At 44.0% G+C, this 115,343-nt stretch carries 111 protein-coding genes, 3 tRNA genes and 2 pseudogenes; 54 read left to right on the forward strand and 62 right to left on the reverse strand.

Translation table 11 applies throughout. The annotated features are described in order from the left end of the window. Positions 1-141 precede the first annotated feature (141 nt). A complete protein-coding gene (locus tag BTW00_RS03360) occupies positions 142-1,257 on the reverse strand; it encodes an aminoglycoside phosphotransferase family protein (protein ID WP_075106234.1) in 1,116 nt (371 codons plus the stop codon). Between the two features lie 379 nt (positions 1,258-1,636). On the opposite strand from BTW00_RS03360, the gene BTW00_RS03365 reads away from it, so the two are divergent. Both BTW00_RS03365 and BTW00_RS03370 read left to right on the forward strand, forming a co-directional pair. Beyond that, on the forward strand, positions 1,637-4,681 hold the full coding sequence (locus BTW00_RS03365) for an LPS-assembly protein LptD (protein ID WP_075106235.1): 3,045 nt from the start codon (positions 1,637-1,639) through the stop codon (positions 4,679-4,681). A gap of 156 nt (positions 4,682-4,837) precedes the next feature. Next, positions 4,838-6,232, forward strand: coding sequence for a peptidylprolyl isomerase (locus BTW00_RS03370; RefSeq protein ID WP_075106236.1), 1,395 nt, complete (start codon positions 4,838-4,840; stop codon positions 6,230-6,232). Between the two features lie 534 nt (positions 6,233-6,766). On the opposite strand, the gene BTW00_RS03375 is transcribed toward BTW00_RS03370, so the two are convergent. After that, complete coding sequence (locus BTW00_RS03375) at positions 6,767-7,897, reverse strand: endonuclease/exonuclease/phosphatase family protein (protein ID WP_075106237.1); 1,131 nt, start codon at positions 7,895-7,897, stop codon at positions 6,767-6,769. Between the two features lie 450 nt (positions 7,898-8,347). Between BTW00_RS03375 and asd the strand changes: the two genes are divergently transcribed. Then, complete coding sequence (gene asd / locus BTW00_RS03380) at positions 8,348-9,481, forward strand: aspartate-semialdehyde dehydrogenase (protein WP_075106238.1); 1,134 nt, start codon at positions 8,348-8,350, stop codon at positions 9,479-9,481. A 109-nt stretch (positions 9,482-9,590) separates the two neighbouring features. On the opposite strand, the pseudogene BTW00_RS13825 reads toward asd, so the two are convergent. Next, positions 9,591-9,902 (reverse strand): annotated as a pseudogene (locus tag BTW00_RS13825) (heme-binding protein). Positions 9,903-10,001: 99 nt separating this feature from the next. On the opposite strand from BTW00_RS13825, the gene tgt reads away from it, so the two are divergent. After that, positions 10,002-11,153 carry a tRNA guanosine(34) transglycosylase Tgt gene (gene tgt, locus BTW00_RS03395; RefSeq protein WP_058023663.1) on the forward strand — a complete coding sequence of 384 codons (1,152 nt, stop codon included), beginning with the start codon at positions 10,002-10,004 and terminating at the stop codon, positions 11,151-11,153. A 124-nt stretch (positions 11,154-11,277) separates the two neighbouring features. Here the strand turns inward: tgt and BTW00_RS03400 are convergent, their stop codons facing one another. The 12 genes from BTW00_RS03400 to rimO all read right to left on the reverse strand — a co-directional run bounded on the left by BTW00_RS03400 (position 11,278) and on the right by rimO (position 26,425). Next, positions 11,278-12,630 (reverse strand): sodium-dependent transporter, encoded by a 1,353-nt coding sequence (locus BTW00_RS03400; protein WP_075106239.1) that lies wholly within the window; start codon positions 12,628-12,630, stop codon positions 11,278-11,280. A 333-nt stretch (positions 12,631-12,963) separates the two neighbouring features. After that, the gene (gene lpxA / locus BTW00_RS03405) at positions 12,964-13,743 is read right to left on the reverse strand and encodes an acyl-ACP--UDP-N-acetylglucosamine O-acyltransferase (RefSeq protein WP_075106384.1); all 780 of its coding nucleotides are present in this window, start codon (positions 13,741-13,743) and stop codon (positions 12,964-12,966) included. A gap of 173 nt (positions 13,744-13,916) precedes the next feature. Next, positions 13,917-14,453, reverse strand: a complete 537-nt coding sequence (gene fabZ / locus BTW00_RS03410; protein WP_058023665.1) for a 3-hydroxyacyl-ACP dehydratase FabZ — start codon at positions 14,451-14,453, stop codon at positions 13,917-13,919. Positions 14,454-14,505: 52 nt separating this feature from the next. Continuing rightward, positions 14,506-15,522, reverse strand: coding sequence for a UDP-3-O-(3-hydroxymyristoyl)glucosamine N-acyltransferase (gene lpxD, locus BTW00_RS03415; protein WP_075106240.1), 1,017 nt, complete (start codon positions 15,520-15,522; stop codon positions 14,506-14,508). 146 nt (positions 15,523-15,668) lie between these two features. Then, positions 15,669-18,089: an outer membrane protein assembly factor BamA gene (gene bamA / locus BTW00_RS03420; RefSeq protein ID WP_075106241.1), complete on the reverse strand. Its 2,421-nt coding sequence runs from the start codon at positions 18,087-18,089 to the stop codon at positions 15,669-15,671. 262 nt (positions 18,090-18,351) lie between these two features. Then, the gene (rseP, locus tag BTW00_RS03425) at positions 18,352-19,728 is read right to left on the reverse strand and encodes an RIP metalloprotease RseP (protein ID WP_058023668.1); all 1,377 of its coding nucleotides are present in this window, start codon (positions 19,726-19,728) and stop codon (positions 18,352-18,354) included. Positions 19,729-19,845: 117 nt separating this feature from the next. After that, positions 19,846-21,054 (reverse strand): 1-deoxy-D-xylulose-5-phosphate reductoisomerase, encoded by a 1,209-nt coding sequence (ispC, locus tag BTW00_RS03430; protein WP_075106242.1) that lies wholly within the window; start codon positions 21,052-21,054, stop codon positions 19,846-19,848. 170 nt (positions 21,055-21,224) lie between these two features. After that, complete coding sequence (locus BTW00_RS03435) at positions 21,225-22,034, reverse strand: phosphatidate cytidylyltransferase (RefSeq protein ID WP_075106243.1); 810 nt, start codon at positions 22,032-22,034, stop codon at positions 21,225-21,227. 175 nt (positions 22,035-22,209) lie between these two features. After that, on the reverse strand, positions 22,210-22,968 hold the full coding sequence (uppS, locus tag BTW00_RS03440; RefSeq protein WP_071003453.1) for a polyprenyl diphosphate synthase: 759 nt from the start codon (positions 22,966-22,968) through the stop codon (positions 22,210-22,212). 280 nt (positions 22,969-23,248) lie between these two features. Continuing rightward, a complete protein-coding gene (gene frr, locus BTW00_RS03445) occupies positions 23,249-23,803 on the reverse strand; it encodes a ribosome recycling factor (RefSeq protein WP_075106244.1) in 555 nt (184 codons plus the stop codon). 128 nt (positions 23,804-23,931) lie between these two features. Continuing rightward, complete coding sequence (pyrH, locus tag BTW00_RS03450; protein WP_075106245.1) at positions 23,932-24,657, reverse strand: UMP kinase; 726 nt, start codon at positions 24,655-24,657, stop codon at positions 23,932-23,934. A 172-nt stretch (positions 24,658-24,829) separates the two neighbouring features. Continuing rightward, positions 24,830-26,425, reverse strand: coding sequence for a 30S ribosomal protein S12 methylthiotransferase RimO (gene rimO / locus BTW00_RS03455; protein ID WP_075106246.1), 1,596 nt, complete (start codon positions 26,423-26,425; stop codon positions 24,830-24,832). Between the two features lie 135 nt (positions 26,426-26,560). On the opposite strand from rimO, the gene BTW00_RS03460 reads away from it, so the two are divergent. The 3 genes from BTW00_RS03460 (at position 26,561) to BTW00_RS03470 (ending at position 30,093) form a co-directional block, all read left to right on the forward strand. Continuing rightward, positions 26,561-27,931, forward strand: coding sequence for a nitrogen regulation protein NR(II) (locus BTW00_RS03460; RefSeq protein ID WP_075106247.1), 1,371 nt, complete (start codon positions 26,561-26,563; stop codon positions 27,929-27,931). An 82-nt stretch (positions 27,932-28,013) separates the two neighbouring features. Further along, on the forward strand, positions 28,014-29,789 hold the full coding sequence (locus tag BTW00_RS03465; protein ID WP_075106248.1) for a sigma 54-interacting transcriptional regulator: 1,776 nt from the start codon (positions 28,014-28,016) through the stop codon (positions 29,787-29,789). A 219-nt stretch (positions 29,790-30,008) separates the two neighbouring features. Next, positions 30,009-30,093: transfer RNA gene (locus BTW00_RS03470), tRNA-Leu, on the forward strand. Positions 30,094-30,500: 407 nt separating this feature from the next. On the opposite strand, the gene BTW00_RS03475 is transcribed toward BTW00_RS03470, so the two are convergent. Both BTW00_RS03475 and BTW00_RS03480 read right to left on the reverse strand, forming a co-directional pair. Next, positions 30,501-31,514, reverse strand: coding sequence for a phage portal protein (locus tag BTW00_RS03475; protein WP_075106249.1), 1,014 nt, complete (start codon positions 31,512-31,514; stop codon positions 30,501-30,503). After that, a complete protein-coding gene (locus BTW00_RS03480) occupies positions 31,514-33,298 on the reverse strand; it encodes a terminase large subunit domain-containing protein (RefSeq protein ID WP_075106250.1) in 1,785 nt (594 codons plus the stop codon). The genes BTW00_RS03475 and BTW00_RS03480 overlap by 1 nt, the downstream gene beginning before the upstream one ends. Before the next feature lie 180 nt (positions 33,299-33,478). On the opposite strand from BTW00_RS03480, the gene BTW00_RS03485 reads away from it, so the two are divergent. The 23 genes from BTW00_RS03485 to BTW00_RS03595 all read left to right on the forward strand — a co-directional run bounded on the left by BTW00_RS03485 (position 33,479) and on the right by BTW00_RS03595 (position 49,593). Next, positions 33,479-34,315, forward strand: a complete 837-nt coding sequence (locus tag BTW00_RS03485) for a GPO family capsid scaffolding protein (RefSeq protein WP_075106251.1) — start codon at positions 33,479-33,481, stop codon at positions 34,313-34,315. Positions 34,316-34,369: 54 nt separating this feature from the next. After that, on the forward strand, positions 34,370-35,389 hold the full coding sequence (locus BTW00_RS03490) for a phage major capsid protein, P2 family (RefSeq protein WP_075106252.1): 1,020 nt from the start codon (positions 34,370-34,372) through the stop codon (positions 35,387-35,389). A gap of 57 nt (positions 35,390-35,446) precedes the next feature. After that, positions 35,447-36,211, forward strand: a complete 765-nt coding sequence (gpM, locus tag BTW00_RS03495; RefSeq protein ID WP_075106253.1) for a phage terminase small subunit — start codon at positions 35,447-35,449, stop codon at positions 36,209-36,211. Between the two features lie 209 nt (positions 36,212-36,420). Then, the gene (locus BTW00_RS03500; protein ID WP_075106254.1) at positions 36,421-36,873 is read left to right on the forward strand and encodes a head completion/stabilization protein; all 453 of its coding nucleotides are present in this window, start codon (positions 36,421-36,423) and stop codon (positions 36,871-36,873) included. Next, on the forward strand, positions 36,873-37,079 hold the full coding sequence (locus BTW00_RS03505; RefSeq protein WP_075106255.1) for a tail protein X: 207 nt from the start codon (positions 36,873-36,875) through the stop codon (positions 37,077-37,079). The genes BTW00_RS03500 and BTW00_RS03505 overlap by 1 nt, the downstream gene beginning before the upstream one ends. Beyond that, positions 37,070-37,477, forward strand: a complete 408-nt coding sequence (locus BTW00_RS03510; RefSeq protein ID WP_075106256.1) for a hypothetical protein — start codon at positions 37,070-37,072, stop codon at positions 37,475-37,477. The genes BTW00_RS03505 and BTW00_RS03510 overlap by 10 nt, the downstream gene beginning before the upstream one ends. Then, positions 37,464-37,775 carry a hypothetical protein gene (locus tag BTW00_RS03515; RefSeq protein WP_075106257.1) on the forward strand — a complete coding sequence of 104 codons (312 nt, stop codon included), beginning with the start codon at positions 37,464-37,466 and terminating at the stop codon, positions 37,773-37,775. Before BTW00_RS03510 ends, BTW00_RS03515 begins: the two co-directional genes overlap by 14 nt. Next, positions 37,772-38,398 carry an N-acetylmuramidase family protein gene (locus BTW00_RS03520; protein WP_218609002.1) on the forward strand — a complete coding sequence of 209 codons (627 nt, stop codon included), beginning with the start codon at positions 37,772-37,774 and terminating at the stop codon, positions 38,396-38,398. The genes BTW00_RS03515 and BTW00_RS03520 overlap by 4 nt, the downstream gene beginning before the upstream one ends. Beyond that, positions 38,395-38,826, forward strand: coding sequence for a phage tail protein (locus BTW00_RS03525; RefSeq protein ID WP_075106258.1), 432 nt, complete (start codon positions 38,395-38,397; stop codon positions 38,824-38,826). The genes BTW00_RS03520 and BTW00_RS03525 overlap by 4 nt, the downstream gene beginning before the upstream one ends. A gap of 2 nt (positions 38,827-38,828) precedes the next feature. Further along, the gene (locus BTW00_RS03530) at positions 38,829-39,272 is read left to right on the forward strand and encodes a phage virion morphogenesis protein (RefSeq protein ID WP_075106259.1); all 444 of its coding nucleotides are present in this window, start codon (positions 38,829-38,831) and stop codon (positions 39,270-39,272) included. Positions 39,273-39,356: 84 nt separating this feature from the next. Continuing rightward, positions 39,357-39,965 (forward strand): phage baseplate assembly protein V, encoded by a 609-nt coding sequence (locus BTW00_RS03535; protein WP_075106260.1) that lies wholly within the window; start codon positions 39,357-39,359, stop codon positions 39,963-39,965. After that, positions 39,958-40,347 carry a GPW/gp25 family protein gene (locus BTW00_RS03540; protein ID WP_075106261.1) on the forward strand — a complete coding sequence of 130 codons (390 nt, stop codon included), beginning with the start codon at positions 39,958-39,960 and terminating at the stop codon, positions 40,345-40,347. The genes BTW00_RS03535 and BTW00_RS03540 overlap by 8 nt, the downstream gene beginning before the upstream one ends. Continuing rightward, a complete protein-coding gene (locus BTW00_RS03545; RefSeq protein WP_075106262.1) occupies positions 40,344-41,234 on the forward strand; it encodes a baseplate J/gp47 family protein in 891 nt (296 codons plus the stop codon). The genes BTW00_RS03540 and BTW00_RS03545 overlap by 4 nt, the downstream gene beginning before the upstream one ends. Then, a complete protein-coding gene (locus BTW00_RS03550; protein ID WP_075106263.1) occupies positions 41,227-41,757 on the forward strand; it encodes a phage tail protein I in 531 nt (176 codons plus the stop codon). Before BTW00_RS03545 ends, BTW00_RS03550 begins: the two co-directional genes overlap by 8 nt. A gap of 21 nt (positions 41,758-41,778) precedes the next feature. Continuing rightward, on the forward strand, positions 41,779-42,768 hold the full coding sequence (locus BTW00_RS03555) for a phage tail protein (protein WP_075106264.1): 990 nt from the start codon (positions 41,779-41,781) through the stop codon (positions 42,766-42,768). A 37-nt stretch (positions 42,769-42,805) separates the two neighbouring features. Then, positions 42,806-43,843: a hypothetical protein gene (locus BTW00_RS03560; protein WP_075106265.1), complete on the forward strand. Its 1,038-nt coding sequence runs from the start codon at positions 42,806-42,808 to the stop codon at positions 43,841-43,843. A gap of 34 nt (positions 43,844-43,877) precedes the next feature. Next, positions 43,878-44,477 (forward strand): phage tail sheath C-terminal domain-containing protein, encoded by a 600-nt coding sequence (locus BTW00_RS03565; protein ID WP_075106266.1) that lies wholly within the window; start codon positions 43,878-43,880, stop codon positions 44,475-44,477. Between the two features lie 38 nt (positions 44,478-44,515). After that, positions 44,516-45,043, forward strand: a complete 528-nt coding sequence (locus tag BTW00_RS03570) for a phage major tail tube protein (protein ID WP_075106267.1) — start codon at positions 44,516-44,518, stop codon at positions 45,041-45,043. A gap of 81 nt (positions 45,044-45,124) precedes the next feature. Continuing rightward, positions 45,125-45,454, forward strand: a complete 330-nt coding sequence (locus BTW00_RS03575) for a phage tail assembly protein (protein WP_075106268.1) — start codon at positions 45,125-45,127, stop codon at positions 45,452-45,454. 8 nt (positions 45,455-45,462) lie between these two features. Next, positions 45,463-45,579, forward strand: coding sequence for a GpE family phage tail protein (locus BTW00_RS03580; protein ID WP_075106269.1), 117 nt, complete (start codon positions 45,463-45,465; stop codon positions 45,577-45,579). A gap of 79 nt (positions 45,580-45,658) precedes the next feature. Beyond that, positions 45,659-48,151 (forward strand): phage tail tape measure protein, encoded by a 2,493-nt coding sequence (locus tag BTW00_RS03585; RefSeq protein WP_075106270.1) that lies wholly within the window; start codon positions 45,659-45,661, stop codon positions 48,149-48,151. Between the two features lie 9 nt (positions 48,152-48,160). Further along, entirely contained in the window at positions 48,161-48,586 is a 426-nt protein-coding gene (locus tag BTW00_RS03590) for a phage tail protein (protein ID WP_075106271.1), read from the forward strand. Next, positions 48,583-49,593 carry a contractile injection system protein, VgrG/Pvc8 family gene (locus BTW00_RS03595; RefSeq protein WP_075106272.1) on the forward strand — a complete coding sequence of 337 codons (1,011 nt, stop codon included), beginning with the start codon at positions 48,583-48,585 and terminating at the stop codon, positions 49,591-49,593. Before BTW00_RS03590 ends, BTW00_RS03595 begins: the two co-directional genes overlap by 4 nt. Here BTW00_RS03595 and BTW00_RS03600 read toward each other — a convergent pair. The 6 genes from BTW00_RS03600 to BTW00_RS13830 form a co-directional block, all read right to left on the reverse strand. Further along, complete coding sequence (locus BTW00_RS03600) at positions 49,546-49,992, reverse strand: hypothetical protein (protein WP_075106273.1); 447 nt, start codon at positions 49,990-49,992, stop codon at positions 49,546-49,548. The two genes, BTW00_RS03595 and BTW00_RS03600, sit on opposite strands and share 48 nt — an antisense overlap. After that, entirely contained in the window at positions 49,993-50,883 is an 891-nt protein-coding gene (locus tag BTW00_RS03605) for a hypothetical protein (protein ID WP_075106274.1), read from the reverse strand. Positions 50,884-51,322: 439 nt separating this feature from the next. Beyond that, on the reverse strand, positions 51,323-51,601 hold the full coding sequence (locus tag BTW00_RS14035) for a hypothetical protein (protein WP_075106275.1): 279 nt from the start codon (positions 51,599-51,601) through the stop codon (positions 51,323-51,325). Between the two features lie 336 nt (positions 51,602-51,937). Beyond that, a complete protein-coding gene (locus BTW00_RS03615) occupies positions 51,938-52,786 on the reverse strand; it encodes a hypothetical protein (RefSeq protein ID WP_075106276.1) in 849 nt (282 codons plus the stop codon). Further along, the gene (locus BTW00_RS03620) at positions 52,752-52,949 is read right to left on the reverse strand and encodes a hypothetical protein (RefSeq protein ID WP_075106277.1); all 198 of its coding nucleotides are present in this window, start codon (positions 52,947-52,949) and stop codon (positions 52,752-52,754) included. The genes BTW00_RS03615 and BTW00_RS03620 overlap by 35 nt, the downstream gene beginning before the upstream one ends. A 276-nt stretch (positions 52,950-53,225) precedes the next feature. Then, positions 53,226-53,504, reverse strand: a complete 279-nt coding sequence (locus BTW00_RS13830; RefSeq protein ID WP_083603559.1) for an Arc family DNA-binding protein — start codon at positions 53,502-53,504, stop codon at positions 53,226-53,228. A gap of 129 nt (positions 53,505-53,633) precedes the next feature. Between BTW00_RS13830 and BTW00_RS13910 the strand changes: the two genes are divergently transcribed. Together BTW00_RS13910 and BTW00_RS03635 are read left to right on the forward strand one after the other, a co-directional pair. After that, on the forward strand, positions 53,634-53,801 hold the full coding sequence (locus BTW00_RS13910; RefSeq protein WP_143506512.1) for a DNA-binding protein: 168 nt from the start codon (positions 53,634-53,636) through the stop codon (positions 53,799-53,801). Positions 53,802-53,989: 188 nt separating this feature from the next. Next, positions 53,990-54,811: a hypothetical protein gene (locus BTW00_RS03635; protein ID WP_075106279.1), complete on the forward strand. Its 822-nt coding sequence runs from the start codon at positions 53,990-53,992 to the stop codon at positions 54,809-54,811. Between the two features lie 59 nt (positions 54,812-54,870). Here BTW00_RS03635 and BTW00_RS03640 read toward each other — a convergent pair whose 3' ends face one another. Continuing rightward, positions 54,871-55,320, reverse strand: a complete 450-nt coding sequence (locus tag BTW00_RS03640; RefSeq protein ID WP_143506515.1) for a helix-turn-helix transcriptional regulator — start codon at positions 55,318-55,320, stop codon at positions 54,871-54,873. Between the two features lie 129 nt (positions 55,321-55,449). Here BTW00_RS03640 and BTW00_RS03645 point away from each other — a divergent pair, with 129 nt between their 5' ends. The 15 genes and pseudogenes from BTW00_RS03645 to BTW00_RS03705 all read left to right on the forward strand — a co-directional run bounded on the left by BTW00_RS03645 (position 55,450) and on the right by BTW00_RS03705 (position 62,987). Continuing rightward, entirely contained in the window at positions 55,450-55,650 is a 201-nt protein-coding gene (locus tag BTW00_RS03645) for a hypothetical protein (protein WP_075106281.1), read from the forward strand. A gap of 22 nt (positions 55,651-55,672) precedes the next feature. Beyond that, complete coding sequence (locus tag BTW00_RS03650) at positions 55,673-56,107, forward strand: hypothetical protein (RefSeq protein ID WP_075106282.1); 435 nt, start codon at positions 55,673-55,675, stop codon at positions 56,105-56,107. 28 nt (positions 56,108-56,135) lie between these two features. Further along, positions 56,136-56,414, forward strand: a complete 279-nt coding sequence (locus tag BTW00_RS03655; protein ID WP_075106283.1) for a hypothetical protein — start codon at positions 56,136-56,138, stop codon at positions 56,412-56,414. Continuing rightward, positions 56,407-56,568 carry a hypothetical protein gene (locus BTW00_RS14040; RefSeq protein ID WP_178379245.1) on the forward strand — a complete coding sequence of 54 codons (162 nt, stop codon included), beginning with the start codon at positions 56,407-56,409 and terminating at the stop codon, positions 56,566-56,568. Before BTW00_RS03655 ends, BTW00_RS14040 begins: the two co-directional genes overlap by 8 nt. 12 nt (positions 56,569-56,580) lie before the next feature. Then, positions 56,581-56,664: pseudogene (locus tag BTW00_RS14285) on the forward strand (hypothetical protein); the annotation flags it as partial. A 14-nt stretch (positions 56,665-56,678) separates the two neighbouring features. Continuing rightward, complete coding sequence (locus BTW00_RS03665; RefSeq protein WP_083603560.1) at positions 56,679-59,549, forward strand: toprim domain-containing protein; 2,871 nt, start codon at positions 56,679-56,681, stop codon at positions 59,547-59,549. A gap of 19 nt (positions 59,550-59,568) precedes the next feature. Next, positions 59,569-59,844, forward strand: coding sequence for a hypothetical protein (locus tag BTW00_RS03670; protein ID WP_075106285.1), 276 nt, complete (start codon positions 59,569-59,571; stop codon positions 59,842-59,844). Between the two features lie 23 nt (positions 59,845-59,867). After that, positions 59,868-60,083, forward strand: a complete 216-nt coding sequence (locus BTW00_RS03675) for a hypothetical protein (protein WP_075106286.1) — start codon at positions 59,868-59,870, stop codon at positions 60,081-60,083. Beyond that, positions 60,080-60,256: a hypothetical protein gene (locus tag BTW00_RS14045; RefSeq protein WP_178379247.1), complete on the forward strand. Its 177-nt coding sequence runs from the start codon at positions 60,080-60,082 to the stop codon at positions 60,254-60,256. The genes BTW00_RS03675 and BTW00_RS14045 overlap by 4 nt, the downstream gene beginning before the upstream one ends. After that, positions 60,257-60,535: a hypothetical protein gene (locus BTW00_RS03680; RefSeq protein ID WP_075106287.1), complete on the forward strand. Its 279-nt coding sequence runs from the start codon at positions 60,257-60,259 to the stop codon at positions 60,533-60,535. Continuing rightward, positions 60,532-60,900: a hypothetical protein gene (locus BTW00_RS03685; RefSeq protein WP_075106288.1), complete on the forward strand. Its 369-nt coding sequence runs from the start codon at positions 60,532-60,534 to the stop codon at positions 60,898-60,900. Before BTW00_RS03680 ends, BTW00_RS03685 begins: the two co-directional genes overlap by 4 nt. Continuing rightward, positions 60,901-61,143 carry a hypothetical protein gene (locus tag BTW00_RS03690; RefSeq protein ID WP_075106289.1) on the forward strand — a complete coding sequence of 81 codons (243 nt, stop codon included), beginning with the start codon at positions 60,901-60,903 and terminating at the stop codon, positions 61,141-61,143. Continuing rightward, positions 61,144-61,341, forward strand: coding sequence for a TraR/DksA C4-type zinc finger protein (locus BTW00_RS03695; RefSeq protein WP_075106290.1), 198 nt, complete (start codon positions 61,144-61,146; stop codon positions 61,339-61,341). 2 nt (positions 61,342-61,343) lie between these two features. Continuing rightward, the gene (locus BTW00_RS03700) at positions 61,344-61,610 is read left to right on the forward strand and encodes a hypothetical protein (RefSeq protein WP_075106291.1); all 267 of its coding nucleotides are present in this window, start codon (positions 61,344-61,346) and stop codon (positions 61,608-61,610) included. 213 nt (positions 61,611-61,823) lie between these two features. Beyond that, positions 61,824-62,987 (forward strand): tyrosine-type recombinase/integrase, encoded by a 1,164-nt coding sequence (locus BTW00_RS03705; RefSeq protein ID WP_256713990.1) that lies wholly within the window; start codon positions 61,824-61,826, stop codon positions 62,985-62,987. 631 nt (positions 62,988-63,618) lie between these two features. Here BTW00_RS03705 and BTW00_RS03710 read toward each other — a convergent pair. Then, a complete protein-coding gene (locus tag BTW00_RS03710; RefSeq protein ID WP_256713991.1) occupies positions 63,619-64,641 on the reverse strand; it encodes a serine/threonine-protein kinase in 1,023 nt (340 codons plus the stop codon). An 81-nt stretch (positions 64,642-64,722) separates the two neighbouring features. On the opposite strand from BTW00_RS03710, the gene BTW00_RS03715 reads away from it, so the two are divergent. Then, on the forward strand, positions 64,723-65,667 hold the full coding sequence (locus BTW00_RS03715; protein WP_075106293.1) for an ATP-binding protein: 945 nt from the start codon (positions 64,723-64,725) through the stop codon (positions 65,665-65,667). Positions 65,668-65,726: 59 nt separating this feature from the next. On the opposite strand, the gene BTW00_RS03720 is transcribed toward BTW00_RS03715, so the two are convergent. The 6 genes from BTW00_RS03720 to gyrA form a co-directional block, all read right to left on the reverse strand. Next, positions 65,727-66,866 carry a ribonuclease Z gene (locus BTW00_RS03720; protein WP_075106294.1) on the reverse strand — a complete coding sequence of 380 codons (1,140 nt, stop codon included), beginning with the start codon at positions 66,864-66,866 and terminating at the stop codon, positions 65,727-65,729. A gap of 32 nt (positions 66,867-66,898) precedes the next feature. After that, positions 66,899-67,171: a hypothetical protein gene (locus BTW00_RS03725; protein ID WP_075106295.1), complete on the reverse strand. Its 273-nt coding sequence runs from the start codon at positions 67,169-67,171 to the stop codon at positions 66,899-66,901. 101 nt (positions 67,172-67,272) lie between these two features. After that, positions 67,273-67,941 carry a glutathione S-transferase gene (locus tag BTW00_RS03730; RefSeq protein WP_075106296.1) on the reverse strand — a complete coding sequence of 223 codons (669 nt, stop codon included), beginning with the start codon at positions 67,939-67,941 and terminating at the stop codon, positions 67,273-67,275. Between the two features lie 29 nt (positions 67,942-67,970). Beyond that, complete coding sequence (rarD, locus tag BTW00_RS03735; RefSeq protein ID WP_256713992.1) at positions 67,971-68,858, reverse strand: EamA family transporter RarD; 888 nt, start codon at positions 68,856-68,858, stop codon at positions 67,971-67,973. Between the two features lie 238 nt (positions 68,859-69,096). Then, on the reverse strand, positions 69,097-70,167 hold the full coding sequence (rarD, locus tag BTW00_RS03740; protein WP_075106297.1) for an EamA family transporter RarD: 1,071 nt from the start codon (positions 70,165-70,167) through the stop codon (positions 69,097-69,099). A 141-nt stretch (positions 70,168-70,308) separates the two neighbouring features. After that, the gene (gyrA, locus tag BTW00_RS03745; RefSeq protein ID WP_075106298.1) at positions 70,309-73,116 is read right to left on the reverse strand and encodes a DNA gyrase subunit A; all 2,808 of its coding nucleotides are present in this window, start codon (positions 73,114-73,116) and stop codon (positions 70,309-70,311) included. Between the two features lie 589 nt (positions 73,117-73,705). Here gyrA and BTW00_RS03750 point away from each other — a divergent pair. Both BTW00_RS03750 and BTW00_RS03755 read left to right on the forward strand, forming a co-directional pair. Continuing rightward, positions 73,706-73,987, forward strand: a complete 282-nt coding sequence (locus BTW00_RS03750; protein ID WP_058025545.1) for a hypothetical protein — start codon at positions 73,706-73,708, stop codon at positions 73,985-73,987. Between the two features lie 56 nt (positions 73,988-74,043). Next, on the forward strand, positions 74,044-74,895 hold the full coding sequence (locus tag BTW00_RS03755; protein ID WP_075106299.1) for a methyltransferase domain-containing protein: 852 nt from the start codon (positions 74,044-74,046) through the stop codon (positions 74,893-74,895). A 33-nt stretch (positions 74,896-74,928) separates the two neighbouring features. On the opposite strand, the gene BTW00_RS03760 is transcribed toward BTW00_RS03755, so the two are convergent. From BTW00_RS03760 to BTW00_RS03790, 7 genes are all read right to left on the reverse strand, one after another. After that, positions 74,929-76,014 carry an ABC transporter ATP-binding protein gene (locus tag BTW00_RS03760; RefSeq protein WP_256714001.1) on the reverse strand — a complete coding sequence of 362 codons (1,086 nt, stop codon included), beginning with the start codon at positions 76,012-76,014 and terminating at the stop codon, positions 74,929-74,931. Positions 76,015-76,368: 354 nt separating this feature from the next. Next, on the reverse strand, positions 76,369-78,045 hold the full coding sequence (locus BTW00_RS03765; RefSeq protein ID WP_075106300.1) for an iron ABC transporter permease: 1,677 nt from the start codon (positions 78,043-78,045) through the stop codon (positions 76,369-76,371). Between the two features lie 161 nt (positions 78,046-78,206). Further along, positions 78,207-79,340: an extracellular solute-binding protein gene (locus BTW00_RS03770; RefSeq protein WP_075106301.1), complete on the reverse strand. Its 1,134-nt coding sequence runs from the start codon at positions 79,338-79,340 to the stop codon at positions 78,207-78,209. 276 nt (positions 79,341-79,616) lie between these two features. Further along, on the reverse strand, positions 79,617-80,339 hold the full coding sequence (locus BTW00_RS03775; RefSeq protein ID WP_075106302.1) for a 16S rRNA (uracil(1498)-N(3))-methyltransferase: 723 nt from the start codon (positions 80,337-80,339) through the stop codon (positions 79,617-79,619). After that, complete coding sequence (locus BTW00_RS03780; protein WP_075106303.1) at positions 80,336-81,919, reverse strand: 3-deoxy-D-manno-octulosonic acid transferase; 1,584 nt, start codon at positions 81,917-81,919, stop codon at positions 80,336-80,338. Before BTW00_RS03780 ends, BTW00_RS03775 begins: the two co-directional genes overlap by 4 nt. Before the next feature lie 119 nt (positions 81,920-82,038). Continuing rightward, positions 82,039-83,535 carry a tetratricopeptide repeat protein gene (locus tag BTW00_RS03785; RefSeq protein ID WP_075106304.1) on the reverse strand — a complete coding sequence of 499 codons (1,497 nt, stop codon included), beginning with the start codon at positions 83,533-83,535 and terminating at the stop codon, positions 82,039-82,041. A 109-nt stretch (positions 83,536-83,644) separates the two neighbouring features. Further along, positions 83,645-85,174 carry a cardiolipin synthase gene (locus BTW00_RS03790; protein ID WP_256713993.1) on the reverse strand — a complete coding sequence of 510 codons (1,530 nt, stop codon included), beginning with the start codon at positions 85,172-85,174 and terminating at the stop codon, positions 83,645-83,647. A 531-nt stretch (positions 85,175-85,705) separates the two neighbouring features. On the opposite strand from BTW00_RS03790, the gene BTW00_RS03795 reads away from it, so the two are divergent. Together BTW00_RS03795 and BTW00_RS03800 are read left to right on the forward strand one after the other, a co-directional pair. Further along, a tRNA-Val gene (locus tag BTW00_RS03795) sits at positions 85,706-85,781 on the forward strand. 37 nt (positions 85,782-85,818) lie between these two features. After that, a tRNA-Asp gene (locus tag BTW00_RS03800) sits at positions 85,819-85,895 on the forward strand. 184 nt (positions 85,896-86,079) lie between these two features. Here BTW00_RS03800 and modB read toward each other — a convergent pair. The 12 genes from modB to surE all read right to left on the reverse strand — a co-directional run bounded on the left by modB (position 86,080) and on the right by surE (position 96,586). Continuing rightward, entirely contained in the window at positions 86,080-86,781 is a 702-nt protein-coding gene (gene modB, locus BTW00_RS03805) for a molybdate ABC transporter permease subunit (protein WP_075106306.1), read from the reverse strand. Positions 86,782-86,827: 46 nt separating this feature from the next. Further along, complete coding sequence (modA, locus tag BTW00_RS03810) at positions 86,828-87,670, reverse strand: molybdate ABC transporter substrate-binding protein (RefSeq protein ID WP_075106307.1); 843 nt, start codon at positions 87,668-87,670, stop codon at positions 86,828-86,830. Continuing rightward, positions 87,663-88,154: a molybdenum cofactor biosynthesis protein MoaE gene (locus tag BTW00_RS03815; protein ID WP_075106308.1), complete on the reverse strand. Its 492-nt coding sequence runs from the start codon at positions 88,152-88,154 to the stop codon at positions 87,663-87,665. The genes modA and BTW00_RS03815 overlap by 8 nt, the downstream gene beginning before the upstream one ends. A gap of 53 nt (positions 88,155-88,207) precedes the next feature. Beyond that, positions 88,208-88,489, reverse strand: coding sequence for a MoaD/ThiS family protein (locus tag BTW00_RS03820; RefSeq protein ID WP_075106309.1), 282 nt, complete (start codon positions 88,487-88,489; stop codon positions 88,208-88,210). 74 nt (positions 88,490-88,563) lie between these two features. Then, positions 88,564-89,070, reverse strand: a complete 507-nt coding sequence (moaC, locus tag BTW00_RS03825; protein ID WP_058025076.1) for a cyclic pyranopterin monophosphate synthase MoaC — start codon at positions 89,068-89,070, stop codon at positions 88,564-88,566. A 42-nt stretch (positions 89,071-89,112) separates the two neighbouring features. After that, the gene (locus BTW00_RS03830) at positions 89,113-89,814 is read right to left on the reverse strand and encodes a molybdenum cofactor guanylyltransferase (RefSeq protein WP_075106389.1); all 702 of its coding nucleotides are present in this window, start codon (positions 89,812-89,814) and stop codon (positions 89,113-89,115) included. 71 nt (positions 89,815-89,885) lie between these two features. Continuing rightward, entirely contained in the window at positions 89,886-90,416 is a 531-nt protein-coding gene (gene moaB / locus BTW00_RS03835; RefSeq protein ID WP_075106310.1) for a molybdenum cofactor biosynthesis protein B, read from the reverse strand. A 111-nt stretch (positions 90,417-90,527) separates the two neighbouring features. Continuing rightward, positions 90,528-91,628, reverse strand: coding sequence for a GTP 3',8-cyclase MoaA (gene moaA, locus BTW00_RS03840; protein ID WP_075106311.1), 1,101 nt, complete (start codon positions 91,626-91,628; stop codon positions 90,528-90,530). A gap of 122 nt (positions 91,629-91,750) precedes the next feature. Further along, complete coding sequence (gene glp, locus BTW00_RS03845) at positions 91,751-93,046, reverse strand: gephyrin-like molybdotransferase Glp (RefSeq protein ID WP_075106312.1); 1,296 nt, start codon at positions 93,044-93,046, stop codon at positions 91,751-91,753. A 355-nt stretch (positions 93,047-93,401) separates the two neighbouring features. Further along, positions 93,402-94,700 carry a lytic murein transglycosylase gene (locus BTW00_RS03850; RefSeq protein WP_075106313.1) on the reverse strand — a complete coding sequence of 433 codons (1,299 nt, stop codon included), beginning with the start codon at positions 94,698-94,700 and terminating at the stop codon, positions 93,402-93,404. Positions 94,701-94,768: 68 nt separating this feature from the next. Then, a complete protein-coding gene (locus BTW00_RS03855; RefSeq protein ID WP_075106314.1) occupies positions 94,769-95,557 on the reverse strand; it encodes a peptidoglycan DD-metalloendopeptidase family protein in 789 nt (262 codons plus the stop codon). A 183-nt stretch (positions 95,558-95,740) separates the two neighbouring features. Further along, positions 95,741-96,586: a 5'/3'-nucleotidase SurE gene (gene surE / locus BTW00_RS03860; RefSeq protein ID WP_075106315.1), complete on the reverse strand. Its 846-nt coding sequence runs from the start codon at positions 96,584-96,586 to the stop codon at positions 95,741-95,743. A 507-nt stretch (positions 96,587-97,093) separates the two neighbouring features. Between surE and BTW00_RS03865 the strand changes: the two genes are divergently transcribed. Both BTW00_RS03865 and BTW00_RS03870 read left to right on the forward strand, forming a co-directional pair. After that, complete coding sequence (locus BTW00_RS03865) at positions 97,094-97,528, forward strand: MCR_0457 family protein (RefSeq protein WP_075106316.1); 435 nt, start codon at positions 97,094-97,096, stop codon at positions 97,526-97,528. A 498-nt stretch (positions 97,529-98,026) separates the two neighbouring features. Next, positions 98,027-99,193, forward strand: coding sequence for a D-alanyl-D-alanine carboxypeptidase family protein (locus tag BTW00_RS03870; protein ID WP_075106317.1), 1,167 nt, complete (start codon positions 98,027-98,029; stop codon positions 99,191-99,193). Between the two features lie 214 nt (positions 99,194-99,407). Here BTW00_RS03870 and BTW00_RS03875 read toward each other — a convergent pair whose 3' ends face one another. From BTW00_RS03875 to BTW00_RS03930, 12 genes are all read right to left on the reverse strand, one after another. Beyond that, entirely contained in the window at positions 99,408-101,369 is a 1,962-nt protein-coding gene (locus tag BTW00_RS03875; RefSeq protein WP_075106318.1) for a HAMP domain-containing sensor histidine kinase, read from the reverse strand. A 183-nt stretch (positions 101,370-101,552) separates the two neighbouring features. Continuing rightward, positions 101,553-102,974, reverse strand: coding sequence for a ribosome biogenesis GTPase Der (der, locus tag BTW00_RS03880; RefSeq protein ID WP_058025087.1), 1,422 nt, complete (start codon positions 102,972-102,974; stop codon positions 101,553-101,555). A gap of 316 nt (positions 102,975-103,290) precedes the next feature. Next, complete coding sequence (gene bamB, locus BTW00_RS03885; protein WP_075106319.1) at positions 103,291-104,511, reverse strand: outer membrane protein assembly factor BamB; 1,221 nt, start codon at positions 104,509-104,511, stop codon at positions 103,291-103,293. A gap of 175 nt (positions 104,512-104,686) precedes the next feature. Next, entirely contained in the window at positions 104,687-105,481 is a 795-nt protein-coding gene (locus BTW00_RS03890; RefSeq protein WP_075106320.1) for a tetratricopeptide repeat protein, read from the reverse strand. 70 nt (positions 105,482-105,551) lie between these two features. After that, on the reverse strand, positions 105,552-106,853 hold the full coding sequence (gene hisS / locus BTW00_RS03895) for a histidine--tRNA ligase (RefSeq protein ID WP_075106321.1): 1,302 nt from the start codon (positions 106,851-106,853) through the stop codon (positions 105,552-105,554). Positions 106,854-106,974: 121 nt separating this feature from the next. Further along, positions 106,975-108,090, reverse strand: a complete 1,116-nt coding sequence (ispG, locus tag BTW00_RS03900; protein WP_058025091.1) for a flavodoxin-dependent (E)-4-hydroxy-3-methylbut-2-enyl-diphosphate synthase — start codon at positions 108,088-108,090, stop codon at positions 106,975-106,977. A 117-nt stretch (positions 108,091-108,207) separates the two neighbouring features. After that, the gene (locus tag BTW00_RS03905) at positions 108,208-109,029 is read right to left on the reverse strand and encodes a helix-turn-helix domain-containing protein (RefSeq protein ID WP_305956133.1); all 822 of its coding nucleotides are present in this window, start codon (positions 109,027-109,029) and stop codon (positions 108,208-108,210) included. Then, entirely contained in the window at positions 109,020-109,955 is a 936-nt protein-coding gene (pilW, locus tag BTW00_RS03910) for a type IV pilus biogenesis/stability protein PilW (protein WP_256713996.1), read from the reverse strand. Before pilW ends, BTW00_RS03905 begins: the two co-directional genes overlap by 10 nt. A 215-nt stretch (positions 109,956-110,170) precedes the next feature. Next, complete coding sequence (gene rlmN / locus BTW00_RS03915; protein ID WP_075106324.1) at positions 110,171-111,400, reverse strand: 23S rRNA (adenine(2503)-C(2))-methyltransferase RlmN; 1,230 nt, start codon at positions 111,398-111,400, stop codon at positions 110,171-110,173. A 385-nt stretch (positions 111,401-111,785) separates the two neighbouring features. Then, positions 111,786-112,217: a nucleoside-diphosphate kinase gene (gene ndk, locus BTW00_RS03920; protein WP_075106325.1), complete on the reverse strand. Its 432-nt coding sequence runs from the start codon at positions 112,215-112,217 to the stop codon at positions 111,786-111,788. 331 nt (positions 112,218-112,548) lie between these two features. Next, positions 112,549-113,838: an adenylosuccinate synthase gene (locus BTW00_RS03925; protein WP_075106326.1), complete on the reverse strand. Its 1,290-nt coding sequence runs from the start codon at positions 113,836-113,838 to the stop codon at positions 112,549-112,551. 147 nt (positions 113,839-113,985) lie between these two features. Then, positions 113,986-115,278: an ATP phosphoribosyltransferase regulatory subunit gene (locus tag BTW00_RS03930; protein WP_075106327.1), complete on the reverse strand. Its 1,293-nt coding sequence runs from the start codon at positions 115,276-115,278 to the stop codon at positions 113,986-113,988. Positions 115,279-115,343 lie beyond the last annotated feature (65 nt).

A 115,343-nucleotide genomic window follows, 5' to 3' on the forward strand; every position in this document is an offset into this window, starting at 1 on the left:
GGGCTGATGCTAAAATTGCCCCATACTGCGTTACAAATCTCGCTAAGGCATCTGCATTATCGTCGCTTTGTGCCTTGTCTGGAACAATTTTAGCGATCAGCAGTGCCTATTTGCGAATGTTCAACACGCCCTAAGCATCATCTAGGCTGAAGCGAACTTACCTTTGTATGCAGGTAGAACAGCATCTTTTAGCCATTGATTAAAAGGTAGGACGGCATGCTTGATCGCATCATTACCTTGTTCAGCCAGCCAGTTTAATTCAATAATTAAATCACGCATGACTTTGGGAATATCACCCAAATAGCGATCTTTGCCATCGCGTTCAGATAATCGAATAAAAATCCCTAGTACTTTTAAATGACGCTGTACGCCCATTACATTAACGTCGTTTTCAAGCTGAACCACATTATCGGCTGTGGTTAGCAATTGTTGCTTTTGTAGCTGCCAAAAGTCGTTAATCCATGCAGATACTTGGTGCTCTGGCCATTCAACATAAGCATCGCGTACCAATGATACTAAATCATAAGCATAAGAGCCGATGACGGCGTCCTGAAAATCAATCACGCCCAAGCGCGATGTGTCCGCTTGGTCTTGCATGAGGTTACGACTATGATAGTCGCGATGCACAATGACTTGTGGCTGCAGCAGGATTTCATTGATGAGTGCCGATTTTAAGTTTTCCCACACCTCCTCATTCAGCTCTACGCCGATATAAGGGATAAACCACTCGCTAAACAGATTCATTTCGCGATCTAATAACGCCGTATCGTAATCTGGCAGCTGATACTGAGATTTTGCAGTCTCGACTGGTACCGTTTGCAGCGCTACTAACGTCTGCATGGCAAGTTGATAATAGTCATTGATTTGCTCTGGTGTTGCATCATTCAGCAAATGAGCAAACTCTACTGCACCAAAGTCTTGTAGCACCAAAAAACCTTTTTCTAAATTTTGTGCGATGAGCGTCGGCACATTGATTGCAGGCGACATGAGCTTGGCAACATTGATGAACTGCCGCATGGCATCTTGCTCATCAGCAGAATCCATGACGATATGACGCGTATCTCCTGATCCGTCAGCCTCTAGCAGTTGAATGCGATGATAGCGGCGCGCACTCGCGTCACCCGGTAAACTGTCTAGATCAAAGGGCTTATCTACAAATACTTGCTGCAACCAATGCTCGAGTTGTTGTTGGCGATTGTCGTTATTGTTATCGGTCATGTCAGGCTCTATAGTGGTTTTATCAGTCATAGTGGGCATCACAGGTTAAATATAAATCATAAATAATTAAAGTAGTGATAAGTCAGGCAAATACTTGCTAAAATGGTCATATCTTAAGCCGCAACAACTGCGTTAGTAGACATATCAAGATATCATTCAGTAATTTAACGATAAGCTGAAATTTTTAGCTCATTTAAAAGTAGCTTGGCTATATTATAAATTTTGGTAAATAGTGTAGCTGATTTGGTTTTTTTTGACTATGATTAGTCGTCATTATATGTAAAACAGCCAAATTCTTGAGATGACGCTATCGATGAGTGATTTTTTAGCCGTTCATTAACAACTCTGTCTTGTTGAATAATACGACTATGCAATTCAGTATCGCAATCCAATAGGCTCTGCAATCATAGGTGTGCCCTTGTTATATTCTCCGCTTTACCAAAGCATTCGTTTGATCTTATTTGGTGCCTTAGGCTTATCTAGCCTAACGGTTAATGCTGCCATCAACGATGCTGACACACAGACAACTGAGCCATCAAGTGCTGGTAGTACGAGCAGCTACCTTCCTGATACCAATAACAGTAATGTCACTCAAAGCAGTGATTACAACGATATCCGTTATAAAGACGCGCGCTCACAGATCGATAATTCTCAAAGAGCGACTCCTGCCTCTGATTTTGATGACACAGGTTTCGCAAGCGATGCTAAGTTAGAAGACAGCGCCTCCGATGATTTTTTGAATATCACAGAGATTAATGAGTCTTCTGATACCGCCTCGATACAACCATCAAATATGCCAGATAGCGATCAGGTAAGCCGCGACACACGCGCTAATGCTATAGCTACACCTGAAAATAGCGTAGCGGATAACCGTCAGCTAGATATCAGTGATGAGAGCATTCAAGACAGCTTAGTGCGTTTGGCAGAATTCTATGAGCTTACACCAGAGACTCCTGTCTCAAATGACGTGGATAATATAGAAGATGCTGAGTCAGATAACATACAGAGTACTTTAGCGCCTACAGCGCAGACCATTCCAAAAGTCGGTAAAAACTTACGATTATTGCCAAACGCTATAGATAGTGCACAACGCTGTGAAGGTCAATGGGTCTATCCAAAGAGCAACCCTAATTATCAGCGTGCTGTGAATGAGGCTGGCGGTGCAAATGGACAACCCGTACCTGATGTCGACAGTATTCCCAACAATCAAGCACCTTTATTCACAGAGTCAGACTACGGTTATTACAATAATATCAACTATGCTGAGCTATCAGGTAATGTGAAAGTCGATCAGGGCACCCAGCATATCGAAGCAGAGAAAGTTGTGATTGATCTAAGCAATGGGGTGGCTGCTGCACAAGGTAGAGTCATGTTTACCGATCAGGCGACAGGACAATCACTGCAACGTAGCAATGCACCAAGCAACGCTCAAGCCAGCTTTAATGAAAGAGCAAAAAAAGGTGGTTTGATTGGGGTTGCAGACAGCTTAAATTATAATACTGAAACTGGACAATCAACAGCCAACGATGTGGCTTTTGCTAGTGTTGAGCTACAAGCACACGGCTACGCTAAACGCTTGAATAAGCCCAATGATAGTGAGTACGAGTTGGACGAGGTGATGTTTAGCACCTGTCCACCCACCAACCGTAAATGGCAATTTGATGCCAAAAGTATCGATTTGAATACTGATACAGGGCGCGGTGAAGCCTATAATACGACTTTTCGCATTGCTGACGTACCGGTCTTTTATCTCCCCTACTTTAACTTTCCAATAGACAGTCGTCGTAGTAGCGGATTTTTGTTACCAAGTGCTAGCGTGAGTAGTGAGAGCGGTGTTGAGATTGATGTTCCTTATTACTTCAACCTAGCGCCCAACTACGATGCCACGCTCAATACGCATGTATATACTGATCGTAATCCTATGGTCTCAGGTGAGTTCCGTTATTTGACCGAAAACTATGGAGAAGGCATTTTTAACGGTTCATACTTGCCTAATGACAAAGAATATAATGACGAAGATCGTAAAAGCTTTTTTTATGATCATTATTGGTCATCGAAAAGTATTCCACGGTTAAGTGGTGATGCCAAATATAGCTATGTATCAGATGCAGATTATCTTGATGATTTTGATACCTTAGGTTTATCAGATAACACCATCAACCTACCAAGGCGTGCTCGAGTTAATTATTATAATGATTACGTCGATGGTGAGTTAAAAGTAGAAACCTTTCAAACGTTAGATGCGTTTACTGATAACGGTGAGGCTCTAGAGGATAAAGACAAACCCTATTCACGCCTACCACAACTAAAGCTCAACTATCGACTGCCGTGGGCGAAGAACTTTGACATCACTGGTGTACATGATTCTGCCTATTTTAAGAAGTCTATTGATGATGGCTCTGAGAATGAAAAGAGCGGTGCACGCATTTATAACAAAATAAGTGCCGTCTATCCGATGGAGAAGTCTTGGGGCTATATTAGACCGAAGCTAAGCCTACAGCACCTTTATACTTCCTATGATGAAGACAGCTTGGCAGACAATAACATCAGTGAAGAAGATGGTAGCCAATCCGTATTTGTGCCACAAGCCAGTATTGATGCAGGTCTGAATTTCTACCAAGCAGGCTCACCCTTTGGCGCTTTTGATGACACTATGGGTGGCTATCGTCTGCTTAGCCCGCGGGTGAAATACACGTATTCACCGTACAAAAACCAAAACGACATCCCTAACTTTAATACTCGTATTGCCTCTATCAACTATGAGCAGCTATTTTCAGACAGTTGGTTTTTAGGCCATGACCGCTTGCAAGATCTGCACTCTATCACGCCTGGTGTCAATTATCGTTACATCGATGCAACGGGTGTGACACGTTTTGATGGTAGCATTGCAGAACAGTTCTATATAGATGACGGCCGTGTCACGCTTGATGATGAGCAACGAGTTTTCAACTCTTCTTCCTCAGGCATGGTATGGGATACCAGTACCCAACCTTACAATAATTTTTGGGTTGATGTGAGCGGTGCGCTGACTAACGACTATGATTTGAACTATATCACGACTGAGCTACGTTATCAGCCATCAGACAATAGCTTGTTCAATGTGGGCTATGTCAAGCGCCAGCGTGATGAAAATACGGATCAGTTGCCATTGTCCGCATTTACCGCCTCTGCTGTTTTCCCTATCAACAATAGCTGGCGGATATTGGCTCAAGGTCAATATGACTATAATAGTAATAAGATGCTCGACTCACTTATCGGCGTTGATTATGAAGATTGCTGTTTTGGTTTTGCAGTTTATGGTCGTCGTTACTATAATGACTTAAATGTCAAAGACGAGCCAACACAAGCTATTATGGCGGAAATTAGATTAAATGGGCTTGGTAGTGGCAGTAGCCGCTTAACACGATTGCTCTCTGATAAGATATTAGGCTTTGAACCTGTCCAAACTGCATGGAAAGACTAACGAGATTTTTTGAAATAAAATATTATTTATATAAAAATGTATAAAGCACTATCTACAATCCAATTATGGACAACACTGTCGGGTATTTAATGATTAAAAGTATTGGATCGTGTTGACCAACTACCATCCGATGCGATGACATTGATGAGGAGCATCATGAGATTTTTTTCTTTACGTCAAACCAGCCGCGCTGTACTGCTATCTATGAGTGCCAGTCTTGCACTGACATTAAGTGCTCAGGCAGCGCCTGTGAAACCTGCCACAGCACAAGCCTCGACTACTGCTAATCAGAATACAGTAAGTCGCTTGACACCTGCCAATAGTACTGATGGTATTGTCGCTTTAGTCAATGAAAACGCTATCTTGAAGAGCGAATTGGTTGATGCCATTACACAAACCCAAGCCCGTGCACAAGCGGCAGGCGAGCCAATTGCAAACTCAGCACAACTACAGTCTGAGGTACTAAACGCGCTTATCTTGCGTGAATTGCAACTATCAATGGTAAAACGTGTCGGCCTATCTCCTGATGAGACCGAGATCAATCAACGCCTTGCTCAAATTGCTCAATCTCAAGGGCTTAATAGCATCTCAGCATTACAGCAACGCTTAGATGCCGCGCGTCCTGGTAGTTATGCCGCATTACGTGCTCAACTGATCGAAGATGCTGCTATTCAAGAGCTGCAGCAGCGTCAAATCAGTCGCCGAGTACGCATTAGCGAGCAAGATATTGATGCATTTTTGGCGTCGCCTGAAGCAAAACGTTTGAACCAAAGTGAATACCAAACTGTGCATGTACGCGTTCCTTATATAGATGACTACAGCCGTCTGTCAGCAGCTCAACGTGAGGAAGCGCTAAAAGTTGCACAGGATTTGCGTACTCGTTTACTTGAACCAAATGTCAGTGTCTCTGAAGCTGTTGCTGCAAGCCAAGGTAGCTATCCTATCCCTATTCAAGGTGGCGATATGGGCTTTCACAAAGCGGCCTCCCTACCGACAGAGCTATCAAGCAAAATTACCAACCTCGATATTGGTGCAGTTAGTGAGCCGTTACTAACGCCTGAAGGTATCGATATCGTTAAGCTGGCTGATAAAAAAGCCAGTGATACCATGCTGATTCCACAGTGGCACACTCGTCATATCTTAGTAAAAGTCGATGAGTTACAGACAGATGCACTGGCTGAACAGAAAATTAATGATTTGTATGAGCAACTGCGTAATGGCGCTGATTTTGCTGCCTTAGCATCAACCTATTCAGACGATCCAGGATCGGCTGGACGCGGTGGTGATCTTGATTGGGTCAGTGAAGAAGATATGGTGGCTCCATTTGAAGCCACAATGAAAAACACAGCCGTTGGTGACTACTCTGCTCCATTCAAAACTCAGTTTGGCTGGCATATTTTAAAGGTTGACGGTAAGCGTCAGCAGGATGTGAGCGAGCAATATCGTCGCAATATGGCACGCCAAGCTTTGTATCAACGCCTAGCGCCTCAAGCACAAGAAGACTGGTTGCAAGAATTGCGTGCAGGTGCTTACATCCAAGTACTCGGTTAAAGACTTACGTTTAATTGCTTGGTCATAAGTTAATACACTGAACGCTAATAATACTAATTAGCTTGCACAGAAAAAGGGTATATGCCAATGCATATACCCTTTTTTTATTTAGAAATTGACTGCCAGTTAATTAGAATAATGGATAGCAAACCGCCTAAGTACAATTAACTTAACAGACGGTTAAACCAATCTATTTAGCTGTTTATAGCAAGAATATTACAAATCGATAGAGGATGCACAAAGAAAAGCCCCGAACCTAGGGCGATTGGTTCGAGGCTTCAGTGCTTCATGTTATTGTTATTATCTCTCTTCCATGTTGACTCATCCTAAGTCATAAACAGTAACGTATAAGACAGCGGGCTGACCTGTTCTTTTATTGATACCGTCTCAACACTGCATCCTTGCGTATCCTTGTGTTGATGAATGTATTATAGGACAATCAATTTGGTACGAATAGAAGCTAAAGACCTTATTTGACGTAAGCATATGCTTACGTTATAAGAGTAAACTTTAACCTATACGTCGCACTTCTTATCAACTAAAACTGCCTTGCGCTTCTTTGCGTTCATCTGACATTTTCTTGCCTTCTTTTTTACCTTCTTCAATCTTGCTATCTGCTTCTGCTACATCTTCTGCTTCTGCAGTAGGCGCATTGCCTTCTTGCTTGCTCGTTTCTTCTGGCTCATATTGTAAAGTCGTCATGACAGGAAAATGATCAGATCCTATAGACGGCATACGTTTGATATCAACTACTGTAAAGCAAGCGCTATGGAAAATATGATCCAATGCCCAACGCAGAAAAGGATATTTGACATGAAAGGTGTTGATAAAATGTCGACCAATACGAGGATCTAGCAGCCCAGAAATACGCTGAAAGCGGCGCGTGGTTTTTGACCATGCCACATCGTTGAGATCACCAGCCAATATCGCGGTTTGCTCATTTTCTTTGATGTGTTTGCCAACCATCAGCAATTCGGCATCACGCGTGGTAGATTTATCAGCCTCAGTTGGACTTGGAGGCATAGGATGCAAGCAGTATAGCCAAATCACTCGACCACCTTGCAAGCGTAACTGCGTATGAATAGAAGGTATGTCATCAATTATTAGGTACTTCACTTCAGGATCTATGAGCTCAAGCTTAGAGTACAGGTGCATACCGTATAGATTATCCAGCGGAACCTTCACCGTATATGGATAATCAGACTCAATTTGCTGTAAGGCTTTCTCCCATTTTTTATCAGTTTCAAGCGTAATTAAAATATCGGGCTGTCTATGCTTGACCAAATCAACCAATTTTTGTGTTTCATCATTGGGTGTTAACACATTTGAGACCATGATTTTTAATTGATGTACTTGCCCTTCTGGTTTGTCCTTTGCTTTTTGAACTTCTTTTTTCCATAGCTTGGTATACGGCAATACCATTCTTAACTGGAACGCTAACGTGATACTAAGCACTATAAATAACAACCATTGTCCCAGTTGCCACTCTGAGAAAAACATGATCATGCCAATCCAAGCAATAATGCCCAGTACCATTATCTGAATGCGTGGGAATTCGACGCCACGTACCCACCAATTATCCAGTGGCACCCAACCCCAGATCGTTACAAATGCGATGAATCCTGCGAGCCATTGTAAGCTGTAATATAATAGTGAGAGATCCATAGTATGTGATAACCGTTTATTGAGATGATAATGGGGCCAATAATGACATGTGCCATTCATTCCATGACAACGCACATCATTATCTTAACTGAACTGAGTTCTAACTGAACTGACGTCAAGTATTAATGCTAGAAGCTTACTTTAGCATTTCATAAGATTTTCGCCTATATATGAGTCGTGATTCTGCAACAACTGCCATAAAAATTTACAATACCTGCCCAATCAAAATAATAAGTATTTTATCGAAAGCCTTATTCTTTATAGGCAACCAAATATATTTTGCCAATACCTAAGCGCGACTCTAATAATAACGTAAAGTTATAGTACACATAGTTAATAGTGTATGGAAAACGAGTAAATAATAGCCAAAACGCCTTGCTTTTTTGTACCATTCACGGCATTGTTATCGGTTGGTGATGCAACAAATAATTGTAAATAGGACTGAATTTCATGAGTAATTTAACAGTAGGCTTGGTAGGCTGGCGCGGCATGGTAGGATCAGTATTGATTCAACGTATGCAAGAAGAAAATGACTTTAACGGTATTACGCCTGTCTTCTTTTCAACCAGTAATGCTGGTGGTGATGCGCCAAAATTCGACGGTATTAAAACTGGCCAACTAAAAGACGCTCATGATATTGAAGCACTCGCTGCCTGTGATGTGATTATTACTTGCCAAGGTGGTGATTATACGTCAAACGTTCACCAACCACTACGTGATAGCGGCTGGACTGGCTATTGGGTTGATGCGGCAAGTACGCTACGCATGAAAGATGATAGCATCATCATTCTTGATCCAGTCAATCGCAGCGTCATTGATGACGCCCTAGCCAGTGGCAAAAAAGACTTTATCGGTGGTAACTGTACCGTATCTTTGATGCTGATGGCTATTGGTGAGCTGTTTAATAAAGGTTGGGTCGAATGGGTCAGCGCGATGACCTATCAGGCGGCTAGTGGCTCTGGTGCCAATAACATGCGTGAGCTTATCTCAGGTATGGGTGTTTTGCATGACGCTGTACAAGATGAGCTGGCCAACCCTGCTAGCGCCATTCTTGATATTGATAAGAAAATCGCTCAGACACAGCGTTCAGCAGACTTCCCTACACAGTACTTTGGTGTGCCGCTTGCCGGTAGCTTGATTCCTTATATCGATGTACAGTTAGAAAATAAGCAGTCAAAAGAGGAATGGAAAGGCGGCGTTGAGACTAATAAGATTCTTGGTAATGACGAAGCTAGCATGATTCCTATCGATGGTATGTGTGTACGTGTCGGGGCAATGCGTTGCCATGCGCAAGGTCTAACCATCAAGCTCAAAAAAGATATCCCTCTAGAAGAGATTGAAGCCGCCCTAAAAAATAGCGGCAACGAGTGGTTAGACTTGGTCGAAGACGACAAAGAAGCCACTATGAATCGCTTAACGCCAGTCGCAGTGACTGGTACATTAACAGTTGCATTAGGCCGCTTACGTAAGCTCAAAATGGGCCCTGAGTATTTAGGTGCCTTTACCGTTGGTGATCAGCTACTGTGGGGCGCAGCAGAACCATTGCGCCGTATGCTGAATATCATTCGTGAGCAAAACAACTAAATCGAATAACCAAAATATCAGATAAAAAAGACAGCAAGTGCTGTCTTTTTTGTGCGGTTAATAACCTAAACGGCTAAGAACAATGACTATATGCCCTAGTATCCTTGTATTACTTTTGCTCATACGCAATCATTACCTCGTTACGACGTAAAAATGGCAATGCCCATGGCTCATCGTAACGTGCCAATTCTGGCTCACCTGTAGGCGTTAAATGTTTGCTTTGCATCCAATTTCGCAGTTCTTATGTCCTTTTATCTACTTTATCACTTCCAGTAAATCCTGAGAATTTGATAATGTCATAATTTTGAGCTCGTACTTCGACGATTTCGACTTCTGGGTTATTTGGTTTTGGTGACGTCTCCATCGTATATTTACTGGGCATCGCGAATTGTACGCGCCACTTTCCGTCATCTTGCTGCATACTGACTGACTATATTGACAGAATGAATATCAATATCCAAAAAATCCCTAACAATGCTATAATTAGCGCCATTTTCATAGCTCATATATCGGTTAACATATGCAATTTGTCTTACATAAAACAGCCAGCGGTGCAACGCGTGCACGCCGCGGCACCGTTCATCTCAATCATGGCGACGTGCAGACGCCTGCCTTTATGCCTGTTGGGACTTATGGTACGGTCAAAGGTATGCTGCCACGTGATATCGAAGCCATTGGTGCTGATATCATTTTAGGCAACACTTTTCACCTCTGGTTACGCCCAGGCACGGAAGTGATTGATAAATTTGGCGGCTTGCATAAGTTCATGCATTGGGACAAGCCTATTTTGACGGATTCAGGCGGCTTCCAAGTATTCAGTCTGGGGGCCATGCGTAAAATTACCGAAGAAGGGGTTAACTTCAAATCGCCTATCGATGGCGCCAAAGTATTTCTTTCTCCTGAAAAATCCATGCAAATCCAGTACAGCTTGAACTCAGACATTGTCATGCAGTTCGATGAATGTACGCCTTATCCAGCGACTCATGATGAAGCAAAGAAATCTCTAGAGCTATCACTACGCTGGGGACAACGCTGCGTTGATGAGCACAATAGACTGGGTAGCACCAACGCATTATTCGGTATCGTACAAGGCAGTATGTATCCCGATTTGCGCCAGCAATCACTCGAAGGTTTGCTAGATATCGGCTTTGATGGTTATGCTATCGGCGGTCTTTCAGTTGGTGAGCCAAAAGAAGAGATGATAGACGTCCTAGACTACCTGCCTGATGATATGCCAGCAGATAAGCCGCGCTATCTAATGGGCGTTGGTAAGCCTGAGGATTTAGTTGAAGGCGTACGCCGCGGTGTGGACATGTTCGATTGTGTGATGCCAACTCGTAACGCGCGTAATGGCCATTACTTTGTGACGGGCGATGCAGACAATGCTGGTGTGGTACGTATCCGTAATAGCCAGTATCGTAACGACGAAGGCCCATTAGATCCTGAATGTGACTGCTACACTTGCCAAAACTTTAGCCGTGCTTATTTGTATCATCTTAATAAATGTAAAGAGATGCTGGGTGCTCAGCTAGCCACCATTCACAACTTACGCTATTACCAACGTTTGATGCAAGGGATCAGAGACGCCATTGAGCAAGATCAGTTTGATGAATTCGTTAGCGAATTTTATAATAAGCGTGGACAAACCATTCCTGAGTTAAACTTGCGTTAATCCATTTTAGTATTTATTGATATTATTAGACATAAAAAGGGCTTAAGATAATTCTTAAGCCCTTTTTATGTGTGCTGCTTTTATCACTCAATGATTTACATGTCTAAATCATTGTAAATAACTATTAGCCCATCAGTGAGGTAACAAATACCACGATCACAGCGATTGGCGCGATGAATTTTGCAACAATTTGCCAAAGCTGCCATGTCGCATTAGATAAACCAAGCTCTTGCTGAATACTACGCTGATCCATTTTCCAACCAACAAATACGATGGCCGCAAGACCTGTTAGAGGTAACAGGAACTTACTGGTAATCTTGTCTAGTGCATCAAAGATACCGTTACCCATGATAGTAAATTCAGACCATAGGTTAAACGATAGCAATGCGGCAATGCCTAATAGCCAAATCACAGTACTGGCAACGATAGTCGATACGGTACGGCTCATCGACGTACGCTCTTCTAGCAGCTCAACCGTTGGCTCTAGTAATGAGATGGACGAGGTGACAGCTGCAAAGGTAATAAGCAAAAAGAACAATGCACCAATGATAGTACCCGCACTCATGCTACCAAAAGCAATCGGTAAGCTGACGAAGATCAGACCAGGACCTGACGCAGGATCTAGACCGTTACTAAAGATAATTGGGAAAATGGCTAAACCAGCCGCCAAAGCGATAACCGTATCCAAAATAACAACGGTACGTGCAGTTTTTAGCAAGTTCACTTCGCGGCCCAAATACGAACCATAAGCAACCATGATGCCCATACCAATCGATAGCGTGAAGAAGGCATGACCTAATGCTGCAAGCATAACGTCAGCCGTCAGCTTGCTCATGTCTGGCGTGAACAAATAAGCAACTGCCTCACCAAAACCGCCATTCATTATGTTATAACCAACGATAACGAAAAGGATCACACCCAATAGTGGCATCAAAATCTTGGCTGCTTTTTCGATACCACTCGTTACACCAATACCAACGATAACGGCCGTTAAAATCATGAATACGGTGTGCCAAATCGTCAATGTACCGGCTGATGCTAGCATCGCATCAAAGGTCGCAGCCACAGAATCACTATCTTGACCTGTAAAGCTGCCTGACGCCACTTTGGTGATATAGTTAAGTGCCCAACCACCGATCACACTATAGAAGGATAGAATTAAAAAGCCACCCAAAATACCAGTAGCACCAACGATGGTCCAGCTACGAGATTTACCTTCGCTAGCAGCCACATCCGCAAACGTGTTGACTGGGTTTTTTTGTCCACGGCGACCAATGAGCCATTCAGCAACTAATATTGGAAAACCGACTAGCGCGATACAGAATAAATAAGCGATAACGAAAGCTGAACCACCGCTCTCACCCACCATATATGGAAACTTCCATATATTTCCCAAACCTACTGCTGAACCTACTGCTGCTAACACGAAGCCAAAACTTGAGCTCCATTGTGCATGTTCTTGTTTATTGATAGCCATTTTTTGCGTCCTCGTACTTCAAATAACGCTACTGACAATCCTCCTTGATCATCATAAATAGTGACTACTACTATCAAACTATTTAGTGAACACTTCGATGTGAAGTGCCTTCGATGTGAAGTGCCCCGTAACATTAAGAAAGAATTGTTTACAATATCATAAACGCTCAGTTTCTGCTAAGCGACAAAAAAAGTCAAGCACTCATAAATATAAAAAGCCATAACAATTGGTTATGGCTTTTAGCAATATTATCTTTTATTAATAAAATTTAGGCAGATTAAAACTGTAAAAAACGACTATCTAGCCTAGCTTCTATCGTAGCTCAATATGCGTTTAACGCACCACCCCGCGACGACTTTTTTGTAGTGAATCAATCAACAATTGAACTTTTGGCTCTTGAGATAGTAGCTCACCTTGCAGAACCTCTAAAGCTTGCGCTGTCGTCAAACCGGATCTAAAAATAGTACGATACGCTTGGCGTAGGACATCAATGGTTTCTTTCGACCAATCTTTTCGGCGCATGCCTTCGATATTTAGACCATGAGCTTTTGCTGGATTACCAGACACCATCGTAAACGCTGCGACGTCTTTTAAAATCAAACTAGCACCGCCTATTAAGCTGTAATCATCTACTGAACAAAACTGATGAATACCTGAATTGCCACCGATGATTGTATGGCTGCCGATAGTCACATGACCTGCAACACCCACATTATTTGCCAGCACATTATGATCGCCAATCACACAATCATGCGCCACATGAGTATTGACCATCAACAAGTTATGACTACCTATCTTAGTTAGCTCACTATCTTGTGCAGTACCGCGATGTAGGCTACAAGCTTCGCGAATCGTATTGTGATCGCCAATCTCAAGCCAAGTACGCTCACCTGCATACTTTAGATCCTGAGGATCCTCTCCAACACTCGCAAACTGATAAAACTGGTTATACGCACCAATACGAGTCAACCTAGTTACAACGACATGCCGATGCAACACAGTATGTGGTCCAATTGACACCTCATCACCAACGATACAGTAGGGACCAATGATGGCAGTCTCATCAATCTGTGCAGATGGTGAAATGAGTGCTGTAGGGTGAATCTGACTCATGATGTGGGCCCTTGTATCATTTAATGCAAATAAATAGTCAGCCAAATACAGCCAGTTTGGCTTCATGAATGAGGCCAATATCCGCTGCTTTGTTAAATATCAATATAATAGCTCATTATAATTGTGAAGATCGATTCGATATAGCGCTTTATGAATGCTAACTTATTACAAACTTAGGCACTTTTACTGTCTTTGATTTTTTGCTGCTCTTGACGCGCAATCATGATTTGAGCACTCGCAGCAAGTTCGTCTTCGACATGCACCGTACAATCAAACTTATAAATACCATGGCGCTGCATCACTGTCTTGGCACGAATGGTGAGTTGATCACCAGGAATGACTCGGCGCTTAAAACGCACTTTATCCACACCAGCAAACAAATACAGATAGCCATCTTCTGAAGTCAGACCTGCGGTAATGAACCCAAGTATGCCTGAAACCTGTGCCATTGCCTCTACCATCAATACCCCTGGCATGATTGGCTCGTCAGGAAAATGCCCATTAAAAAACTCTTCATTAATGGTCACATTTTTGATACCCGTAATGCACTCTCCTGGTGTACAAGCGACCACTCTATCGACCAACATAAAAGGATAACGATGTGGTAAATAATGCTTAATCGTATGATACGTTAGTGGCAGGGTAAGACCTTGCTCAGCCAAGCTTTTGATGTCTTCATCAGTTGGGATATCTATATGGTCATTGCTCATAATGAGGCTTCCTTGCTATGTTTTGGATGTTTATTGTTTGTATGTGTTCGCATTAATCACGACCAAGCTGACGAAAGCGTACCGCTGCACGGCGCCAATTAGCAGTTGGCATAGCAGCAGTTCCAGAAGAGTAAGAACCAGCAGTTTTTATAGATTTGGTAACCATGGTCATACCTGATAAAACCACATCATCTGTAATTTCGATATGCCCTGTGATACCGACAGCACCGCCAATAATGCAGCGTTTACCTATCGTCGTACTACCGGCAATACCCGTTTGGGAGGCAATGGCAGTACCGTCACCAATACGTACGTTATGAGCAACTTGAACCAAATTATCAATGATAACATGATTGCCAATAACCGTATCATCAATGGCGCCGCGATCGACACAGGTGTGACTACCAATGCGTACATGATCACCAATAATCACACGGCCTAGCTGAGCGATCCGCTCCCAGCCTGAAACACTAGGGTTTTTGGTAGGAGCAAAGCCAAACCCTTCGGCACCAATACTCGCACCCACATGCAATCTTGCGTAGTTACCAATGACACAATCATGGCCAATAACCACTTGCGACTTGATAACACTGTCAGTACCGATCTCAGAATGCGCCTCGATCACTACATGGGCATCAAGTGAGCTACGCGCTCCTATCTGCACATAGTCGCCAATAACACAAAAAGGACCAATATTAACCTCATCACCAATCACAGCGCTATCAGAGATCACAGCACTAGGATGGATTCCAGCAGATAGTGACTGACGGGCAAATAGTTGGCTAGCGCTGGCATAAGCTAGGTATGGGTCAGAGACAACCAACGCTAAGGCCGACTCAGGTACTTGGTCACGATACGCTTGGGTGACCAATACTGCACCTGCTTGGCTACCGGACAAACTAGAGATATAGTGAGGGTCTGCCAAAAAGCTTAGCTGCTTTTGGTCAGCAGTAGTCAAACTTCCAACACTGTTAAATGGGTGACGTAACTGCTCAGCACTAATATCAGCCTTATTGATAATGGGCTGACGCTGCTCAATCCGAGTGATAAGTTGCTCAATCGTTATCATAATGACTATTAATAGACTATTGTTATATATAAAACGGTCGTCAAAATAACAATGTGTTTTGACGACCTACTGGAAACTAATGACATTCTAACTTACTTAGACAAATATTTGAGAACGATTAGATATATTTAGATAATATTAGCGATCTAGAATGTATTACCGATCTGGAATTGGACTTTTTCAGTTTCGTCCCCTTCTTTATCACCAAAAGGTACGGCATAGCTGAGTGAAATTGGACCAATTGGTGTATACCAAGTCACACCTGCACCTGCACTAAAACGGAATTCGTTGTCTTGGGTCAATAGTGGTACACCTGTATCCTCACCGGTGCCAGGATTAACGAAGGTACGGTCTTCTTTGTCACTTGTATCGAATACCTGACCACCTTCAGCAAATAGTACTGGACGCACTTGGTCTGCCCAATCGCCTTTAAACGGCATTGGTAGAATTAGCTCGGTACCAAAACTAACTAACGCATTACCACCAACCTCTTCTGTACTATACGTCTGATCAGCGGGATCGTTAATAGCATCATAATAAGCTTGTGACTTAGGTCCTAACGTTGAAGACTCATAACCACGTACTGAACCATAACCACCCGCGTAGAAGTTTTCATAGAATGGCAAATCATTACCATAGCCAAGTTTGGTATAACCGCGCGCGATCCAATCTTTATAAAGCGGATAATACACGTTGCCGCGATAAACGAGTTTCTGATAGCTAGAATCGCCAAGGCCAATGGTAGCATCAACAGTGTGGCTCATACCTTTGGTCGGAAACACTGGGCGATCTAGTGTGCTGTAGTCCCAGCCCAATAGTAAGTTGTAAGTCTGATAATCATTTTTAAAGCCAGTACGACCTTCGAAATCTCCAGTGAAGTCTTCAACAGTACCGCCGTCATCGATGATTTCTTGTGCGTTTGATATGCCGAGGAAACGACCACCACGTACTGTCGTGTTGTCGACATTTAGACCAGCACTGACACGCTTGGTCTCATCCACAGGATAGCTATAATTTAGCGTAGCACCGTAGGCATCAGTGACATAATTACTGACGTTTCTATCATCGTATTTGGTTTCGCGATAGTAAGCACTGATGCCCTGCGAGACGCCATTTTCTGTAAAGTATGGATCGGTATATCCTAAGCTATACGAATCACGTGTCTCTGAACGTGATAGTGCGGCTTTAACGCGGTTACCAGTGCCCATAAAGTTATTTTGGGTCAAATCCAACTGAAAAGTAACACCGCCGCTCTGCGAGTAACCTGCTGCAATCGTTGAACTACCAGAAGGTTGCTCTTCTACGGTATAGTTGACATCTACTTGATCTGGCTGATTGGGTACTGGTTTTACATCAACGTTAACAGCTTTAAAGAAACCGGTACGCATAAGACGTGTACGTGAAAGCTGGATTTTTTCGCTAGAGGCAAGAGAGCCTTCCAACTGACGCATCTCACGGCGCAATACTTCATCTTGAGTTTTTAGATTGCCTGTGAAGTTGATACGGCGAACATAAATAGGACGTGCAGGATCGATATAATAATCCACGTCAACCATTTTGGTGTCGTCATTAATGCGTGGTACGGGTCTAACTTGAGCTAAATAATACCCTTCGTTACCATAGCGTCTTTTGAGCGCAGCTGTGGTGTCATCCAGTTTGGCCTGTGAATATTTTTCATTAGGCGCAAAAGTAACCAACTCTTTTAGTTCGTCGTTATCAAAAGTAGGCTTACCTAAGAAATTGACGTCACCAAACTGATACTGCTCACCTTCACTCAAACTGACTTCGATGAACACACTACGTTTATCTTCACTAATATTGAGTACCGCGTTATCTACTGCGAAACGCACATAACCATCGTTTTGATACAATGCTTTTAAATTGTCTAAACTGGCGGCCAGTTTTTCTTGTGCATATCGATCAGATTTTGATAGCAAGCGTGTCCATGATGATTCTTTTACAGCAAAGACATCTTTGATCTCTTCATCACTAAAGTGTTTGTTACCAATCACATTGATATCAACCACTTTGGCAGGCTTACCTTCGATAAAGCGCACATCAAGCTTGACGCGGTTACCATCAAGTACCGTCTGATCTACTTCAATATTACTGTTGTAGTAACCTTGGCTGATATACTGCTGTTGCAGCTCATTAGCAACGCCTTGCAGGGTCGATTGCTTCAGTACATTACCGACAGACAGTCCAGCATTCCCAAGGCCTTGCTCAAGCCCTTCTTTAGGAATGAGCTTGTTACCTTCAAAATTCACTTCGGCAATGGTTGGACGTTCAATAACATCAAACCTTAGATTGCCACCTTCGACACGGCTTTGAATATCAGCAAAGTTTTCAGTCGCATACAGTGCCTTGATACTGGCCGCTAAGCTACTGTCATTGACCGTATCTCCTACCGTAATAGGTAGAACCGGATAGAGGCTATCAGGGGTTAGGCGTTGTAAGCCATTGAAACCGATGTCAGTCACTACAAATTCTGCAGCCTGTACCGGCATACTCATCATCGCTACAACTAACGGCAACCCAGCCGCGCTCATAAATAAAGGCGTACGCATAAACACTATCCGTCAATAAAAAACTTGCTAAAGTTAAGTTAAAAAGCATATGTTGTCCAGCCCATTTGCACAAAGTCGCAACTCCATGCATGGCTGACTCAGAACACTTTATATAAAAAGAATCACAAAATAAACTAAAAATTACGATTAGTACAGAGGCTATGACACAAAGTATCTTGCGTATAATAGCAACAATCAAAGCGTAAGAGCTATTAAACCATTAGTATATCGTGCTTTATTGATTATATTACTCATTAACCGATCAAAACAGCCTACTGATGTCATTACCAATTGCTAACACCATGAAACCTGCCAGTAAGAGTAAACCGATATTTAACCCCACCATTTGCACCCCTTCAGAGAGCGGTTTACCGCGAATCAGTTCGATGAAATGATAAACGATATGACCACCATCCAATACTGGAATCGGTAAAAGATTCAATACAGCAAGACTCAGGCTAATCAATGCAGCCGTCGATAATACCATCTGCCAACTGATATCAAAGCTTTGCTTGGCGACTTTGGCAATGGTAATCGGACCTGACAAGTTATCCAGACCAATCATACCTGAGAGCATTTTCCCCATCGAGCTTACCGTCATCACGGCTAGTTGCTCAGTCTTCTCAAATGATTTAACCAATGACTCGCCAGGGCCATAAACCACGGTGGTTTTGTAGGCATCAGGAATAACAATCTCAGTCTGATCAACCATGGCGCCAATTTGACCGTAATCATTACCCAAATTGTCTTTTTTACCTTGCGGCATAATTTGCAATTGCACCGTTTTGTCATCACGCAATACGGTAAAATCAAGCAGGACCTCGGGATTATCACGAATAATACGCGTGGCGCTAATCCAATCGTCAATGTTTTGATTATTGATGGCAGTAATACGATCGCCCACCTGTAGACCTTGACGGCTAGCCGCACCATCAGGCGCCAATTCACCGACAATCGGGGCAATCTGTGGCTGCCACGGTAACATACCAAAGCTGGTCAATGCATCTTTACCTTGTGCATCACCCTGCATAAATTGTGTGACTGGTGCTTGATAGGTTTTGATCGACTGATTGGTTTGAGCATCTGACTGTAGTGTAATACTCACATTGTCTGTCTCACCCATCCGTCCTGCAAGGCGATAATTGATACCTTCCCACGTCTGTACATCGTGCCCATCAATCGCAACAATCTTATCACCGACAGGTAACTGCGCCATCGCAGCTGGAGTATCTGGCAGTACTTGCCCAATTTTGGTAGCCAATTGCTCAGACGGCGTCATAAACAACACCCAAAAGAGCGCAATAGCAATGATGAAATTCATGATAGGCCCAGCGGCTACAATCGCAATCTTCTTGAGCGGATGCTGATAATTAAACGCAAGATGCTGTTCATCTTTTGCGACATTGCCTTCACGCTCATCAAGCATTTTGACATAGCCGCCCAGTGGCAATGCTGAGATACGATAATCGATGCCACTTTTTTTGCTGGTCCAACCAAATAGTTTAGGGCCAAAACCGATAGAGTACGTTAATACTTTGACGCCGCACATCCGTGCCACGATATAGTGCCCCCACTCATGTAAGGCAATGAGTGGACCTAAGACAAATATTGCCGCAAGAAGCGTTAATAAAAACGTCATGATCTTTTCTCAGTATTGTTGCTTAGCATCTTTTATCAACATCAACATCTTCACTGATATCGTTTATTAGTACCATTTTTTAACCAAGAGGCTATTTATGGCTAATGATTGCTACGATTATGCCAATTTTGCCACAAGCTTATCAGTAAGGTGACGTGCTATCTTGTCAATGGCTAATATATCTTCTATGTCAGCCGTTTCGTTTAATGGTGGCAGCTGTATATCGTTTAAGGCACGCTCATTGATATCAGCAATGTTAGTTAAACGAATTTGTCCATCCAAAAACGCCGCCACTGCAATTTCATTGGCTGCATTTAGTACAATAGTCGCCTGCGTACCTGCTTGCATTGCTTGACGAGCAAGGCGTAGACAGGCAAATTTTTGCAGATCAGGCTCGACGAACTCCAAACCACTAAGTGCATATAAATCTAATGGCTGCGAGCCACTATCAATACGGCTCGGGTAACTGAGCGCATGGGCAATTGGGGTTTTCATATCTGGACTGCCAAGCTGTGCTAAAAAGCTGCCATCGCTATATTCTACCATTGAGTGAATGATACTTTGTGGATGAATGACCACATTTATCTTATTTTCAGGCAAATCAAATAAATGACAAGCCTCGATCAGCTCAAGTCCTTTATTCATCATTGTGGCTGAGTCGACAGATATCTTCTGGCCCATTGACCAGTTAGGGTGCTTGACTGCCTCTGCAACAGTTGCTTGCTGCATCTGTTCAAAAGACTGCTGCAAAAATGGGCCACCTGAAGCCGTCAACCACAGTTTGCGTACACCATGATTTGGCTGATGAATTTGGGTGTTGTCTTGCTGAATAGCGAGTGGTAAGCACTGGAAAATAGCATTGTGCTCAGAGTCTAGGGGTAACAACGTAGCATTATGTTTTTTGACCGCATTGATCATGACCTGCCCTGCCATCACCAGCGCTTCTTTATTGGCGAGCAAAATACGCTTACCTGCGCGTGCTGCGGCTAAGGTAGAAGGCAGTCCTGCTGCGCCTACGATAGCAGCAACGACAGTATCAGTTTGTGAATCAGTGGCTATATCTACTAGACCTTCCTCGCCCCCTACTACATCACTATCAATCCCTGCTGCTTTAAGCTTTTTGGCAAAATCATCCACAGCGGCTGTTGGCACGCTGACGCGCTTAGGCAAAAACTGCTGACAAAGCGCAAATAGCTTATCTAAACGGTGGTAGCCTGACAATGCGTAAACTTCATAATGTTGCGGTTGCGCCGCTAATATTGCTAACGTGCTATCGCCAATCGAGCCTGTCGCGCCTAGTACGGCGATGCGTTGCGTCATAACCATTAATGCCTATGATATTTAATATTTAGAGAAGGAGAAAAGAATAAATGAGGGTTGAACAGTATAAAAGGCAATAAAGCTATATAGCAATAAATAAGACCATTGTAAAAGACTAACCAAAACGGTCACTTCACTTACCTATCACACCATAAAGTCAGCTAAGTGACTTTGTCTTATACCACAATCAAACCTAGCTGCTGTATCGCCCAAAAGCCAAGTGCAAATATCGGAGTTGCAGATAGCAATGAATCAATACGATCAAGTACACCGCCATGCCCTGGTAAGATGGTACCAGAGTCTTTGACATCAGCACGGCGCTTGAGCATTGATTCAAAAAGATCACCAAGCACAGAAGCCAGAATCGTTAGCGCCGATAGTGCCACAAAGGCGACTAGCGATGCGCCCGTCAGTTGTAGCTTAAACACACTGATCGCAACGACTACCAGTAGACCTGTAATCAAACCACCGGCCAATCCTTCCATACTCTTATTGGGTGAGACATTGGGTGCCATTTTTCGGCGGCCAAGCTTACGACCAACAAAATAAGCACCGCTATCAGCACACCAGACCAATAAAAACACATAAAGTAGCCACCATGCTGATAGCTGCCAGAGGTAAAAAATCGCAGTAATGGAGGCTGTCAAAATAACCACACCCAACAACGCTAGATGTTTTCCGTACCATTTTGTCTGTGTTGGGAATGCACGTACCCAAGACAGTGCCATCAGCCATATGACAAGCGAGGCCGTCCACCAGAATAACCAAGTCACCTTAAACATAAGCGATACGACAGTTATCACTAAAACTAGTAGCACAAAGACAATAGGTTGACGCCACTTCGGCATCAACTTCGCCCACTCATGAGCTGCGATAATGACGCCAACCGCTAAAAGCGGTGCGAATAAAATAGGGGTTTGGCTCGCAAACATTGCAATACCAACGATAATAACGAGAACTATTGCCGTTCTAATTCGTTGCCACATACTTATCGAGCCTTATAATAATGAAGAAGGTACAGTCAAAAAAATGCATTATAACAGTTGATAGACCTGTGCCCATTAATAGCATTGACCCTCATTAAAACGGTTTATCATCTCGTAAGCAAGCGGTATTAGCGACCTAGAGAATACTGTCTGAATTTTTATGGCTACTATTGCATCAGCGACTATGCTGCTCTATCCCTACCTGCTCGCTGGTTTTACCAAAACGGCGTTGACGCTGTGCAAACTCAGCCATCATCGAAGCCAGCTCTTCTGGAACAAAATCTGGCCATAAAGTTGGCGTGAAAAACAACTCCGCATAGGCCGCTTGCCATAATAAAAAATTCGATATTCGATAATCACCACCGGTACGAACCAGCATGTCTACTGCTGGGGCGTCTGCCAGTTGTACTTGCTCACCGAGCATTTCTGCACTAATATCTTCAGCCCTCAACTCACCTGCCTGCACTTGTTGTGCCAGCTGTTTTGCTGCATGAGCAATATCCCATTGTCCACCGTAGCTAATCGCAATGACTAATGTCATGGCATCAAAGCTTGCAGTTTCTGCTTCGGCATCCGCCATTAACGCTTGTAATTCTTCACTAAGCTGACTGCGATCACCGATAAAACGTAAGCGAATACAGTATTTTTTCATACGCGGCATTTGCTCATCAATGGTCGATGCCAACAACTGCATTAATAGTGCAACTTCACTAGGTGGTCGCTGCCAATTTTCGCTAGAGAAAGCAAAAACAGTCAGTACTTCAATACCGGTCTCGACACAATATTCTACGATAGGGTCTAAAGCAGTTTTACCAGCTATGTGACCTTGACCTTTACCCAGGTTATTGGCTTTGCCATATCTGTTATTACCATCCATGATAATAGCGATATGACGAGGAAGAATGTTAGGAGCCGTAACGGCTGAAGTGGACATAGGCAAACTTGCTTATTGTTAAGGTAAAATAATAATAACGTGTGCAGTGGCGATTAAAAGCGCCATGTAAATAATTCACAAATTTATCATAACTTAGCGATCAAAATTTTTATAGCTTACAATATATTTAAGAAATATCAGCAAACTGCACTCACATTAATAAATCATATTATCCATGTCATAATAAGCAGCCAATAACTACAAGGTATTGGCTGCTAAAATGTAGATAATACTCTGAACTAAGTTTTGCCATAAATGATGAATGGCAAAACTGCTCTTATTAAACTTCCATCAAGTCGCTTTCTTTTTTGCTGAGGCGGCTATCGATAGTTTCAATGTACTTGTCAGTGATTTTTTGGATGTCATCGTTAGCACGGCGCTCATCATCTTCTGAGATCTCTTTTTCTTTTGCTAGATCTTTGATGTCATTCATCATATCACGGCGAATATTACGGATAGACACACGGCTGCTCTCTGCTTCTCCGCGAGCAAGTTTTTGCATATCGCGGCGGGTGTCTTCGGTCAACGCTGGCATGGGCACACGAATCACATCCGCTGTCATTGGGTTTAGGCCCAGATCTGCTTCGCGAATGGCTTTGTCTACTGCTTGTACCATCGTACGGTCAAATGGCTGAACCAATAGCGTACGCGAGTCTTCAACGTTGACGCTGGCGACTTGGTTTAGGGGGGTTGGTGCACCATAGTAGCTGACCATAACACCTGACAACATACCTGGATGCGCACGTCCAGTGCGAACTTTACTGAAAGTGCTCTCAAGCGCTTCTAGCGTTTTTTGCATACGCGCTTCGCCATCTTGCTTAATCTCTTTAATCATTGTGTGTCCTTATTTATCGCTATCGACAAATTTTTTATTTGCTATTGGGATATTTGTTATTAGCTACTTTTCGTTATTAGCCACTCTCTGAAGTGACCGATCAACGCTACATCAATTCAGGGAATTAATTAATGAAAAACGCGTGTGCCTTCGTTTTCACCCATGATGACATTTAGCAATGCATTAGGTTTGGTCATATCAAACACTTGTAGCGGTACGTTATGCTCGCGGCATAGCGCGATAGCAGTCAAATCCATCACGCCAAGTTTCTGCTCTAACACTTCATCAAAGGTCAGGCCGTCATATTTGACTGCATCATCGTGTACGCTTGGGTCTTTGTCATAAACGCCATCAACCTTAGTCGCTTTCAAAATCAAGCCAGCTTCAATCTCGATACCACGCAAACAAGCAGCCGTATCAGTGGTAAAGAATGGGTTGCCTGTTCCGGCAACAAAGATACACACTTCACCATTTTTGAGATAGCGAATCGCATTACGACTGCTATAGCTTTCGGTGACCTCACCAATTGGCAATGCAGACATCAAACGCGTTTTGATATTACGACGCTCAAGCGCATCACGCATCGCCAGACCATTCATGACAGTGGCTAGCATACCCATCTGATCACCCGTCACACGGCCAACCAAACCTTCTTTTTGTAATTGTGCGCCGCGATATAAGTTGCCACCGCCAACCACGATACCAACCTGAACACCTAGTCCACGCAAATGAGCGATAGACAGGCTCATTTTATCGAGCACTTCGGTATCAATACCCATGTCTTTGCTACCAGCCAAGGCTTCACCAGAGAGTTTTAGCAAGATACGGGCGTAACGCGGGTTTTTGTCAGACATGAGGTCACCTTATTATCATGAAATTATAAAGAAAATTATGGGTAAAACACAAATCAAGTTTGCCCGTAACGCTGCACTTAAAGACAAGCGTATTAAACAGGCTAAATTGCGCTAATTGTAGCAAAAACTGCCCGCTATTGGGCAATTTTCACTCGTATATCTTGTCGAACACTTAACCTTGATAACTGGCAAATAGATCATATTCGCTGGCATCATCAATCGTCACGGTCAGGAACTGCCCAACTTTGACTTGAGCAGTAATGTCATCAACATAGACATGCCCGTCAATTTCAGGCGCATCAGCATAACTGCGGCAAATAGCGATATTCTCATCACTATCAATCTCATCAACCAATACCATTAAGGTTTTGCCGACTTTTTCTTGTAGTTTTTGCGCTGAGATATCTTGTTGCAGCGCCATCAAACGCTCGTAGCGAGATTGCTTGACGTCTTCAGGCACATGGTTTGGCAAATCATTGGCGACAGCACCTTCTACTTCTGAATACGTAAATGCTCCCACACGATCAAGTCGCGCTTCTACTAGCCAATCAAGCAAGCACTGAAAATCTTCTTCAGTCTCACCCGGGAAGCCAACCACAAAGGTTGAACGAATCACGATATCAGGGCAGATATCACGCCATGCTTTGATACGAGCCAAGGTGTTTTCGCTGTGTGCAGGACGTTTCATCGCTTTTAGGATACGATGACTGGCATGCTGAAAAGGAATATCGAGATAAGGAAGCAGTTTCTTTTCGCCCATTAGCTCAACGACTTTGTCTACATGTGGGTATGGATAGACATAATGCAGGCGTACCCAAATACCCAAATCGTTCAATGCTTGGCATAAATCATAAAACTTAGACTTAAGCGGCATACCGTTCCAAAAGCTGGTCTTATATTTGAGATCAAGACCGTAAGCTGAAGTGTCTTGCGAAATAATAAGCAGCTCTTTCACGCCCGCTTTTTTGAGTGCCATGGCTTCGTTCATGACATTATCGATCGGGCGCGATACCAAATCACCGCGTAAGCTTGGGATAATGCAGAACGTACAGCGGTGGTTGCAGCCTTCTGAGATTTTTAGATATGCATAATGACTTGGCGTCAGTTTGACCCCCGCTTCATTGATCAAATCTATTTTTGGATCATAGTTGGCATCCAAGCTGCGATTTGGCCTTGGCACGTGCTGTGCAACGGCCGTAATCACTTCGTCATAGGCATGTGCGCCTGTCACTGCGAGTACAGCGGGATGCATTTCACGGATTTTTTCCGCTTCTTTGCCTAGGCAACCAGTGACAATCACTTTACCGTTTTTGCTAATGGCCTCGCCAATCGCATCAAGCGACTCTTGAACGGCTGACTCAATAAAGCCGCAGGTATTGACCACAACCAAGTCCGCACCATCATAGTCGCTTGCGACTTGATAACCGTCACGGCTCAGCTCAGTAATAATACGCTCACTATCCACCAAGGCTTTTGGGCAACCTAGTGACACAAATCCAATCTTTGGCGCTATAGTCACTGGCATCGTGGCAGTTGCATTAGCCGTCGAGGCTGAAGTAGCGTGGCTGCTTTGAGTAATGCTGCGGTTTTGATTGTGGTTGGCTTTATGATGATAAGGCTGGTCAGCATATGTTTGACTGACATCTGTCTGACTCTGCTCTTGCGGTATTGATGGCTTTGCAGGATTAAAGATAGTGGCAGTGTCTTTTACGGCTGACGTAGGGGCTGTCATTGTCGTGTTCACTGACTCGGTAGAAGTTTTGGACATGGCTGACCTTGCTAGAGATAAATTGGCTGAGCGCATTGTACGTTTTTTTTGCAAAAATCACCAGTTTTGCCGCTCTATAGTCTTGATTTATGGTTAAATATTGACTCAAACATCCTATTTTTCTGGGCACTATCCATGACTGCTGATTTTATCACCACCAAAACCACCCCTGATTTAGCATTCGTATCACAGCATCTATTCACCGCTATTTTGTGGGTCAATGATCAGTTATCGATAACCCGTTTAAATGCTCAGGCAGAGCAATTACTGGCTATTAGTAGTGGGAGGTTAATCAACCAGTCTATCTTGACGCTATTGGCACCCGATGAATTAAAATTAAAAGAAAACGCTTCTATCGACAATGTCAGTGATGATAGTGAAAATAAACCTCTGGATGAACCCCTCTACTCTTTGACAGAGCGGTTCAATCAAGCACAAAACTACCAGCAGCCTTTCATTGACCATGATCATGTCATCCAAACGCCTTTGAATGGCAACCTACTACTTTCGGTCGACTATAGCGTGACGCCTGTTATCTATGAGCAGCAGTCGTATTTCATCATCGAGATGTGGGGCAAAGACCGCCAAAGTCGCATCTCAGAGGAGCAGCGCCAGCAGCAGCAATATGCGGTTGCTCGTCACATGCTACGATCGGTCGCACATGAAATCAAAAACCCACTTGCGGGCATTCGGGGTGCAGCGCAGTTATTACAGCGACAGTTTATTAAATTCAGTGATGCGAATACGACGGCGGCTAACAGTCACTCTAACGCGCTCAGTATCTCACAGGACACTAGCGCTGGCACAAACGATGATTTGCAAAAAATGAATCAAAAGCTGCGTAACTATACCGATATTATCATCTCAGAAACTGACCGTTTGACACATCTGATTGCTCAACTGCTTGGCTCAAATCAGCTGCCAAACTGGCAAACGCTGAATGTCCATGAACCACTAGAGCATGTTTTGACCTTGGTAGTCAGTCAATACCCACAAGTGACGATACAGAGGGATTATGATTTGTCATTGCCTGAGTTGTGTGCTGACAAAGACCAATTGATTCAGGTATTTTTAAATATTATGAATAATGCGTGTGAGTCTATGACTGAGTTTGAGCAAACGCTACAGCAGAACAAGCTCTCTGCGTCCAAGGAGTTACCATTAACCGATGTGCAGACCGATAGAGAAACTGCTTATCAGCCAACCTTGCACATTCAAACGCGCGTTGCCTTTCAGCATACGATTGTCGGGCAGCAGCACAAGCAAGTGCTGCAAATCACTATCACTGACAATGGTTCGGGCATTGATCCGGCACTTATCGGACAAATATTTTTTCCGATGGTGACCAGCCGTGCAGCAGGTACTGGCCTTGGCTTATCTATCGTACAAGATATTATCAGCCATCATCATGGTATGATTGATGTGAGCTCTACAGAGGAGGCGAACGGCAAGCAAACACGCTTTACACTATATCTGCCTTTTACCCAGCCCGTCACTGAATCATAGAACACATGGCGGCATAAAACTGCTAAATTGTAAGACATCCAATCCCAAACCGACAATAACAATTGCTCATTAGGCCCGATACATGACCCAATACAGTGACAACCAAAACCCTAAAAGCGATGCACACTCTCCAATAGTCACCGTCAACAATGCACCCAGCGATCAGCCTGCAACGCTCTGGTTAATCGACGATGATGCAGCGCTGCGTATGGTATTGGCAGATACGTTTGAAGATGCTGGATTGACCGTTATCAGTTTTACCCAAGCGCAGGCAGCATGGACTCGGCTCAATGATGCACTAAAACAGCAGGAGTCCGGCACACAGCTGCCAGATGTGATATTGACTGATATTCGTATGCCAATGATGGATGGATTGTCATTTAGCGACTGGGTACACCAGCATTTTCCGGACATGCCGATTGTCATTATGACAGCGCACTCGGACCTCACCTCTGCGATTAATAGCTATCAGACCGGTGCATTTGAATATTTGCCAAAGCCCTTTGACCTAGATGATGCTGTTGCCACTATCTATAAAGCGATCAACTACCAGCCAAATATGGCGATAGCTCATTATTCGAACGAGCCTGATACCCAAATCACAACTGACGCGCGCGCTGACAGTGATGTAAAACCTGAAACACCTGCCAGTAAATCCTCTAAACACAGCAAAAGTAAAACTGATGTGATAACTGCCTCTAAAGGTAGTAGCAATCCGAGCGGTATCATCGGTCAGTCACAAGCCATGCAAACCGTGTTTCGTGCCATTGGTAGATTGGCGCAGTCCCCCATCTCGGTCTTAATTACTGGAGAGTCAGGAACAGGTAAAGAGTTGGTTGCCAGTGCCTTGCATCAGCACTCACCGCGCAAACAGCAACCATTTATCGCACTTAATATGGCAGCCATACCACATGATTTGATTGAGTCTGAATTATTTGGTCACGAAAAAGGCGCGTTCACTGGTGCAACGACAACTCGTCAAGGACGTTTTGAGCAGGCTAATGGCGGTACGTTATTTTTGGACGAAATTGGCGATATGCCCTTTAGTACCCAAACACGTCTGTTACGCGTACTGGCCAATGGCGAGTTTTACCGCGTTGGTGGACAGCAGCCGATCCAAGTAGATGTCCGTATCATCGCCGCCACTCATCAAAACCTGGAAGAATTAGTCAAACAAAATCGTTTCCGTGAAGATTTGTTTTATCGTCTCAATGTCATTCGTCTACCGCTGCCACCACTGCGTAAACGCCCCGAAGACATTCCTGCATTAGCGACCTACTTTATGCAGTCTGCAGCTGAGCAAATGAACACAACACCGAAACATTTGCATCCTGCGGCCTTACAGATGATGCAGACCTTTGACTGGCGCGGCAATGTGCGTCAACTTGAGAATGTCTGCCTATGGCTGACAGTGATGGCAACTGGTGACACGGTAATGGCGACAGATTTGCCACCAGAGCTATTAGAAAACACGCCTACAGACTCAGAGCTAGACCAAGAACACGACTCGTCACCACAAGCAAATACAGAAAACCCTCAACTGCAAAATAAAGATGACTTAAATAATCACAGCCAAAATAATCACAGCCAAAATAATCAAGTCACTCAAGCTCCTGCCAGTCCAAATTGGCAAAAAGCGCTCGCTATCTGGGCTGAGCAGTCTCTCAATACAGGCGAAACTGATATTCTACAAACGGCCACACCTGAGTTTGAGCGGGTTTTATTGACAGCAGCACTCAACCATAGTGGTGGCAAAAAGATAGAAGCAGCAAGCTTACTTGGTTGGGGTCGCAATACCCTGACCCGTAAATTACAGCAGTTAGATATCTCTGCACCCAGAGTGCCATCCAAAGAGTAAATAAAGGCTTAAAACGCAATATTAAAAAGCCATTAATATCAATTATTTATAAAAATACGTGAAAATAAATGCAAAATAATTAAAAATAATCGCAATTAGGGGTTGACCAAAAATTCAAACTCTATATAATAGCCAACCACTGAGACGCACTACCGAATCAGTTAACTGTCTAGATAGCGTTTGAACTTAATCGCTTTTGATGATAGAGTAACGGAAAATGGGGCTGTGGCGGAATTGGTAGACGCACCAGATTTAGGTTCTGGCGCCGCAAGGTGTGAGAGTTCGAGTCTCTCCAGCCCCACCATTTTCGGATAGTGATAAAAGTTCTCAAACCTATACTAGACCTGCTTTCGAGCAGGTTTTTTTATGTCTGCAATTTGAGTCTAATCCCACGATGGGACAGACCGTGGGATTGCACAGAACTGACCTATCACCCGCAAACCTTGTATTTATTCACGTACAGCGCCTTAACTTCTACATCCCAGATATTTTAGCGTGGGATTGAGTGTAAATATTCGTCATATCTCGTCATTTAAAACATCTAATTATCTGCCCTGCCCCTAGTTACGCTAAAGCCACCGCCAGGATCGTCATGGTCGTCGAAAACCATGTTTTTTTATCGTGGGCGAGGCGGGGCTTCGATTGCGTTTTTTGAAAGCCAGAAAAATCCGCTCGATTTAGAGCGGATATATTGATCTTAAAATTGGTTATTTAATCTTCATCTTTGAGTAGCGAGTAGTCTTTGAATCTGATGACTTCTTCACCTAGCCAATCATTAATCTGTAGCATGGTCTGTTGTAAAGGCATAAGCTCATTGACTGCGAAAACTCTGGCCGCTTTGATTAGGTCACCAAAGCCCGCCGCATTGGTTGGTGACGCCCCCATCAGTTGAGGTGGTACTCGATGAGCAGCTGCAATATCTATTCGACTCGCTTCTTTGATTTTAAAGAAGTCATCATTGGCACTGACTTCACTGATCGGTAAGATTTGGATTCCGTCCTTTTTACCGTTGGGCGAATACATGAATAGGTTACGAAAGTTACCAGGGCCTTTGCTATCTTTCAAAGCTTTACGGATTGCATCGATGTCTTCTTTGTTTGTTGCTGGATCATTGATGTATAAGATGTACCCCGCATGACTACCATTCAAGTAGTACTTACGTCTGAATAACGTCGCTGACTCATCAAGCCATGCTGCATTCAATGCGGACAAATATTCAGGTGCACCATAAACTTCTTGATTAACATCAGGCTCTATAATATGACAGATATTTTCTGCTTTGTACTTATGGGGTTCGGCCCAGCTATGCGTGGCAAAATAGTAGCTTTTACCATCAGTACCCACACGCATGTACTTACCTAGTGGCACGTTTAGCTTCATAGTTTTTTTGGATCGTGACTGTACTCGCTCAACGTATGCGTTGCCAAACGTCAAATGATCTAGTGCAAGCTTACTGAAATCGCGATGTGATAGTAAAGGATGCGGTATAAAAGTACTGGCCAAAATATTGCGCTTAACAAAGATAGCACTACTATGATGTGGCGATGCTCTCATTGTCTTAGACAAAGCATCTGGATCATATGGCGGCGCATACCATAGTTGATGATTATGACATTCACCCCAGTAAAGACTTTGCCACTGCTCCATCACTGGTATTGGATCGCCAAACGTGAAAGCCTCCATACCAGGCATATCTACTGCATCAAGGTTTTCAGTTTCATTCATTAATATATCTCCAGTGCTGATTCGTCATCACCTTGAGCAATTGCCAAAGGTTCTCTATGTAGTGCATGCATAAGTGCCCACGCTAAGTCAGCATGGCCAGTATCTTCATTGCGATCGGCCTTGTAAGTCACCGCCCTTTCGCTATTGGTAATTGTTTTATGGATCGATGTGAAAGCCCCTACTACATCTGTCCATTCGTGATCAAAGGATAAACGGCCCTTCTTGATAACGTCTTTAGTCTTAAGAACAAACTGCTGTTTGAGCTCTGGGCTATAGTGTAGTTTGACGGCTTGCGGGTAGAACTTAATCACTGACTGATAAACACCAATGCCAAGACCGGTCACATCAATCGCTATATATTCAACGTTATATTTTTCTGTCATCTCTCTGATGACGTTTGCCTGTGCTTCAAAGTCTGGGTTTTTAAACTGCAAACGCTCTATGCCGCGTATCATGCCATTTGGTGTGGTTGGTGCTGCTAATATCACAAGTCCAGCGCTATCACGGCTCAATGACGGATCATAGCCAAGCCATACTGGCTGATTACCAAGTGGCCTTGGTGTGTAAGGCTTCCAGTCATCCCATATCTCTAACGTATCGACCATGCATGACTGTAGTTCGCTGACACTGAAGGCGGACAACGTGTCATCAATAAATTCACACATGAGCAAGTTATTAAACTCGTCCTCGCTGTATTCCATCCGCAAGTCATCAATATCAAATAGATCACAACCGCCTTTCATCGCGTCATACACATTGACGATTTGACGCCACTGCTTGTCACCGCAGACTTTGCCATTTTTCAGATTATGCGGCGTCACATCTATTTCGATGCGATCGTCACCTTTACGGCCACGGTTATATAGTTGGCCAGTCCAAAACTTATATGCTTGATGTTGCTTGGATGATGGTGTCGATATGTATGTTTGACGCCATTTTTTGTGCATAGCCATACCTGATGCAACTTTCCTAAATTCAATAAACTTATGAATCCAAAAATATTCGTCCATGTAGACATTGCCGTGATACGACTGTGCAGTGCGGCTATTGGTGCCTAAGAAATATAAGGTCGCGCTGTAGTCTTTTTCGGACCCTTCTATATTTAACGTGATCGGATCACCGGTCAGTTCTATCCCTGCAGTTTCCATCGCCCATGCAATGATGTATTCGCGGAATACTCGCGCCTGAGCCTTGGATGCGGATAAAAATATTTGATTACGGCCAGTCTCAATTGCATCAAGAAAAGCTTCACGCGCAAAGTACCAAGTTGCGCCAATTTGGCGTGACTTTAATAGGTTACGGATACGATTAGTGAGACCTGCGCTGTACCAGACTTTTTGGTAGTCGAATAGACAGTCACGAAATGAATCTTTGAATTTATCGATGTCATCAATCTGAATGACGTTTGAAGGGTTTTTTTGTCCTGCTTTGCGCCCACGGTTGGATAGGTTGGGATTGAGATCCGACTGTTTGCCAGACTCTTTATATTTATGGATCTTGGCCATTCTCTCTACTTGACGACCAAGCAGATCAATCTCTTTGAAGTCTTTACCAGTCTTATCGTCCTTGTTAATCAGCTGAACCAAACGCGCTTCGAGCGTGGACTCTACTCGATCTAAAGGTTTTGCCTCATCCCAGCCGTCTGATTTTTTCCAACCATCTACGGTCGTGCGCGGCGTACTGACCATCTCGCTAATCGCGCTGATACTCCAACCTTGCCAATAGAGACCACGGGCAACAGTTTTTGGATTTTCGCCAGTCGGTAGGGTGATAAGGGCAGACATAACGCAGCTCATAAGGGTATGACGCTACTTTGGTTTATCAGCCTCTCTATATCATGCTTGTTTTGCGTGTATTTGCTCAATCCACGCTTTTTTGTTTTGTTTTTGCCTGTCGCAATAGGTCAAAGTAAAGCTTTGAAATTACGACCCCTAAACTCTCATTATTTACATCATGGACCGTCTATGACTACCAAGACTTTTCGAGTTGCACGAGCTGGCCAAACTACAGACGGCCGTGAAATCACTCGTGACCACATTACTCAAATGGCCGCCGGCTATAATCCAGAAGTATACGGTGCACGGGTGAATTTAGAACATTACCGTGCAATGTTCCCAAACTCTGACTTTCGCTGTTATGGCGATGTGATATCGCTATCGACTGAAGAAGTTGATGATCATTTATATCTATTAGCAGAAGTTGATCCAACGCCTGAACTGATCGCGCTCGCCAAGTCGAAGCAAAAAGTTTATTTCTCTATTGAGTTCTATCCAGAATTTGCTGATACCAAAGAAGCTTATATGGTTGGTTTAGCTTGTACCGATAGTCCTGCCTCACTTGGCACTAGCTATATGAAGTTTTGCCAACAGAACCCCGACGATAGCCCTTTATCTGCTCGCAAACAAAACCCTGACACCTACATTTCCACTGCCGAAAGCGCTTGGGAATATAAAGAAGAGCCAAAATCAGTCTTTGCAACCGTCAAAGATATGTTTGCCGCACCTATCACACCTAAAACAGATAAAGACAAAGAGCTGGCCACCGCACAAGCTTTTGCTGAACTGCCGGCAACCATCAAAATCTTCCAAGATGTCCTGCAAACAATGGCAAGTTCTATTGACACGATTAACGCCTCTGTTGGGCATTTGAACACCACGGTATCTGATTTTGCTGAAAAGCAAAACGAAGTTGAAACGTCTTTGAAGAGCGTGCAAGACAATCTTGATAATACGCCTGAAGATAATTACACCCAGCGTCCAGCTGCAACCGGCTCATCTGATTACGTCAAATCTGACTGCTAATACTACCTAATAGCAATACTTAACTGACTACTACACACATTAGGACATCACTATATGAAAACTATTACCCGTCAACAGTTTAACGGCTATTTGGCAAATCAAGCACAGCTGAACGGTGTACCCAATGCGACTGATCAATATACTGTCGTGCCATCAGTCCAACAAAAAGTTGAAGTGCGAATCCAAGAATCTAGCGAGTTCTTGAAAAAGATTAATATCATCCCTGTAACTGATCAAAAAGGTGAGGCACTTGGTCTAGGTATCAGCGGTGGTATCGCAAGCCGTACTAATACTAAAGCGGGTAAACGCCGCGACCCTAAAAACGTTGGCGAAGTTGGTCTTATTTATACTTACGTCTGTGAACAAACTAACTTTGACACAGCGATCAACTATAGCAAGCTTGACGCTTGGGCCCGTGTCCCTGAGTTCCAAGAGAAAATCCGCGATGCAGTCGTCAAGCAGCAAGGTCTTGATCGCATTACGATTGGCTTTAATGGCACCGAAGTCGCCGCCGATACTGATATCGAAGCAAACCCACTATTGCAAGATGTGAATATTGGCTGGTTAGAGAAATGGCGTACCAAAGCACCTGAATCAGTCATGACAGAATCAGAAGTCGGTACAGGTCAAGTTTCTGTTGGTGCTAGTGCTGAACACTACAAAAACCTTGATGCCCTGGTCAAAGATTGCCGTAATCAGTTGATTGATCCTATCGTCCGTGATGACAGTGCGTTACGTGTCATCTTAGGTCGAGATCTGCATGATTCGCGTGACTTTAATATGGTCAACGACAACAACACGCCAAGCGAAGTCATCGCAGTAAACAGCCTATTAATGCTCGATAAGGTCGGTGGCGTGCAAATTGAGTCTACCCCTCCGAACTTCCCAGCTGATGCCATCCTGATTACTCCATTAGACAACTTGTCTATCTACTATCAAGATGAAAGCCGCCGTCGCCATCATAAAGATGAGCCTGAGTATGATCGTGTCGCATTCTACGAGTCAGACAACGAAGCTTATGTTGTTGAAGACTACAAAGCCGGTTGCTTAATCGAAAACGTTGTACTGGTCTAACCTGTACAGCAGTTTCGCAATCTAATGTAGCCAAAAGACTCAATGAAGGATGAAATCATGACAGATAAAACAACCCCAGCGGCTCGACACCGCCAGAAGGCTCTATCACAAAAAGAAGTAACCAATATCACTGCGGGACCTAATCAAGCCTATCGCATGTTGCAACTAAAATTGCGTGAAGATAAGCAAGCATTGAAATCTAAGCAGTCTATCCAAGCCAAAATTGAGCTGAAGCGCGATTTGGTCGGTCATTATGACGAATGGATCAACGCAACTTTAACAGCCGGTAAAGGTGATCAAGATAATCTCTTGACGACCTTGATGTTATGGCATATCGATATTGGCCGTTTTTGGCGTGCGCTTGATATCGCTGAATACGCGATGAAGCATGATTTGAAAATGCCAGACGCGCATCAACGTACGCTCGCTACTGTCGTCGCTGAAGAGATTGCTGATACTGCTAAGAAATTAGCAACCAGCAATGAAATTGATGATGAGCAAATCGCTCAAGTACTACGCGCATCCACTATCACCGCTGATGCAGACATGCCTGACCAGGTACGCGCAAAGCTATCACGCCAAGTCGGTGAATTGACTGAGGCTATCAATCCAGTATTTGCATTAGATAACTTTCAAAATGCGCTGAAGTTTGACGAAAATAGTGGTGTAAAAGGTTCTATCAAACGTCTTGAAAAACAGCTCAAAGATGCACAGCCCGAGACTCAATTAGAACCTGTTGCCCCACAACCTGAACAGCTAGAACGGCCAGAACAACCCAATCAACCAGATTCGCCTGAACTACTAGGCGACAACAACTCGTAGCCGCGAGCCGAGGCGGCTCATTGACGCATTCAGTTGATACTGCATATGACTGATATGACCACCGCCTCAACCTATTTTTAATCGTCAAACGAATACTAAAAGAGATGTAAGGCTAGTTGGTGAGGTGACGGCTTACCAAAGCGACAACCATCTGGATGATGAGACAAATCATTCCTAGTATTCCCCTATTTTATTTATATGGAGTTGTTATGGGTTTTAGTGCTGTCAATCCAGTCGTAGATAACATAGTAATTACTCCTGCATTTATGCCTGATATCTCTGTCAAAGACTTCGCTGACGCCATGAAGCTTGACGGCACAGTAACACCAGCGCGAATGAAATATGCGTTGACTGATTCTGCAAATAGCGTCTGTCGTGAGTTAAAAGCTTGGACGGCCAATGCGCTACACCAGCACGGCTCTCTTACTTTAGAAGATTACGACCTGACTAATGATACAGACAAGTGTTTTAGCTTCAAAAAGGCCGTCTATAACTTAGCAAAGGCACAACTGACTGAACACTATCGTGACTATGACACAGGCAAAGATGCTACTGCCCGTACTCAAGAGCTCACACCGCAAATCGATACGTGCTATCGCAATGCACGCAATGCAATTGCTGATATCAAAGATGAGCCGCATTCAACCATTGAGCTTATCTGATGCGTATTGTATCGACATTGCAAGGCGACACAGTAGATTTGATCTGCTTACGCTATTTCAGCTTCACTGGCGGCGTTACTGAACAAGTTATGGATCTCAATCCGCATCTTGTTGGTTACGATCTTGTATTGCCTACCGGTGTTGATATCCAATTGCCAGACGCGCCCGAACGTACACAAAAGCAGGTCATTCAATTATGGACGTAACTCAAATTCAGGTATTAACGATCGATGATGTTATGAGTAACCATCTGCAATGGTTGTTGATTACTTTGCCTGTTATATGGGCCGCTGCTGGTGGCGCTTGCATCCGTCTCTTGTTGATCCGCGCCGAGCCATTTTGGATGCGATCTCAAAATGCGACTGCGGGTGTATTGCTTGCAGTGATGCTATCAGAAATTACTGCAAAATTATTAACAGGTGGTAACTATGCCACTGGCTACGCAATCATTTATGGCATGGTCGGACGAGAATTGTTTGTCACATTTTATGACTTTGTGAATGACAATGTACGGCCCCTTCTAATGTCTGCTTTGCGTCACTTTTTCCCCTTTTTATTCAAAGATAAACCAGCCAACGAGGCGGACAATCATGATCATTCTTGAGACGTTATCGACTTTATCTATCATTGTCATTGCCATCGTTTGTGCTATGACAATCATTAAATATCATCGCGAGCTTGGCTCACTGGTTACGCTCACTATTTTATTTTTCGCGCTGAGCTGCGTCGGCTTGGCATTTGATGAGACCACTGGTCGGGACGGTGTGTGGGCCCTACCAATATTTCGTATGCTTGCTGCTGCTGCAACCGCTACTACTTATTTTAAATTAAGAGCCTTTTGGGCACGTTATGGCGTGTTCATTAGCGCTATTAATCAATCAAAAAAGGATAATCTTGTATGAGCACTACCCAACCGATGACACTGATTGACTGTGATTATAAAGTCGCTGCTCGCCGTTTACGTTGTGATGAGTCTTCTATACGTTCTGTTAGTGACGTAGAGTCACACGGTGCTGGGTTCTTATTCGACAAAGATGACAATCAATGGCGTATTAAAATACTGTTTGAACGCCATATCATGTATCGATTGCTAGACAAAAAGTTTGGCCGTGACAAAGCGCTTGATCATGTTCGTACTAGCCCCGATGTGGTCAATACTCGTACTGGTGGTTATAGTGGCGGTACTGCTGAGCACGACCGTCTAAAGAAAGCACGTCGCATTGATAAAGACCTAGGCTTAGAGTCAGCAAGTTGGGGCATGTTTCAGATTATGGGCTTTCATTGGGAACGACTGGGCTATAAGTCAGCTGTTGATTTTGTGCTAACGCTATCCAAAGGCGAGCCTGAACAATTAGAAGCTTTTGTCAGATTTATAGAAACTGATCCTCGCTTATTAAATGCCATTCGCACTGGTGATTGGGCATTATTTGCTGAGGTATACAATGGGCCTGGTTATAAAAAGAACCAGTACGATACTAAAATGCGCGATCGCAAGAAATACTGGGATAGAGAGCTTGCCGCATGATATTTGATGACAGCCTACGCCAATTTTTAACTGATAAAGTCGAGTTCTTTGCCCAGAACCCTGACCGGTTAATCATTAGCGTGGAAAAGGGCTCACTGAAATGGACTGGTCAATCATTGAGCCACCGTCAACACTATCAATTGCTAGTCGAGGTTGATGAGTTCCCTGAGAGCATTGACGCCAATTTAGTCATTGTCGCTATTTTGGCATGGTATCAAGAGAATCAAGATCCAGTCCCCCCAAATGGTCCATCACCGATTGAATTTGAATCCTATATATTGAGCAACTACACAACCACGGTAGTCTTTACTATTAAAGTAGAAGAGATTGTCCAGGTATCTACTGATGACAGTGGGCATTACGTGTTTAATACTTGTCCACGTCCAATCCTACACCCGCCAACACCTTTACATAATCCAAATCTATAATCATGAGTGACTTAACTGAACTAGCCACTGCATTACCTGAATGGGCGACCGCAATAGCGAGTCAGCTAGATAATAAGCAGTTAAAAAAAGTCAATCGTACCCTAGCTATGGAAATGCGAGCGGTCAATCGAGAGCGTATTCGCTCACAAACTGATCCCGATGGTAGCGATTTTGTAGATCCGTTGAAAGCTTCTAACAACCCCATGTTTCGTGAGCTGACCAAGGCACGCCATCTTAAATTTAACGCAACCAGTCGCTATGCCCAAATTGGTTTTAAAGGCAGCGCCGCTAAGATCGCACGCATCCATCACGAGGGCCAACGCAGTACTGTCCGCCCTGATAGTTCTAAGAAATTCCCCTACCCCAAACGTGAGCTGGTCGGTATCTCTCGTGCTGACAGACATATCATTATTCGAGTACTACGCGAGTTATTAACCGCTGACTAGATGCCCTGCTCTTTTTTGCGTGTATTTACTCAATCCACGCTTTTTTGTTTTGTATCAAAAATCGCAATGAGTGACGATAACGTCATGAATACATCCCCTATCGAAAACGAGCGCCGGCTCCAAAGTTTTATCAATCGAGGCATTGTCACAGACGTTGATCATGCTAATGCTCGTTGCCGGGTGCAGATAGATGGGCTAGAGACCGACTGGCTAAAGTTTTCAGCAGCTCGCATCGGTAAGGTCAAAATCTGGAATCCACCGTGTGTTGGTGAGCAAGTCTTAGTTATTAGCGAGACTGGTGAGCTGTCGACTGGACTGGTAACGACATCGTTTGATTATGATGATCAGCCCATGCCGTCTGCCAATGCTGATACGTTTGAGATCCATTGTGACGATGGCGCGACATTTATCTATAACCACGCGACGCATAACCTAGGGGTTACTTTACCTGATGATTCCACTACTACGCTCGTTTCCAGCCGCGTGCAAATATCTGCTAGCGATATTTCTTTTGATTGTAATAACTTTGATGTTAATTGCGAGTCCTATTCTATTGGTTGCCAGTCTTATACCTTGAACGGTAAAACCATCAATCAAAACGGAAAGTTAGTTATTAATGACCAACCGTATTTAGACCACGGTCATAAAAACGTTAAGTCTGGCTCAGACACTACTGGGGGCGTTAATGCTTAATCAAGATAACAACGTCACTGTGATCAATGTCAAAGGCATGTCACGCAGTACTGGTCAGCGTATTGACCAAACCAACCATATCTTACAAAGCGTCCGCGATATATTGATGACGCCTATCGGTAGTCGTGTCATGCGCCGCGATTACGGCTCATTGCTACCGTTCTTAATTGACGCACCTATTAATGCCTATTTCATTATGCAGCTTCGTGCCTCCGTCATTCATGCGCTGATGCGCTGGGAAACTCGTGTCACACCAACTCGCATTGAACTGATGACTAACGATAGTGCCTCACAAGGCGTAGCCAGTTTGATGATTGAATATCGTTATGTGATTAGCAAAAAGATTGAACGTACTTATCTGTCATTAGGCGGTGCGCTATGAGTCGTATTGATTTATCTGGCCTACCTGCCCCTGATATTTTAACGCCCTTAGACTTTGAAGCAGAGCTTGCCGATCTTAAAGCTGAATTGACAGCCAAAGATCCACAGCTTGCCGCTGCTTTAACGCTTGAAAGCGAGCCATTGACCAAGATCCTTGAGCTGTTTGCTTATCGTCTGATGTCTAAGACCAATCATATCAACCAAACAGCCAAATCAATGCTGCTTGCTTATACCACTGGCACAACGCTTGATCATCTTGCCGCTGGCGTTGGTGTGACTCGTCTATTGGTCAAGCCTGGCAATCCCAATGCTGTCCCACCGATCCCTGATGTCATGGAATCTGACACGGCCTTACGTCGCCGTGTCCAATTAGAACCTGAACGAGCCTCTGCAGGTAGTAAAGGCGCTTATCTATTTTGGGCACTGTCTGCTGATGGTGATGTTCGTGATGCGAGTGTTGTCACTGCCTCCCCTGGTCGCGTGACGGTCTATGTTCAAAGCCATAATGATGCGATCGCTAGCGATGCACTACGTGAACAAGTAAGACTGGCCGTTGATACGGATGAGCGCCGGCCTTTTACCGATAGCGTACGTATCGCCGCTGGTCAGCCAGAAATTTGGATGGTGCAAGCAGAGCTGACGCTTTATCCAGGGCCCGATAAAGATGTCGTTATCAATGCGGCACGCGCAGCACTTGATAAATATATCGAGCAGGTGCGCTACTTGGGCTATGACGTCACGTTATCTGGTCTATATCACGCATTGCACCAACCAGGCGTCCAGCGCGTCAACCTCTTACAACCCGTACATGATATTAGCTTACCAGATGGCAAGTATGCTGACTGCACCGATGTGATTATCAGTGCTGTGGAGTACCGCGATGTCTAATGGGCTACTACCGAAAAATAGCACCAAGCTTGAGCAAGCGCTTGATACTCAAACTCAGCGTATTGATGCGTTACCTGTTACTTTTGCTCGTTTGATTGATGCTGATAGCTGCCCTGAAGCTTTTTTACCGTGGCTTGCTTGGTCACGCCGTGTCGAATATTGGGACGGTCAATGGACAGAAGCAAAAAAGCGTGGCGTAGTAAAAGGCGCAAGAGCTTTTAACGCGCAGCGCGGTACTAAAAACACACTGACGCAAGCGATGGAAAACCTAGGAATAGGTCACAGTTTGCTTGCATGGCATGAGCTATATCCAAAAGGCACGCCTTATACCTTTACAGTCAAAATTACGAGCGGTCGCGTGAGCGTCCAACAGCAACAAGAGATCTATACCGCGCTGGACAGTGTTAAATCTGCCCGTGATCAGTTCTCTATTGATGCCAGTGTGGTCAATGGCTCGCAATTTTATGTTGCCGGCGCTTGTCGGACTGGCAATGTCACTTATCTATCAACTCCAAACGCTTAGGTAACTATTTAGGTAACAATAATGGCTAACTACTATGTATTACTCACTGACTATGGCAAGTCATTTATTGCCAATGCCCAAGCTGGTTCACAACTTGCCTTAACGGATGTGGTATTAGGTGATGCTAATGATCAGCCATATCTACCTGATTCACGTTTAACAGAGACCAGCCTGGTACATCAAAGAGCAAAAGTAGCCGTAACCTCTATCAAGATCGTCAATGACACGACGGCTGAAGTATCTGCAGTTGTCCCGTCCAATGTAGGTGGCTTTAACCTGCATGAAGTTGGGATTACCGATAGTAGCGGCAAGCTTGTCTACGTGGGTAACTTTCACGGTGGTTATCGCCCAACGCTCACTGAAGGCGCTGGCGGTGACATGGAGCTTATATTTACGATTACTGCAGACAACCTTGCGACTGTTGTCATTGAAATGGATGGCAATGTGGTCATCGCTACTCGCGATTGGGTTACTGACCGTTTTGCTTTGAAATCTTTAGTGAGTGAACTACACGATATTATCAATCAATTACAGGATGAGCTTATGGCTACTCAGTTTCAATTACTTTCAGATCGTATAGACGAGATACAGGAAGGCATCGCGGGACTTTTAGATTTACAGCCATATAAAGTTGGCGATATTTACCAGACAACTATCAATCATCTGGATGCGGCTGCGGTGGCTACCCATCACGGCTATGGTACGTGGGAACGATTTGCTGAGGGCAGAACCCTTGTCGGACTATCTAAAAAAGCAAGTGATCCTAGCGACTATAAAACTATCGGTAATGAGTTTGGTGAAAATGAGGAAACTCTGACGCTTGCACAGATTCCAAATCATGAGCATACCGTTGATATGCATAGTGGCAGTATTGATGGTGGTACTCGCGCTGGTACTCAGAACACCAGTTCCAGCGCTGCAAATATCAAGACTAACGCTGTAGGTGGCGGTGAAGCGCACAACAACATTCAGCCATCAAAAGTCGTCGGCAAGTGGTTACGTACTGCTTAAAACATTATTTATTTTGGACAAAAAAAGGATCTAGACCATGGCATTAACTACTTACCATCACGGCGTCACTGCTACTGAGACCAGTAATATCACGCCAATTATCAAGTCCGTCAGTACAAGCACGATAGCACTCATCAGTACTAGCGCTGACGCTGATGACACCGCTTATCCTCTTGATACGCCGGTACTACTGACCGGCATTACCACGACTGATGTTACTAACGCAGGTAGCGATGACCAGTTATTGCATCAATGCTTACGCACGATTAAATCTATCCAGAATACGACTGTTGTTGTTCTGCGAGTATCTGAGCCGGTCGATCTGACGACAGTAGATATGCTATTGAGCTGCCAATCTCGCCTTGGCGTTACGCCAAAGATTTTGATCGCGCCTGAAATTGATACCCCAGATATGACACGTAAGCTGATTGAGATCGCCAAAAAACGCCGAGCGTTTGTATATGCCTCACCGCGAGCTGAAGACGGTACGTTGATTACAGTGAAAGAAGATATTGCCGCTTATCGCGATACGTTTGCGGCTCGTGAGTTGATGCTGATTGAAGGGGCTTTTGGTGAGCCGGGAAAGGCTGAACCGTCTGATGGTTCTGATGGTGACTTTAATCCCATAGTTTGCACCCCGACCTCAGCTGACTTTGCACCAGACTACCAACCTAGTTTTAGTGGCATTACTGCTGTGCACGCACGCTATCGAGTCAATAATGGGGAATGGATAGATTACGAAGCTCAGGTTGGTGTGGACACTCCAACGCAGGTGATTGAAAGATTTGTAAATTCAATAAAAGGCACCTCAGGTCAAAAGCTTATAGCGACATCGCTTGATACTGAGCTCACCTCAACACCTTTTTACTGTCCAGGTGGAAGTTCCGCCATCTATAGTGGTGCTGACCCAGAGTCTCCTTTGGTCAGCTTTGCGCAAATGTCTTTTGATAGATCTTTAGCTACAAAAATAGATTTTTCTGTTACGGCAGAACGACCAAATGACTTGGTGGCTGCGATGTTTAATAGTGATCAGACTGTCATTTCATGCGGACTGGCTTTTTGGGCATATCAATAAAAATTTAGTTAATTAATCTTAGAAAGGAAAAACCATGACCCAAGTAACCCCAATCATCGCCGTGGCCGCAGCTCTACGCGCTCGACTCGATAAGACGCATCAGTATAGCTTCGTCAAGTCGCTGTCCAATATCGCCATCGATACTGTTAGTGGTATCAAATATCCGCGTACCTGGGATCTAGAAGATCCTGATACTGAAGTCGGCTACCTAAATGCCAATGATGTGACCAGTCTCATTCAACACAACGGCTTTAGATTCTGGGGCAGTCATACTTGCTCTGATCAGCCTGAGTATATGTTTGAGCCGGTCGTGCGTACCTCACAGTTTTTGCTCGATACTATTATCAATGGCTGCTTTCAGTTCATTGATCAACCGCTCTCACCAACGACTGTGCGTGACATCATTCGTGCCATCAATACCAAACTGCAGGAGATGGTTAATTTCGGCTATTTAATCGGTGCAAAATGCTGGTACAACACCGAGCTAAACAGCGAAACGCTTTTGATGCAAGGCAAGCTGTATCTTGATTATGACTTTACCCCAGTGCCTAACCTAGAAAACCTTAACCTGAATCAGACGATCACAGATACATACCTGGTCAACTTTGCCGACTTGGTAGCAGCAGCGGCCTAATAGCTACCTGACGACCCTATTACTAAAAAGGAACCCCTATGTTACCTCGTAAATTAAAGAACTTCATGGCCTACAAAGGCCTTGGTAACCAAAAGCGCTATCAAGGTCAGATCCCAGAGATTGAGCTGCCCAAACTGACTCGCGTGCTCGAAGAGTATCGCGCTGGTGGTATGGATATGCCGGTCAAGGTAGATTTGGGCCAAGAAGCGATGGAGATGACCATCAAATGCGGTGGTCATGAAGCTGACTTGTACCGCGACTTTGCGCGTGCTGGTATTGATAAGGTCGTCTTGTCGTATTCAGGTGCTTATCAGCGTGATGATGACTGCAGTGTGTCAGCGGTCGATATCTATTGCCGTGGTCGCTTAGAAGAGATTGACCCTGGTACTGCTAAGTTAGGCGACGACACAGAAGAGTCATTCAAGTATTCACTGGCGTATTACAAGCTGGTCGTAGACGGTGAAGACATCATTGAAATTGATGCAATGGCGATGAAGTGTATCGTTAATGGTGAAGACCGACTGAAAGAGATCCGTGAAGCCATGGGAATGTTTACCACCGTCTAGACTGATCATACAAATTAAGTGGCCAAACCAGACACCTATTTGATTAAAAAACCTATTAAAACGACTAATTAAGGATACACCATGAGCAACAACGTAGAGATGCCGACTATCGAACTAGACTACCCTATCATTCGCGGTACTGGCGACAAGCAAAAAGAGATTAAAGAATTTACCCTGCGTCGTCCGATGGGTGGCGATTTGCGTGGCCAGTCACTCATTGATATTTCAATGGCCAAAGTCGATGCCCTAGCCGTAGTACTCCCACGCATCAGCAACCCTGTCATCCATGAGCATGAAGTCAAAAACATGGATGCCGCTGATTTGATGGATGTGGGGTTAACTATTGCAGGTTTTTTTACCAAAGCGAAACATCAGTTGCAAGCCGAAACCGCAGCTATCCCAACCGCGTAGAAGACTGCATGGCAGACATCGCCTTGGTGTTCGGCTGGACACCAGACGCGATGTATCACATGACGATCGAAGAGCTTGCTGATTGGCGCGAACGAGCGCGTATCCGTAATAACCCTGATGAATGATAACTTGGTTCCCTCACGAATGAGGGAACCAGGACAACATCAGCATCATTGATATCAACCATAAAGTGGGCGCAAATACATGGCAGACCTAAGCTTTCGAGCACAGATAGAACTTATCGACCGCATGACTGCACCCATGCGCTCACTCAGTAGCCAAGCCGATCGCTTAGGTCGTCAGTTTGGTGAGACAGCACAAGCAGCGCGTAAACTTCAGTCACAGCAAGGCTTGATCAATAGCTTCAGACAACAGAAACAAGCGCTAGCTGATACCTCAGAGGCTGCTGTTCGTAGCCGTGCCCGACTACAGCAGTTAGAGCAGCAAATGCGCGATACGGCCAATCCTAGCGCCGCCTTGGTACGTCAATTTGAGGCTGCAGGGCGTGAGTCACAGCGCTTGAATACTCGCCTTGATAGTCAACGGCAGCATTTACAGCAGTTACGCGGTCGTTTATCAGATGCAGGTATTAGCACCAATAATCTATCTGATCATGAGCGTGAGCTTGCGCGTAATATCGAGCGCACCAATCAGCAGCTGGCAGAGCAGCGCCGGCGGATGAACGAGGTTCGACAGCTTGAACGTCAATCACAGCAAATGGGTGATATGCGTAATAAGGCTGTGGGACTGGCCGTAGGCGGTGCAGCAGCAACCTATGCCGGTGCACGGTTCATTCAGCCCGGTATTGAGTTGGAACAGAACTTGAGTAAAGTTCAGGCGGTCACCCGTCTAGATAAAAACAGTCCACAGTATCAAGCACTGGTTGCACAAGCCAAAGAGCTAGGAGCGTCTACCAGCTTTACATCAGCCGATGCCGCGGCTGGACAGACGTTCTTAGCGATGGCTGGTTTTACCCCTGAATCTGTAAGAGCTGCCATGCCCGGGATGCTTGATCTTGCCTTAGCTGGTGGCATGGAGTTAGACCGAACAGCTGATATCGCGTCAAATATTCTTTCAGGCATGAAGATCGACCCCTCTAAAATGAGTAAGCTTGGCGATGTATTGGCAGGTACTTTTACCCGCTCTAATACGAATATCGAAATGCTTGGCGAAACCATGAAGTACGCCGCACCAGGCGCGGCGCTACTAGGTGTATCACTAGAACAATCAGCAGCAATGGCTGGTAAGTTGGGCGATGCAGGTATACAGGCGAGTATGGCCGGTACAGCGATGCGAGCTATTATGTCAAGAATGGCAGCAGGCCCAAAAGCGACAATTGAGGCACTTGATAGACTAGGTATTAAGACCTCTGATGCAAATGGCAACTTGCGCCAAATGCCAGATATATTAAAAGAGATTCACGATAAAAGTAAAAATTTGGGTAATGCAGAACAATCAGAATTGTTCAAGGGCATTGCGGGAGAAGAAGCCGGTGGCGCTTTAGCTGTCTTAGTTGCTGAAGCTGGCAATGGCAAGTTACAAACATTAATCACTGACTTGCAAAACGCTCAAGGAGAAGCCGCTGGATTGTCAAAAACGATGGGCGACAATACAACAGGTGACTTCAAAGCGATGACGTCGGCCATTGATGCCCTTAGAACCTCTATTTTTGATGCCAACGGCGGTGCGCTACGTGAGTTTATTCAGTCTATTACGGCGATGACCCAACGTTTGACCGCGTTCGCCAATGCTCATCCACAGCTAATGTCAGTACTAGGGACAATGTTCGCCACGTTAGCCATTGGTGCAGTCGTCATTGGTGGTCTGGGTGCGATCATGCTAACCATTTTAGGCCCTATGGCATTACTACGTGCGTCACTGATCACGATGGGATTACCAACGACACTGACACCGTTAGGATTATTGGCCAAGGCGTTTGGTATGATTGGTGGCGCGGTCAGAGCATTGACGCTCACGCTAATGGCAAATCCTATTTTGGCACTGTGCCTCGCATTAGCAGTACTGGCTTTCACCATTTATAAGAACTGGGACACGCTAGGCCCGATGTTTGCGGCGCTATGGGAGCGCATCAAAGCCATATTCAATACGGGTATTCAGGCGCTTAGATCCTTTATATCGAATTTTAGTCCAGTCAGCGCCTTTACAGCAGCGTTTTCTGCCGTTTGGGGTTACTTGGCTGGTCTGGGTGCGACCTTCAGGCAGTACGGCGCCAATATGCTCGAAGGGCTAAAAAACGGCATCTTAGGCAGGGCGCAAGCGGTTATCAATTCAATCAGCAATATCGTTGGACGTATCAAGGGTGCATTTACGGGTTCAAAAGGGATGGATATTCACAGCCCTAGCCGAGTTTTTGACAGCTATGGCGGTTATATGATGCAAGGCTTGGGACGTGGCATATTATCCAATGCTGGCATCCCCGTCAGTGCCACCAAATCTATCACTGGCCAAATCAATGATTATGCACCTATCAGTATCGACAGCCGAAAATCTATTTTGCCGCCTCGTGGTCAGTCTAGTATGGCGATGATGGGCGGTATGAGCAGTGGCAATATCACTATAAATATTCATGGCGCAACCGATCCGCAAGCAGTAGCGCGTGAAGTCCAGCGCGTATTAGCTGGTGAGCAACGCAATCAAATGGCACGTCAGCGTAGCCGCTTATCTGATATTGATTAAGGATTCATTATGTTAGCCAGTTTAGGATTGTTTGTATTTGAAACCACCAGCGCCGCATTTGATGAAATATCGCGCAAGTCTGGCTATCGTTTTGGCACCGGCAACGCGGTCGGTACCAGACCGCATATGCAGTATATCGGCCAAGATAACGATGACATATCGCTATCAGGTACGCTCTATCCAGAGATCACGAAGGGCATCGTATCATTAGATGAGTTGCGAGACATGGCAGCGACGGGTAAGACCTACGCGCTCATGAATGGTAATGGTTACTACTATGGCATGTGCTATATCACTGACATCAGCGAGACTCAATCACACTTATTATCAGATGGTACTGCTCGCAAAATTAGCTTTAGCTTAGCACTCAAGCTGGCAGATGATAGCGAGCGTGAGCAAGTGGCCATCTTAGACCAGGATCGGGCTGACGTATGACTAACCTATTCAAACTAACAATCGAAGGCATCGATCGTACAGCGCAGGTTGAGAAGCGTCTGATTAGTCTGTCGATGACAGACAAGCGGGGTACTGAAGCGGATGAGCTGTCACTGACGCTATCTGATCATGATGCGGCACTGCCCTTACCTACCAATGGCAATGCGATAAGGCTATGGCTTGCGATGCCTGATACTGGCGATATGATAGACAAAGGCACATTTACCATTGATCAAGCCGAGCACAGTGGCACACCTGACCAGCTGCAGATCCGCGCCAAGTCAGCCGATTTCAAGTCATCATTGAAGGTAAAACGCAGTGACAGCTATCATCAGCACAAGCTTGGTGAAATAGCGTCCAGTGTGGCCAAACGTCATGACTTGATATTGGCCATTGATAATGCAGTGTCAGCAATAATGATCGATCATATCGATCAGCACCGTGAGAGTGATATCAATCTATTGACCAGGCTTTGTGATGACCATGATTTGATGTGTACGATTAAGGCTGGACGGCTGATTATCAAACCGATTGCCAATGCAAGATCACCTTCAGGGGCGGCATTGGGAACAGTCACTATCACTCGTCAGTCTGGTGACAGTCATCGCTACAGTCGCGCCGATCGTACCAGCGACTATGACGAGACGACATCGAGCTATCATGATGATAAAACTGGTAAGACTAAGCATATCAGCGTCAAAGACGGTAAGTCCAAACCGATGGACGCCCTACCCAATGACAAGTCTCATGTACTGACTAAACCCGCTAAGAGTAAATCAGAGGCAGTATCCAAGGCAAAAGCGAGCGCCAACAAAAAAGCCCGCCAAGTGGCGAACTTTGATTTGACGTTAGCAGTAGCGCGTCCTGATATTATTGCTGATAGCCCTGCGACAGTGAGAGGTTTTAGACCTTATATCGATCAACATCAATGGACGGTCGTAGAAGTGACACATGACCTATCAGGCAGTGGTTATAGTACTGGTATTAAGTGTGAGGCTGGGGTTTGATTTACCATTTACAAAAACATCCATTAACTCTTTACATTCTTCTAGATACTGATTTGCAAGATCTAGATCAGCATCAGTAACATGCTTTTTCAATTTGTAATCAGCTTTCTTTCTAAGAGAATGGTATTTTTTTAGTTTAGTACCCACTTCTGTTAATCTGTCATCATTACATTGCATAAGACTTTCATAGTAGCATTCATGGGAACCATAGGATCTATACTTATCCTTCTTGATCAGATTAATGCCATGCTTCTTATTATTGACTATTTCACAAGCATAAGAAAAAGAAGCATAATAACCACGGCTAATGAGTAGCCTGTTATATGCTTCTTTAGGTTTAAAGCTATTTGCTTCTATTTGGGTTTTTTGTTCGTAGATATCATCTATACTAACTGGCATTTAAACCACCAAACTATCTGAACTTGAATAAATATCAGAAAATTCTTCTTCCTGACAAAGTTTAATATCTTTGAAAAATACTAAAAATTTGCTTAATAACTGACGGTTATCATTAGCTACTGCATATTCAACCATATAGCTTTCAAATTTACTAGTAAGATTTAATACGTCACTACTAGAAATGTTAGCGTATACATCAATGATTAAACATTGATCTTCATCGTCATCAATCTCAAAATGCATCCGGAGAGCCCCATAAAGGTATTTGTCATGGAAAATATTCAGTAATTTATAAAATTCTGAATACAAATCTATATCAATACCAATAGAAGATAAATCAGCTCCTAGTTTTTCCCATTGTTCAATATTTTGATAATGAAATTCAAGCCTACCTTTGATGCCAAGAGGTAATATATCCATACCTCGCACACTTTCATAATAATTTTTGAAACTTGTAAAATCTAAAGTCCAGCAAGAGCAATAGAAGAGATTTAGCAAAAGCTCAAAATCTTTTCCATCATTAGAAAAATATTCTTCTAAATCGGCTTTTGCTATTTCAAAATCACCAGTTCCTATCAAAACCGTATTGTAATTTGAAAAGTGATCTCCAAATTTAGGAGCTAACTTTATCACCTTACTGTATTCAACTTTTGCTTGAGGAAACTTACCTTCAGCAGCATACAAAATACCCATAGCAGAGCTATACAAAATAGCATCTTCAGGAGTATCTATTTTGCCAATTAAACGTTCAATATTCTTCTTAGCAGCACGAAAATCAAAGTGGTTTGGATCAATTATACCTTTGTGTTCTGCATTAAGATATTTGACAACCAAATTTTCAGCAATATCACTGATTTTATCTGCATTGGTCTGTAACTGACGTGATGCCATAATTCACCTTTACTCTTTATCTATTTCATATAGTACTAATTAATTTTCTAGATAAATAAGATACAAAAAAACGTCCTAAAGGACATTTATAAAATAATAGTTGACTATATAAATAGGAAAAAATGTATGTAGAGAATATTTGATTTGACTACGCAATGAGATGCAAACAATAGCACCTCACCACACGATATCAGTGGTAGGAGCTAATTGCATTATGTAAATAGTACCACCTTGCTACACTTTGGGCAAGCAAACTAAGCACATAAAAAGCGAAAGATCAAGATTGACTTTCTATATCTTATTGGAGTGTATGACTATGAAAAGTGTTCAAACTCTATAGAACAAGAGCTTAGCATAAGTGATGGATTCATCTGATATCTATACACATAAAGCAAATTCCATCATCACTTTGACTTTAAGTTTATTAGAAATAACTAGGTTAACCTAGTAACCAACGAGGCAGATACTCACGTTTATAATCTTTTATCCAAGTGACGATGAAAATTTGCAAGGCATATATGCCACCTATAGCATATAAGGCCAAATGGTACGGCTCTAACGAGATATAATAATTATTAAGAAAAGCAACCTCTCTAGGCATCATATAATCAATAAAAACGGTCATTAAAAGTACAACTGAAGCCGCAGCTGCACCTCGAAACGAATACATTAGGGAATGCTGAATTGCGCACCATATATCCAGAAAAAAGTCTTTCATTTTAGTTTATGATTCCTTGTGCCTTATTAGTGTCAGAATATCAAAACCATATCACTATGACACGCTTTCAGCAATGAATATTTAACTTCTGTTTACTCGACCGTTAATTCTGACAAAATATAACAAAAGACAACAGCAATCAAAAGCAAGCCCACATAAAAAAGCCCGCCAAGTGGCGAGCTTTGATTTGACGTTAGCAGTCCTGATATTCCTAATACAATGATACATATTAGACCATGCATTAACGAGCATCAATTAATGATCATTGATGTCAGTCATGGCTTGTCAGGCAGTGGTTATAGCACTGGGATTAAGTGCGAGGCTGGATTATGACTCTTAATTTTCTATTTTAGCTCTCATTACCCTGAAAATGGAGATCGGAGTTATTCCATAAAAATCATCAGGCCTTCCAATAATTTCCTTGTAAGCATCACTCATTGAAAAAAGAGCATGAAAGAAAGGGTTTGCTTTAACTAGATTATCCTTGAACTTCTCTAAATCTTTCGCATCTTCTTTAACGAATCTATCAGGTATAGCATCTAAGATACCTAGAACTACGAACTCTTCCGAAGATAGAGTTTTATGTTTAAGCGCAGACACCAAATGAGCCGATGTTAAGTATTTTTTATCTAACGCCATCCAAGCATGTTGTGTTGTACCACTGTTCACTTGCATAGTTGCTTGAACGCCAATTGGGTATGCATTGATGACATTAAAAACGGTCTTCATATTAGACTCTTCTTCATCTGAAAACTCTTCTCCAGCTTCCTGATTAAGTTGTCTATGAGCATCTAATGCATTATCGGAGTTTTTACCGAGCGTTTCAAAATCCGCAAAATTGATTAATCCTTGAATCATGACTAATCTACCTAAATTATTGGCAGCTAGTTTTTTAGAAATTAGATTGTATTCATCAAGGAGGTTGATCATATCTCGTGGTAAAACATGGTGCATATCCATCAACTGGTCAAGAGACTCTTCTTTACTATCTCCTTTTATACCTTCCGTATGCAAAATATCGCGAGGACCAGCTGTTACTTTATAAGTAAAATCTTTCTGTTCACGACTAGAAGATGTTTTCTGATTAGGAACGCCATCCATAAGCTGAGCGTAATAAGAATGAATTCTATCTATATCTAGATATATAAAATCATAAATCGATTTCGTGGTTTGTTGCTTTGCCATTTAGTTTCTTTCGCTCTTTTATTCGCTCATCCATCTCATCAAATTCTTTATCAAAACGCTTCCAGCGGTCACTGAATTCAGACAAAAAAGACGGCAAAAAGTTTTCAGGTATACCTGAATTACTTTTATCACTCTTATTTGCTTGCTTGTCATTTTTATACATGATGGACTCTAAATAGTTAATTTTACTAAATATTTTCTTTTGTCACATATGAGGATAGCACAAGAATATGTTCGTTTGGACGAATAGTTACAGTTGTAGACCATTATTTACTAAAGCGTACCATCGTGACACGCTTTCATCAATAAATATTTAACTTTTGTCAGTCCCAATCAACCGCTTCACGATAGACACCCCATCCAAATGGAAAGTCTGTAACCAACGTAGCATGTTTCAAAAAGTGCTCAAGCCATAATGTCATATAGTCTGTAGCCATACTTAGTCACTCCCTTTGTCGTCTTTCAAACTATCGGAAATACTTTTCCGCACAAACGCCCCAAACTGCTCACGAGTCAGCCCAGCATCTATAAGAAAGCTATCATCAAACGGTACGCTGATGGGCTTTGGCAGTGACTCTTCAGTGGCAAAACTGGCTTCAAGACGCGCCACAATGTCTGCATTCATTGAACGGACATGTTCTCTTGCTGATTCTTTTATTTTGTCCCTTAGCTCTTCTGGAAGCCTTAATTTGTACTGGGGTTCAGTTTGTAGAGTCATTTATTTAGCCTTACGTACCTACTAGGTGTTGACAACACAAGTATAAAAGAATAAAGTTACAAACGTACCTACTAGGTACTTTTATAAACCTATAAGGTTTAATATTACCACGATTAAAAGGAAATCAAAATGGCAGCAAAAAAAACCGTTGATTATAAGCTCAAGCTAGACCCTGAGCTGCACCACTGGCTAAAAGTCCACGCCGCCGAAAACTACCGTACGTTATCGGCCGAAATCACCATGCACTTAGACCAAGCATGCAAAGCCGCACAAAAGGAAAAAGATAATGCTAAATAGACCGAATACCACTCAGCAGATCAATACTTACCTACGCAGTCAGCAGCTGTTATATCGTCATTTGCAATTATGTCAGCGCATAAAAAAGGCAGACCGCTCCCGCCAAGAAGTATCTGCCTTTAACAACAATGAAATCAACCTAACTAAAGTTAATTCCTTTAACCAAATAACTCATGGAGTTAATCAGTATGTCACAGTATAACACAGCACAAGAAACTACCGCTAAAGCTAAAACACTCACCAAAGCTGACAATCGCGGTGACTACATAATGAAAGGCGATACTAGCGCAAACCATGAAAGCATCATACGCAATTTATTTAATGCGCTATTTGTCAGCGAACGTCAGCATGGTATCAAAACCGACCATACATCTACTCATCCAACAATGATGACACTTGATATCTATCAGGTACAGCAGCTCATGCAGTCACACTGTGGCAAACTTATCACTCATATGGAGATTGTTGATGCACTCTACGATTTGGAAGAACCAAAGCTGCTACAACCCTCTAAAATCGCTTTTAATTCTGAGTTAGATGGTAAAAGAATTGATGCAATACGTTTAATTTACAAAGATTCAAAATCAGAAAATAGCGACTCGGAAATAGTAGACTCTATCTCTCAAACAACTCAAACATTTAAAAAACTCAATCAAGTTTTAAAAGAGGAGAACGAATTGGGTAATGCAGCTATTAAAAACAAGCAAAATAATACTGCCACACCTGAGACAGACGAGATTGCACTCGAACTATCCCAAGTAACCTTTGCAGAGACACCAATTAAGCCTGGCAAGTGGGAGACAGATGCCAAAGCTTGGAAAACCAAAGCATTAAAGCTACATGAACAGCAGACCATTGATCGAGACACCATTCAATCACTGCGTGCTGTCATCATCGATATGGCAGAGACACTGCATGTCGCAGATCCGAATGCCCGTATCAGCATGACCAGCAGCGACCTACTGGACTTAGTACACAGTCAAAAAGATATGTCAGACAATGCGTTTTAATAGCTCAATAGCATAAGGAACCAGTCCGAGTGACTGGTTTTTTTGTGCCCAGCATTTACTCAATTGTCTCGTTTGACTGTATCGATCAGCCCCAGTCCTAATGTCGCCAGTGTCTTATAGTCGTAGTCTTCATTGGCATTTGCCCCGGCTTGTACCAACGCTTCCTCTGCGTGATACATCGCACTCAATAACCTATCTGATGGATTCTCCAGATCTATCATGTCAGGTAAGTGAATTAGACGCTGATGATAGCTTGGGACGTAGCTTTCACCGTTGTTTATCACATCTGTTGCGATATCACCTATTCTCTGTCCCGTCAATATATACATCACATCAAAACCTGTGTTCCAGAGTCTATTGAGCAATGATATAGGCATGTCCCGTTTACCCAACTCATAATTCCGGTAAGTGTTGGCATGTATATCTAGCTCCGTACAGACCTCAGAGCTTTTAAGACCTAGCCTAATTTTCTCTTCTTCAATTCTAGCCCCTAGTTCTGTCATATCCATAATAAACCCCATATAATACTCAAATGTGTAAATATCACTTGATTGGCTCACTCGTTTGTATTAGTATTTACTCATATGAAGTAAAGCGCTTCATATAGATGTACTTAACAAACATAGGATACCACCAAAATGAATCAAATCGAATTAGCCTCAACTCAAAAAGGTCAGCTTAAAAAAAATAAGCGTATCGGGATATCAGTACGTTTAGAGCTAGATGACCATACTGAGCTTGGCCAAGTGTCTGATAAAGAAGAACGCTCGATGAGTTTTGTAGCTCTGCGACGTTATCTTAAAGGTCGTGAACTAGAGCTATCTGAACAAAATCAATAATCTAAAATTCTGAGAGAACACTATGTATCCAAAGACCAAACCACCTGAAAAAAATCTCGCTGATATTGGTAAACGCTTGAAGTTTGAGAGAAACCGTTTAGGGCTAAAAGCAATTACAGTTTATGAATCGTTAGATATTTACCAAACAACTTATAAAAATTATGAAGAGGGAAAACGCGATATTCCTTCGTCATTGCTTATCAACTTGTGGCATTTAGGTTTTGACATCGTATTTATCCTCCTTGGTAATCAATCCTCAGCCACACAGAACACTGCTAAGTCCAGTGACAACCTACCAAAGAAGCTTACTGAAGCCGAAATGAGACAGTTAAAAATGTTAACTGAAACTCAGAACAAATTAAAAAATACGGAACATAAGATTTTAGTGTCTCAACAGATTGATGGGATATTAAAACAAGATATGAATAAAAATCGTTCTAAAAGATTTATTAGTTAAACCACCAAACCCAGAAGGAAACCAAACCATGAACCCAAACACCAAAAAGCTACGCGATAACCCGATCAAAATCAGTGTCGATCACTACGACTATCAGATATTACTGGCCCATTCTGAGCGGTCAGGTATCGAGATGGCCACGCTGGTCAGACAGCTTGCCATGAGCAAGATCCATGACCTGGTATTTCGTGAACAACCTATCGCTATGATACTGCCATCACAAAACACAGTCGAGATGCCATTAGGTCACTTTTGGGCGATGACACAAGCACCGGTCAGTACCTCAGGAGTCACCAGCCATGCCTAACGATGTCTATATCCACCCAACCCCTGCAGAGCAGCGCTTACTTGAAAGTAAGGCTGCCGAGCATGGAGTAAGCGTCGATGAGTTTGTCGCTTGGGCACTGAGACAAGCACTCGCTGAAACAGATAAAGAGTTACAACTCATCGTCAAACACTAAAAGAGGTCTTATATGCGCTGTCCAGCTTGTCATTCTAACTGTTTAATCCTGCGTACTCGCGTCATTACTGACTACTTACGCGACATAGAACACCGCTGCAAAAATGATGAATGCGGACATATATTCGTCACTCAGCAAGAGTATGTACGCTCGATAGTCAAGCCAGACGTGCAGAAAGACAAACCAATCAGCGCAAATGCCTAACCAAACTACCAAACCAGACGAGCAATATTATGCAAACCATGCAAGATGATACCCGTAGCGAGCTAATCACTCGCCTCGTACAAGATTATGGTCTCAAATTCTCCAGCGACCGTCAGTTTTTGCGTTATGGCCGCTGCCCATCATGTAATAAAAAAGAGTTGTTCACTGGTGCTGATGCGCCGTGGACGATCCAGTGTGGCCGCGCTAACAAGTGCAATTATCAAGCATCTACTCGCGACATTTACCCAGATATATTCGCCAATTGGACGAAGAAAAACCCACCAACACCCAGCAACCCAAACGCCACGGCTGACGCTTATCTTCAGTCGGGACGTGGCTTTGATACTGTCAAATGGCAAGGCAGCTATACCCAAGAAGTATTTAAAGACTTCTATTCTGACTTTACTTGTCCTAGTGTCCGTTTCAACATCACAAGCGAAGGGCAAACTCTAGGGTATTGGGAACGGCTGATTGAGCCGGCTGCAAATATAAAAAAGGCCCGTGTGCAAACAGGCTTTAAATTTAAAGGTCATGCTTGGTTACCGCCAAAGCTGCACCTACAGCATGGCGTCTGGTCATATGTAAAAGAGCTATGGATTACTGAAGGCATCTTTGACGCCATGGCACTGACTGAAAACGGTCTACACGCTATCAGCAATATCACAGCGGGTAACTATCCCAATATCACGTTAAATCAAATCAAAGCCAGGCTCGATGAGCTTGGTAAGCCATACCCAAAAATTATCATTGCTCTTGATAATGATAAAGCAGGACAGGCTCAAACTGACAAACTGGTGGCAAGAGCGCGACAACATGGATTTGACGCCACTGCCGCCCAGTCGAGTGAGTATAGCGGTGGGTCTGATTGGAACGACCTACACAAAGCGGGAAAACTCACTAAGTCAGACCTTGAACGCTACCGCTTTTATGGTGAGCTGCTTATTGCTGATACCGCTAAAGACAAAGCATTGCTGACTTATAACCAATATAACAACAGTAGCTTTTATATGTTTTTTGATAGCTGCACGTACTGGGTAAAGGTCGATATTGAAACTTTTGATAGGTCTAAAGTATTGAATGAGTCGAGCGAACCAACCCAAGATTTATTTGATACTGAAGAAGAACTCAAAGAAGCGCATCAACTATGGCACGATGACTTGATGCAGTCCTGCATGACTGTCACTCAGATTATGAACTGTCAACCGCAAGCGCTCTACTATCAGCAAAACCTGGTCACCGATGAGTCGTGGTATTTTTTTCGTATTCGCACACCACAAGGCGACACTAAAAATACATTTACCGGTAGCCAACTCTCTGCAGCGGGTGAATTTAAAAAGCGCCTATTATCAGTCGCGCCTGGCGTCATTTATCAAGGCAATTCAAAGCAGCTCGACATTATGTTAGGACGCATGATTAATGGCATCAAGACAGTAGAGACCATCGATTTTATTGGTTATAGCAAAGACCATCAGACTTACATTTTTAACGATGTCGCTATTCGTCACGGTCAGAGCTATCCGCTCAATGCTGATGATTATTTTGACCTGCCAAATAATAAGAGCCTAAAGACACTCGCTGCCAGTCCAAACATCAGAATCGGTGACCGCCCCAAAGATCCAGCCAACTGGTTAGCAGACATCATATCTGGCTGGGGTGTGCAAGGCGTCATTAGTCTGGTCGGCTTCATGGGCAGCTTGTTTGCCCAGCAAGTACGTGACCGTCAAAAGTCCTTTCCTTTTCTAGAAATCGTTGGTGAGCCTGGTACTGGTAAATCAACCCTACTTAGCTTTTTTTGGCGCTTGATAGGTCGTGACGGCTACGAGGGTATCGATCCTAATAAAACCACTAAGGCCGGTCGTCTACGCTCACTATCACAAACATCAAATATGCCTAGCGTCTTTATTGAGTCTGACCGTGATGGTGCCGGCACTGGTCGCAATAGTCAGTTCAATTGGGACGAACTAAAAAACCTATATGACGGCGGCACGATTGGTACACGCGGCGTCAAATCAGCCGGCAACGAAGTCTACGAGCCACCGTTTCGCGGCACTATCGTCATCAGTCAGAATTTGCCCGTAGTGGCCTCCAAGGCAGTACTAAGCCGTATCTGCCACCTATTCTTTGCATTGGACAACCAGACCCGAGATTCTGAAGCAGCAGCCAGACGTATTGAGGCACTGCAGACCGAAGATGTCAGTCATTTCTTAGTCGATATCCTCAAGATGGAAGACAAAATACTGCAGGTATTTTTTGATACCAAAATAGCGCATGAGAACTGGTTAAAAGACAGCGGTGTCAAAGCTTTTCGTGTTGCTCATTGCCACGCGCAGATACTCGCCATGTTTGATGCGATGAAACTGGTATTGCCAGATTTGCAACGCTTGGACGGTGCGGTAAAGCAGGAAGTATTTAACATGGCAACCGAGCGCGATCAGACGCTCGATACCGAGCATCCGCTCAATATCCAGTTCTTTGATGTGCTCGAACGATTGAATGCAGCGCCCAACGCAATCGAAGGTGCTGGTCATCATATTCGCCGCTTGCATATCAACCACAGCAAGAACCCAGAACTATTGGCAATCAGTATGCCAGAGATCTATCAACTTGCGAATGAGTACCGCTATGACCTACCGCCACAATCCGACATGCATCACGCGCTTCGCCAGTCTAGACAGTTTAAGTTTGTGGCAGCAAACAAGACCGTAGCGTCTCAAATCACGGGCCGTAGCATTCGTTGCTGGGTGTTTGAAATGCCTAAAAACCTAAGTCTCACTTAATCAAAAAGGAATAAACATCATGACATTAAAAACTTCAAAAAACGAGATTAAAGGCAGTGATCTGACTAGAGCAATGCTTAAGAAATATGAAGGTGGCGGAGTGCATTGTGTCATATCAGATGAGAGTGATGAAGCTGCTCTTAACTGGTGCACCTATGTAAACAGTCCTGCAGGAGTGACGCTCATTATTAAAGAAGATGAAAACGGCATATTTGTCTGTAAAGACGGCAATAAATGGGAGTTTGCTGTACCTGTGGACCTAATCCCCTTATCCCAAGAGAAAGCCAGTCTTTAATATCAGACCAAAAAGGAAGTGATATGAGCAACGCCATCAACGAGCTTTTTTGTGTCATGCGTGTCGTCAATGCTAGTAACGAACCTTTATGCCCTGAGCAAATCGTTGCTAAGACTTGGCTAAACCTAACAGCCGTAAGACTTTATGCGAAAAGGCTTTACGAAGAAGGTCTGATTGAAATAGCAACTCTAAGAGAAGACGGGCGTCACTATTACATGAGAAAAGGATTAAGAACATGACATACGATTTTAAAGATAGTGACGGTGATTGCAACGAATGTGGCTGCGAGCTTTGGCTTGGTCAAAGCGAAGCACCTCATGCGGATTTATGCGGTCACTGTTATGAACTAGAAATTATCAATGAAGAGTGCCTTGCTCCAGTTGGCCACTTTACGCATAAGGAAACCAAATAAATGGACTTAAACAAATTAATGCAAATGGCCATAGAACATCAGCAGCAGCAAGAAGCATCGAAGCTCCAACACAACGCAGCTTTTGAACTATTGGCTTTAACCTTTATCCGAACCATTCCACCAGTCCAGCGTGAGCAAGAATTATCTCTGTCCATGAAAGAAGTCATCGACAACGCTGGCTATCTTGATGATGAACAAGAAGAGGTATTCCTTGAGCTGATGGGTAATGCAAAAAATATAGTTATTGATATGGCAATTAAAACGGAGGCAAGTCGATGAAAGCGTTAACAGGATTTTTTATCAGAAAAAATAAGAATGTGCAGGTTAGATGTCTTGGTCCAGGTCATTGTAGGAATGATCCAGAGAGACTAACAATTAAATTTCTTAATGGTCATACAAAATATATGAGCCAAAAACAGTTTTTTAACGAGTTTATCAACCTTGATGATTTGCTTGCAGAAATAACTGAAGGTAGTCAATGGGAATCTATTGGTAGTCGGCATACGATTCGTGTCACTGATATTAAAGTAAGAACTGGAAGAGTCCTTTTTCGTATAGATGGCGTGCCAAAAGAATACTCATTCAGTAGTACCGATATTTTTAGGTTCAAAGACCTATTTTTACCAGTGCGCGAGGCTAAGTAAATGAACCTAGTCCGCGCCCTATTTTCTTATAACCGTGAAAGCCCCTTACATTGGCTGACTTTCGACACGGTAAGCGGTCAGATGATTGACTGCTCAATGCACCCAACGCACAAGCAGCGAGACCTCTATCAAGGCAAGCATTACAGCATCAACAAAGACAAGATTGAAATGCGCTGCAAGGTCGAAGTCTATCAAGAACGTAAATACGAAAAATTAACTGAAATCAAAATAGGAATAAAATAAATGAGCGATATTATTGACCGCGCCAACGACCAGGCGCAAGAAGAGTTAGAACGCAACTTAGCCAAGGCTGCACGCTTTGATAAACCCTCACTGGCAGAGTGTATCGATTGTGGCGAAGATATTCCTGAGCGCCGGCAGCACTTAGGCGGTGTCACCCGCTGTATCGATTGTCAAAACAATATAGAGGGACGGAGGTAGTCATGCCATTACCACTAAGTTTATATCGTTGTCGTGACAGCGTTTGCATAGCAACTGATGAAAACATGGTCAATGAGCATCTAAACCGTGATCGCATGGGTAGAAAATCCCCAGTAAATAAAATGCCAGAAGGTAGCGTTATCTTACATAACAACAAGCCCTACGGCATAGACGAACTGACCAGACTGGCACATAAGAAGGCAAAAACAATGAAACTGGATCTAGACAACCCGTTCTCAATCATCATTGATGACAGGTTTATCAAATGAGGGTGGCACGTTTGCCAAAAAAAAACAGCCCTCACCATCGTGAGGGCTGTTTTGCCAAATTATTTGAGCCAAAAGCCCCAAACCAAGAACTTTTAAGTGGCTCAATAGTTACCAAACCAGACCTTTATTATAGCGTCAAAACAGTGTAAAAGCTAGTTATATCAGGCTTTTAAGAGATATTTACATCCACTTGACGTCATAGGAGCATTCAAAGTGGCCAGTATTGAACCACTCAAAACCAGTATTCGCATTATTTGGTACGTAAACGGTGAAAAAGATAGCGAAACCTTACTAAACACACCACCAACCGCAGCAAACAAGGCTAACGCGCAGAAAATAGCGGATATGGTTGAGCAACAGATACAGATGGGTATATTTAACCGTGACGCCGTATTCCCATCATCACCAAAGCGACAAGCATCATATTTTGGCTATTATATTCCCGTTTGGGAGAATGCCGAGCAAAGTACAGTCTCCCCAACGACTTGGACGACCTATACCAGTAAAGTGGCCAACCACATCACGCCATACTGGCAAGATAAGCAAATAAGCAAAATCAGTGCTGAAGACGTCGAATATTGGGTATACAAAGTGCTCAGAATCAATCTATCACCGAAAACGATTGTCGATATACTAGGTTTATGGCGATCAATATGGAGTTACTGGGCACGTCATCAAAAGAACCCTAACGATCCAAGCCAGTACATCAAGCTTAACGCAAAAGATCCCAAAGACATCGAGCCATTCACTCGTGAAGAGATCGCATCAATCATCAATACCGAAACGGACACAACCTTTCGGAACTTATGGACGGTCATGTTATGGTCAGGTCTATCCAGTCACGAGCTGATGCCACTGGCCGTAGAAGATATTGATTTTGATCAGGCAACAGCATATATCAGACGTGGCTTTGTGAAAGGCATTCATAAGGCGACTAAAAACCGACGACGCAAACGGCAAATTGAACTACTACCGATCGTAGCGAATGCCTTGGTCAATCAACGCGAATTGCTAACTGATCAAGCCCCTCAAGCTGTCAAGGTACTTGAGCGAGATAATCACACCTATGAAGAACAGCATCTAACGTGGCTTTGGTACAACCCGCGCACCGGTAGCCATTACACATACCCTCAACTTGAAAAACGCTGGAAGCGCCACCTTGATAAATGCGACATACCCTATCGCGCTTTAAACAATGGTCGTCATACTTATGCAAGCCAAGTGCTATCAACGGGCATAATCAGCGCCGAATGGTTAGCCAACCAACTGGGCCACGTAAATACAGACATGATCCATAAACACTATGCAAAGTTCATTCCCAGTGACACGCGCCATATCATCCGCAACTTAGCCAATGCACTAGACAACAGCCAGTAACACAATCAGCAAAAAGCCCTAAATATAGGGCTTTTTTTATACCTCATTTATAGGTTCAAGTAATAAAATACCACAGGGGTAGCAATATGAGGTAATCATAGTAATAGTTTAATAAAACAGCCATAAGTATTTGATATTATTATTATTTATAAATACCTTAATATAGTAATTAAAAGTAATTATTATTACATATATAGTATAAGTATATGATTTATATACATTTTATAGTTTCTTTATTAATACCTTTTAGCTGTGTATTGGATTACTTAATAATTACCTCTAAATTACATAAAAAACCTAATAAAATCAATATGATTACCTATATTACCTAGTTTGCATACCACCCCCAAAAATTTAAAAACATCAAAATAAGACGGTGCACTGGCCACGCTTACGATCTGCTTATATCTTACGTGGGATTACTATGGGATAGCTATACCTGCTTAACTCAACACTACATTCTAACAATATCATGTACTTAGCACCCCAAAAATCCTGAAATTAATAATCATAGAGGTTTCGAGTCTCTCCAGCCCCACCATTTTCGGATAGTACATCTTAGACCAAATATTAAAGCCTGCTTTTTAGCAGGTTTTTTTGTGTCTGCAATTTGAGTTTGTAGTTATAACCTTTATAAATTTGCTATCACCTCATCCATACTCTGATACCTTTTCTCTATTCGCTTTGCTAATGCTTTATCAACAATACTTTGATAGCGAACATACTCTAGCGGTAATTTTGGAATAGGCTGCTGGCAGTGCTGAATGGCCCAATCTGTCATGGACTGATTACTTTGAGGGTCTATATTAAATGGTCGCTTCCCTACCAATATCTCAACCATCATGATACCAAAGGCATAGATGTCACTTTGTATCGTTGCTCTTTGTCCTTGCCAGCGCTCAGGTGCCAAATATGCTGGTGTTCCGCCAGAAAAATTTATTGCGTTTGGTCGATCATTTCTTTGGGCTAATGCAAAATCTGTCAATAGTAAGTCAGGCACTATACAATCACTATCGGCGTGACTTGTTAGATTATCACTGAGCAAAATATTACTGGGTTTAATATCATTATGAAGCCAGCTAGCGTTGTGTAGGTTGCAGACTAAATGAGCAGACTCTTTAATCAAGTCATGTTTTCGCTTGTCTGTTAATGACACATGGTGATTCAACAGCTTAGCTAAGCTGCCGCTTTCATAATAAGGCATGACCAATACCGTTAACTGCTGGCTCTGTCCTAATGTGTCGACCTCTACATTGTGATAGGCCAATAGAGGTGGCGTAATAGAGCTAGCTTGGGTTTTCTGAGAAGTAGATAACGCTTGCAACACGCTTATTTCATGAGTTAAATCTGAGACACTTTGAAGTCTAATTGAAGTGGCACGTAGCTCCCATTTAATTATCACGCTACCATACTCTACATGGCGTGCACGCGTTATACCTTGATAGCAGCTTTGCTTGCTGCGTTGTTTGGTAATTTGCGTTTTGCTCTCTTGGGTTTGCTCTGTGCTTCCCTCTCTGAGTTGTTGACTGATACGCTGATGCACTATTTGGGTATATTGTAACTCTGACAATACTTGGGTAATGACTGGCAATAGTTGTCCAGATTGCGCTTGCAAGGCTTGTGTAATAGGCAAATTACTGGCACTATTTTTCACAGTATTATCTCTCATCATATTATAGAGTAGCAATCGCGCACTATCGTTTTACCCAACCGCCACTTTACCGCCAGAGTCATTATGTCACAGTCTAACAATTACGCCCTGCCCGCCCCTTTATTAGCATTGCTTAGCCAGTATCTGCAAGAGCACGTCACACCAACCGTTGAGATTGACCCAAGCCAGCTTGCGTATCGCTGGGTCGGTGGACGTACTGGTCACCTACAGCCTTTGTCCGTCAATCTATTTTTGAGTTTGGATGATTTGCAAGGTATTGATGTGCAAAAAGCAAAGCTGGTACAAAACACCCGCCAGTTCCTAAAAGGTTATCCTGCCAATCACGTCCTGATGACAGGAACACGCGGTGCTGGCAAATCCTCGCTGATTCGCGCGTTACTGCAAGCCTATCACAGTGAAGGGTTACGCATTATTGAGATTGCGCGTGATGATCTACAGGTGCTAGACAAGATTCGTGCCGCGATTAATGCGCTGCCAGCGGACTGCGCTTGTCGCTATATCGTCTACTGTGATGATTTGGCATTTAACGGTCAAGATGAGAGTTATCGGGCGCTAAAAAGCGTGCTTGATGGCGCGCTTGATTCTGAGCAAGACAAGCTACTGGTCTATGCCACCAGTAATCGCCGTCGCTTGCTACCACAAATGATGAAGGACAATCTTGATATTTATAATGGGCAGACGGATGAAGTCAATCCTTACGAGACCATTGATGAGACCGTGTCATTATCAGATCGATTTGGCTTGTCCTTGACCTTTCATCCTATGGATCAGCAGACTTACTTACAGATTGTGCAGCATTATCTGCGCTTAGAGCAGCGGAAAATTTCAGCTCGCATTGATACTGATATTGAAATGGATGTGGACGGTGAAAATCTACCTGACAAAATCAGAATGGACGCCTTGCGCTGGGCATCTGAACGCGGTGGACGCTCAGGTCGGGTGGCTTATCAATTCAGTCGTTATTGGAGTGGCAAAACACAATTGGCTATTGAAGACCGTAAATCATAGCCGCTAAGCCATATCAGCCGCTAAGCCATATTTTTGAAACTATCTCTTTACAGTCACGCCTAATTGCTGCGTGCAGAGCCTACATACTGCACGCGACTCTCCTTTTGACTACCCGCTTGATTGTCTACCAAGTCGGTAGCCCCATTGACGCTATATTGAGCAAAATCTTCTGCCAGCCATAGATTGCCTTGGTAGACACTTTGCGCATCTAAGCGAATATAGGCCATATTTGGCGTTTCGCTATCTGGATTATCAAAGCTCTGATAACGAGCGCTAAAGTGAGTCAAAATGATGTTTTTCAGGCTCATTTTTTGCGCGAATGTGCCCACTATGTGCGCGCTACTATGCATAGGATCAAAGTCAGGGTTGCGGGCTTGAATGGCCATCATGACCTCGTGCGTATAAGTGGCCTCATGTACCAACAAATCCGTGTCCATAACTGCTTCACTCAAACACTCTGGCGTGTCATTGTCCCCTGCTATTACTACTTTTGTCCGCTGCACATCATCATGAACATAGTCTGCTGAATGTAAGTGCTGACCATCCTCAGTGATGACATTTTCACCTTGTTGCAGCTTGCCCCAAAGCGCGCTTGCTGGAACACCATCCGCTATGAGTTTACCTGTATTGAGCGTGCGACGGATGATGGTCTGCGTGATACCAAATCCATGAGATGGTACGCGATGTGATAACGGATAAACCTCTATCATCAGCTGATGTTGATTATCCAAGTCGATTTTTAATTTACCTTTATTAACTTCTTGCGACAACAGATCCTCTATCGACACAAAGTTGAGGGTAAATGGCAGATATAATTCAGTATGTAAGATAAAGGCATCAAGCAGCGCCGAGATGGCTTTTGGTGCAATGAGCGTCAATGGCTCACGGCGACCTGACATCGCGGCACTCGCCAGCAGCCCTGGCAGGCCATAACAGTGGTCGCCATGGACGTGCGTAATACAAATAGCCGTCAATTGACGTAAGGAGAGCTTGGTATGCAGTAATTGCTGCTGTGTGCCTTCGCCACAATCGATGAGTAGCCACGGGCGCGACTTTTTATTTTGACTGTTGCTATGCGGCTGGTTGCCTTTTGATGAACCAGACGCATGAGGATTCAAGCACTCGATTGCCAATGCTGTTACATTACGCTGCTTAGTTGGCACGCCTGCGGAGGTGCCCAAAAAGGTTAATTTCAGCATAGGTCATGTCTTTTATTTATTAGAGGCACGGGTTAGGACCGTTGGCATATCATGGTTTTTTGACCGTCAACCATTTGTCCACCATTGGCCGTACATTCATTGACCATATTAGATTCATAAGATTTCCAGCCACCATAAAAACTAGCGGCGCACAGAATCACAACCAGTAGTTTTTGTGACCAAGATTTGATAGATACTTGCTGGTTATCAACCAGTTGCCTATTTTGCAAGTTATGATCTAGCGACTGCTTAGCATCTGTGTCTTTCTTTGTTTTTGCATGATGCGATGTATTCAAGTCTGTCATTATTTTATCCTAAAAAAGGCTTTGCTTATGAATAAACAAAACCTTTTATCTAATATCACCTCAAGTATTGAGAGGTGTTTAAGTGTTTATACAAGTATCTTTTAAAACTGCGGTGTTCCGCCCTTTGCCTCAGCACGCTTAAAAGCGGGGCGCTCTTGACAGCGTTTGAGCCAGTTCAATAGATTGGCGTATTTAGATTGATCCATACCTGCACGCGCATTAGAGGCGGCGACTACGATATACATTTGAATATCAGCGGCACTGAACGTCTCCCCTGCAAACCAGTGACTGTCTTGGAGCTGCTGCTCCATCAGATTTAGGTTGTTGATAATATTATTGTTGATCATGCCATCTTCAACTTGTTTGCGAATACCTTTACTGATCGGCTTGATCAGCATAGGCGATCGTTCAACGACTTTACTAAATACCAGACGCATAACTAATTGTGGCATCGCCGTGGCTTCGGCAAAATGCAACCAAAAAGTATAATCTTCCCACGCCGCTTCATTATCATCAGTAGGCTTAAACTGATGTTCTTTATCATAGTGTCTAAGCAGGTATTCGATGATAAAACCGGACTCAGCCAAAGCGCGATCACCCACTTCAAGCACCGGCGTGTGTCCCAACGGATGCACTTTTTTTAAGCTCTCAGGTGCAAGATACGCCTTAGTACGCTCATAGGTTGTCAGCTCATAATCCAGCTCCAACTCTTCTAGTAGCCATAAAATGCGAAACGAGCGCGAATTGTTTAAATGATGCAGAGTTAACATAAACCGTCCTAGTGATATATTGTTTTAAATCAGCCATAATCTCTTAAATATGGCGCCACGTTTTGAATTAAATATGGCACCACTGTTCTCGATAATAGCGTAATTTTTGCCCCTTTGACACTGCAACTTTGTAGAACTGTGACGAAAGTTATGAATAAAAATACCGGCTCAAGGTAGCACAAAGTCCCAAACAACGAGACAGGTAGCTTTTGACTCGCAACCATCGTCAGTGACATCGCAGCAGTACTGATGATGCCCAGTAACGGCAACAGATACCAAAGCTTATGGTTAGTGATTGCCACCTCAAAGCCACCATTCATATATAACGCAACCAATACGACTGGTAGCAACAATACAAGATCAGAGATCAAGCCTGTGATAGACGGTACGGCCAGTTTACGACGCAGCAAGTAGTACGGCGGATAACCCAAGCATACAAACAAAGTCGCCCAAGAGATCGCACCATATTCAAAGATATCGTAAGCAATACCAAGACCTGCACATATAATCGCAGCCCACTGTAGCAAGCTCATATCTTCATTATAAAAAAAGCGACCGACCACGATCATTATCATCGGGTATAAGAAGTAGCCCAACGTCACCTCAAGCCCCAAGCCATTGACTGGTGCCCACATAAATATCCAAATTTGCGCACCCAAAATCGGAGTGGGTAATATAAATAAAAACCACTCTTTGGCGTTTTTTAGTGTTTTTAGATAATCAAAAATATGCTGCCACTGCTTTAGCACACTCACTAGCAGCACCAGACTAAAAAACATCGTGAGCACACGCCACGAAGCAACTTGCGTACCTGATAACGGTTGCAATAGCAAACCAAATAGGAACAGCAATGAGTATAAAAAATTTGCAGCCACAGCAGTGATCGTACCCTGCGAGGTTTGGTTAGTAGTCAACATCACAACAGCCTTTAGAGATTGGGGCCCATCCTTTGCAATTTTAAAAAAAACAAAAGCCTCAGACGATAACGTCTGAGGCTTTTGCATATAAGGTCGTCGCGCAATCTAAGATAAACGCTTTTAATGTATCTTGCTACATCATGGGCGGCATTATGTCAAAGTCGGAATAGATAAGCAATGCTACTGTGCATCTAGTGCATTAATTTCTACATCCAGTAAATTTAATGTATATAAGTGCTTATCTTGCATCAAGTTGTTCGAGTTTTTGCTGTATCTTATCCATCTTTTTTTGATAGCGACGGATTTTGCGAAAGCGATGCGCTTTTAGCACACCATCGATACGCTGATTGATAAAATGACGACGCGGCGGAAAGCCGCCGACCTGCGGCTCTCTATAGCCATGCAAGCGGTCATTACGCTGACGAACGAGATAGCCTATCGCACTATCGATTATCATGACCACTAGGGCAAGTGTAATCATGCCGTACATAAAGAGCGAGCCACCTTCATCAAGACTTTGACTCAGAACGGTAATGGACAACACAAATAACAGTAGCGGCTCTATGTAGCTCAGCGCCCCAAATAGCGAGACCGGCAACTTGCTACTCGCAATCATCGTCAGCGACATTGCCAGTGCACTAAATGCACCCAGCAATGGCAGTAGGTACCAAAACTTCATATTTTGTGCCGCCACACTAAAACCACCAGTGAGATAAAGCATGATCAATACCACTGGCGTCAGCAATGTCAAATCAAACAACAAGCCAGTAATGGGCGGTACAGCAAGTGTGCGGCGCAATAGATAATACGGCGGATAGCCCAAACATACAAATAGCGTCACCCAAGACACCGAACCATATTGAAAAATGTCGTAGCCAATACCGAGCGCTGCCAGTATCGCTGCCGCATACTGCAAGACACTCATATCCTCACGATAAAAAAACCGACCAAGCACAATCATCACAAGTGGCAATAAAAAATAGCCCAAGGTGACATCCAGTCCAAATCCATTCACGGGTGCCCACATAAACAACCAAATCTGGCCGCCCAAGATCGGTGCAGGCAATATAAATATCAGCCATTCTTTCAAGGTCTTAAGCGTCTTTATATAATCAAAGACATGCTGCCATTGTTTGGTCAAACTGAGCAAGATGACCAAACTTAACAACATCATCAGCACTCGCCATGAGGCTACCTGTGTCCCCGTTAAGGGCAGCATAAACAGTCCAAACAAAAACATCATCGAAAATAGAAAGCTCGACGATACTGCTGCGACAGTTCCCTGAAAAGTTTGATTGGTCGTAAGCATAACAACAGCCTTAAAAGTAAAATCCTATGTACATTATTAAGAGAAAGTGAATAAAAAATAAAAGCCTCCGACGACAACGTCAGAGGCTTTTTTCTAGGACAATGATCAGAAACTAGACTGAAAAGCTAACTACCAAGACTATTACTCGTCATCGTCTACTGCATCATTATCCAATGTATAATCGTTGGCAATATCGATAGCGTCGTTGGCATCGCTCAAAGCGGTATCGTCAGTTGCAGCATCGATATCTATCTGCTCCTGACCTTCCACCTCAAACGTCCCATCTTCTTTCATTGCATCGACTAATTCATCATCGCCCTCTTCGTGCTCAACACGCGCCATAGCGACCAACTTTTCATCTTTTGGCAGACGAATGAGCGTGACACCTTGGGTGTTACGGCCAGAGCTCGCGACATGCTCAACTGGCGTACGTACTAGCGTTCCTTTGTCAGAGATTAAAATAATATCATCGGTAGCGTCAACCTTGGTCGCTCGCACCAATGCGCCATTACGCTCACTGGTCTTAATGGCGATTACACCACCACCGCCACGGTTTTGCGTATTAAACTCTTCGATAAGGGTACGCTTACCAAAGCCGTTTTCACAAGCAATTAGGATTTCATGTACATCATCTTCGATAACGACCAATGATTTGATAAATTCATCAGTAGCCAAACGCATACCGCGGACGCCTTTCGCTGTACGGCCCATCGCGCGAGCATCATTCTCATCAAAACGAATCGCTTTACCACTTGAAGCAAATAGCATCACTTCTTGATTGCCGTTGGTAATACGAGCACTGACCAATTTATCACCCTCTTCTAGACCAACCGCGATCAAGCCGTTTGAGCGAATATTGGCAAACTGCTTCAGCTCTACGCGCTTCACTGTACCATTAGCCGTGGCAAAGAATACGAAAGGTGGCTCTGCTTGATTGCTATCTTCTACCGAATCGTCATCATTGCTATGCTCTGATACTTCACTTACTACTGATGTGTCTTCCACAATTTTTGGAATTGGCAATATCGTCGTAACGGTTTCGTCGCTATTTAAACCAATTAAATTGACCAACGGACGACCACGAGCACCGCGGCTGGCAATCGGCACTTCAAACCCACGTAAGCTAAAGACGCGGCCACTGTCAGTGAAGCACAATACCGTAGAGTGCGTTGATGTCACGACCAGATGATCAATCACATCATCTTCTTTCATCGCGGTTGCAGACTTGCCTTTACCACCACGCTTTTGCGCGACATAATCATCAATCGGCTGAGTTTTGGCATAACCAGTACGTGAGACGGTCATAACAACGGTTTGCTCAGGAATCAGGTCTTCACGGCTGAAGTCCATGCGTGAGTCGATGATGTCGGTACGACGCTCATCACCAAAGTTATCACGAATCTCAATCATCTCATTAGAGATAATGCTCATAAGCTTATCAAAATCACCCAGAATAGACTCTAAATGTGCAATTTCACGCAGTAAGTCTTGGTATTCTTCGGTCAATTTATCTTGCTCAAGACCCGTCAAACGATGCAATTGCATGTCTAAAATCGCATTGACCTGCTCAAGTGACAAGCGATAACGCTCCTCGCCTTCGATCAGACCAAACGGCGCTTTAGGATCTTCGCCATCGATAAACTCAGGACGTACTGACTGACTACCAGCAGCAGTCAACATCGCAACGACACTGCCTGAACCCCACGTATTATTTAATAGACTTTCGCGCGCCAATCCACGGTTTGCAGAGGCTTTAATCGTCGCAATAATCTCATCGATATTCGCCAGTGCCACTGTCAGACCTTCGAGCAGGTGACCACGAACGCGGGCTTTGTTCAATTCATAAATCGTACGGCGTGTCACGACTTCTTGACGATGACGGACAAATGCAGCGATAAGCTGACGCAAGGTCAATAGCTTTGGCTGACCATTATCAAGCGCGACCATATTGATACTGAAGCTAGACTCAAGCGGCGTCTGCAAGAACAAGTTATTAACGATAACTTCCGCTGTCTCACCGCGACGCAAGTCAATAGCGATACGCATACCGTCTTTATCAGACTCATCACGAATCTCGCTGATGCCCTCGATTTTTTTATCACGAACAAGCTCTGCGATACGCTCGATTAGTTTGGCTTTATTCGCCTGATAAGGGACTTCGGTAAATACGATGCGCTCACGATCGCGGTTGACGCCAGTATTGCTCATCGGCTCGATATGATAACGACCACGAATATGCAAACGGCCTTTACCCGTACGATAAGCATCTAAAATGCCCGCGCGACCATAGATAATACCGCCCGTAGGAAAGTCAGGGCCTGAGATGTGTGACATTAACTCTTCGGCTGAGACTTGTGGGTTCTCTGCATAAGCCAAGCAAGCGTTGATGACTTCCGTGAGGTTGTGCGGTGCCATATTGGTCGCCATGCCGACAGCAATACCCGTTGCACCATTGACCAATAAGTTAGGAATACGCGCTGGCATTACGCTTGGCATGCGCTCAGAGCCGTCGTAGTTGTCTTCCCAATCGACCGTATCTTTGTCCAAATCTGCCAGCATCTGATGAGTCAGCTTGGTCATACGTACTTCGGTATAACGCATGGCAGCCGGAGGATCATCATCGATCGAACCAAAGTTACCTTGACCATCCACCATTGGATAGCGCAAGCTGAAATCCTGCGCCATACGGACGATGGCATCATAGACAGCACTATCGCCATGTGGATGGTACTTACCGATCACATCACCAACCACACGAGCTGATTTTTTGTACGGTTTATTATAGTCGTTTGATAGCACGTGCATGGCATACATCACGCGGCGGTGTACAGGTTTGAACCCATCACGCACATCAGGCAGCGCACGCGAGACGATCACGCTCATCGCATAATCCAAATACGACTGCTTTAGTTCATCTACGATGCCAATAGGACTGACCGATTCGCTCATATACACTCCTTTACTCACATTTTTTTCTAACGTTGACACATCGCTTATGGCACCCACAGATCATATAAAAATACTGCCACATAAATGGGCAGTCATGATCAAAATACATACCATAAAAAAACACTGCTACACGTGCAAAACAATAGGAAAATAGTGATACGGTTTTTGTTAAAAACAATGTTTAATAAAAGAAGCTATTTTAGCACAAATTTGCTGATTTAGGGGGTTCTAACCACCATTAAAATCAAGCCAGACGGTTCATGCGCAGTGATATTTTGAATTACCCATACACTCTAAAATAATTCTAATGACAGGTTTTTTTTGATTGGCTGATTTTGCCATTTTTACAGACGAACTTACAACCTGCTGAGCAAAGAGATACTCCGTCCATCTTAGCTGAACAGAGCCTACCAATTGTTCTAACATGAGCTAATGGGTTTCATAACCATACTATTTTCATAAGTATATGATGATTTAAATTACGTCAATGAGGCTATTTTTTTAGTGACGCTGGACAAAAAAATCCTAAGCGTTACACTAACTCATCTTTTATAAAACTCGAATAACGACCTAACAGGCTACTTTTATTATGGATATCATTCTTGCGATTGTTTGGATTTTAGCAATGGTGCTATATAGCTTTTCGAGCGATTATGTTGCTAGTTTTCCTAACCATAACAATCGCGCTGTACCCTATGTCCGTTGGGGAGCACTTTTAGTCGCCATGGCTTTGTCAGCATATTTAGCAAAAGCCTATCAAGAAAACCTACAAGGCAACGGTATGTGGGTATTTGTTATCGTCGTATTTGTCATTATTGTTTTAGCCAAGATCGTCTTTAAATGGGTCATTAATAGACGTTTGAAACGCTAGGCTATACTGGATATTTTTGTTGCTCTCAACCTCTCCTCTATTGATCTGAACGCCTTATGACAACTGAACATCAAAACAACCAACTTGGCCTAAACCAAGCCACCGCACCAGAAGACACACGAGCAGATCGTAGCTTCGATACCATTGCCGATCATTTTGAAAAAAAGGTCTATGGCGGCTTAAAAGGTGAAATCCGATTGGCGGTATTACGCCGTGATATTGTTGAATATAGTACACAAATGAGTGAAGCGCTTGGACGACCGCTGCGTATCTTAGATGTGGGTGCAGGGCTTGCACAAATTGCCATAGAGCTTGCTACTCAAGGTCATAGCGTCGTCATCAACGATATCTCAGCAAATATGCTTGAGAAGGCAAAAGCAAACGCTGAACAAATCGATCAAGCGCTGGATATTACATGGTACGTCTGTCCATACCAAGCGCTTGAAGAAACGCTAGGTAAAGAAGAAAACGATAAGTTTGATTTGATCCTATCGCACGCGCTACTTGAATGGTTGGCAGAGCCTGCTTCCGTCATGGACTTCTTTGATCAATATCTAACCGATGATGGCGCGCTATCTTTGTGCTTTTATAACCCTGCAAGCTTTGATTATCGCAACCTCATCATGGGAAATTTTAATTTACTCGATAATACAGACTACAAGGCGGACAATAAGAAAAGCCTCACTCCCAATCATCCCGTTGCTAAAGAAGAAGTGGAGTCTTGGTTGAAGGCGCATGACTATCAGACGGTACGTAGCAGTGGTCTACGAGTATTTCATGACTATGCACCGCTCAAGCGTGGCGGGCATAACGATCCAGATGCAGTAATAAGGATGGAGCTGCGCTACTCACAATTAGAGCCATACAAATGGCTTGGACGGTATTTGCATATTTTGGCTAAACGGTAAACTTAGACAACCGCTCAAAAGCTGTGAAGGCTGCTAAACGTCTTCATCAACTCTCGATGATCTGTCATATTCTGACCAAGTGGTGGCATTGACCTCTTTTTCGTCAAACACGACCACATGCTCCAATAACGGCAAGATACCAATATGTGAACCAATTTCATGATTATGATGGCTAGCAACCAGTGATAATATGGTCTGTCCGTCATCTAACTGTAGACGGTACAAATAGTTGGCACCGCGGAACACTCGCCCAATCACCAAGGCTGTCTGCGTACTATCATCATCATGGATGATATCGTCAGGACGCACGAGCACTTTGATTGGTGTACCATTTGGATAATCATATTCGCAGTACTGTGGTTGTCCTGATTGATCATAGACTTCCATGCGGCGATAGATATTGCCAAGCGCCGTCTCCACACGACCTTCTTTGATGATACCGTCTATCATCGCGCCTTCGCCGACGAACTCAGCGACAAAAGGACTGACAGGCTCATGATACAGCTCGCTTGGTGTTGCCCACTGTACCAATCTGCCCTTATCCATTACCCCGACTTTATCTGCTAACGCAAACGCTTCGTTTTGGTCATGAGTGACCAAGATTGCAGTAGTATTGGTACGTTTGAGAATATCACGGACATTCATTGCCAAGGATTCACGCAATACCACGTCCAGATTAGAAAATGGCTCATCAAGTAGTAGTAATTTAGGCTTCGGTGCAAGCGCCCTTGCAAGTGCCACACGCTGCTGCTGACCACCGGACAGCTCATTTGGACGTTTATCCGCATGCTCCGTCAGTTCGACCAGGCTTAGCATCTCAGCCACACGAGCTTTTTTGTCAGCAGCTGACCATTTATTGAGGCCAAAGGCAATGTTTTTTGCCACGCTCAAATGACCAAAAAGCGCATAATCTTGAAACACCATCCCCATGCCGCGCTTGGCTGGTACCACGGCAAAAGAGTGCCGAGCTGTTTTTTCCGTTAGACGTTGATTGTTTAAATGGATAGTACCGCCGCGGCTTTGCTCCAGTCCTGCAATCGCTCGCAATGCCGTGGTCTTGCCGCAGCCACTATAGCCCAAGAAGCAACCAATCTCTCCTTGCTCGAGCATCAACGACATGCCATTAACTACAATAGTATCGTCATAGCCGACAATTAGGTTTTGTACACTAAAATATGGATTGGTCGCGATAGTGCTCTCAGTATCTTGGCGCGCAGTATCGGCTTGTTCTACAGGCTTGCTGGATTGAGACTGGGTTGTCCGAGTTTGCAAGACTGGTGATTTTTTGACAGGAGTACTACGTGCTCCATTCTTTACGGACTGAGCGCCTGATGAGTCGTTCATTGAATCAGTGTACATAGACAATCCCAGTTCGCTATTAGTAAATACAATGTTGGATAAAGCAGTAAAAATGATAATATAAGTTAGGTCAAGCACCATTAAACATGGCACATTTATAAGCAGCAATGGCGGTTAGCCTTGTTTGTCACTTTGACGCAATAGTATCCAAACAGGAAGTAAGCCAACCAGTACAATCAGTAGGCTCGGTAATGCTGCCCGCCCCCACATACCTTCGCTGGTCATTTCAAACACGCGTACCGCCAGCGTATCCCAGCCCTGCCTGCGTGTCATCAATGTGATCGGCATCTCCTTCATCACTTCGACAAACCCCATTAACAATGCCGTTAGTACCCCAGGACTAAGCACTGGTAGCATCACATGACGCCAACGCTGGTACGCACTGTCACTAAGCAGTTTCGCTGCGGCCTCTTGATTGACGGTCAATCGTTGCAACTGCCGTTCCACTGGCTGAAAACTCACCGTCATAAAACGCGTCGACAATGCCAATAGCATAACGATCACACTGCCTGAGAGCACCTGCTGCGAGGTGATACCAAAAGCAATCATTTGATTGTCTAGCCACGCAATAGGAATAAAAATACCCACTGCCAATACCGTACCTGGCACGACGTAGCCTAAATTAGCGAGCGTGGTCATCAGTTTAGTCGATTTATCAGGATATTGCCGCTTGATCCACGCAATAATCACTGCCAAAAAGGCAATAAAAAGCGTGGTCATACTAGCAATCATAAGGCTGTTGGTCACAAAATCAATATAGCGCGCATCAAAATCTTGGCGGAAATTCAATGCAGTCCAATAAATCAGCTGCAAAAACGGCACTAGAAAAGCCAGCAAAAATACAAACGTACACAGCAAGCTCATCCCTATTTTGGCAGGAGTACTGGCGTCGAAACGCTGGTTGCTACCTTGCGTAATCGAACTACCGCGCTTGGCCTGCCAATACTGCTCAAACAGTACTACAATAAAAATCACACCAATGAGCAACGCTGCTAACTGAGCCGCTGTGGTCAAACTAAAAAAGCCAAACCAGGCTTTGTAAATAGCGGTGGTAAACGTATCGACATTGAATACCGAGACCGCGCCAAAATCTGCCAATGTCTCCATACTTGCCAGCAATAAGCCACCGATAATCCACGGCAGCGCTTGCGGTAATGCCAACCGAAAAAACACACGGCTACGGCTCAAACCTAGCATCTGCCCTGCTTCAATCGCCCGCCGACCTTGTGACAAAAACGCCTGACGCGCCAGCAAATACACATAAGGATAAAATGCCAGCGACAACACTAAACCTGCACCCCAGACATTGCGTATTGAGGGAATCGCTGTCGTGATACCAAAATCGCGCAGTCCTGTCTGTAACGGCCCACTAAAATCCACAATACCAATGGTGACAAATGCCAATACGTAAGCCGGTATGGCAAGCGGCAACATGAGCGCCCACGAAAAAAACCGCTGACCAGGGAAGCGGTACATGCTGGTTACCCAAGCGAGAACCGTACCGATAGTACCCGATATAACAGCCACCATGAACAGTAAAATCGCCGTATTTTTGAGCACTTGCGGCAGTACGTATTCTGCCATATGTGTCCAAATATCGGCGACTGGTTGCGTCCACGACAACAACACGATCAAAATCGGCACCAGCATAAACAACGAAATCAGCCCTAAGACTGATTTCGAGATAATACGTTTACGAAGGGCATAGTCTTGACTGACCGTCTGATTGTCATCAGCTCTGCTACTGATTGGATCTTGCTCGCTAACAGACGCATCTGGCGTTGTGATCATAGTATCATTACCGTGTCATACTCACTCATCGAGACTTTTTAAGCGCCTACCAAACTCAAAACGGTCATTGTTTCATGACTAAACATTTCATCATCAGATTTTAGCAAATTATCTTTTAAAACGATGATGTTGAGCTTGGTATCTTGCTTGATGATAGTCTTTTATTTATAACCCGCTTTGTCCATCATTTGAATGGCTTGAGTTTGTAGCTCACCAAATTTCTGTACGTTGATATCGTCTTTTTTGAACTCGCCCCAAGATCTGAGCATTTCTGACTCATCCACCCCTTCTTTGACTGGGAATTCTTTGTCTGAGCTGGCGTACAAACCTTGCGCCTCATCAGATGACAACCACTCAATCAGTTTAAGCGTACCGTCTGGATTGTCTGACCCTGTAACCACGCCCGCGCCTGAAACGTTTACATGTGTACCAGTGGTGCCTTGGTTTGCCCAGAATATTTTCACAGGGAAGTTTGGTTTTTCGTCTAATAGGCGGCCATAGTAATAACTGTTGGCGATACCAACTTCACACTGACCAGCAGCAATCGCCTCTAGCATGGCGGTATCATCACTGAACACGTCAGTGGCAAGATTATCAACCCAACCACGGATGACAGCTTCTGTTTTTTCTTCACCCATATGCTCTATCATGCTGGCCACAAGTGACTGGTTATAGACCTTTTTAGAAGTACGCAAGCATAGTTTGCCTTTCCACTTTGGATCCGCCAAATCTGCATAAGTCGATAATTGATCGGCGCTGACTTTGCTTGGGTCATAAAAAATCGTACGCGCGCGCAGTGATAGACCTGTCCATTGACCTTTTGGATCGCGATACTTTGCAGGGACATTGGCCTCTAGCACAGACGACGCTACTGGTTGTAGTAAACCCTGCTGAGCCGCTTGCCATAAGTTACCCGCATCCACCGTCAGTAGCATGTCAGCTGGAGTGTTTTGACCTTCGGCTTGCAAGCGCGCCATCAGTGGGCCAGTTTTGTCTGTGACAAGTTCAATCTTGACACCAGTCTGTTCAGTATAGCGGTCTAGCAATGGTTTAATCAGCTGCTCATTACGTGAAGAATAAATAGTAATTGTTTGACCATCTGCACTGGTCGCACCGTCATCATTAGCTGCTTGCTGTTCAGTTTCAGTACCAGCCTCTGTTGTCTCTGTCTCCACGCTGTCTTCGGTTGTAGAAGAATTGCTACAGCCAACCATTCCCAACATCAGGCCAAATATGGCAGCAGACAATACAGGCTTGGTGGTGACTAGATTAGTGCGGATGGTGTTCAGTGGCATGGTTTTCCCCATAGTAATGCGATAAAAAAGAGACGACAAATAGTGAGATAAAATGGTCAAAGCCCCTATTGTTGGGATTTGTTGGACCATAATTATGGAAACAACATACTAATAGAAATGAGATTAACTATCAATACATTTATCTAACCCAAGATGCTGAAATTATTTGGCTTATTAGTCATTTTCTAAAGCTAAGTTGTACCCAAAACAGCTCTTGTGTTTTTGTACTCCCGCACTCTTGGAAATGGCAAATATATTAACGAACACCAAACCAATTTAGAGCAGCCATTGCCCTAACATAACATTGACCGCCGCTTCTGTACGCAATATACGCGGCCCTATATGTAATGGCGTGCACCCGTGTGCGGCGAGTAGCGCTATCTCATAATCGATCCAACCGCCTTCAGCACCGATGCAGACCAAACTGGGCAATTCTAATGTTGTATCTAATTGTCGAAATTCAGAAAATGACTGCTCAGCATAAGGGTGTGCAACGATCGCTCGATTACTCACCAAACTGGTAAGCGTATCCTCGACAAATGGCTTAAAACGTTTTTGTAGCGTAATACGAGGTGCAATCGTATCAACCCCTTGTTGCAGCCCTTCTAATACAAATTCATCAAGACGCTCAAGCAGCGGACTTTGCCAATAGCTTTTTTGCGTGCGATAGCTGTTAACAAGCACAATATCGCGTACGCCAAGCGCCGTCATATCCATGATCAAACGCCGCAATACTTTGGGACGAGGTAAGGCTAAAACGACGGTTAGATCCAGTTTGGCTGGCGGGGTAATACCGAGCTGAACATCGTATAAATGAATACTATCAGCAGCAATATCCTCAATGACAGCCGTACCAAGATTGCCACCTAGCTGCCCAATTTTGAGCGTGTCACCAACTTTTGCGCCCAGTATGTTATTGACATGGTCGACTTGCACCACGTCATTGATCTTTGCCGTGTTTGCAGAGAAATTTTCAACGGGCAGTAATATACAATTCATAATATCTCTTGCCCTAAATTTTGAGGAAAATATTGCTCAATAACGTCCTCAATCATCGCAAGCTGACGAGTCAACACTGCTTGCTGCTGTACGGTTATTGTCTCACCCGCCTGTCCTGCGTGCGTCGCTAATGGTAAATCACTTAACCACACCTCTAGCTGCTGACAAATAAGTGCGATGTCATCAGTGCTATCAGTACCGTACTGATAATTTACTGTACTTTTAGCGCATTCATTTGAGCTATTTATCGTCATTGGACGATAAAACTGATTGTTTGGTTGATATAAAGCGCCCACCTCGGCCAGTTTATCGACCACACTTTGGCACGATTGGGTGTAACGACCCATGATAATAGGCGTTGCCACGCTCGCAGGTTCAACGGGATTGTGTCCGCCTATGTCTACTAGCGACCCTCCAACCAATGCAACATTTGCCAGTGTATACCAAGTCATCATCTCACCCATGCTGTCCGCCAGATAGACTTGCGTGTCTGCATTGATGGCCTCATCAAGACTGCGCCGTGCCATTGTTAGACCAGTCTTTTCGATCAATGCTGCGACTTCATCAAAACGCTCAGGATGTCTGGGCACGATGATCAGCAACGTATTGGCGAGTGATAACTGCGATAATATCTGCTGATGTAACGATAGCGCCGTCTCTTCTTCGCCGTTATGAGTGCTTGCTGCCACCCAAACTGGTCGGCCTGCTATCGCTAACGCCTTTGCCAGCGCATTTTTTTTAGAGGGTATCTGCACACTTGCATCTTTTGCATCAACAGCTAAATTATCGGAATCGATAGCTTCCACATCAATTTTAGGCGTATTGATGACCCACTTTAGCGACCCTGCTACGCGGATCTGTGCGCTATCCGCCCCTAATTGACGAAAGCGTTTGGCAGAATCGCTGTCTTGCGCAATGATGAGCGCAAGGTTTTTCATCATGCTGGTACTCACCGCACCGATTTTTTGATAACTTTTAAAAGAAGACGCCGAGAGACGACCATTGACTAAGATACTTGGTATCTGATGCTCAGCAAGCTTGGTCAAGATATTCGCCCATAGTTCAGTTTCGACAAACAGCGCGGCGATAGGCTGTACGTGCGTCAAAAATGTCTCGATCACGTCAGGAGTATCAACGGGGACATAACTGTGGCTCATGCGGTTTTGAGCGATTGCATCTGCAAACCTACTGGCACCGCGAGCAAAACCTGTCTGCGTGGTGTTGGTCAACCATATCTGATAGCCACTAGCCAGTAATGCGTCTAATAAAGGTGCAACCGTATTGGTCTCACCCAACGATACCGCATGACACCAAATCACACCTTTATTACTGTGACCAGTAATCGCTGGACGCGGTGGATATTGCTTGCCAAAACGCTGAGCAACTTCTTGCTGATAATTGTCACGTTTGTGAGAGCGCCGCCATACTTGCAGACGGTATAGCGGCTTTAACACACCGATCAGAAATTGATAATAAAATGGCGTCTGATACACTGCTCGGTCAGTTAGTGGCTTATTGTCTAGTAGCATGGTATCAGTGGAGTTGGACGAGGCGTCAGATGGAGTATGAGATGATGGCATGGAGTAGCCCAGATTAGTAATGAATCAAACAGCAGAAAGGTAAATATAAAAACGCGCCAATTCTACCTGAAATCAGCGCGTAACCATAAACTTTTAAAAGTTTACTGAGTAAATAGCGATTAGACGATAATCAGTATCAGTACCGCAACCACGATCACTGCACCAAACAGTAACTGATAGCGCTTGATACTGTGCTGCTCTTGTTTTTGCGTCGTGATCAGCGCTTGCGCTTGTTCCCATTGAGACACAAGGTTTGCCGCCTCTATATGACCATTATCTGCCGCTTGCTCTAGCCAGTATTTACCACTGTCTATATCTTGAGGAATACCAACACCTTGATAGTACAGCTTGCTAAGTAAACGCTGGGCACGGCTGTCGTTTTTGCTAGCGGCTTGCTTCACCCATTCCACGCCAGATTTTTTAGCTTCCTCATCATCTGCCGTGAGTCCTTCGCCAAGCAACTCGTACATGGCCAAGCGTAGCATGGCAGCCGTATTACCCGCTTCTGCAGCCGCCTGTAATGCTAGCAATGCTTTATTTTTTGCTGCTATATGATTGTCTGAAAAGACAACTTGGCTACGCGGTTTATCCTGCTTGGCAATGTGCTGCTCAAACTGATCGAGGACTTTGCAAGCTTGCTGATATTCAGTCACGCCTGCTGTTTGCGGCACCTCAATCTCGTCTAAATCTATGAGCAGCTGTGTAAACATTTCTGGTGTCGGTGGGGTTTTCACAAATGACTTAGGTTTAATAACTGGCGATTCTACCTTCGTCAGCTCAGGTTTTATTTGAAGCTCTGGTTGGCGCGGCGCGGTACTCACTAATGGTTTAGATACAGTAGTTGCAGCAGAAGGGCGCTCGATATTGGCTGATACTATATTAACATCAGCCAATTCATTATTTACTGGTACGTCCTCTGATGCCTCATAATGACTAGCAGGTTGACTTGTACTGATAGTCGTACTCGAATCTATCGTTGAATGAATGCTTTGGGTCGTATTATGCGTTGCTGACTCAGTCTTTAAATAACTAAGAGTATCTGGATTACTCGCTTGATCCGATAAATCTGGCAATCTTGCGCTGACTGCTTGATACAACCCACCAGCTACTTGCCCGCCTTGTACCGCTTCAAACGGTCGATCGATATGACCAAACAGACGCAGCCCTATGACCTCTAGCGGAAAGAATAGTGACGCAGCATCTTTAGACGCCTCATCCCTATAGCTGGCGGCCATATGCTGATAAAAGTCATCGGTAATCAATGACAGCTCAGGATAGCGTTTGCGTAGCTCAAACTGCCCATACCAGCGTGGTCTGTTTTCCCACTGCTGTGCCAATACCCGACCTGCATAAAACGCCAAAAACACCATAAAGTTGCGATAGTGCTCATCGACCAGTAATGTCGCCTCGTCCCATATACCGCCTTTTATCATGTCACGGCGTACCTGAGACAATAGTGTATCAATACGCTGTAAGCTCTCAAGCGACTCATCTAGCGCACAATTATGTAGCTCTGTCTCATATGCGATACCACCTGCGATAGGACGCCCAGCTAAGAAATCTTTCCAGTAGCCTTCTGCAATATAATCGAGTGGTGTTAAGGGCGAGGCAGACATAGACAGGCGTGTCCTTTTTTAGATAAGTTGATTATAGAGACAATGATAATGATTAAAAATATGAGCATAAAAAACACGGACAGGTTACCTTAACCTAAAATTGAGCGTGCTACAATAAAGGACTAAACAAGCGTACAACATTATCAAATAGGCGTTTTGATCCATGGCGCTGCTGCCACTCTTCATTGCCCAAAATACGGCAACTTTGTAAATATATTTCTTGACATTCAGCCACTTGAGCGACCATCTCTGGCGTATAAATCGCCAAGCTGACTTCCATATTTAAATAAAAACTGCGCATATCAATATTGACCGTACCAAACAGGCAGTAGTCATCATCGATAACCACGGTTTTTGCATGTAGCAACCCCCCTCGAAATAACGCAATAGTCACGCCAGCATCCAGCAGCTCTTGATAATAAGCTTGTGAAGCATGCTGCACCAAAAACGAATCGACTTTTTCAGGGACAATAATCGTCACCTCAACGCCGCGCTTTGCCGCTATCGTCAGTGCACCTGATAGCGACTCATCGGGTACAAAGTATGGGGTGGTGATACGTATGCGCTTATTGGCACGGTGAATCACAGTCACTAACGTATTGTAAATCACATGCGCTGTCAGCTGCGGTGCTGACGGTATGAGCTGTGCTATCACCTTGTCTACGACAGGCATCTTCGGTATCACAATTGAAGTGCTACCGATATCTGGCTGCTCGTGATAATCAATCGTATCACCCAACACCTTTACTCGACTATTCAGATCGTTGATAGTTGGGTCCATCACATACAATTTACGCGTGTAATTGTTAACTCGCTGATGTAGCTCAGCGAGATTGTCGTTATTTTCAGCACCAATATCAGTAACAATAACTTTGGCCATGGCGGTATTGATACTAATAGAGTGCTGGCTGGTGGTTCTAATCGCCACATCAATCCACTGTCCGACATTTTTATTTTGCTTAAAAAACCTCGGATCGACCAAATTAAAGCTACCGATATAGCCAATATACTCATCGATGACCACCATCTTACGATGATTACGTAAATCAGAGCGCTTAAATAGTGTCTTTAATAGACCTACTGGCAACGATTGATGGACAAAAACACCCGCTTTTTCTAACTTATGATGGGCACTACTATTAATAAAACTAAAACTGCCTACGCTATCTGCCAATATGTGACACTCTACGCCGCGCTGAGCCGCTATGGACAACGCTTCTATCACATCGAGCACTTGTCCTTTTGGATATACAATATAAAACTCCATAAAGACGGTCCGCTGTGCGGCGTGGATATCCTCTATCAAACGCTGAAAAATCGATGCAGGATCTGTTAACAACTGCATTTGATGATCGGAAAATACTCCTAGCCCTGTCCAGCGCGTTCCTATTTGGCTCACACCGCGGTATTTGATGGGTAGCAGATCTTGTCCTTTATCAAACACCAGTTGCTCGCGCCGTGCCATGTCATTCATCATGATGCTTGCTTGATCCACGCGCTCACGGTAGCGTCGTCCAATCATCGGCTCACCTAGTAGTATGTATGCAAACAGACCGAACACGGGCACGGTATAAAGCACTGCAATCCAAGCAATGGATACACCAATATTACGCTGCACTGATACAACGCGTAACGTCATAACAATCATCAGCATAATATGAAATATCAGACCTAGACCTGCGTACTCTCCCCACGTCCAGTTAGTAAAGATCTGCCCAATCGTAAAAATATCTATGCTGGCCTCCCTCAATCATGCTCAAAAAACAAAGTATCCGTAGTATAGTAGCTTTTCGCTGTCAAACAACTGCTAACAATCATAACCTGCCTCTAAAAAATACAAGTAAGTATCTACCATATATTACTGTTTTTAATACCATTAAAAATTTATTTCCGATTATTTCATAAAATAGTTAAAATAACATTTGACAGCCAAGTGTAAATCTATATAATACACACCCACAGCAAGGGTACTTACTTGGATAAGCTCAGCTGATTAAGTTAACATTGAGTGTGACAGCTAATGTTAATGAAGCAATACAGAAATTCTATTTAAAGAATCTCTCTTGTAGTAGAAGTTATACCTTATATTGGGTACTGAGCTTCTAGAATTTACAAAAATGTAAATTCTCTTTCGCTCGGACGAAGCAGTGTTTCGTTTGCTCCTCGCTCAGGGTGATTAGCTCAGTTGGTAGAGCGTCTGCCTTACACGCAGAATGTCGGCGGTTCGAATCCGTCATCACCCACCACTTCTTAGCAAGTGGCTAAACAAGCTAAGAGACCTAAGCAGCGGTAGTTCAGTTGGTTAGAATACCGGCCTGTCACGCCGGGGGTCGCGGGTTCGAGTCCCGTCCGCTGCGCCATATTTAAAACGAATTTAAACGATTAAGTTTAAGCAAGTTTCGCCCCAAACATTACATTGTTTGGGGTTTTTTTGTGTCTGCGTTTTTTGTCTATGTTCCTTCTAATATAACTACCTCTCGATAAGCATCTATTTTGTATTCGCAATAGTTATAATCATCCAACGGACGTGCAGGTATTTTAGTACTATGGACGCTGACTCATGCGACTCACACTAGCAATCAACGCCACCATTACTACGCCCATGATAATCAAAATACCAGACATCATGTGCGCCGCTTCATAGTTGAGCGCTTCTACTTGCTCATATATCGCAATCGACACTACCTTGGTCTCACCTGAGATACTCCCCCCTATCATTAACACCACACCAAACTCACCAATGGTATGAGCAAAACTTATCAAACTACCCAAAATAATACCCACGCGCGCTTGCGGTAAGGCTACCTTGACGAAGCGGCGCAGACGACTGGGTTCTAAAAGATGCGCGACTTCCGTGACACTTTGCGGAATACGCAAAAACTGTGCATACACTGGCTGTATATAAAAAGGCAGTGAGTAAATAATAGACCCAACCACTAGACCTTCAAAAGTAAAAATAAGCGGACTAATATTGTGCTCAATCAGCCATTGACCGATACCCATACTTGGACTTAGCAGTAATAATAAATAAAAGCCAATAACCGTAGGCGGGAGCACCAGAGGCATAGCAATAATACCCATAAGCAGAATTTTAAGACGCCCAACTGCCTTCTTTTGACTTGGTTTGGCAAGCCAATAAGCAACAGGGGTCGCAAACAACAGTAAGCACAAGGTCGTGACAGAAGCGAGCTTAATACTCACCCAAAATGGACTGAGCATATCTGACATAAGAGACTGGTCGATCATATAATGTCACGGCTCGTTTTATAGGTAGCGTGTCTAGGCTAACGGATTACTGAATGGGCAGGTAGCCTGCTTGCGCGAAGTGCTGTTGTCCTGCATCCGAGCGCAAGTAATCAGTAAACGCCGCTGCTGGGACTGTATTATTGATAACGATACCATCTTGTAAGATGGCTGGATAGGATGCTTTCGGCACAGTAATAAACTGCTCAGGTTTGGCTTTTATCGCAACGAGTTGAGACTGCGCCACAAACCCATAATCCACGCTACCTGTATGGGCGTACTGAAATACTTGACCAATATTTTCTGCCTGTATCAGGCTTTTCTGTGCATTTAATTTTTCATATATCTTTTGTGATTGCAGATAGGATTTTGCAGATGCACCATAAGGAGCGAGTTCAGGATTGGCAATAGAAATCTTGCTATCATCTTTGAAACTAGCACTTGTAAACGCGTCAAGAAGCGATGTTGGCGTAAAATCATTCAAAGGTTTTGTGACACTATAGAGTGCAAGCTGACCTCTGGTATAGGTAAACGGTTGTACAGATTTATCACGCTTGTCATCAGACAGCTTTGCCGGAAACTCTTGATTGGCAGACAAGAATATATCATAAGGGGCTCCTGCCTTGATTTGAGCATATAGCTTGCCAGATGACGCGTAAGTGACTTCAATATCTACGTCGTCTTGATTCGACATATTGCTATCTGTTTGATAGCTATCAATGATATTAGGTAGGACATCAGATAAGTTAGCTGCCGCAGCGATACGTAGTGTTTGGTGCTCAGCACTTGTCGCAGTCGCCGATTCTGCATTCGTACTGTTATCTGCTGTACAAGCATTTAATGCCAGTAGCAAACACGCAGAGGTACTAATAGCAGCTAGTGACCTACCCATTATTGCTGAGCCATTTAGATGAAGCATCTTCGTAATATTCTTGCTTCCAGACAGGAATGTCGGCTTTGATGGTATCTAATATCCAGCGACACGCATCAAATGCTGGATAACGATGCGCTGACACTACCCCCACCCACACTGCCACATCACCAATCTCGAGCGCTCCGATGCGGTGTATTGCTATAGCGTGAGTGATCTCAAAACGCTTTTTGGCTTCTTCTATAATGGCGCGGCCTTGGTTTAGCGCCAAATTCTCATAGCCGTAGTAGCTCAAGCGCTCAACGCTCGTGGCATTGTTATGGTTGCGCACTCGCCCTTCAAAGCAAACAAACGCACCGCAGCTGTCATTGTCTAACGTACTTTTGAGCTTATTTTCGTCAATTGCAATATCGAGTAACGCAAAACCGTCGCGCTCAGCAATAAGATACGCTTCATCGGTACTACGTTTGATGGTCATTGAATGGTTATGGATGTTATCTGTCATTTTTTTCTCTATTTACACTAATTGTGGCGCTATAGCCGCTTATAAATATATACCTAACCACCAGCGACTGGCGTGATAAATACTACGCTATCGCCGTCATTGATTTGATCTGTCCATTTAGCGAAGTAATCGTTCACTGCCACCCGTAGCTCTGCTTGCGGACGACTAAAACGATGCTTTTGACTAAGCTGTTCGTACAGTTCAGTCAATGAGGTATCTTGGGGTAATTTCACAGTCTCTTGCTGACAGTTGGCCTCATCCGCCAAACTGGCAAAATACATGACATTGATATCCATCGTTGATCCGATAGCAGCTTTTGTCTCAATAGCACTCATAAACTTCTCCTTTCTTTGCAAGCGTCCTTGCTTAATATGCGATATATCTCTGTACTTTAATGATACTTTTTACGCTAAGCATGGCGATAATCTGACTTGCCACCTGTTTTTTTAATCAGGTGAATATCATTTATAACGATGTCATGTGATAATGCTTTAGTCATATCATAGATGGTCAAGCAGGCAACGCTCACGGCGGTTAGCGCTTCCATCTCAACCCCCGTTTTGTGCGTGACTTTGACTACAGCACTGACGGTGATACTGCTCAGCGCATCATTATACACAAAGGTGAGGCCGATCTTATCTAGCGGCAGCGGATGACAAAGCGGTATCATATCATGCGTGCGTTTGGCAGCCATAATACCGGCAATATGTGCCGTTTGCGTAATGCTGCCTTTTTTGGTCATCCCATCAGCCGCTTTGATCTGCGCATAAATCTCGCTCGGAAAACGAACTTGCCCAGTCGCGTTCGCTTCTCGCGTCGTTGCGGTCTTGCCACTGACATCAACCATCGTGATGTCACCATTACCATCTAAGTGTGATAAAGCAGATTGATGATTTGTTTGCACGCTGTTACTCATTGATATCGCCTCTTCTTAGTAATCTCTTTATTAGTATTTTTATTATTTTGGTAGCGCGGCACACGCCTGTTCAAACTCTTGAGGCGTATTAAAATTGGTCAAATGCTGCCAGTCCTGAGTAAATGGTACAGTCCGCACCATCGGCTGAATAAAGTGCATGACTCGGCGCTGACCACTATCAATATAAGCTTTCAAATCGGGTTCAATAGCTAAATGATAAAGCCCTAGTAACGGATATAAATGACTGTTATCTTTTAAGCAAATGACGCGCTTATTAGCCGCTGTATTAATCGCTTGTTGCAATTTCTGCCATAGATCAGTGGCGGGTATTAAGCTGTCACAACTCATCACCAGTAGCCACGATGCGCGCTGATTGTTAGTTGTAAACAGATTATTCGAGCCAGTCAATGTTTGCAATGCTGATTCGATAGCAACCAACGCACCGCCTGTACGAATCTGCTCATCATTATCCGCGCCAAAATCAGAAACGTAGTCAGCAATAGGCATAACGGGCGAACTGGGTTTGTTCAAAGTAGCATCTGAATCAACATAAAAGCCTCGTCCATTATCCGCAATCAAAATAGGAACTTGCAACTCGCTGGCATGACGAACATGATAATTTAGCAGCTGCTCACCTGTCGGCAGAGTGAGCGTCGCCTTTGGTGTTCCCATACGTTTGGATGCTCCGCCAGCTAAAATAACTACCCCTGCCAAATTGTCCGAACTGTTTGAGCAACCCATCATTATGCCATTGCCTGTCATTTTTGGTTAAATAGCCGTTATGGTTTAATCATTTATCATCAATCATTTATAAATCAGTCATGACTGGGGTTTTGTGCCAAAAAATGCGGCACAAAGTTACACGGACGAGTACGGCTATCAAACTGCTCTTTTAGGATATTTTCCCACCCTGTACGGCACGCGCCAGATGAACCTGGTAGACAAAAGATACCGGTACCATTGGCCATACCAGCCACTGCCCGCGATTGCACCGTAGACATACCAATCTCGTCTTTTGAGATCAAACGGAACATCTCACCAAAACCATCAATCGACTTATCAAATAGTACGCTGACAGCTTCTGGCATGCTATCTCTAATAAAGAACCCTGTACCACCTGTTGTGATGACCGCGTGCACGTCTGGACTGGCAATCCAGCCACTAATGACCGCTCTAATCTGATAGATATCATCAGTGATCAGCTGACGGTCTGCCAAATGATGTCCAGCCTCGGTCAAGCTATCGGCTAGATATTGACCTGACGTGTCTTCTGCCAGCGTACGACTATCAGAAACAGTCAATACCGCAATATTAAGAGGGGTAAATAGTGCAGCAGGCTTACTCATAAAAGATCCTTTATAGATATAATTTTATAAATGTATTAAAAAAAGCTTATGTCAGAAAAGCGATAGCAAAAACAGCATCAGTTATCATCAGAATTAGAGACTCAGAATGCCTTAACCACCGATGATCGAGAGATTGTGCATGATACCACTGTTCGAGTCATGCAGATGATGATGCTCAGGCTTAATCGGCATAAAGCTATGTAAAGTGTTTACCAGTCCTTGGATATCGTTTTGTTGTAAGTATGGACGAATATCGTAATTACCTTGGTCAAATAAGCACAGATGCACCTTGCCCTGACTACTGACTCGCAAGCGGTTACAAGTATCACAAAAGTGCGCCGCATAAGGGGCAATCATACCAATACGGCCGACATAATCAGGGTGACTGTACTCGACCGCTGGACCATCGGCACTGCCACGCTCGTGTGGCTGCCAACCATGGTCTAACAAATAATCCGTGATGATATCAGACTGAGCATGTTGGGCAAAAAATAAGTCGCTATTGTCACTGGTCTGCATAAACTCAATAAAACGATACGTTACTTGCCTGTCTTTGACGTAGTCGATCGCGGCAATCAGGTTTTCAAAGGCAGTCTCTGCCATCAAGACGCTGTTTATTTTGAGTTTGATATCCGTCGTTTCTAGCAAGGTATCCATATCTGCCAGTATCTGCGGTAAAGTATCAAAACCTGTCATTTTGTGAAAAGTGGCCGCATCGAAGCTGTCCATACTGATATTGAGCTGATCAAGTCCAGCCGCTTGCCAGCTGGCTAAGTGTTTACCCAACTTATAAGCATTACTGGTCATCGCCACTGTTTCAATACCGTCCGTTTGCTTGATCGTTTCGATAATTTCGACAACATCACGGCGAATGGATGGCTCACCGCCTGTAATTCTCACTTTTTTGGTACCTACTTGGGCAAAACCGCGTACCAATGTCGCAATTTCAGAAACGCTCAACTCATCATCAGGACGTTTGCCTTGATAACCATTTGGCAAACAGTACTCACAGCGAAAATTACAAAAATCCGTAATAGATAGGCGCAGATACGTCAGACGCCGTGCAAACCCATCCGTTAAAGGCTGATGGATTTGGGTTGCCTGATCAATCGGCATCACTAAATTAGACGGTATATAGCTGTCAGACAGCACAGGTGCTGACGCAGGAGAATACAGTTTTGGGCTGTCTATTTTGAGATTGTTGTCATTCATATATTACTGCCATCAGTATTGCTTGCCATAAGCGTTACTTTATTATTCGTGTTTAGCATCCTATTGCTAGATTGCTTTTTAATTTCGTTCCATCGTTTTATAGCAGATTGGCAAACGGTGAATTAGCGATGCAACCAAGGAAACGGCTGCACCGTAACCTCACCACCAGATACTACGTTGCCACTGTCTTTGTCTAATACAATAAAGCAATTGGCGCGGCTCAGCTGTTTTATTCTGTGTGATTGTTGACTCAAAAAACATTCCACTTGGTAATGACCCGCCTCATCTTGTGACAATACGCCGCGCTGAAAGTCTTTGCGGCCCGGGAACTTTTTGATGTCATTTGTGAGTTTAGCGTTGATCGTTAGCGGCATCGGCTGCTCGGACACACTCGCACCTGACATCTGCCATAATGCGGGTATCACAAACTGTAGCGCGCCCACAACTGTGGAGAGCGGATTACCCGGTAGACCAAAATACAATACGGGCTTATCGAGATTTTTATTTAACTCGCCAAATACGAAAGGCTTACCAGGTTTCATCGCCACTTTATAGTGGTTGATTTGCCCAAGCGTTTCGATCACCGTCGTCAGAAAATCATAATCGCCGACTGAGACGCCTGCTGTCGATATGAGCACATCACAGTCTTGCATGGCTTCGTTGACCGCAGCTGTCGTCTTATCCAAATCATCAGGAATGATGCCATAGTCACGAATGATTATAGGTAAATCCGACAGTAAGCTTTTGAGCGTTGGGGTGTTTGAATTATATATTTGGGCTAGATGTTCCAGCTCATCGCCAATAGCGACGAGCTCATCGCCTGTCGCGAGCACACCGACGACGAGTGGTTGAAACACTCTCACTTCGCTGATACCTAAATTTGCCAGCAAGCTGATATCGGCAGGATTAATTCGTTTTCCTATCTTTAGCACAGCCTCGCCAGACTCAACCTCTTCGCCTTGCGCACGGATATTATCGTTGGTTTCGGCCGTTTGCGTGAGAGTGATGCTGTACGGCTGAGTCTTATCAATGGTCGCTTTGATATCAGCAAAGTTGGTATTCTCTTGCATGATGACCGTATCACAACAGTCAGGGATGACCGCGCCAGTAAAAATACGCACACCCTGCCCTGCTTTTGTCTCACCAGCATAGGCACTGCCTGCTTGAGACTCACCAATGATTTCAATCGTCTTGCCTTCTGACAGCTCACTTCCTTTTGCAATGGCATAACCATCCATAGCAGATAGATTCTGTCTTGGCACATCAAAAGGTGATGCAATATCTTGCGCGAGTATGTGGTTACGACTGTCTAATAGATCGCAGATATTGACGGCTCTGTTGGGAAGCGGGAAGTCAGTATTATTATAATCATTGATACGCAGCTTTATTGCCGCTTGTAATTCTTCCATAGTAATCATAAAGGTATGCTCTTTTGATCGTTCTCATTATTTGTGATTGAATCTTTATTATTAAAAGCTGTCCTTAGAGTCTATCATTCACAGTATCGATTTTGTTGTATTAACCTTGTCCTGATAAGTTTTGAAGATTGCGAGATCAAGCCAACTCAAATATTTGATGATTATCACAATATTTATTCATTCAATAAATTTCAGCAAAATCAGACATAGCCTGAGGCAAAAAAAGCACCTTGGCAAGGTGCTTTTTGTAGAGCAAGGTAACATGCTTAATTGATGATTAATGACTGATTTATAATAGCTAAAAGCCATTATGAATCGTGACCTTCATACGGTGTATAAATACCGTCAGCTTACCTCACCAGCCAGCCAATGAAGAGGCGCTATTTTGAGTGATGAATCCATCTGGCGTTTGCCCATTATCTGCTTGCCAGCGCTGAAATGCCATACGAGTATTGGTGCCCACGATACCATCAGCACCTTTGGTATCGTAACCCATACTCGTCAGACGGCGCTGTAAGTTGGTCACTTGCGTGGTTGATAACGGACGCTCATAGCGGGGCCATGATTTTCGCAGACCACTTTGTCCATCAATCGTTTTGCCCAATAGGCTCACCCCTAGCGCATAACTCGACGAGTTATTGTAAACCTTGATAACATCAAAGTTTTGGCTTAGCAGCAATACGGGACCATCTTTACCAGCTGGCAACCATAGCTCCATCTGAGTATTGGCATCTAAATAGACGTCATCTATCGTATCGACACCCATCGCCGCCCATCTGGCTGCAGGTTGCTTACTCCCCATCAGTGAATAATCAAACGAAGCAGGTACAGTCGCCTCATAAAAAGGTGCTAGACCGCGCACCCAGCCTGAGTTGCTCAGATAGTTGGCAGTAGAAGCGAGTGCATCACCTGTGGCCCAAGGGTTACGGTGACCGTTGCCATCACCATCAACGCCTTGCTTGAGCCAAGTCTCAGGAATAAACTGCGTTTGTCCCATGCCGCCTGCCCAAGAACCATCTAATTGCGACCATGATACGTCGCCACGCTGGAGTAGCGTCGCTAAGGATAATAGCTGAGCTTCTGCAAATTCTTGACGACGACCATCGTAGGCCAGACTGGCAAGCGAGCTTGGCAAATCACTGTTACCTGTGACCGCGCCATATGACGACTCCATACCCCATATCGCTGCGACAATCTCTGCATCAACACCATACTGCGATTCTAATTGAGACAAAAACGCACGCTGCTCTGCAAACTTGCGCTTACCTACGCTCACACGCCCACTAGAGACAGCAGAGTCCACATACTCCCATGGCATCTTAGAAAACTCAGGCTGTCCTGAGTCTAATGAGATAACTTGCTGATTCAGATAAGCGGAATCGAGTAATCGGCCAATGACTCCCGCATCATAGCCTGAAGATATTGCACGCATAGAAAAGTCTGACTTCCAATCAGAAAAACTGCTATAGCTTGGCTTTGGGGCGGGCTGCGGCTTAATAACTGGCGCTGGTGTTGGCTTGACCTGCACCGTTTGGGTCTGCGTGATCTCAACGCCGCCTTGGCGCACCGGTTTTTTTTGCATCGCTTGTTGGCTTGTACACCCAACCATCACGAGCGCTGGCATCAGGGTGAGGTACTGTTTTTTTAATCTCATAAAAAGTCTCAAACATAAATAAATAAAATGGACCAAAGCCGCCCAGCCATCAGCGACATGGCTGAATACTAACGTCCAAGTACCGTACGTGGATCAATCGGATTGCCATTTAAGCGAACTTGGAACTCCAGCCCCACTTGATTGGTCTGACCACTGCTACCCATCGTCGCGATACGCTGGCCACGCTGTACCGTATCCCCTTCTTTTACCAGCAATTGGCTATTGTGTGCGTAGGCCGTGATGTAATCATCACTATGGCGGATCATAATCAAGTTGCCATATTCTGGTAGACCGTTGCCTGAGTAAAGCACCGTTCCTGATTGGCTAGCAAGTACTGGATCACCGACATTACCAGCAAACCACATGCCCATATTGCCCGCCGCTGGATCAATGTTACGCGTCACTGGATTGCGAGTAGGATAATCATAACCAGAGGTCGAATTGGCAGTTGCCTCGTATGCTGGCGTTCGAGACTGGGTTACAGGTGGGGTATAAGTTGGTTGCGACTGTGCTGGTATGCTATAGCTGTTGTTACTCGCTGTGGTCGCTGCACCGCCCTGCCATAGTTTGAGCCATTGCCCACTATAAATCGTATATTTACTGTCCAGATTATTTAGTGCGCCAATCTGACGATAGTTAAGACGATAGCGCGCCGCAATTTGGCTGACCGTATCGCCACGTTGTACGCGATGGTAGTTAGGGACGCCTTGTGCGTTGGTAATAATCTTAGGACCTACTTGGTTTGGTGATTGATAAGTAGGCTTGGTTGCACAGCCGACTACAGACAAGGTAGCAACTGCCATAGTGCCAATCAACGCCGCCTTAGCAAGGTGCGATCCGGTCATGATTCTTTTCATACAAGGTTCCTGTTCTTTGTGTTGCTTATCTATTGTTTTATCATCCAAAAGCGCTTGATATCACTCAAAAGCCTCCAGATATTGTTACTACAATTAGCGATCTAGCAGATGATTTATATCACTCGTACAGCAAGCGATATGGTGATTATCACCTATGTCATTGATAATCATATCCTATCGAACTTATAAATCTAGTGCCAAAAGCTTATCCAATGCCCGTGCTGGGGTATGATGTAGACGTACTGGCGACAAACTGATGTATCCTCCCGCCACTGCTTGATCATCCGTCATGCCCGATGTTAATACAACATTTTTTTGATTGGTTGATTTAGCTGAACTGTCTAAGGGTCGCTCATTTTTGTGCTTGCTGTTTTTACATTTTCGTAGAGACAGCCAGTACGCATCTCGGCCGCGCGGGTCAATCATATGACGCACTGGCTCGGCGATCTGCTTGTGTCCTAATGAGGTAACCTTTCGCCCTTTGATATCACTGCTGCTATCCATATCAGGAATATTAACGTTTAATACATGATAGGGCAAACTTTTGAGAAACTCTAAGATCGAGGTATCAGTGAGCAATTTGACAATTTCATTTGCCGCCACTTGATAATCACTGGCTGATTCTTGTCCGCCATTTTTTACGCCGCCACCTACCAAAGACGTGGCAATAGCAGGTATGCCCAATAACTGCGCGGTCAATGCCGCGCCAAAGGTACCAGAAAACATTACGTCCTGTCCTAAGTTTGCACCTGAATTGATACCTGTAATGACACAGTCAAAATCCACGTCACGGTATAGCTCATGCAGCGCCAGATGGACACAATCAGCTGGTGAACCATTAACCGCTATAAATCCCGATGGCAATTGATGCGTATGCAATGGCTTTGATACACTCAATGCACTAGCATAGCCACTCTGCTCCTCGTTTGGTGCGACTACCACAACCTCACCGATGGTCGATAGTGCTTGAGACAGTGCCAATAATCCTGGCGCATACACCCCATCATCATTACTAATTAAAATCTTCATGTCAGCTCAGTATGTTTGTGTCAAACCGTCTTTCTAGTAGAAATTTTTGCTACCGTACCATATCTTTATTCGTATAAAAATAGCAACCAAAGGCTAGTATATAAAATAAAAAATTTGGCGATTACTCTTGAAAGCCTTGTGATATCAGTACATTAAAACTAAATTATCTTGATAGCCCGAGCGATTATACCTGAACAATAGATAATCCCGAACTCAGTCGTTGACCAAAAACCATCTGGCATTTTTGTCTATTGTTATATTATTTGCCTCAAACGGAGTCGAAATGAGAGAAATAAGGCAACGCGTTACAATATGCAACACCATACAACAATACAAACTGATGCGTTTATACTGAGGTGACTTCATTGGTATATGCTACTGATATGTTGCTGTAAAATGCCTTTGGCTCACAAGATATCTACACATAAATCAATATTTTATGTGACTTTTGTTTTTTTACCCATTAACATATCACCATCAAATAAAGATAAGCGAGTGTAATACTGAATGAAGAATCAATCGATATTATCTATAGCTTTTGTGATAGCAAAAACCGCCTCAAAAATCGGGCTGGCAGGACTGATAACGTCTGTTGCCATGCTGTCTCAAGCGTCTAATGCTGCAAACAATCCTGCGACCACTATTCCGCTAGATATGTCTGGCATTAATATCACAAAGCATGAAATTGCTGTGATGCAGGTACTATCAGAGATCTGTCCATCAATGCTGAACGGCAATCAAAAACAACGTTTTTATAAGTCTTATACCGTGCAATTGCATGAGCTGATGCCTTCGTTAGAAGATCCAAAAGCAGCGATTCAATATCTGTCAACGCAGCAAGACTATCGTCAGATACTGCAAGGTATTCGTAGCTGGACAATGGGCTTTTCAAAGCAAGAAAATAAAGCATTGTGCGAAGATTTGGCGAACGCAGAATATTAATCGCTAAACATCGTATGAGCGTAGAGAGCAGTCTTGAGCTTTAGAAAAGCCAGTCATAATTAACGACAATAAACAATGGCTTTGTTCTTTCTGGAGCCCTACTCTCATTATCATTAAAAATAACACTCTACACTTACCTATTAAGTTTAATGAACATAAAAGCTTGCTGTCATTCCGTTTATAAACCACAAGCGGTACAGCAGGCTTTTTTGTAGTCGTTGAATTTGTACTGATCGAAAGTTATCTGTAGGTTAGTAAGAGCAAACACTTGATACCTATTCGCTTTTCTTTTTATTCATGCCTTACTTTTTTGCATTTATCGATTCCCCATCGGTTGGCATTTTGCTAAGATAAGGCGTTAATTTTATGTCTGTCGTACAGTCGTTCTTGTGTTGATTAATACATTATTTTAGACATGATGTTTAAAATAATGTATGAAAATTGACACTGAATACAAGCGATAGATACATTTGGTTCCATGATGCGGTGTAATGATATATGACAGTAAAGCGTGTAAAAAATCAGCTAGTACAGCTGGTATTTGGTGTAAGTATCTCAATGAGTGCAGTGATGGCAAACGCAGCCATACAACCGCCTGAGATGGATAATACCGCCTATGTATTGATGGACTACAATACTGGTGAAATCTTGGGTCAAAAAAATGCGAATGAATCATTACCGCCAGCGTCTCTGACAAAAATGATGACCAGTTATATCATCGAACAGCGCTTAGCATCAGGCGACCTCAAAGAAGACGACCAAGTACTCATGAGCCAAAATGCATGGTGCCGTGGTAGCAGCAGTCAGTCTTGCATGTATGTGCCAGTCAATAAGACCGCTAGTGTCATCGATATGCTACGCGGTATTATCATTCAATCAGGTAATGATGCGTCAAAAGCCATGGCTGAGCATATCGCGGGTAGCGAAGCATCATTTGCAATCTTGATGAATGAGCAAGCGCAAAAGCTTGGTATGGAAAACTCTCATTTCGTCAACTCTACTGGCATGCCTGCTGAAGGGCATCAGGCATCAGCGCTGGATCTGGCCAAACTTGCTCGCGCTATTGTCAAAAATAGCGGTGATTACTACAGCATTTATTCCGAAAAAGAGTTTACCTATAATGGTATCACTCAGGGCAACCGCAATGCCCTACTCGCAACCGATCCTACCGTTGATGGTCTAAAAACGGGCCATACTGATGCGGCAGGTTATTGTTTAGTCGCTTCGAGTAACCGCGACGGTATGCGCCTCATCTCTGTCATCATGGGCACCAAGAGCCAGCAGGCTCGCGCCGATCAATCGCGTCAACTACTCAACTGGGGTTTTGGTCACTTCACCACAGTGACCAAAGCGCCTGCTGGTCAGTTCGTCAGCAAAGTTCCAGTATGGTTCGGAGAAGCCGATGAGTTAGAGCTGGCAACGGGTGATAACTTACAAATCCTGACCAGTAAAACGCAGAAGAATAAAATCACGACCGTGGTTGATATTCCTGAAAGCCTAGAAGCACCAATTAAGAAAGGTCAAGAAATTGGTAAGATGATGGCCGTTATTGATGGTAAAGCTGTCGCATCTGTCCCTATTATTGCCACTAATGATGTCGCACAGTCAGGATTCTTGAGCCGTACTTGGCAACATATTGTACGCTGGGCGCAGAATCTGTTCTAAGAACCGCTCTATTTTTATAGATAGAGAGCTATAGCAAAGACTCTCATTATAAGAAAATGACATAATAAAAAAGACGCCTTGAAATTGGGCGTCTTTTTTATTTGTTGTAAAAAAAATCTTGGCTTGTTCATGCCTTTTATCAGAACATTACATCTAACAGGCTAGGCGATTTTAAAAAGCCAAACATATTTTTTGAGAATGTTTTGAGAGTGTTTTAGGTCCATACTAACCAACGTTTTAACAAGTCACTCAAAGCCTTGTGGTCATAAGTCGTGCTATGACAGTAATCGATGCCAGCTGCTTTCAAACCATATTCAAAATTATCGACATAACGCGCTTGATGTTGGGGATACCAATATATCAATAACGCACGTTGTACGCTTTCTTCGTTTTCATGTTGGCGAATAAGCTTGGCTAACGGCTCAGCTTTATCCGCGAGCACGTCCTCAGCGAACATCACCATATCGACTTTTTGTGCCCGTATCTCATTCATCACTTGCTGTACGTCTTGGTGACAGATCACCGTAGCGCCCAGATACTCTAGCTCATTGAATAAAGCACCTGTCTCTTGATCATAATAATAAATAATCGTTAGCCCATTTAAGAGCCGCTGCTGGCGAGATTGTTGTTGGTTTGGCATTACTAACGTCAAAGTAAACTGCGTCCCTGACCCCAAGGTGCTATCAACTTCGATGGTCGCCCCCATGAGCTGCACCATTTGCTTAACCACAGGCAGGCCTACTCCTGAGCCTTCATACTGGCGCGTTTGTGACGAATCCACCTGAAAGAAAGGATTGAAAATATCATCAATATGATTGCTATCAATACCGATGCCCGTATCTTTGACACTGATTTTCCAACGATTACTTTTATCAAAATGCGTCAGCTGTGACGTGATCACTACCTGTCCAGTAGGAGTAAATTTAATGGCATTACTGACTAATATGGATAATATTTGTTGAATTTTTGCGGAGTCGCCATAAAGGCTGTAATCTACATGATGAATATTACTGGTTAACGCTAAGCCTTGTTGATTGGCTATAGGTTCAAACTTTGTCAAAAGATCGGATATCAACTGTAACGGATTAAAGTCATTGTTATGAATTTTTATCTGTCCTTTTTGTATCTGATTTAATTGAATAATATGATCCAGTGACAGCACCAATTTATCACTACCATTGCTAATGATTTCGACAGCGTCTTTTTGCTCTCTAGTTAAGGTTTCATAGTCCAATAACTGTAGCCCGCCCACGATAGCATTGAGCGATGTTTTTAGTTCATGGGTAATCATACTTTGAAAATTATGCAACTGCACATCAAGCGAGACATCTTTGTTATGTAGTTGTTGCTCAAAGGCGGCAAGCGTATCATATCCTTGCTTGGCTTCTTGCAGTCGACCAAACAAGATAGCCAAGGCCTTTTTTATTTGTGTCAGCTCTTGAAAGTTAAAGCGCTGCGGAATAGTAGGTAGCTGCTCTAGCTCTGCGTTTTTGATGATAATACCGCAGACACCATTTAATGCTTCGATATCTTTGACCGGCCAATTCAGCTTTCGAAAGATATATATACCTGAAATAATAGTCAGTAGTAACGTGGTCAACCACAACGGGATAATGCTACGAAACCAATGTGAACGCAGTACTTTCACATCCATGGTGATGTTGATATAGCCAATCAGCGTGTTATTCCTATTCGTGTTACCGATCGATTCATCCGTAACTGATGACGCGCTCATACTCTCAGACAGATCTGTCGCTAACTGCTGATTAGATGTGGATTTATTGGGTCTGACACTCTCAAAATCTTCATATTTACTAACGACAGGATAGTTAAAGCTGACCGTATCGGCAAATAAAGCATTTTTCCAGTCATCTAGTGATTGGCTGATATCGTTGATAGGCTGGGATGTGGAATAAAACACAATACTCTGAATGCTCGGCTCATTTTCTAATAAAACATTCACTTGCTCAGCGACGACGTCAGCACCATCTGGTGTCGATGCACTGGTTGTTAATAACGAGGCTAACTGCTGGATATGCTGATGTTTTTCTTGGTAGTGATGCACCAAACCATAAATAAAAGGCAATACAAAACCTGCCAGCAGAGCCAAAATTACGGCCTGTCCAACAGAGCGCCAAATGAGCATAGAAATGGTTTGAGACGAACGATTGTTCATATCACTCTACTGAGTCAAGAAAAGTTTTACTTATATTACAGGTATTTGAGAGATGTGATAAGTGAAAGATTAAGGTAATTAGCGAGTATACTGAACTACCAAAAAAGCACTATATGATTATAGTACTTTTTTATTTTACCGTGCTGAGCTGCACGATAAAATAAGTCATAGCAAATCATGTGATTAACGAGACTTTTTATCTTTAGTAGTGAATTTCTTCGCACGATTGCGCTCACGCTGACGCAATTGCTGTGTTTTTGCCTTGGTTGGCGTGTCGCTCTTATTGGCGTATGGGTTGTCATTTTGTTTAAAGATGACATTGAGCGGCGTACCTTCAAGCTTAAATACTTGACGGAACTGGTTCTCTAAGTAACGCTGATAGCTTTTAGGAAGCGCGCTGGTTTGATTGCCATGGATTACGATAACAGGCGGATTGTGACCACCGATATGTGCATAACGTAGCTTAATACGGCGACCAGCAATAGTTGGCGGCGGATTTGCAGTGACAGCATCTTGCAAGATTTGCGTCAAGCGATTGGTAGAGACTTCAAACATTGAAGACTTGTAAGCACGCAAGATAGATGGATATAAATTACCCACACCAGTCCCATGTAGTGCTGATATCAAATGTACTTTTACATATGGGATAAAGTTAAAACGACGATCCATCTCAAGCTTAATATAGTCTCTTTGATCTGGCGTCAAACCATCCCATTTGTTGATCGCGACGACTAGAGCACGACCAGCATCAAGCGCATAGCCAATCATGTGCAAATCTTGGTCAACAATACCTTCGTGCGCATCAATGACAATGACGGTTACATTAGAGTCTTCAATCGCTTGCAAGGTTTTGATAACAGAGAATTTTTCTACTTTTTCATCAATTTTACCGCGGCGACGTACACCAGCCGTATCGATCAATACGTAATCTCTGCCCTCACGCTGATAAGGGATATAAATACTATCACGCGTCGTGCCAGGCATATCGAATACCACCACGCGATCTTCACCCAACAGACGGTTAACCAATGTTGATTTACCAACGTTTGGACGACCAATGATGGCAAGCTTCAACCCTCTTGGCTCTACTATATTCTCTTGCTCAGGCATATCAGCCGTTAGCACTTCAAGCAAGTTGCCTACACCGCGACCATGGCTGGCCGCCATCGGATACGGCTCGCCCAATCCTAGTGCATAGAACTCCGCTGGCGCTGAATCATGAACGCCGTCAACTTTATTGGCAACGACATAGACTGGTTTGCCTAGAGTATGCAAAAACTTGCCAATCTCAGCATCAGCACCAATCATACCAGCACGAGCATCAACGACGAATACAATGATATCTGCTTCGTGAATCGCGGTATGCGACTGCTCAGACATATAATCATCGATATTACCGCTGCCGTCATCTGCTTCACCAATACCACCAGTATCCACAACGATGAATGACTTATCTTCATAAGTTGCATCACCGTATTGACGGTCACGAGTCAATCCCGACAAATCAGCAACCAATGCCTGCCGACTTTTTGTGAACTGATTAAATAAGGTGGATTTACCGACGTTTGGACGACCAATTAAGGCGACCACAGGCTTGATACTCATGGGTTACTCTCAGTGAAAGGCACAATGACGGACAGTACAATTATTCTTATGACCACTGATATAACAATAGTAACGAATAGGGCTGCACTTAACCGCAAATTAAAATGAATGATAAAACAATAGCAAAAATAGTAGCTGGCTATTTTATGGCTAAAAAATAATTGGGACGACTAAATTATATATAGTATATATGGTTAGCACATCGGTCGCATAGAGTACGCGAAAGCCTGTACTTAAACAAGCGATTTACACAAGGCACTAAACGCTGACTAAGCAGCGTTTGTGTTTTGTAGATAAAAACCAGTGTACTGTTTTATCAGCGCGTTAGCTGCCAGATAGCAACTTGTCCTGACGTGCTTTGAGTCATCAGGCGATTGCCTTGTACTTGCAAGTTCGTCAACGTCCCTTTTGTCTGCACGCGGCTAACAATATTGCCAGTAGCAAGGTCAAATAAATGTACCACACCGTCAAAATCACCGACTGCAATATAATTGCCAATCATGACAGGATTGGTTAGGTCACGATAAGCCAGTGCCTCACTTTCCCATAATGTCTCGCCGCTATTGCGATCATAGGCAACCACTTTACCATCTAGGCTAGTAGCAATCACTTGCTGAGGGTTGACGGCAAGTGCTTTTAAACTAGCAAGCTCATTGACGAACATCACTTGACGTGAGGCCAAATCAATACCTAATAGCTGACCACTATAACTAATCGCAAACAGCTGATTTTTATCCACGATAGGCTTGCCATCGACATCGCTCATGCGCTCAACTTCGCTGCTTCCAGACCCAATGCCAACACGTCTTGACCACTTTGGTAAGCCATTATCAACGGTGACTGCATGCAAACGACCATCAGCAGTCGCCAACAACGCCGTTTCATTATCTAGCAAAGTTGGTGCCGCACTACCGCGCACGCTGATCGCTGGTACTTGCGTCGCAAACTGCCACACTGATTCACCAGTCTGTAGTGATAAGCCATGCAAGAAGCCATCATTCGCTGATAATACCACACGATTATTACTGATAAGCGCTGGGGATAAAACCGACCCTGACAACTGCTGCTGCCAGCGTTTTGCGCCCGTCATAGTATCAAACGCCATTACTTGACCATTGCGAGTACTCACAACCGCTGTCTGACTCAGCGCATCCAACGCCACGCCGCCTGTGATCTGATCACCAACGTTAACCGACCATAAGCGCTCGCCTGCCTGATTAAACCCTATCAGATCACCACCACGTGATGCCGTAACGATTTGCCCATTAGCATAACCAACTTGCAAATCTAGAGGGTCTTTCTTACTGGCTTTTTTGTTACCTACATCGGTGCTAAATACTGGCTGGAGCACGCTGATCGGTTGCGCAATCTGTACCAATTTTACTGGGTCATTAACCACTGGCTTGATGCCGCGGTTACACCCAATCACTGCAGTGCTCATTACGGCAAGTACTGCCACATGCATGACTGTCTTCTTGATAGTCTGACTACTCAACGTAGTTTTTAACATTTTGCTAGAGCGAATAGATTGAGTCATTATATGTTCTCACTACAAATGAATTATTATTAATTGGTACATTGGCCAACAGCACATTAGTCATTATGACGTCGTATCAAAAAGCATTTAGACGATTGCTACTGCTCAATACTAGCTTAGCGATTTACCGAGCTTAGTTATTTACTGAACTTAGTGACCTACTGAACTTAGTTATTTACTGAGCAGCTTCAACGCTCGTATTTTCTGAGTTTTCAACCACTAATGGCTGCTCAGGAGTGGCTGACTCTTGAATAAGACTGGTGGGCTCAGCAATTGGCTCAGGAGTGATACCCAAGCTTTCCATCTTTAAGGCCAATACTGCACGCGTTTCTTGGCGGCTACGTAATAGCTCCCAAGCATTATTGTAAGACTTAATCGCTGATTCTTTGTTGTCTTGTGCCAAGTAGATATCACCCAGCAGCTCTTGCTGACTGGCTTCAAACGAGCTTGGCATATCGTTGTTGGCCTCTGACAAGGCCGCATCTGCATCGCCTGTCGCCAGCAACGTCTTGGCATAACGCAGCTGAGTGATTGCCTTTAGACCGGCATCACCCAGATCGATTGCGAGTGCTTGCTTAAATGTCTCAGCTGCCGCCGTAAAATCATCATTATCGACCTGTTGGCGAGCTTTTATCATCAGCGCTTGCCAGGCATAAACTGACTCACCATGCGTACTGACTAAAGCATCAATATCTTTATTTAGTTGTGTGCGGCTCTGTACCAGCGACTCTTGTGCATCGGCTTCTAGATCTGGATTTTGCGAAGCCAAGCTGACTTCTTCATTCAGTCGTTGGATATCGGCATATTGATCAGCGGCGACAGTATCTACTCGCGCATGGTTGTTCTGCCAGTATGTCCAGCCAAAATAAGCAGCCAGTGCCAACAAAATCGCAGTGACAATATAACTACCATATTGCTTTAATGCTTGCATGGAGTTGTCTGTATTCGGCGAATTGGGGGTCAGAGCCATATATATTTACCTGATAAAATGTACATTAAATTGCTGATGCCAAAATCAAAACTGCGGCGTTGCAAGACGATTATTTACGAGAAAAGTTATCTTTACTCGATAGCCAGTCTTGTGTGACAGTCTGCTGCTCACCCGTCTGCATGTCTTTGATACTGACGGTATTATCATCCAGCTCTTGCTGTGCGATGATGACTGTCAATGCTGCGCCTGACTTATCTGCCTTTTTCATTTGCGCCTTTAGACTCGTTGCACTTGCCATCTTCACGCGTATATCTGGACGACTATAACGTAGGTTTTGTGCGTAGCTGATACCTGCACTATAAACGTCAGGATGCGCCACGACAAAGACATCACAAGCGGGTTTGTCAGCAATCGGTGCCACGGCTTCTATCAGTAGCAATAAGCGCTCGAGCCCCATCGCAAAACCAATAGCCGGTTCAGATTTTACAGTTTTTTTATCTGACTTATCATCGTTTGTACCTATGGACTTTAATTGTCCAACCAGACCGTCATAGCGACCACCAGCGCATACCGTCGCTTGACTGCCCAGCTTGTCCGTTACCCACTCAAAGACCGTTTTATTATAATAATCAAGACCGCGCACCAGGTGTGGATTGATCTCAAAATCGATACCAAGCGCCGTCAGATAGGCTTGAACTTGTTCGAAATGCGCCACACTCTCTGTACCCAAGAAGTCAGCAAGCTTTGGTGCGTCTGCTAATACTGCCTGCGTACTTGCTTCTTTACTATCTAAGATACGTAATGGGTTGGTCGTCAAGCGACGTTTGCTGTCTTCGTCTAATTGATCTTTTTTGTCCGTCAAATAGGCAACCAGCGCTTCGCGATAGGCATGGCGCTCATCAAGCTCACCTAGGCTGTTTAACTGTAAGTGCATCTCATCTTTTAGGCCCAGTTCTTGCCACATCAGATGCGTCATTGCAATCAGCTCAGCATCAGCGTCTGGTAGCGCACTGCCAAAGCTTTCGACACCTAGCTGATGAAACTGACGATAGCGGCCTTTTTGCGGACGCTCATAGCGGAACATTGGACCAACGTACCAAAGCTTCGGCGTGTCCCCACGCAATAAGTTATGCTCGATAACGGCACGTACTGCCCCTGCTGTGCCCTCAGGACGCAAGGCCAAAGGCGTCGGTGGCTCAGACTTATCAGTGAAGCTGTACATCTCTTTTTCAACGATATCTGTCGCACCGCCGATAGCACGAGCAAACAGATCAGTTTGCTCAACGATAGGCAAGCGAATATGCTCATAACCATATCTACCAAGTACATCAGCCAATATCGCTTCTAGATGCAGCCAATTTGCTGATTGGTCAGGCAAAATATCATTAAACCCTTTAATAGCTTTAATCATGATACGGTCATGTCCTTAAAATTTAACATTTATGTCTATTATTGTTATCTACGTATTAACAAAAAAAATGTGCTGCCTGCCCTTTGTACAAACAGCCAAAAGCAGATACTTGTATTGCGATTTATTTTACGCGAATAATCTCGTTCTCGCGTTTTTTCGCCAAATCTTCTGCATGGGCGCGAACCATACTTTCTATTTCATCGACTAAATTGTCGGTATCGATAAGATGACTTTTTTGACCCATACGGTATACCAGTGATCTTGGTGCGGCACCAACGATGCCGATATCTGCTTCTTTTGCTTCGCCTGGACCATTCACTTTACAGCCAATCACGGATAAATCCATTGGTTCACGGATGTCTTCCAAACGTGATTCTAGCGCCGTCATCACTTTAATCACGTCAAACTCTTGACGAGAGCAGCTTGGGCAAGCGATAAAATTAACACCGTTCGAACGTATGTTGAGCGATTTTAAAATATCAAAGCCAATTTTGATTTCTTCTTCAGGCTCAGCCGCTAAGGAGATACGAATCGTATCGCCAATACCGTCTAATAACAGACCACCAAGCGCAATGGCAGATTTGACAGCACCAGTACGGTAGACACCTGCTTCAGTGACACCTAAATGCAGTGGGTTATCAATCTGCGCTGATAGCAGGCGATACGCATCCAATGTCAAAAACACATTGCTGGCTTTGACAGACACTTTGTATTGGTCAAAATTAAGACGCTCTAAAATATCGATATGACGCATTGCTGACTCAAGCATCGCCTCCCCAGTCGGCTCAGTATACTTACGCTGAATGTCTTTTTCTAAAGAGCCTGCATTGACGCCGATACGAATAGGAATATTGTGATACTTAGCACAAGCAACCACTTCACGCACCTTGGCATCGCTACCGATGTTACCAGGATTGATACGCAAACAGTCAGCGCCGGCTTCAGCCACTGCTAGGGCAATCTTATGATCAAAATGCACGTCTGCAACCAAAGGTACGCTCACCAGTTTACGAATCTCGCCAAAAGCTTTGACGGTATCCATCGTCGGCGTTGATACGCGCATCAAATCAGCACCAGCTTCTACGCAGCGCTCGATTTGGGCGACGGTTGCCGCCACATCACAAGTGTCAGTGTTGGTCATGCTCTGTACGCTAATTGGCGCATCACCACCAATCGCAACATCGCCGACATAGATTTTTTTGGTCAAACGGCGGTTAATAGGCGATGGCATTGACATAGATAAATCCTTAAATCAAAAATAGAAAAACCACAGGCTTGTATATATAAATGAGCTTAGACGTATAGTAGTTTTATTAAACGCTAGCAATCATGCTCGATAAGAGGCCAGTGATGACTAAGGTACTAGCTCAAAGGTAGCTTGCTTATCCGTTGCATAAGTATCTAAAGCAACGGTTTCTTGATTGAGCATCAAGCTAACATTATCGATATTATCAATTTGTACACTAAATGGTGGCACACCTGATAGGTCATAGTCACCTGCCGTCTGTGAACCGCTGATGAGACTATTACCCGATGCATCCGTGATGCTAACCACAGTATCATCGGTCAACTTCACGTTTAAAAAAGCCGTATCTGCACTGGCAGCACCTAAATTCAACGCAGAGCCAGACGCACCGACATCACTTGCATCATTGCTAATCGCAGCCCCTTGCGCTTGCTCAATAGCAGATACATCTTCAACAGTAGAGACAGGCTCTTGGCTATTTTCTTTACTCGCATTACTCACCATACGGAATAAAAATACTGCCAAGATAATGAGTCCAATCACACCGATGATCAATAGCGGATTAAAACGAATGCGATTGTGTGTATCGCGTTGCAGCGTGCCCATTGGTTGCAATAGTGTATCAGTATTATTGACCGATTTGGCTTTGAGTTCACTGGGGTAAGCGGCATCAAAACTACTTGCGATTTTGGCTGAGTCTAGGCCCAAATATTTGGCATAGTTAATAGCGAAGCCGCGAGCAAATGCCGCTTGCGGTAATTCAGCAAAGTTTTCGCTCTCTAGTGCTTCTAGATGACGTTTTAAGATAAATAACTCGGCGGCTGCCTCTTCTAAACTGACTTGCTTCGTCTTACGGGCTTGCTGCAACGTGGCACCAAATGATCCCTGAGCGTTAGATTGAGTGTTTGATGATGGGGTGATCATTTCCATGGTGCCTCTGGATTGTTAAGCCAAGTCTTAAGTTGTTTCGCTTCGTCGCTCAATGGATAAGCGGATAAAAGCTGCTGTGCCAATTGCTGGCGAGTTGTAATGTTGTTTTGTGCTGCCGCAAGTTTGATACCTTGTAGGAGCAATCTAGGACTGATGCCCTGCCCTTGTACCAATATCAAGGTCTCGTCATATAAGCGCTGAGCCTGCGGTACTCGCTGCTGCTCAAGCAATAAATCTACCAGCTCGATATGAGCAATAATACTATTGCGATTGCCATCTAGAGCCCGCAAAAACGCTTTAGCAGCGGCACTATTGTCACCCAACTGAAGGTATGTACGCCCTAAATTCTCTAACGCACCGATACGGCCTTCGTAACCTAATGAGGCGCCTGCAATCTCAAACTGCTCTGCCGCCTCACGATAGCGCTTCATCTGTGATAAATAAACACCGTAATTATTGTGTGCTTGCACAAAGTCTTTATCCAGCGCGATGGCTTTTTTAAAGTATTGATCGGCTTTTGCAAGATTAATGCGGCTGCCTTCTTGCTGCAACAAAACGCCCATCATATCATAGGCTGGCGCGTAACGGCTATCAGCAGAAAAGGCTTTTTCGAGTTGCCGCTGCGCCGTATCGAGCTCATTTTTGCGGATATATTGTGCAGCAAGTGAGGTACGTACACGAGCAATTTCTTGCTGATCTAAGTTACGGTCACCGCTGGGCCTCGTGGATGTCTGATAAGGCGCGATGCCTGACAAGTCATTGTTTGGTGTACTCTGACAGCCACTTAGCAATAATCCTGCGAGTGCGGCAGCCAATAATGCGCACTTCGGTGCAGTGATTCGGTTCGTCACCACCCATGCCTTTTTATAAAGGTTAAAAAATGGTTTTTGCTCTACCAACTGATAAGAATTTTTAGAAGTCATCATAGCCGCCATCATAAAACTGTGGTTCAATGCATTCGATCTTCGAGGCATCAGTTTAATAGATTTAGCCCCTATAAGTACAATTTAGTTGTTATTAATTGCTATGTTCTTCAATCTTGACCGTTATTGATACATTTTCATTACCGTTGCGACAGATAAAAGACAGCTAAGCTTCTTTTAGAACAGACGGATATTTATCCTGTCATATGCAAAACGTATCAAACATTTTCACGATCTTTGATGCTCTGCTGCCATGCTGCTGAACGTCTGGTACGGTCAGCCACTTGTCCAACTAGCTGACCGCAGGCGGCATCAATATCATCACCGCGTGTTTGACGAATGGTGCAAACAAACCCAGCTTCACTCAGTATATTACTAAACGCGTGAATGCGGTTGTTGCTTGACTTATCGTACGGCGCATGTGGGAACGGATTGAACGGAATAAGATTTATCTTACTTGGTAGCCCTTCTAATAGCGCGACCAACTGATGAGCATGCTCATTGCTATCATTGACGCCATCCAGCATCACATACTCAATCGTGACGTGCTTTTTATGACGCGGATTGACATCATAGACGTAGTTTTTTGCAGCGGCAATCAGCTCATCTAACGGATATTTTTTATTAATAGGTACTAGCTCATTACGCAGCTCATCGTTTGGTGCATGTAGTGAAATAGCCAATGCCACATCAATATCTTGCGCCAGTTGATACATTTTCGGTACGACACCTGAGGTCGATAAGGTCACACGGCGTTTTGATAATCCGTACGCATGATCGCTGAGCATGATCTCCATCGACCCTACCACAGGTTTATAGTTCAATAGCGGCTCGCCCATACCCATCATCACCACGTTGGTGACGTTATTTTCCCATAGGCTATGATCCACGTTTTCTAAGCTTTCATTTTCGTCCGTCATATATGAAGCATTAGCGACCCATAACTGTCCGATAATCTCAGCTGCACTCAAATCACGCTCAAACCCTTGCTTGCCCGTACTACAAAAACTACAATCGAGTGCGCAGCCAACTTGTGAAGACACACATAGCGTTTTGCGGCCATTGAGTTTACTATCATCAGCCGGAATCAATACGGTCTCGACCAACGAGCCGCCAGTCACTTCAAACACCCATTTACGCGTGCCATCATCGCTGTATTGACGATGAATAACCTTTGGCGGTACGACGCACGCATTGAGCGACAATTTATCGCGCAATGACTTACTCAAGTTGGTCATTTGCTCAAAGTCCGTCACACCATGCTGGTAGATCCACTTGATGACCTGAGTCGCACGAAATGGCTTTTCACCGATACTTTTGAAGTAATCAGACAGCTGTGCTTGTGTCATGCCTAATAGATTGGTTTTTGCGTGCGCCTCGTCTACTAGCTTAATACTATCAGTAAGCTTGGTAGGTACGTGCTGGGTTGGTGTTTGAACAGTTGACATAATAGGTAACCTTTTTGCATGCGCTTAAATAAGCGCTGCAATTATTGAGATGAGCGTTGCCGTACATACGTATGGCAGGAATGCATGAGCAATCCGTTATGAGCGCGGTCTTTAGTAAGTTAATAAAATCAATAACACAATAAATCAATATTGAGTAAAAACATGCTGATAAGGGATTGATAACGCTAGTTAAAACTAATAATGAGGGAAACGTCGGACAATTTCAATATAGAGTGCGCTATTATAATCGAAGTTACCCATTGGCAAATAGCTAAAACGATTTATAGCGAAAACGGCCTATACCCATAAGATATAAGCCGTCTTGCACAACCAATTATTAACGATCAATATGCTAAATAATAGCTGACATTAATAACTGCTGCTATTAACGCGTACGTGCGCAAACTTCGTCATCGCTGAAGAAGTAGCTGATTTCACGTGCTGCTGATTCAGCTGAGTCTGAACCATGTACCGCGTTTTCATCGATGCTGCTCGCGAAGTCAGCACGGATAGTGCCTTCAGCGGCTTCTTTTGGGTTAGTCGCGCCCATGATTTCACGATGCTTAGCGATCGCGTTTTCGCCTTCTAGTACTGATACCAATACTGGACCTGACATCATGAAAGATTTTAGATCATTGTAAAATGGACGCTCAGCGTGCTCAGCATAGAAACCACCTGCTTTTTCATCATCAAGTTGTAGCATTTTGGCGGCAACAATTTTTAGACCCGCGTCTTCAAAACGGCTGTAGATAGCGCCGATGTGGTTGCCAGCAACTGCGTCAGGTTTGATGATAGATAAAGTACGTTCGTTAGCCATGAAAAGCTCCTAATAAGTAATAAAATCGATAAAAGTCAAAGGGTTAATACTTTGTTTTGTCTGTGGCCGCAATGTTGGATTTGGACTTATTTGACTGACAAATGGTTTGTCAAATCAAAAACCTGAACGCCAACATAGGATTGCTGCCTATTATAATGATTAAGACTATAAATGATAGGGTTAATTTATGACTATAACTTGCATAAAAGCAAATTTATTATGCATTAGTCGTTGATAATGCTATCAGTTATAACAAAAGCAAAAACCCCAATGCTAAGCACTGAGGTTTTTATTGATACTACAGCCTACTGCATCACAGTAGCGCTAAAAACTAAGCATCGTACGGATCACGCAATACGATAGTCTCTTCACGGTCAGGGCCGGTTGAGATGATATCAACAGGACAACCGATCAAATCTTCGATACGTTTGATATATTTTTTCGCATTTTCTGGTAAGTCGTCATAATTAGTAATACCAACGGTAGACTCGCTCCAGCCTTGCATCGTTTCGTACTTAGGCGTTACTGACTCATAGAATTCAGCATCATGTGCGCCTGCACACTCAGTCTCAGGTAGGTTGTAACCCACACCGATTAGCAACTCTTCAAGACCATCTAGTACGTCAAGCTTGGTCAAGCAGATACCTGACATAGAGTTAAGTACCACTGCACGGCGTAATGCTTCAGCATCGAACCAACCACAGCGGCGCGCACGACCAGTCGTTGCACCAAACTCATGGCCAACTTTGGCTAAGTGAGCACCAACATCATCGAACAATTCAGTTGGGAATGGACCACTACCAACGCGCGTAGTGTATGCTTTAGTGATACCAAGTACGTAGTCTAAATACAATGGACCGATACCGGTACCTGTTGATACGCCACCAGCAGTTACGCTTGAGCTGGTTACAAACGGATAAGTACCATGGTCGATATCAAGGAGTGTACCTTGCGCACCTTCAAACATGAGGTTTTTGCCAGCCAGACGTAATTGATTTAGGTCTTCAGTTACATCAGTAACCATGCCTTTAATCTCTTCTTTCCACTCTTGGCAAAGCTTGTACGTCTCATCAAAATCAATCGCTTCAACTTTATAGTACTCAGTCAGTTGGAAGTTGTGGTATTCGATTAAGTTACGTAGTTTTTCTTCTAGATCTTCACGGAACAAGTCAGCAAGCTTGATAGCACGGCGTGCAACTTTGTCTTCGTAGGCAGGGCCGATACCGCGACCTGTTGTACCAATTTTGCCGCTACCGCGCTTGGCTTCACGAGCTTGGTCAAGGGCCACATGATAAGGCATGATAAGTGGGCAGTTGGGAGAGATACGTAGGCGCTCACGTACTGGTACGTTGTTGTCTTCCAACTCTTTCATCTCTTTGAGCAATGCATCAGGTGCTAGCACCACACCATTACCAATAAAACAAGTCACGCCTTCACGCAAGATACCTGATGGAATCAAATGCAAGACCGTGGTTTTGCCATCGACAACCAACGTGTGACCAGCATTATGACCGCCTTGGAAGCGAGCTACTGCTGAGGCTTTTTCGGTAAGTAAATCAACGATTTTACCCTTACCTTCGTCGCCCCATTGGCTACCCAAGACTACAACATTCTTACCCATGATCAATCCTTACCTTTATGTATTGAGGTGTGTGCAATAACAGTTGAAAAACTAAAATGATTTTATTGACTGTATCTTTTTATCTAACGAACAACATAGCGTTTTAATAACTGGTGCTTGATGCGCATGTGTTTCACAAATGACTCATTAAACCGTTTGTAGCTGCCACTGATTGTCAGCAAAACTCAAACGATGCGTCACATCATCTGGACTATCCTGTGCATCTAACGGCATAGTGACGCGATAGCCTTGCTGACGTAGACTCTCTACTTGTTGCAGTAGCGTCTGCATCTCATCTTCGTTGGCATTGTTTATAGCAGCAAAATCAACCAATACCGTGGTCGGTGCATCAAGCTGCGTATGCGCCAGCAAACGACTGACATCCATACTAAAGCCGGTGGCCGCGCGTAACGTTTGCGTCTGGCTTTGCATACCGTCGAAACGTCCGCCGCGTACTAGGGGCTGTGTCTCACTATTAATATAACCGTTGAAGACGATACCTGTATGATAGTGATAGCCTGACAACTCTGTCACATCGATACTGACTGGGCACTGCCAGTGATTCTCTAAATACGACTTAAGGCGTTGTAACTCATCGACAGCGGCCGCGATTTGATCGTCTTGTTGAGCTGCGTCTGACAGTTTAGATAATAAATTTGCAATATCGTGACCAAAGCGTGCCAACACATAAAAATCATTGCCCATCGGCAAGTCTCGGCACAGACGCTTCAGTTCCGGAAGGTTTTTATTGGCATACAAGTACATTAATTGCTCAGTGGCGCTGTCTGGCAACTCAGCCAATTCCGCTAAACGCTTAAATATCGCCACATGACCCAAATCGATATGGAGCGCTGCACTGATATTGAGTTTATTGACCATGGTAAACAACACATCGATCAACTCAATATCTGCTGCCAATGACGCGCAGCCAAATATCTCAGCGCCCAGCTGCAATGGCGTGCGTGAGCCAAACAATCCTGATGGCAAGGTATGAATCACATCACCGACGTAGCAATAACGAGCGATACCCGTACCGCCATGATGCGCATCGATACGCAAGATCTGCGGGGTAATATCCGCGCGCACGCCCATTAGGCGACCCGTCAACTGATCGATAATCTTAAAGGTTTGACGTTTCAAATCTTCTGACGCATCACTGAGCAAAGATTCAGTAAACTCAATCATCGGCGGACAAACCAGCTGATAACCATGCGTGATAAGCTGCTCAATCAGTTGATGCCTAAGCACTTCTTGCTTATGTGCATCTTCAAACAGGACATCGACCACCCCATCAGGCAACAGCCAGCTATTGGCAACATCGCTACCAAAGTTGCTCAAGTACGGCATGCTATTAGATGCAGTACTGCTTTTGGCAGACTGAGTCGTTTCATTTGGAGGGTTTTGCTGGGCAGATTTTGCAGAATCAGAACTAACAGACACAATAAATCCTTGTTTGGCGTATCGCTTACCAAAAACGCGGTACTGATGCGGTACTCAAAGGTTGT

Source organism: Psychrobacter sp. C 20.9, assembly GCF_001921765.1.
GTDB lineage: Bacteria > Pseudomonadota > Gammaproteobacteria > Pseudomonadales > Moraxellaceae > Psychrobacter > Psychrobacter piscatorii_B.

What these genes read in the sequence shown, in the direction of transcription:
- BTW00_RS03360 (WP_075106234.1), bottom strand. Translation starts at nt 1,257, where the DNA reads ATGCCCACTATGACTGATAAAACCACTATAGAGCCTGACATGACCGAT.
- BTW00_RS03370 (WP_075106236.1), top strand. Translation starts at nt 4,838, where the DNA reads ATGAGATTTTTTTCTTTACGTCAAACCAGCCGCGCTGTACTGCTATCT.
- BTW00_RS03375 (WP_075106237.1), bottom strand. Translation starts at nt 7,897, where the DNA reads ATGGATCTCTCACTATTATATTACAGCTTACAATGGCTCGCAGGATTC.
- asd (WP_075106238.1), top strand. Translation starts at nt 8,348, where the DNA reads ATGAGTAATTTAACAGTAGGCTTGGTAGGCTGGCGCGGCATGGTAGGA.
- tgt (WP_058023663.1), top strand. Translation starts at nt 10,002, where the DNA reads ATGCAATTTGTCTTACATAAAACAGCCAGCGGTGCAACGCGTGCACGC.
- BTW00_RS03400 (WP_075106239.1), bottom strand. Translation starts at nt 12,630, where the DNA reads ATGGCTATCAATAAACAAGAACATGCACAATGGAGCTCAAGTTTTGGC.
- lpxA (WP_075106384.1), bottom strand. Translation starts at nt 13,743, where the DNA reads ATGAGTCAGATTCACCCTACAGCACTCATTTCACCATCTGCACAGATT.
- fabZ (WP_058023665.1), bottom strand. Translation starts at nt 14,453, where the DNA reads ATGAGCAATGACCATATAGATATCCCAACTGATGAAGACATCAAAAGC.
- lpxD (WP_075106240.1), bottom strand. Translation starts at nt 15,522, where the DNA reads ATGATAACGATTGAGCAACTTATCACTCGGATTGAGCAGCGTCAGCCC.
- bamA (WP_075106241.1), bottom strand. Translation starts at nt 18,089, where the DNA reads ATGCGTACGCCTTTATTTATGAGCGCGGCTGGGTTGCCGTTAGTTGTA.
- rseP (WP_058023668.1), bottom strand. Translation starts at nt 19,728, where the DNA reads ATGACGTTTTTATTAACGCTTCTTGCGGCAATATTTGTCTTAGGTCCA.
- ispC (WP_075106242.1), bottom strand. Translation starts at nt 21,054, where the DNA reads ATGGTTATGACGCAACGCATCGCCGTACTAGGCGCGACAGGCTCGATT.
- BTW00_RS03435 (WP_075106243.1), bottom strand. Translation starts at nt 22,034, where the DNA reads ATGTGGCAACGAATTAGAACGGCAATAGTTCTCGTTATTATCGTTGGT.
- uppS (WP_071003453.1), bottom strand. Translation starts at nt 22,968, where the DNA reads ATGTCCACTTCAGCCGTTACGGCTCCTAACATTCTTCCTCGTCATATC.
- frr (WP_075106244.1), bottom strand. Translation starts at nt 23,803, where the DNA reads ATGATTAAAGAGATTAAGCAAGATGGCGAAGCGCGTATGCAAAAAACG.
- pyrH (WP_075106245.1), bottom strand. Translation starts at nt 24,657, where the DNA reads ATGTCTGACAAAAACCCGCGTTACGCCCGTATCTTGCTAAAACTCTCT.
- rimO (WP_075106246.1), bottom strand. Translation starts at nt 26,425, where the DNA reads ATGTCCAAAACTTCTACCGAGTCAGTGAACACGACAATGACAGCCCCT.
- BTW00_RS03460 (WP_075106247.1), top strand. Translation starts at nt 26,561, where the DNA reads ATGACTGCTGATTTTATCACCACCAAAACCACCCCTGATTTAGCATTC.
- BTW00_RS03465 (WP_075106248.1), top strand. Translation starts at nt 28,014, where the DNA reads ATGACCCAATACAGTGACAACCAAAACCCTAAAAGCGATGCACACTCT.
- BTW00_RS03475 (WP_075106249.1), bottom strand. Translation starts at nt 31,514, where the DNA reads ATGAATGAAACTGAAAACCTTGATGCAGTAGATATGCCTGGTATGGAG.
- BTW00_RS03480 (WP_075106250.1), bottom strand. Translation starts at nt 33,298, where the DNA reads ATGTCTGCCCTTATCACCCTACCGACTGGCGAAAATCCAAAAACTGTT.
- BTW00_RS03485 (WP_075106251.1), top strand. Translation starts at nt 33,479, where the DNA reads ATGACTACCAAGACTTTTCGAGTTGCACGAGCTGGCCAAACTACAGAC.
- BTW00_RS03490 (WP_075106252.1), top strand. Translation starts at nt 34,370, where the DNA reads ATGAAAACTATTACCCGTCAACAGTTTAACGGCTATTTGGCAAATCAA.
- gpM (WP_075106253.1), top strand. Translation starts at nt 35,447, where the DNA reads ATGACAGATAAAACAACCCCAGCGGCTCGACACCGCCAGAAGGCTCTA.
- BTW00_RS03500 (WP_075106254.1), top strand. Translation starts at nt 36,421, where the DNA reads ATGGGTTTTAGTGCTGTCAATCCAGTCGTAGATAACATAGTAATTACT.
- BTW00_RS03505 (WP_075106255.1), top strand. Translation starts at nt 36,873, where the DNA reads ATGCGTATTGTATCGACATTGCAAGGCGACACAGTAGATTTGATCTGC.
- BTW00_RS03510 (WP_075106256.1), top strand. Translation starts at nt 37,070, where the DNA reads ATGGACGTAACTCAAATTCAGGTATTAACGATCGATGATGTTATGAGT.
- BTW00_RS03515 (WP_075106257.1), top strand. Translation starts at nt 37,464, where the DNA reads ATGATCATTCTTGAGACGTTATCGACTTTATCTATCATTGTCATTGCC.
- BTW00_RS03520 (WP_218609002.1), top strand. Translation starts at nt 37,772, where the DNA reads ATGAGCACTACCCAACCGATGACACTGATTGACTGTGATTATAAAGTC.
- BTW00_RS03525 (WP_075106258.1), top strand. Translation starts at nt 38,395, where the DNA reads ATGATATTTGATGACAGCCTACGCCAATTTTTAACTGATAAAGTCGAG.
- BTW00_RS03530 (WP_075106259.1), top strand. Translation starts at nt 38,829, where the DNA reads ATGAGTGACTTAACTGAACTAGCCACTGCATTACCTGAATGGGCGACC.
- BTW00_RS03535 (WP_075106260.1), top strand. Translation starts at nt 39,357, where the DNA reads ATGAATACATCCCCTATCGAAAACGAGCGCCGGCTCCAAAGTTTTATC.
- BTW00_RS03540 (WP_075106261.1), top strand. Translation starts at nt 39,958, where the DNA reads ATGCTTAATCAAGATAACAACGTCACTGTGATCAATGTCAAAGGCATG.
- BTW00_RS03545 (WP_075106262.1), top strand. Translation starts at nt 40,344, where the DNA reads ATGAGTCGTATTGATTTATCTGGCCTACCTGCCCCTGATATTTTAACG.
- BTW00_RS03550 (WP_075106263.1), top strand. Translation starts at nt 41,227, where the DNA reads ATGTCTAATGGGCTACTACCGAAAAATAGCACCAAGCTTGAGCAAGCG.
- BTW00_RS03555 (WP_075106264.1), top strand. Translation starts at nt 41,779, where the DNA reads ATGGCTAACTACTATGTATTACTCACTGACTATGGCAAGTCATTTATT.
- BTW00_RS03560 (WP_075106265.1), top strand. Translation starts at nt 42,806, where the DNA reads ATGGCATTAACTACTTACCATCACGGCGTCACTGCTACTGAGACCAGT.
- BTW00_RS03565 (WP_075106266.1), top strand. Translation starts at nt 43,878, where the DNA reads ATGACCCAAGTAACCCCAATCATCGCCGTGGCCGCAGCTCTACGCGCT.
- BTW00_RS03570 (WP_075106267.1), top strand. Translation starts at nt 44,516, where the DNA reads ATGTTACCTCGTAAATTAAAGAACTTCATGGCCTACAAAGGCCTTGGT.
- BTW00_RS03575 (WP_075106268.1), top strand. Translation starts at nt 45,125, where the DNA reads ATGAGCAACAACGTAGAGATGCCGACTATCGAACTAGACTACCCTATC.
- BTW00_RS03580 (WP_075106269.1), top strand. Translation starts at nt 45,463, where the DNA reads ATGGCAGACATCGCCTTGGTGTTCGGCTGGACACCAGACGCGATGTAT.
- BTW00_RS03585 (WP_075106270.1), top strand. Translation starts at nt 45,659, where the DNA reads ATGGCAGACCTAAGCTTTCGAGCACAGATAGAACTTATCGACCGCATG.
- BTW00_RS03590 (WP_075106271.1), top strand. Translation starts at nt 48,161, where the DNA reads ATGTTAGCCAGTTTAGGATTGTTTGTATTTGAAACCACCAGCGCCGCA.
- BTW00_RS03595 (WP_075106272.1), top strand. Translation starts at nt 48,583, where the DNA reads ATGACTAACCTATTCAAACTAACAATCGAAGGCATCGATCGTACAGCG.
- BTW00_RS03600 (WP_075106273.1), bottom strand. Translation starts at nt 49,992, where the DNA reads ATGCCAGTTAGTATAGATGATATCTACGAACAAAAAACCCAAATAGAA.
- BTW00_RS03605 (WP_075106274.1), bottom strand. Translation starts at nt 50,883, where the DNA reads ATGGCATCACGTCAGTTACAGACCAATGCAGATAAAATCAGTGATATT.
- BTW00_RS14035 (WP_075106275.1), bottom strand. Translation starts at nt 51,601, where the DNA reads ATGAAAGACTTTTTTCTGGATATATGGTGCGCAATTCAGCATTCCCTA.
- BTW00_RS03615 (WP_075106276.1), bottom strand. Translation starts at nt 52,786, where the DNA reads ATGGCAAAGCAACAAACCACGAAATCGATTTATGATTTTATATATCTA.
- BTW00_RS03620 (WP_075106277.1), bottom strand. Translation starts at nt 52,949, where the DNA reads ATGTATAAAAATGACAAGCAAGCAAATAAGAGTGATAAAAGTAATTCA.
- BTW00_RS13830 (WP_083603559.1), bottom strand. Translation starts at nt 53,504, where the DNA reads ATGACTCTACAAACTGAACCCCAGTACAAATTAAGGCTTCCAGAAGAG.
- BTW00_RS13910 (WP_143506512.1), top strand. Translation starts at nt 53,634, where the DNA reads ATGGCAGCAAAAAAAACCGTTGATTATAAGCTCAAGCTAGACCCTGAG.
- BTW00_RS03635 (WP_075106279.1), top strand. Translation starts at nt 53,990, where the DNA reads ATGTCACAGTATAACACAGCACAAGAAACTACCGCTAAAGCTAAAACA.
- BTW00_RS03640 (WP_143506515.1), bottom strand. Translation starts at nt 55,320, where the DNA reads ATGGATATGACAGAACTAGGGGCTAGAATTGAAGAAGAGAAAATTAGG.
- BTW00_RS03645 (WP_075106281.1), top strand. Translation starts at nt 55,450, where the DNA reads ATGAATCAAATCGAATTAGCCTCAACTCAAAAAGGTCAGCTTAAAAAA.
- BTW00_RS03650 (WP_075106282.1), top strand. Translation starts at nt 55,673, where the DNA reads ATGTATCCAAAGACCAAACCACCTGAAAAAAATCTCGCTGATATTGGT.
- BTW00_RS03655 (WP_075106283.1), top strand. Translation starts at nt 56,136, where the DNA reads ATGAACCCAAACACCAAAAAGCTACGCGATAACCCGATCAAAATCAGT.
- BTW00_RS14040 (WP_178379245.1), top strand. Translation starts at nt 56,407, where the DNA reads ATGCCTAACGATGTCTATATCCACCCAACCCCTGCAGAGCAGCGCTTA.
- BTW00_RS03665 (WP_083603560.1), top strand. Translation starts at nt 56,679, where the DNA reads ATGCGGACATATATTCGTCACTCAGCAAGAGTATGTACGCTCGATAGT.
- BTW00_RS03670 (WP_075106285.1), top strand. Translation starts at nt 59,569, where the DNA reads ATGACATTAAAAACTTCAAAAAACGAGATTAAAGGCAGTGATCTGACT.
- BTW00_RS03675 (WP_075106286.1), top strand. Translation starts at nt 59,868, where the DNA reads ATGAGCAACGCCATCAACGAGCTTTTTTGTGTCATGCGTGTCGTCAAT.
- BTW00_RS14045 (WP_178379247.1), top strand. Translation starts at nt 60,080, where the DNA reads ATGACATACGATTTTAAAGATAGTGACGGTGATTGCAACGAATGTGGC.
- BTW00_RS03680 (WP_075106287.1), top strand. Translation starts at nt 60,257, where the DNA reads ATGGACTTAAACAAATTAATGCAAATGGCCATAGAACATCAGCAGCAG.
- BTW00_RS03685 (WP_075106288.1), top strand. Translation starts at nt 60,532, where the DNA reads ATGAAAGCGTTAACAGGATTTTTTATCAGAAAAAATAAGAATGTGCAG.
- BTW00_RS03690 (WP_075106289.1), top strand. Translation starts at nt 60,901, where the DNA reads ATGAACCTAGTCCGCGCCCTATTTTCTTATAACCGTGAAAGCCCCTTA.
- BTW00_RS03695 (WP_075106290.1), top strand. Translation starts at nt 61,144, where the DNA reads ATGAGCGATATTATTGACCGCGCCAACGACCAGGCGCAAGAAGAGTTA.
- BTW00_RS03700 (WP_075106291.1), top strand. Translation starts at nt 61,344, where the DNA reads ATGCCATTACCACTAAGTTTATATCGTTGTCGTGACAGCGTTTGCATA.
- BTW00_RS03715 (WP_075106293.1), top strand. Translation starts at nt 64,723, where the DNA reads ATGTCACAGTCTAACAATTACGCCCTGCCCGCCCCTTTATTAGCATTG.
- BTW00_RS03720 (WP_075106294.1), bottom strand. Translation starts at nt 66,866, where the DNA reads ATGCTGAAATTAACCTTTTTGGGCACCTCCGCAGGCGTGCCAACTAAG.
- BTW00_RS03725 (WP_075106295.1), bottom strand. Translation starts at nt 67,171, where the DNA reads ATGACAGACTTGAATACATCGCATCATGCAAAAACAAAGAAAGACACA.
- BTW00_RS03730 (WP_075106296.1), bottom strand. Translation starts at nt 67,941, where the DNA reads ATGTTAACTCTGCATCATTTAAACAATTCGCGCTCGTTTCGCATTTTA.
- rarD (WP_256713992.1), bottom strand. Translation starts at nt 68,858, where the DNA reads ATGTTGACTACTAACCAAACCTCGCAGGGTACGATCACTGCTGTGGCT.
- rarD (WP_075106297.1), bottom strand. Translation starts at nt 70,167, where the DNA reads ATGCTTACGACCAATCAAACTTTTCAGGGAACTGTCGCAGCAGTATCG.
- gyrA (WP_075106298.1), bottom strand. Translation starts at nt 73,116, where the DNA reads ATGAGCGAATCGGTCAGTCCTATTGGCATCGTAGATGAACTAAAGCAG.
- BTW00_RS03750 (WP_058025545.1), top strand. Translation starts at nt 73,706, where the DNA reads ATGGATATCATTCTTGCGATTGTTTGGATTTTAGCAATGGTGCTATAT.
- BTW00_RS03755 (WP_075106299.1), top strand. Translation starts at nt 74,044, where the DNA reads ATGACAACTGAACATCAAAACAACCAACTTGGCCTAAACCAAGCCACC.
- BTW00_RS03760 (WP_256714001.1), bottom strand. Translation starts at nt 76,014, where the DNA reads ATGTCGTTGATGCTCGAGCAAGGAGAGATTGGTTGCTTCTTGGGCTAT.
- BTW00_RS03765 (WP_075106300.1), bottom strand. Translation starts at nt 78,045, where the DNA reads ATGATCACAACGCCAGATGCGTCTGTTAGCGAGCAAGATCCAATCAGT.
- BTW00_RS03770 (WP_075106301.1), bottom strand. Translation starts at nt 79,340, where the DNA reads ATGCCACTGAACACCATCCGCACTAATCTAGTCACCACCAAGCCTGTA.
- BTW00_RS03775 (WP_075106302.1), bottom strand. Translation starts at nt 80,339, where the DNA reads ATGAATTGTATATTACTGCCCGTTGAAAATTTCTCTGCAAACACGGCA.
- BTW00_RS03780 (WP_075106303.1), bottom strand. Translation starts at nt 81,919, where the DNA reads ATGCCATCATCTCATACTCCATCTGACGCCTCGTCCAACTCCACTGAT.
- BTW00_RS03785 (WP_075106304.1), bottom strand. Translation starts at nt 83,535, where the DNA reads ATGTCTGCCTCGCCCTTAACACCACTCGATTATATTGCAGAAGGCTAC.
- BTW00_RS03790 (WP_256713993.1), bottom strand. Translation starts at nt 85,174, where the DNA reads ATGACGTTACGCGTTGTATCAGTGCAGCGTAATATTGGTGTATCCATT.
- modB (WP_075106306.1), bottom strand. Translation starts at nt 86,781, where the DNA reads ATGATCGACCAGTCTCTTATGTCAGATATGCTCAGTCCATTTTGGGTG.
- modA (WP_075106307.1), bottom strand. Translation starts at nt 87,670, where the DNA reads ATGGGTAGGTCACTAGCTGCTATTAGTACCTCTGCGTGTTTGCTACTG.
- BTW00_RS03815 (WP_075106308.1), bottom strand. Translation starts at nt 88,154, where the DNA reads ATGACAGATAACATCCATAACCATTCAATGACCATCAAACGTAGTACC.
- BTW00_RS03820 (WP_075106309.1), bottom strand. Translation starts at nt 88,489, where the DNA reads ATGAGTGCTATTGAGACAAAAGCTGCTATCGGATCAACGATGGATATC.
- moaC (WP_058025076.1), bottom strand. Translation starts at nt 89,070, where the DNA reads ATGAGTAACAGCGTGCAAACAAATCATCAATCTGCTTTATCACACTTA.
- BTW00_RS03830 (WP_075106389.1), bottom strand. Translation starts at nt 89,814, where the DNA reads ATGATGGGTTGCTCAAACAGTTCGGACAATTTGGCAGGGGTAGTTATT.
- moaB (WP_075106310.1), bottom strand. Translation starts at nt 90,416, where the DNA reads ATGAGTAAGCCTGCTGCACTATTTACCCCTCTTAATATTGCGGTATTG.
- moaA (WP_075106311.1), bottom strand. Translation starts at nt 91,628, where the DNA reads ATGAATGACAACAATCTCAAAATAGACAGCCCAAAACTGTATTCTCCT.
- glp (WP_075106312.1), bottom strand. Translation starts at nt 93,046, where the DNA reads ATGATTACTATGGAAGAATTACAAGCGGCAATAAAGCTGCGTATCAAT.
- BTW00_RS03850 (WP_075106313.1), bottom strand. Translation starts at nt 94,700, where the DNA reads ATGAGATTAAAAAAACAGTACCTCACCCTGATGCCAGCGCTCGTGATG.
- BTW00_RS03855 (WP_075106314.1), bottom strand. Translation starts at nt 95,557, where the DNA reads ATGAAAAGAATCATGACCGGATCGCACCTTGCTAAGGCGGCGTTGATT.
- surE (WP_075106315.1), bottom strand. Translation starts at nt 96,586, where the DNA reads ATGAAGATTTTAATTAGTAATGATGATGGGGTGTATGCGCCAGGATTA.
- BTW00_RS03865 (WP_075106316.1), top strand. Translation starts at nt 97,094, where the DNA reads ATGAAGAATCAATCGATATTATCTATAGCTTTTGTGATAGCAAAAACC.
- BTW00_RS03870 (WP_075106317.1), top strand. Translation starts at nt 98,027, where the DNA reads ATGACAGTAAAGCGTGTAAAAAATCAGCTAGTACAGCTGGTATTTGGT.
- BTW00_RS03875 (WP_075106318.1), bottom strand. Translation starts at nt 101,369, where the DNA reads ATGAACAATCGTTCGTCTCAAACCATTTCTATGCTCATTTGGCGCTCT.
- der (WP_058025087.1), bottom strand. Translation starts at nt 102,974, where the DNA reads ATGAGTATCAAGCCTGTGGTCGCCTTAATTGGTCGTCCAAACGTCGGT.
- bamB (WP_075106319.1), bottom strand. Translation starts at nt 104,511, where the DNA reads ATGACTCAATCTATTCGCTCTAGCAAAATGTTAAAAACTACGTTGAGT.
- BTW00_RS03890 (WP_075106320.1), bottom strand. Translation starts at nt 105,481, where the DNA reads ATGGCTCTGACCCCCAATTCGCCGAATACAGACAACTCCATGCAAGCA.
- hisS (WP_075106321.1), bottom strand. Translation starts at nt 106,853, where the DNA reads ATGATTAAAGCTATTAAAGGGTTTAATGATATTTTGCCTGACCAATCA.
- ispG (WP_058025091.1), bottom strand. Translation starts at nt 108,090, where the DNA reads ATGTCAATGCCATCGCCTATTAACCGCCGTTTGACCAAAAAAATCTAT.
- BTW00_RS03905 (WP_305956133.1), bottom strand. Translation starts at nt 109,029, where the DNA reads ATGGAAATGATCACCCCATCATCAAACACTCAATCTAACGCTCAGGGA.
- pilW (WP_256713996.1), bottom strand. Translation starts at nt 109,955, where the DNA reads ATGATGACTTCTAAAAATTCTTATCAGTTGGTAGAGCAAAAACCATTT.
- rlmN (WP_075106324.1), bottom strand. Translation starts at nt 111,400, where the DNA reads ATGTCAACTGTTCAAACACCAACCCAGCACGTACCTACCAAGCTTACT.
- ndk (WP_075106325.1), bottom strand. Translation starts at nt 112,217, where the DNA reads ATGGCTAACGAACGTACTTTATCTATCATCAAACCTGACGCAGTTGCT.
- BTW00_RS03925 (WP_075106326.1), bottom strand. Translation starts at nt 113,838, where the DNA reads ATGGGTAAGAATGTTGTAGTCTTGGGTAGCCAATGGGGCGACGAAGGT.